Here is a 115,343-nt window from a genome sequence, read left to right on the forward strand (position 1 = left end):
GCGAGGAGAGCGAGTACTACGCCTACGGCGACCACGATGACGCTCGTGCTGATTCCTCGTCGTCCGTTGCCGCGATGTCGCCCCACGTCGTGTCCGCCTCGTTTCGTTCGTCGATCCGATCGTCGAGTCTAGTGAGGGGCGGAGTGTGATCCGGCTCCGCCGCGCGGTGCGGGGACGGGCAAGGCCCCGATCCGGTGCGGATCGGGGCCCTGTGGGTCGGTGGTGCGGGTCAGGCGTACTTGGCCTTGTACTCGCGGCGACGGCGGTGCAGGATCGGCTCGGTGTAGCCGCTGGGTTGCGTGGTGCCTTCGAGGATGAGTTCCTTGGCGGCCTGGAAGGCGATGCTGTCGTCGAAGTTCGGGGCGAGGGGCCGGTAGCCGGGATCGCCGTCGTTCTGCCGGTCGACGACGGGGGCCATGCGCTCGAGGGAGGCGACGACGTCGTCGGCGGTGACGACGTCGTGGCGGATCCAGTTGGCGAGGAGCTGGCTGGAGATGCGCAGAGTGGCGCGGTCCTCCATGAGGGCGATGTCGTGGATGTCGGGGACCTTCGAGCAGCCGACGCCGGCGTCGATCCAGCGCACGACGTAGCCGAGGATGGACTGGCAGTTGTTGTCGAGTTCTTCGCGCTTCTCGTCGTCGGTCCAGTTCGGGTTCTCGGCGAGGGGGATGGTGAGGATGTCGTCGACGGTCGCGCGGCTGGTGCCCTTCAGCTGGTCCTGGACGGCGAAGACGTCGACCTCGTGGTAGTGGGTGGCGTGCAGGGTGGCGCCGGTGGGTGAGGGCACCCAGGCGGTGTTGGCGCCGGCCTTGGGCTGGCCGATCTTCTGCTCGACCATGTCGCGCATGAGGTCGGTCATGGCCCACATGCCCTTGCCGATCTGGGCCTTGCCCTGCAGGCCGCAGGCCAGGCCGGTGTCGACGTTCCAGTCCTCGTAGGCGGTGATCCAGCGCTGCTGCTTCATGGCGGCCTTGCGGACGACCGGTCCGGCCTCCATGGAGGTGTGGATCTCGTCGCCGGTGCGGTCGAGGAAGCCGGTGTTGATGAACACCACGCGGTCGGCGGCGGCTTGGATGCAGGCGGCGAGGTTGACGGTGGTGCGTCGCTCCTCGTCCATGATGCCGACCTTGAGGGTGTTGGTGGGCAGGGAGAGGACGTCTTCGACGCGGCCGAACAGTTCGGTGGTGAAGGCGGATTCCTCGGGGCCGTGCTGCTTGGGCTTGACGATGTAGATCGAGCCGGTGCGGCTGTTGGTGAGGGGTCCGTGGGCGTCGTCGGTGTGCAGGCCGTGGATGGCGCACAGGCTGGTGATCAGCGCGTCGAGGATGCCTTCGGGGACCTCGTTGCCGTCGCGGTCGAGGACGGCGGGGTTGGTCATGAGGTGTCCGACGTTGCGGACGAACAGCAGGGAGCGGCCGTGCAGTTCGAGGTCGCTGCCGTCGAGGGCGGTGTAGACGCGGTTGGGGTTGAGCGTGCGGGTGAGGGTTTTGCCGCCCTTGGTGAAGGATTCGGACAGGTCGCCGCGGTTGAGGCCGAGCCAGTTGCGGTAGCCGATGACCTTGTCGTCGGCGTCGACGGCGGCGACCGAATCCTCGAAGTCCATGATGGTGGTGACGGCGGATTCGAGGACGACGTCCTTGACGCCGGCGGCGTCGGTGCTGCCGATGGGCGACTCGGGGTCGATCCGGATCTCGATGTGCAGGCCGTGGTTGCGCAGCAGCACCGAGGTGGGGGCGTTCTTGTCGCCGAGGTAGCCGACGAGCTTGTCGGGCTGGGCGAGGCCGGTGACGGTGCCGTCTGCGAGGGTGACCTGCAGTTCGGTTCCGTCGATGCGGTAGCCGGTGGAGGCGGCGTGCGTGCCCTGGGCGAGGGGGGCGGCCTTGTCGAGGAAGTCGCGGGCCCAGGCGATGACCTTGTCGCCGCGGACCTTGTTGTAGCCGGCGGTCTTCTCGGCGCCGCCCTCTTCGGGGATGACGTCGGTGCCGTAGAGCGCGTCGTAGAGCGATCCCCAGCGCGCGTTGGAGGCGTTGAGCGCGAAGCGGGCGTTGAGCACGGGCACGACGAGCTGCGGGCCGGCGGTTTCGGCGATCTCGGCGTCGACGTTCTCGGTGCCGATCGTGAACGGCTCGGGCTGCGGGACGAGGTAGCCGATTTCCTCGAGGAAGGACTTGTAGGCGGCCGGGTCGTGGGGCTGTCCGGCGCGGTCGCGGTGCCAGTCGTCGATCCGGGTCTGGAGTTCGTCGCGCTTGGCGAGCAGTGCCCGGTTCTTGGGGGCGAGGTCGTGGACGATCTTGTCGGCTCCCGCCCAGAAGGTGTCCGCGTCGACCCCGCTGCCGGGGATGGCCTCGTTGTTGACGAAGTCGTAGAGAACCTGCGCGATCTGGAGTCCGCCGACCTGCACGCGTTCTGTCATCACCCTCACTCTTTCCGGTTGCGGTGCGGCCGGAAACGTCCCGGCCGCACGGAATCGTCGATTATGTTACCCGCCAGTATTTTCGGGCGCAGTGGTTCTGTGCGCCTGTAGGGCGGTACATCGATTCACCAGCTCTTCTCTCAGAGCTGCGGCGCGACGGGTGAGCGCCGACTGCTCGCGGACGTACTGTGCGCGTCCGGCGGCAGTCTCGATCCTGATGGGCGAGTAGCCGTAGTCCTCGAGATCATACGGGCTCGCCCGCATGTCCAACTCACGGGCTGCGGCCGCGTGTCGCAGGCACCGCACGGTCAGCTCCGAATCCGTCAGCGGCAACAACTTGTAGCACCACTTGTACAGATCCATGCCGGCGTGCAGGCAGCCCGGCTGTTCGCTGCGCATCTGCTCCTCACGGGTGGGTGCGGTGGCGTTGCGCGCGACGGCGTCGAGGGTGAAGAACCGGAACGCGTCGTAATGAGTGCATCGCAGCTGCATTGATTCCACCACCGCGTCGGTGCCGGTATGACCGAGCCGCAACGGCACCGACGAATGCCGCACCCCGTCGGCACCCGCCCGGTACACCATCGCCCATTCGTGCAGGCCGAAGCAGCCCAGCTGCGGCGGGCGGGAAGCGGTCGCGGTGAGCAGTTCCGCCACGAAGTCGACGGTGTCGGCGCGCCGCTCGAGCACCTCTCGGCCCACCCGCACCCCCGGCTCCCCGTCGATCACGACCCGCTCGTAGCCGGGATGGTCGCGATAGGCACGCACCGCGCTCGCGCCGAGCAGTACGGTGCCGTAGCCGGGATGCCAGCGCCGCAGCTGGCTCGGCCGCAGGCTGTAGTAGGTGAACAGGAAGTCGTGCACCGGATGGGTGCGACCGGCGGCGCGGCGCGCGAGATGCCCGGCGAGCAGATCGTCCACGATGGTGTGGTGCTCGTCGCGCCGCGCGCTCCACTCGGCCTCGGTCAGGATCGGCAGGCGGTCGGTCGGGGTGAGGGAGCGGGTCATGGTTCTCGTTCGGTCGATCGGGGTGCGGTCGTGCGGGGCCGGTTGCCCAGCGGGTCCGCGACGCGGTGGGTGGCGTCGCGGACCGTCCCGACGAACTCTTCCACGAGGTCCTCGAGGGCGACGATGCCGCGCAGTGTGCCGGTGGTGTCGATCACCCCGGCCAGATGCGCGTTGCTGCGCCGCAGGGCACCGAGGGCGTCGTCGAGACCGTCGGCGATCCCGATGGTGGGCAGCGGACGGATCACCGCGGCGGGGATGACGGTCTCGGGGCCGGTGGACGGCTCCCGGACCAGATCGAGCACGTCCTTGATGTGGACATACCCGGTGATCGTCCCGTCGGGACGCCGGGTGGGATACCGCGAGAAGCCGGTCGTGGTGACGGCATGCTCGACGTCCCCGAGGGTCGGGCCCCCTCCCGGGTGGGGCACGGTGCGCACCCGGGCGAGAGGGATCATCACGTCGGTGACGGTACGGCCGCCGGTGGCCAGGGCACGGGTGAGGCGCTCGTGTTCCTCCTCGTCGAGCAACCCCTCGGACCGGGATTCGCCGATCATCTCGGTCAGCTCCACCGCGGACACCGAGGTGTCGAGTTCGTCCTTCGGGTCGATGCGTGCCGCGCGCAGGGTGGCGTTGGCACACAGGTTGTAGAAGGCGATGACCGGCCGGGCGGGGCGCATGAACAGCAGGTGGATCGGCACGAGGATCATCGCGGCGCGTTCGGGGCCGGCGATGGCGATGTTCTTCGGCACCATCTCGCCGAGCAGGATGTGCAGGACCACCACGATGGTCAACCCGAGGGTGAACGCGATCGGGTGCAGCAGCGCGTCGGGCACCCCGATCGCGTGCAGGGGCACCTCGATCAGGTGCGCGATGGCGGGTTCGGCGACGCGGCCGAGCAGGATCGAGCAGATCGTGATGCCGAGCTGGGAGCCGGCGAGCATGAGCGAGAGGTGTTCACCGGCCCGGATGACGGTGCGGGCGCGGGTCTTGCCCTGCGCGAGCAGGGTCTCGAGCCGGTCGCGGCGGACGGTGATGAGGGAGAACTCGGCGCCGACGAAGAAGGCGTTGCCGGCGAGCAGCAGCACGGCGAAGACGATTCCGAGCCAGTCGTTCATCGCTGCTCACCGCCCTCGCCGGTCGCGGGGGACGGGTCCTCACCGGCGGTGCCGGAGTCGTCCTCACCGGCGGTGCCGGAGTCGTCCTCACCGGCGGTGCCGGAGTCGTCCTCGGCGTCGGGGGCGGGGCCGGGCACGAGCAGCACTCGGTCGATGCGGTGCCCGTCCATCCCGAGGATGCGCGCGTACCAGGTGAGGTCGCGTTCGTCGCGGCGCAGCGGCAGCTGGATCTCGTCGTCGATCTCGGGGATGCGGCCGAGTTCGGTGAGGATCAACCCGGCGAGGGTTTCGTAGTCACCGTCGGGGGCGTGGTAGCCGGTGAGCTGCGCGAGCTCGTCGGTGCGCAGCAGCCCCGTACACGACCAGCCGTCCCCGTCGCGGTGCGCGTCGAGTTCGGTCTCGTCGTGCTCGTCGCGGACGTCGCCGACGATCTCCTCGACGAGGTCTTCCATGGTGATCAGTCCGGCGGTGCCGCCGTATTCGTCGACGACGAGGGCGACCTGCATGCCGTCGGAGCGCACCCGTTCCATCACGGTGTCGCCGTCGAGGGTGGACGGCACGGTGGGCACGCGTCGGGCGAGGGCGCCGACGGCGGTGGTGCCGCGCGCCGGGCCGGGCACGGTGAAGGCGTGTTTGACGTGGACCACCCCGAGCGGGGCGTCGAGGTCGCCGTCGACGATCGGGAAGCGGGAGTAACCGGTGCGGGCGGACAACTCGATGAGATCGAGCACCGTCGCGTTCCGGTCCAGGCTCTCGACGGTGCTACGCGGGGTCATGAGGTCTTCGGCGGTGCGGTCCCCGAACTGCAGCGACCGGTAGACCAGGCGGGCGGTGTGCTCGTCGAGGGCGCCGCTGCGCGCCGAGGCGCGCACCAGGGAGCCGAGTTCTTGTGGGGACCGCGCCGAGCGCAGTTCTTCGGCCGGTTCGATGCCGAGGCGCCGCACGAGGTGGTTGGCGGCACCGTTGAGACCGAGGATCGCCCAGCGGAACAGCAGCGAGAACGCCAGTTGGAGGCCCGCGGTGGCGCGGGCGGTGCCCATCGGGCGGGCGATGGCGATGTTCTTGGGGACGAGTTCGCCGAAGACCATGGAGAAGCTGGTGGCGATGAGCAGCGCGAGGATCAGCGAGACGGTCGCGGCGATGTCGGTGCTCAGGCCGAGCGCGTCGAACAGCGGGGTGAAGAACTGCGCGAGGATGGGTTCGGCGAGATAGCCGGTGATCAGGGTGGTGATGGTGATGCCGAGTTGGGCGCCGGACAGCTGGAAGGACAGGGTGCGGTGGGCGTGCTGCACCTGACGGGCGCGGCGGTCGCCGGTGTGCGCGTGCGCGTCGACGGTGCTGCGTTCGAGGGCGGTCAGGGAGAACTCGGCGGCGACGAACAGTGCGGTGCCGGCGGTGAGCGCCACGAAGCCGAGGAGGGCGGCGATGTCGAGCAGGACGGACATCAGGGGCGGTCCTGCCGGATGGGGTGGAGGCCGGGGCGGGGGCCCGGCCCGGTAGAGGATCCCTCCGACCCGGAGTCGCACTCCGTGCAGGGGGAGCCGGTGTCGGGCGGTGGGGTGGCTGTGGGTGCCGCAGGCACCGGTGTCCTCTCGTCGGGTCCGGTCGCGGACGGTGTCCGCCTGCCGGAAGTTGTTTCGACGGGTACCGATTCTACTGACGGCCGGTGCCGTGTGTCGTGGTGCCGACGACGGCGCGGCGCCTACGGTGGGGGCGAGCAGGTGTTCGGTGAGGACGAAGGAGTGGGGATGAGCGGCGGCGAGGGTCCGGAACACGGGGGCGGCGAGCGGGTGCCGAGCCGGTGGGAGGAGATGGTGGCGGAGAATCCGGCGCATTCGTCGTGGTATGTGGAGAGGTTCCGCACCATGGTCGCCCAGGGGCAGGACACGGTCGGGGAGGCTCGGCTGATCGATGCGATGGTGCCGCGCGGAGCGCGGATCCTCGACGCCGGGTGCGGGCCGGGCCGGCTCGGTGGGTATCTGCACCGGGCCGGGCACACGGTGGTCGGGGTCGATGTCGATCCGGTGCTGATCGCGGCGGCGGAGGAGGATCATCCGGGGCCGCGGTGGCTGGTCGGGGATCTGGCCGAGCTGGATCTGCCGGCCCGCGGGGTCGCCGCGGACTTCGATGTGATCGTGTGCGCGGGCAATGTGATGACCTTCGTGGCGCCGTCGACGCGGGTGGCGGTGTTGCGGGCGTTCGCGGCGCATCTGGGTCCGCGGGGCCGGGTGGTGATCGGTTTCGGGGCGGGCCGCGACTATCCCTTCGACGTGTTCTTCGCCGACGCGGCCGCCGCGGGTCTGGCGGCGCAGCTGCGGTTGGCGACCTGGGATCTGCGGCCGTTCAGCGACGACGCGGAGTTTCTGGTGGCGGTGCTGGGACGGGCGTAGCCGCGGTGTCGGCGGCCTGGGCGCGGGAGAGCGCGATGGTGGTCCCGAGCATCACGGCGACGGCCGCACCGACGAGGACCAGGGCGGGGCCGTCGGCGCGGAGGTGTTCGCCGAGCACGGTCATGCCGAGGACGATCGCGGCGAGGGGTTCGCCGACGGTCAGGGCGGGCAGCGAGGCGGTCAGCGCCCCGGCTTGGAAGGCGCGTTGCTGCAGGTAGATCGCGGCGGCGCCGGCCGCGGCGAGCGTCCAGGTCTGCCACGAGCCGAGTAGCTGGCCGATGCCGTGTTCGGCGAGGTCGGTGACGTGTTTGGTGAAGGCGCTGGTCACCCCGTAGAGGATGCCGGCGGCGATCCCGAAGGCCAGCGCCCGCAACCGTGGGGAGAGCACGGCGAGGACGACGGCGGCGGCGGTGACGGCGAGCACCAGCGTGAGGGGCAGCGCCCAGTGGGCGGCGGACGGGTCACCGCTGCCTTCGGTGGGGTTGCCGACGAGCAGGAACACCGCCAGCGCCGCGCACAGCGCGCCGGCGAGCAGCCAGGTGGTGCGGGTGACGCGGCGGCCGGTGGTCGCGGCGGCGAGCGGCAACGCGAACAGCAGCGACGCGACCAGTAGGGGCTGGACGAGCAGCACGGACCCGAACGCGAGCGCGACGACCTGCAGCAGGTAGCTGCCGCCGTCGCCGAGAATGCCCGCCCACCAGCGGGGGCTGCGCAGCAGGGATCCGACGAGGGAATCGGTGTCGGGCACGGCAGCGGCCGAGCTCTGTTGCGCGACACTGCCGACCGCGACGAGGGCGGCGGCGGCGAGCGCGCACAGGACGGCGACTGCCGTGCCCGTCATCGGGTCAGGCCTGTATTTCGGAGTGGTCTCCGCTCCACAGGGTGTGGAATTTGCCCGGCTTGTCGGTGCGTTCGTAGGTGTGGGCGCCGAAGAAGTCGCGCTGACCCTGGGTGAGGGCGGCGGGCAGCCGGTCGGCGCGCAGTCCGTCGTAGTAGGACAGCGACGATGCGAACGCCGGGATCGGGATGCCGAGCTCGGTGGCGGTGACCACGACGCGGCGCCAGCTGTCGATGCCGATCTCGATGGCGTCGCGGAAGTACGGCGCGAGGATCAGGCTGGGCAGCTCGGGGTCGGCGTCGTAGGCCTCCTTGATGCGGTTGAGGAACTGGGCGCGGATGATGCAGCCGCCGCGCCAGATGGTGGCCAGGGCGGCTCGGTCGACGTTCCAGCCGTATTCGGCGCTGCCGGCGGCGATCTGGTCGAAGCCCTGCGCGTAGGCGACGATCTTCGAGGCGTACAGGGCGGCGCGGATGTCCTCGGTGAACTGCGCGGCGTCGGTGGGGGCGGCGCCCAGGTTGCCGGCGGCGAGCCCGCGGGCGGCGGCGCGCTGGTCGCGGGAGCCGGACAGGGCGCGGGCGAAGACCGCTTCGGCGATGCCGGTGACGGGGACGCCGAGGTCGAGGGCGGCCTTGACGGTCCAGCGGCCGGTGCCTTTCTGCTCGGCGGCGTCGACGATGACGTCGACGAGGGGCCGGCCGGTGGCGGCGTCGGTCTGGCGGAGCACCTCGGCGGTGATCTCGATGAGATACGACTCGAGGGTGCCGGTGTTCCAGTCGGCGAAGACGTCGGCGATCTGCCCGGCGTCGTAGCCGAGGGCGTCGCGCAGCAGGTGGTAGGCCTCGCCGATGAGCTGCATGTCGGCGTATTCGATGCCGTTGTGCACCATCTTCACGAAGTGGCCGGCGCCGTCGGGGCCGATGTGGGTGCAGCAGGGGGTGCCGTCGACCTGAGCGGCGATGGTTTCGAGCAGCGGGCCGAGCGCCTCGTACGATTCGGCGGGGCCGCCGGGCATGATGGACGGGCCGTTGAGGGCGCCTTCCTCGCCACCGGAGATGCCGGCGCCGACGAAGTGCAGGCCGCGGGCGCGCAGGGCGGCTTCGCGGCGGATGGTGTCGGTGTAGAGGGCGTTGCCGCCGTCGATGATGATGTCGCCGGGTTCCATCGCGTCGGCGAGCTCGTCGATGACCGCGTCGGTGGCGTCGCCGGCCTTGACCATGATCAGGACGCGGCGCGGCTTCTCGAGGGCGGCGACGAACTCGCCGATGGTTTCGGTGCGGACGAAGGTGCCGTCGTCGCCGTGCTCGGCGAGCAACGCGTCGGTCTTGGCGATGCTGCGGTTGTGGAGGGCGACGGTGTAGCCGTGGCGGGCGAAGTTGCGGGCGATGTTCGAGCCCATCACGGCCAGTCCGGTCACGCCGATCTGGGCCTGCGGTGTTTCGGTGCGTTCGACGGTCATGGTCTACAGCTTCCCCCGAAACGGGATCCGATCGAAATCGGGCGGGCCGGACGGACCGGTGTGTCGCGGGTCAGAGGCCGAGCAGCAGCGACAGTTCGGTGAGCCAGGGCACCGCCACGGCGATGGTGGGGACGACGAGGATCGCGGCGGCGGCGGTGTAGGCGGCGACGGAAATCCCGAGGTGGGGGCCCGGGCCGGTGAGTCGTTCGACGCGCAGCACGGTGCTGGGCCCACCGACGGCGAGGGCCCCGGTGGGGGTGTGGGCGCCGGCGCAGGCCACGAGGGCGCGGGCAAGGGGGGCGGGACCGGTCTTGCGGACGGCGGAGTCGTCGGCGAGCAGCTCGACGAGCAGTTTCACCGAGCCGAGCGCCGACCCGGAGCGCACGACGCGGGGGAACGCTTCGTAGACGGCGGTGAAGGCCTCGAGGATGAGGTCGTGGCGGGCCCGCAGGTGGGAGTGTTCGTGGCGCAGGATCGCGCGGAGTTCGTCGTCGCCGAGGTTGTCGAGGGTGCCTTCGCTGAGCACCACCCGGTGGCGCAGCCCGGGCAGGCAGTAGGCGATGGGGTCGGCGGTGTCGAGGATGCGCACGTGCGGGTGGCGGCGGACGGCGGCGCCGCTCTCGCGGCGGTCGAGCAGGTCGACGAGCATGCGGTGGCGGGAGCGGCGGCGGCGGGTGCGCACCGCGACGCGCAGCATGGAGAAGGTCAGGCGGGCACCGATGAACACGGTGAGGGCGAACACGACGATGTAGGTCAGCCACAGGGGCAGGCCGAGGGCGTCGATCTCCTCGAGGGGGCCGGTGGTGGGGCGGCCGTCGGCGCCGGGGGCGAGGAGGCGGGCGGCGATGGCCAGGCCGCAGCTGAACGCGGAGAGCACCGCCGCCAGCGCCACGGACTGCCACAGCACCAGCGCGGCCCGGGGGTTGCGGTGCGGCCAGGTGGCGCGGGCGAGCAGCCCCGGCACCGGTCCGGCGAGGAGGAGCGCTGTGGTTCCGAAGAACAGCGCCGTGGTCGCGTTCATGACATCGAGTGTGTCAGCCGGCCCGCTCGGTGTCGTGGCCGGTGTTGTCGTCGCCGTGTCGCGCTTCGAGTTTCGCCAGCGCCGCGCGCAGGGCGGCGGCTTCGTCGGCGCCGACGCGGCCGACGAAGTGGACGAGGGCGGCGGCGCGGCCGGCGGTCTCGTCGGCCTGGTCGAGGGCGTCGACCATGAGGCTGGCGACGAGTTCGTCGCGGCCGTGCACCGGCAGGTAGCGGTGGGCGCGGTCGTCGCGTTGCTGGATGACGAGGTTCTTCTTGGCGAGGCGCTGCAGGACCGTCATGACGGTGGTGTATGCGAGGTTGCGTCGGGCCGAGAGGGCTTCGTGGACCTGCCGGACGGTCTGTGGTTCGGGGGTGGACCACAGGTGGTCCATCACTGCGCGTTCGAGTTCGCCGAGTGCTGCCATGGGTCGATTCTACGGATTTCTCCGACGAATGTGCGTACTACCCCTGGTCGTAGGGTTTGACCTGCGGTGGGACCATCGTCAGGCCCGGCGGGGACCTCCGGCGGCGCCGTAGACGTGGCGGGTGCCGATGGGCACGATCAGCGGCCGGTCGGACACCGGATCGTCGATGACGGAGGCGTCGAGATCGAACACCTCCCGCAGCAGTTCCACGGAGATCACCTCGGCGGGCACCCCGGAGGCGACGACGCGGCCGTCCTTCATCACCACCAGGTGGTCGCTGTAACGGACGGCCAGGTTCAGATCGTGCAGCACCATCACCACGGTGCGGCCGAGTTCGCTGTGCAGCCGGTCGACGAGGTCGAGGACCTCCACCGAGTGCGCCAGGTCCAGATAGGTGGTGGGTTCGTCGAGCAGCAGGATGTCGGTGCCCTGGGCGAGCGCCATGGAGATCCAGGCGCGTTGCCGCTGCCCGCCGGACAGTTCGTCGATGGGCCGGTCGGCGAGGTCGGCGATGCCGGTGCGTTCGAGGGCGATCGCGACCTCGTCCTCGTCGTCGGAAGACCACTGCCGGAACCAGGACTGGTGCGGATGCCGGCCGCGGGAGACCAGGTCGGCGACGGTGAGGCCTTCGGGGGCGACGGGGGCCTGCGGCAGCATGCCGAGCACCCGGGCGACCTCGCGGGTGCGCAGGGTGGTGATGTCGTGCCCGTCGAGCAGCACGGTGCCGGTGCGGGTTTTGAGCAGCCGGCTCAGGGCGCGCAGCAGGGTGGATTTGCCGCAGCCGTTGGGGCCGATGACGGTGGTGACGACCCCGGTGGGGATGGACAGGTCCAGGTCGTCGACGATGAGCCGGTCGCCGTAGCCGAGGCTGATGTGCTCGGCGACCAGCCGCGGCGCCGCGTGCTCGACGGGGCCGGGGGCCGGGGCGGGGGACAGGTGGGTGTCGGTCATCGGGAGACCTTTCGGTTGGAACGCACCAGCAGGTACAGCAGGAAGGGTCCGCCGAGCGCGGAGGTGACCAGACCGACCGGCAGCGGCACCGGCAGGATGGTGCGGGCGATCAGGTCGGCGGCGACGACGAACAGCGCGCCGGTCAGGGCGGAGGCGACGATCGGGGTGCCGGCCGAGCCGACGAGCCGCAATGCGATCTGCGGGGCCGCCAATGCGACGAAGCCGATGGGGCCGGCGGCGGCGGTGGCGACGGCGGCGAGCGCGCACGCGGCGATGAGCAGCAGCGCCTGCTGGGTCTGCAGTTTCACGCCGAGCGAGCGGGCGGTGTCGTCGCCGAGGCGCAGCGCCCCGACGGTGAAGGAGGCGGTCGCGGCCCAGCCGCCGACGAGCAGCAGGGCGATCGCGGCGGGCACGACCTGGCTCCACGACACCCCGTTGAGCGAACCGGTCAGCCACACCTGGGCGCGGCTGACGTCGTTGATGTCGGCGGAGACGAGCATCCACTGGGTCAGGGCGATGAGCATGGCGTTGATGCCGATGCCGATGAGCACGAGCCGGAAGCCGTCGGCGCCGCGCCGCCAGGCGAGCACGTAGATCACGGCGGCGGTGAGCAGCGCACCGAGCAGCGCCGACAGCGGCAGCCCGAGGGTGGCGAGCAGGCCGACGATGGACCCGCCGCTGGTGACGACGATCAGGGCCACGGCGGCGGCGGAGGCGCCGGCGGTGATGCCGAGGATGTCGGGGCTGGCCAGGGCGTTACGGGAGACCGATTGGGTGATGGCGCCGGAGACGGCGAGGGCGGCGCCGACGACGACGGCGGCGATGCCGCGCGGCAGCCGCAGGTCGAAGACGATGAACCGGTCGAGGCGTTCGCCGCCGCCGAGGAGCACCTCGACGACCTGCAGCGGGCTCAGCGGGTAGTCGCCGCGGCCGAGGGAGATCGACAGCAGCACCGCGGTGGCGACGACGATCAGCGCGCACACGATGACCATGCGGGCGCGCCAGACGACGGAGACGGAGCCGAGCCGGAAGGCGGGCCGGCCCGGGACGCGGGTGGAGACCTGCACGGGCGAGCGGCGCCGGCCCGCCGTGGGGGTCGGGTCCTTGTCGAGGGCGGGGGTGGGTGCGTCGTTCACAGGGCCACCAGCTTCCGGCGACGGACGAGGGCGATGAAGAAGGGGGCGCCGATGAGGGCGAGCACGATCCCGACCTGCAGTTCGCCGGGGCGCACCACGATGCGGCCGACGACATCGGCGAGGACGAGCAGCGCCCCGCCGAGCAGCCCGGCGTAGGGCACGAGCCAGCGGTAGTCGGGGCCGGTGACCGCGCGGGCGATGTGCGGGACGATCAACCCGACGAACGCGATCGGTCCGCACGCGGCGGTGGCGGCGCCGGTGAGCACGGTGATCGCGGCGATGCCGATCACCCGGGTGGTGACGACATCGGTGCCGAGCGAGCGGGCGACGTCCTCGCCGAGGCTGAGCAGGTTCAGCGCGGGGGTGGAGGCGAGCGCGACGAGCAACCCGACGACGATGAACGGGGCCACCTGCCAGAAGACGTCCATGCCGCGGCCGGCGACGGAGCCGACCACCCAGAAGCGGTAGCCGTCGAGGCTGGTCTGGTCGAGCAGCACGATGGTCTGGATCATCGCCTGCAGGAAGAACGCGACGGCCGCACCGGCGAGTGCCAGGCTCAGCGGACTGGAGCGGCCGTTGCCGATGGAGGCGAACCCGAACACCACGATGCTGGCGAGCGCGGAGCCGGCGAAGGCGAACCACAGATACTGCGCCGGGGTGCTCAGCCCGAACAGGTAGATCGACAGCACCACGAGGAAGGCGGCGCCGGCGTTGATGCCGAGCAGACCGGCGTCGGCGAGCGGGTTGCGGGTGTGGCCCTGGATGAGGGCACCGGCGACGCCGAGGGCGGTGCCGACCAGCAGCGCGAGCAGGGTGCGGGGGATGCGCAGCGAGTGCACGATCACGTCGGTTTCGGAGCCGTCGTTGACGACCAGGGCGTGGAAGACCTCGGCGAAGCTCATCGGGCGGGCACCGACGGCGATGCTCGCCAGGGCGCCGAGCGCGAGCAGCACGGTCAGGGCGGCCAGGCCGAGCAGGCGGCGTCGGCGCAGGGCGGCGACGCTGCCGTCGGTGGGGCGGGGGGTGAAGTCGTCGTGGCGGGCGTGGCGTTCGGTGACGATCTCGGTGCCGCGGCGCAGCAGGGCGCGGCGGGTGCCGACCGGGCCGCCGGTGGCCGGGTCGCGCAGCACGAGGCCGGTCCACTGCAGGCCCAGGCTCTGCCCGGTGCGGCCGGCGCGGTGGCCGTGGTTCCACCACAGCAGCGCGGCGGCGGCGACCAGCGCGGCGCCGCCGAAGACGATGCGGTCGGTCTGCCCGCCGCCCTTGGCGTCGGCGAGGGTGTCGACGACCAGGGCGCCGACGAGCAGGGGGAGGGCGAGGAGCGTGAGGTCGCACGAGACTGCGGCGATCCGGCGGCCCGCGCGGGGCGGGGCGGCCGGGTCGGTGTCCGGTGGGGCGTGAGGGGTGACGGTCACGGGCGCGGGGTGCTCCTCGGGAAGGCGGCGGGGCGGTTCGGGTCGTCGCGGATCGTGGGGGACGCGAAGGCCTTCGGAGTTAGGTTACGGAATCCTATGTCCCGGCGGGAGTGGGAGGGGGTTGCGCACACCACCCCCGGATGCAATGGTTAGGCTTACCTAATCAAGATTCACCGTCGATCAGGAGGTGTCGGATGACGACGCTGCTGCTGCCGCCCACGGCGGCACCCGTCCGCCCGTTCGAGGACACGCGCGCCCGGCTGCGCGCACTGGCCGCGGGAGCCCCCCGCGTCTACGCGGTGGCCTGTATCGACGAAGAACCCCGCCGCCGCTGGTGGTTCCTCGGCGGCGGTGAACGGCAGCAGCGCATCGAGGCGCTCTACGACCGCGCCCTGCTCGACACCGAGGACCCGCGCATCGCCGTCGAACAGGTCGCCGGTGCCCTCATCCACGCTGTCGTCGGTCGCGTCCTCGCCCCCTACGCCCTCGAGGGCCGCGTCTGGGATCCAGGGTTGGACAATCTGTGGTTGCACCAGGACAGCGACGGCTGCATCGACTGGGCCGGCCTCGCCGACGACACCCTGCGGGTGCTGCCCGGCGACCGCGCCGTCGGGCAGCGCGACGTGGTGGTGCTGCCGTGTGAGCAGGCGATGGCGGTGTGGACCGCGCACCGCGCCACGACCGCCCTGAGCGCCGTGCATCTCGCGTTGCGCGCCCTCGCCCCGCTCGACCGGTCCCGGTTCTGGGCGATCGTCGGCCGCACCGTCGTCACCGGTGCCACCCAGCTGCCCGTCCTCGGCGGCGCGTCGCGGCGCACCGCCGCGCGCCGCGGCCAGGCGCTGCTCGACGCCTTCGTCGCCGCCGGCCATCCCGTCCGAGGCCTTGCCGGATTAGGGCAGCCTTCCCTATAATCGGAGTCGTTCCGACTGCCGGACCGCAGTGGAGTCCTGAGGGCTGCAGTGACTCCCGGTCCCTTCCCGCGGCGGGCCTCACGATCATGTGAGGCCCGCCGTCGTGTATCCGGCGTCCCCCACCCCGGCGCCATGTCGGCTCGCGAACCGCCGCCCACCCCGCCGCACCCCACCTACGATGCGAAGACCGGGCGCTGCGAGAAGTGAGGCCGCCGAGTCATGGACGACGAAGGCAACGACAACGACAGCATCGAGCACACAGCGGTCATCGACCGCCCCCGCGCCGGCGCACTGTGGGATCTGACCCGAAGACACCGACGACCGCTGCTGGCCGCCATGCTCCTGTCCGTGCTGTCGGCAGCGGTGAGCCTGGCGCAACCGGTGGTGGTCGGCCGGCTGATCTCCGCCGTCGGCGACGGCGCCGCGGTCGCGACCTCGGTGTGGCTCCTGCTCGCACTGCTGGTCGCCTCCGCCCTGGTCGGCGGCATCCAGTACTTCCTGCTCCAACGCACCGCCGAAGGCGTCGTGTACTCGGCGCGCACCGCTTTGATCGGCCGGGTGCTGCGCCTGCCGATGCTCGAATACCGCTCCCGCTCCGTCGGCGATCTGGTCTCCCGCGTCGGCTCGGACACCACCGCCCTGCGCGCCGCGCTCACCGGCGGTCTCGTCGAACTCGTCGGCGCCGTCGTCCTCGCCGTCGGCGCGGTGACGGCGATGCTGCTGCTCGACCCGTGGCTGACCGCCGGGACCGTCCTCGTCGTGGTGGCCGTCGTGGTGATGACGGTGCAGTTCGCGCGGCGACTCGAGAAACTGACCTTCGCGGCCCAGACGCAGCTCGGTGCGCTCACCGGCGACCTCGAACAGGCCCTCACCGGGATCGGGGTGGTGCGCGCCGCGAACGCCACCGACCGCATCGACACCGGCCTGCACCGCCGCGCCCGCGGGGTGTACGACGTCGGCCTCCGCACCGCCAGGGTCGGCGCGGTGATCGAACCGGTCGGGCAGGTCGTCACCCACGCCGTGCTGCTGCTCATCCTCGGCGCCGGCGGTTACCGGGTGGCCGCCGGGCATCTCAGCATCGCCGAACTCATCACGTTCGTGCTGTTCCTGCTGCTGCTCATGACCCCCGTCAACGTGGTCTTCGGCGCCATCCGCTCGCTGGCCGCGGCCTGGGGTGCCCTCGCCCGCATCACCGACATCGACCGCATCCCCGCCGAGGACGCCCACGACACCACCACCTGCGACCGTCTCCCGGCGGTCTCCGACTCGCAGCCGATGCTGCGCGTGCACCGGGTGCGTTTCGCCTATCCCCGGCACCACACACGACCGGCCCTCGAGGAGGTCAGCTTCACGGTGCCGCGCGGCTCCCGGACCGCGATCGTCGGCCCGTCCGGCGCCGGTAAATCCACCCTCCTCGCGTTGATCGAACGGTTCTACGATCCGGACGACGGGCGCATCGAACTCGGTGGCATCGACATCGCCGCCCTGCCGCGGCGGGTGCTGCGCGCCGGCATCGGCTACGTCGAGCAGCACGGGCACGCGGTGGCGGGCAGCATCCGCGACAATCTGCGGCTCGCCGCCCCGGAGGTGACCGACCGGCAGTGCCGCGAGGCCCTCGCCGCGGTCGGCCTCGACGGTCGCATCGGCCGCGAACCCGACGGGCTCGACACCCCGATCGGCGACAACGGCATCCGCCTGTCCGGCGGGGAGCGGCAACGCCTGGCCATCGCCCGGGTGCTGCTGGCCGAACCGCCGCTGCTGTTGCTCGACGAGCCGACCTCGAGCCTGGACAGTCGCAACGAGGAGTTGTTCCAACGCGCCCTCGAGACCGTCGGCGGCCGGCACACCGTGGTGATCGTCGCGCACCGGCTGGCCACCGTGCTCGACGCCGACCAGATCGTCGTCCTCGACGACGGACGCGTCCACGCCGTCGGCACCCACACCGAACTGCTCGAGCGCAGCGAGCTGTATCGGGAACTGGCGCGGCGTCAACTCATCGGGGCGCCGTAGCGCAGAACCTGCGGGTTCCCGAGCCGCTCGGACTGCCGACGAATCGCACTGCCGAAGGTCAGGGGATGGCCCGACCCACGCAGCAGTGTGATGATCGACCGGTGACCACGCTGTGGATGATCGAGGACCTCGAGCCGTGGCCCGACCAACCCGCCCCCGGGCAGGTGTGCGAACCGACCACCTCCTGGACCACACCCGGTGCGACGGACTGCATCCGCGAACTCGTGCGCGTCATTCCCGCCCGCGTCGAGCAGAGCACCGTCGACGATCGTGTCGAACTGCTCGCCCATCTCGGTCACGGATTCACCACCGTCCTCCCACCGCAGCTCGACACCCTCGGAGAGGTCGTGCTGACGGGACATCTCGTGTGGGACCGCTACCTGTGGATGACCCACCGCACCCGACCCGAAGGTCGAGTGCTGGTCGCCGAACGCCACCCGGTGATCCAACGGACGACGAGGATCCCGACCGAGGACGCGGGTTGGTACGGCGTCGAGTACGAGGGCGCGCGGACCGTGCATCGATTCGGGCCGATCCCCGGCGGCTACTCGATCGTCGCCTACGCACTGCTGGTGACGCTGCAGTGACCACCCCCCGCGTGCCGTGGTCGGACGCGACCTTCCGAAAACCGCCATGTCCTACCATCGTTCGACGGCCCCCTGTCCCGGCGGCCGGTCGACCGCACGCACGAACAAGGGAAAACCCGTATGAGCGACCAGTCCACCTCCACCCCGGCGCAGCACGATGTGCAGTCGATCAACGCCACCAACGAGACCGGTTTCAACACCGCCCTCGGTCTCGAGTTCGTCGAGCTCGGCCCCGACCTCGCGCGGGCCCGCTGGACCATCACCCCGGCGCAGCACCAGCCCTACGGCATCGTGCACGGCGGGGTGTACTGCGCGGTGATCGAAACCGTCGCCAGCGTCGCCGGCGCCACCTGGCTGGGGGACAAGGGCAATGTCGTCGGGGTCAACAACAACACCGATTTTCTCCGCGCGACCCGTGAAGGTGTGCTCACCGCCACCGGCACCCCCGTGCACCGCGGCCGCACCCAGCAGGTGTGGCGGGTGGAGATCGTCGACGAGCAGGACCGCCTCGTCGCACAGGGACAGGTGCGCCTCGCCAACATCACGCACGCGGACCGCATCGCGCACTGACAGCCCCAGGCCCGCCACCCCGCAGACCGACGGCTCCGGCCGGAACGAGATTCCCGGCCGGAGCGACCAGCGTCAGCCCGCGGCCTGCGCCCCACCCCGGCCCGGCGCGGCCGACGTCTCCGCGGAACGTTCCTCGGCCGCTTCGGAGGCGTCGTTCGGGCCCTCCGACCGCATATGTTCGATCGCCATCCGGGCGAACACCTGCTGTTCGGTCGCCGCCATCTCGTTGCGGCCGGCGGAGAAGAACGCCTGCGCCCACGACAGCAACGTCGACACCTTCGACGAGAACCCCACCAGGTACAGCAGGTGGATGAACAACCATGCCACCCAGCCCAGGAACCCGCTGATCTCGAGCTTGCCGACCTTCGCGACCGCACTGAACCGCGAGATCGTCGCCATGCTGCCCTTGTCGAAATACTTGAACGGTTCCCGATGCGTCGGGTCGACGCCGTCCAGCGAGGCGATGATCTGCCGGGCCGCGTACTTGCCGCCCTGCATCGCCACCTGCGCCAGACCGGGCAGCTTGTTCAGCGACATCATGTCGCCGATGACGAACACGTTCGGATGCCCCGGCAGCGTCAGATCCGGCAGCACCTCCACCCGGCCGGCGCGGTCGATCTGCGCACCGGACTGTTCGGCGAGCTGCTTGCCGAGCGGGCTGGCCGACACCCCGGCCGACCACACCTTGCACTGGGATTCGATGCGCCGCTGCGAACCGTCCTTCTCCTTGACCGTCAAACCGTCGGCGTCGACGTCGGTGACCATCGCTCCGAGCTGGATCTCCACCCCGAGCCGCTCGAGGGTGTTGCGGGCCTTGCGGCTGAGCTTGCCGCCGTAGACCGGCAACACATCGGAGGCACCGTCGAGCAGCACCACCCGAGCCTCCGTCGGATCGATGTTGCGGAAGGTGCCCTTGAGGGTGCGGCGCGAGAGCTCCGCGATCTGCCCCGCCAACTCCACCCCGGTCGGGCCGGCACCGACCACCACGAAGGTCAGCAGCCGGGCACGTTCCTCGTGATCATGCGACAGTTCGGCCTGCTCGAACGCCCCGAGGATGCGGCCCCGCAACTCCAGGGCGTCGTCGATGGTCTTCATGCCCGGCGCGAACTCGGCGAACTGATCGTTGCCGAAATAGGACTGACCGGCCCCGGCCGCGACGATGAGACTGTCGAATCCGGTGGTGGTGTAGCGCTCGAGGAAGCGGGAGGTCACCGTCCGGTTCTCCAGGTCGATCTTCTCGACGTCCCCGAGCAGCACCTGCGCGTTCTTCTGTTTGCGCAGCACCATGCGGGTCGCGGGGGCGATGTCGCCGACCGACAGGATGCCCGTCGCCACCTGGTACAGCAACGGCTGGAACAGGTGATGGGTGGTGCGCGCCACGACCGTGACGTCCACATCGGCACGAGCCAGGGCCTGGGTTCCGAACAGCCCACCGAAACCGGATCCGATCACGACCACACGATGACGGCGGGGTTCGGTCTGCTCGATGCTCATGGATGCTCCTTCACGTCGCCGGATGGATCGATCCCCAGTCTTGCAGTTGCCGCGCCCGCCCACAGCGCAACCGGTGAGCCCACCGGCCCCCTGCGGGCTCAGTCCTGCTCGGCCCCGCGCGGCTCGCGCCCGGGGCCGAGCAGCCCGTAGACGGGGTTGTGCCGCGCGGCGTGCCGCACCGCATCGTTGGTCGCCGAGGTGTACACCTGCACCGTCTGCAACGAGCGATGCCCGAGCAGTTGCTGCAACTCCACCATCGTCGCGCCGCTGTCGGCCAGGCTGGTGGCGAAGGTGTGCCGCAGCGCGTGGGCGAGCGCGCCGCGTTTGCGCTCCGACTCGATGCCCGCGCGGCGGTAGATGCGCCGCACCCGGTACTGCAGGGTGCCGCGGGTGATGCGCCTGCCGTCCGCGCCGACGAACAACGGATCGGCCGGATCGTGCCGTTCCCACACCGGCAGCTCGTCGCGGTCGCGGTTGCGGCGCCGCGCGGCGGGGAACCGGGCGTAGCGTTCCTCGAGATAGGCGGAGACGATCGCCGTCCAACTGTCCTCGAGGGGAATCTCCCGCTCGATCGCGCCCTTGCCGAGCACCCGCAGCACCGGTGCTTCCCGGCCGCCGAGGATGCTGCCCACATCGAGCCGGATCAGCTCGTCGGAGCGGATGCCGGTGAGCAGCAGGGTGGCGATGAGCGCCAGATCGCGTTGCGGCCAGTCCCGCACCGCTTCGGCCGGGCGTTGCGCCTCCATCGTGATGGTGTCGACGAGCTGATTGATCGCGGTGGGGGAGAACGCTTTCGGGGTGTGTTGCGGTTTCTTCGGCTGCGCGATCGACGCCATCGGGTTGCCCTCCGAGACTCCTTCGGAGACGAGGAAGTTGCAGAAGTTGTTCCACACCGACCAGGCGCGGCGCACCGACGCCGGTTGCCGCTCGGCGGCGAACACCGCGAACGCCGAGCGCATCCCCCGCACCGTCACATCACCGAGCGTCAGAGTCTCCTCCGGTGCCCCGCGCACTGCGGCGAGGTGCGTGCGCACCGCGTACAGATCGAGCCGATAGGCCTTGACGGTGTGCGGGGACCGCTTCGCCGTCTGCAAGGTCTCCAGATACGACCCGATCCAGTCCGACAATCCCGGCTCGGTCGCGCTGCCCGCCACGATGCTCCTCCCGTGAACCACCCGTACAGATGTGCGAGTCCAGTGTGACAGCAGGGACCGACGGGACCGCGGAGACCGGGACGTGCTCCGGGTTCGGGTGGACCTTACCGGGGTACGCGTAGGGAACCGACCCTTCACGGAGAGGAGCACGTCATGCCCGCCGGTGACGTCGAGACGTTCCATCAGGACGGATCCTGGCACAACCGGATCGAGGGTTCGAGCGACCTGCTCGGCACCTACGCCACCCGCGAGGAGGCGGTCGCGGCCGGCCGCGACGAGGCACGCCGACGCAAGGTCGAACATCTCGTCCACAACCTGGACGGGACCATCGGCGAACGCAACACCTACGGCCACGATCCACGCGACATCCCGGGCTGACCGGGTTTTTCCGGCTCAGGCGCGACGGCGTTTGGCACGCGCGGCGAACTCGTCGAGCACCCGCACCACGTCCTTCGCCTGCCAGATGCGGTTGCGGCGACCCTCGGTGATCTGCGTGAGAATCCCCGCGTCCACCAACCGGTCGATCGCGATCTGCGCGTTGGCGCCGGTCACCGACAGCGCCGCCGCGGCCGTGCGGTTGTCGATCACCGGTTGCCGCAGCAGCACGTCCACCAGCCGGTGGACCGCCGAGTCCCGTCGCGCCGTCACCTCGGAACGCCAGCGCTCCCGCACCGCCTCGAGGTCGGCGACGAGCGTGCGGCCGTTGGCGACCGCCGCGAACGAGGCGTCCACGATGGACCGCACGATCGGCCCGATGTCCCCGGCGCGGTAGGCGCCGAGCGCCGCGAAATACTCCGCCGTGTTGTGCAGCAGACCCGCGGAGACCGGCACGGCGACACTGCGGGTGAGCTGCCCGCCCCGCAGCATCGCCTGGATCAACGCCCGTCCGACGCGGCCGTTGCCGTCCGGGAAGGGGTGGATGGTCTCGAACTGTGCGTGTGCGACCGCGATCTGCGCCACCACCGGCAGATCGTCCCGGTTGGCGAAGACCACCAGATCGTCGATCAGCTCCGGCACCCGCTCGTGGTGCGGCGGCACGAAGTGGGCGGTGTGCGGGCCCAGGCTGCCGCCGCCGATCCACACCTGCTGCTGCCGCCACCGGCCGGCGATGGCCGGGTCGTCGTGGTCGAGCAGCGCGTGGTGCATCCGCAGGATCGCGGCGGCATCGATGGCGTCGGAAAGTTCCAGCGCCGCGCGCATGGCGCGTACGTTGCCGACGATGAGGCGGGCGTTGCGGGAGGCGTGTTCGCCGAGTTCGGCCAGCGCGATCTGCCGGGCGCCGCTGGAGAGGTTCTCGATCTCCGAGCTCGATGCGCTCTCGGTGCGCAGCAGGATGGAGGCGAAGGGGGCGGTGATGTGGCCGACCTCGACGTCGAAGCGGGTCAGTTCCGTCGCCGCCTCCTCGGTGAGCGCCTGCAGGTCACCGCCGAGCGGGAGGGGTCGCTGCGCGATGAAGGGGGGTACGGCGGCCCGGTAGGGGCCGGTGGTGAGGCGCCGTTCGCGGCGTGACCCGTAGGCGTCGCTGCCGGTCCAGGGGTGCTGCTCGTAGTCGAGCGCGGGCCACTGCGGAGGGTCGTCAAGCGATGCCATCTCCGCAACATACCATTGGATAGTGCACTATCCAATGGTATGGATGGGTGGGATGCTCGGTTCCCCACGCCGCCACCGGGTATCCGAAGCACCGAAGCAGGGAACAACACACCCATCCCGGACCGGAGGACAGCGCGGTGTGGACGGCAGCGTGGTACGGGCTGGGCACCGCAGTGCCCCTGTTCCTCGGCGCCGTGATCGGCCTGCGCTACGACCTGCCCCGACCGGTGCTCGCCGGATTGATGGCCTTCGGCGCCGGCGCCATGGTCGCGGCGGTCTCCACCGAACTGTTCGCCCCGGCCTTCGCCGATCAGGGCCTGTGGTCCGCCGGCGGCGCGCTGATGCTCGGCACGCTCGTCTACGTCGTCGCCGACCACCTGATCGAGAACAGGCTCGGTCCCGCGGCCCTGGGATGGGCCCTGATGCTCGGCGCGCTGCTCGACGGCATCCCGGAGAACGCCGCCCTCGGCACCACCCTCGCCGAGGCGCACTCTGCCGGCCTCGTGCTGCTGGTGGCCGTGGCGGTCGGCAACATCCCCGAGGCCGTCGCCGGAGCCGCCTCGATGCGCGCGGACTTCCCGCACCGCACCGCCCTGGCCATCTGGGGTGTCACCGCCGTGCTGCTCGTCGCGGTGGTCGTCGCGGCCGCGGCCTTCGCCGACTCCCTGCCCCCGGCGGGGATCTCCCTGATCCAGGCCTTCGCCGGCGGCGCCACCATCGCCGTCATGGCCGACTCGCTGATGCCCGAGGCCTATCGGGAAGGCGGCTGGTGGGTCGGCATCTGCACCGCGGCGGGATTCCTGATCGCCTTCGCGCTCGGCGCATGAACCGGCCCGCCCGGCACGCTCGCGACGCGGCGGTCTCCGCTACAGCGCCACGTCGAACAGCTGACCCACCGCATAGGTCACGGCCATCGCCAGCGCCCCGCCGAGCACCACCCGCAGCACCGCCCGGCCACGCCGCGCCCGACCGAGCCACGCACTGATCGATCCGGTCGCGGCCAGCGCACACAGCACCGCCACGAACGTCACCGGGATCCGCACGGCTTCCGGTACCGACACGATCATCAGCAGCGGCACCAACGCCCCGAGAGTGAACGACACCGCCGACGACAACGCCGCCACCCACGGATTCGCCAGTTCGGTCGGATCGATCCCCAATTCCACCTCGGCGTGGGCCGCGAGCGGATCCCGGGCGGTCAGCTCCTCGGCCGCGGCACGCGCCGTGACCGCCGACAACCCCTTGCTCTCGAGCAGTTCCGAGAGTTCGTCGAGCTCGGCCTCCGGCATCGCGGCGAGCTCGCGACGCTCGGTGTGCAGCGCCGCACGCTCCGTGTCGCGTTGCGTGCTCACCGACACGTACTCGCCCAGCGCCATCGACACCGCGCCCGCGGCCAGCCCCGCGACACCGGCGGTGAGGATCGTCGACTCGTCCGTCGTGGCGGCCGCGACACCGACGACCAACCCGGCGGTCGAGACGATGCCGTCGTTCGCGCCGAGCACACCCGCCCGCAACCAGTTGAGCTTGCCCGCCAACCCACCGGTGTGCGGTTCGACGCGCTCGTGCTGCCCGCGGGAATCGTTCGCCGACGGCGGATTCGGTAGCGACATGTCGAGAAGTTAGCACCGGGCCCCGAGATGCGACAGGACGGACATCCTTACCTCACCCGGTCCGAGGTTTCAGTCGTCGCGCCGACGTATCCGCGTTCGGCCCCCCGGAGGGATTCCCCGCGCCGAATACCGGCGGGCCTCCGTGGCGGCGACCGCCCAGCCCGGATCGCCGGGCAATGGGCCCATCGGATCCCGATCCCCGCACGGGACGCTCGTGTCGGCGGGAAGCACCGCGCGTTGCAAGGCCCGCTCGATGCCCAAGGGCCGGTAGCCGGACGGGACCAGGCTGCCGATCCACCGGGAGTCCCGGGCGGTCATGTCGTGACGCAGACTCTCCATCAGGGCCGCCACGGTTTCGGAGGGCACCTCCGTCAACCACGACCCGATCCGGCCGATCACCGCTTCCGGCAGCCCGGAGAGGGTGACCTGCGCGCGCGGCATCCCGGTGATCCGGCCGTAGAGCCGCAGCAGTTCGGGATACCGGAGGACTTCACCGCATCCCACATCGAACGACCGGGTGGGCAGCTCCGACACCGCCGCACCGGCCACCGCCGCGGTCAGGTCGACGATTGCGACCGGTTCGACCCTCGAGTTCATCCAGTCGGGCACCACGGTCACGGGTAGCCGCCCACCGAGCTGACCCAGCACCTCGAAGCTCGTCGACCCCGATCCGAGCACCATCCCGGCCCGCAGGGTGAGCACCGGCCGACTCGACCGGGACAGTTCCTGCTCGACCTCCCACCGGGAGAGCAGATGTTCGGACAGCTCGTGCGGAGCGCAGTCGGGGACGAAACCGGACACGTAGACCAGGCGGGACGCCGAGGATTCATCGACCGCGTGCCGCACCTCGTGGGCGGCCGCGAGGTCGACCTCCCGGAAATCCGCCGACCGCATCCCGTGTACGAGATAGATCACGACGTCCACGCCGTCGAGCGCCGCGGGGAGAGTGTCGCCGTCGGTGACGTCCACCTCGGTGGTCTCGACGCTGTCGTGCCACCAGAAACGCTGCAAGGAGAGGGGATCGCGGGCACCGGCCCGCACGGTGCCCCCGGTGGCGAGCACAGCGGGAACGACCCGGCTGCCGACGTAGCCGGACGCCCCGATCACGAGAACTCTCATCTGCCGCCCCGTCTTCCATCGACTCCCCGGTGGATGCACCGGCCGGGCCTGCCGCAAAACATCGGAGACGGATCCGACCGCCCCAGATGGTGTTACCGTTGGTTACAAACACTTGTGGCCGGGAGAGAAGGGGCCTGCACCTTCCCGCCCCGGAGCGCGGGCGACCATTCACCGGCCCCCGAGACGCGAGGACAGCCATGACCACCCACACCGTCACGAACGGATCCGTCCGGCTCCACGTCGTCGACGAAGGCAACCCGCACGGACCGACCCTCGTCCTCGTCCACGGCTGGCCCGACACCCACGCCCTGTGGGACCGCATCACACCCCTGCTCGCCGACGACTTCCGCATCCTCCGCTACGACAACCGCGGCGCCGGCAACTCCACCGTCCCCGACGCAGTGGCGCACTACCGACTCGAGCACCTCGCCGCCGACCTGCACGCCGTGATCGACACCCTCGCCCCGAACGAACCGGTCCACCTGCTCGGCCACGACTGGGGCGCCGTGCTGTGCTGGGAAGCGGTGTGCGAACCCGCCGCCGGCGACCGCATCGCCTCCTACACCTCCGTGTCCGGCCCCAACCTCGACCATCTCGGTCTGTGGCTACGCCGGCGGCTCCGGCAGCGGCGCCCGCTCGGACCGGCCGAACAGGCCCTCGCCTCCGCCTACACCCTCGCCTTCCAGATCCCGGGCCTGCCGAATCCCGTACTGCGCCGCTGGCTCTCCCACCACTGGCCGGCCTTCGTCGGGTTCTTCGACCGCACCGACCCCGCGGCAATCGAACCCGTCGCCCCGACCCTCGCCGACGACATGGTGCACGGCCTGTCCCTGTACCGGGCGAACATCCGCGCGCGACTCACCCGGCCCCGCGAGCGGCGCACCGACCTCCCGGTACAGCTGATCCAGAACCTGCGCGATCGCGCGGTGCGGCCGGTGAGCTACGAGGACACCACCCGCTGGGTCACCGATCTGCGCATCCGGCCGCTCGACGCCGGACACTGGTCGCCGCGCTCCCACCCGCACGAACTCGCCGACGCCACCGCCCGGTTCGTGCAGCAGATCGAAGCGGCGCGCGCCTGACACCCGGCGGCATCAACCGGACGAGGATTCCGCGCGCGGCGCCGGCTCCACCGGAGGATCGTCGTGCACCGGCAGCCGGCGCGGACCCGGGCCCTGCGCCCCGAGCACGTCGCCGGGATTCGCCAGCGGGCACGACGCCAGGCTCAGGCAGCCGCAGCCGATGCAGTCGGTGAAACTGTCGCGCAGCGCGGTGAGGTCCTCGATGCGGCGGGTCAGCCGGTCGTGCCACGCCCGGGACAGGCGCGCCCAGTCCTCGGTGGTGGGCACACGACTGTCCGGCAACGAATCGAATGCCTCCTTGATCTCGTCGAGGGACACCCCGACGCCCTGGGCGACCTTGATGAACGCGACCTTGCGCAGCGTGTCGCGACGATAACGGCGCTGATTGCCCGAGGTGCGGCGACTGGTGATGAGCCCCCGCGACTCGTAGTAGTGCAGCGCCGACACCGCCACCCCGGAACGGTCGGCCAGCTGGCCGGGCGTCAGCCAGATCGCAGGGTTCATCGGTGCCCCTCCTCACCCCGCCGAGTTCGTGATCGAGTTGTGTGCTGCACAGTACCGGCCCGGCCACCACGGACGCCGGGTAGCCGGGCTCAGAACGACGGCGGCCCGAACTCGGCGGCGACCTCCGGCGCGTCCATCCTCAGCATGTCGTAGGCGGTGTGCGCCAGCGACCGCACCGATTTCGGATAGGGCCGCTCGAAACGCTCGCAGACCCGCGCGGTGGCCAACGCAGCCTCGAACCGCCACTTACGGGAACCGCTCACGAATGTGCGGGCCTGGTACAGATAACTCGATGCGGGGATCGTCACGCGACCACCGTAGAACCTCGGACGGATACCGGGGGAGCACCACGCGGAGATCGTGCAATGTCACTGTCACCGTGACGAATCGTAGGACGCGGCGAGGCGCCCGAGGGAGGGGAGAGGTGTTCGATCCCGAGTCGCCGACGACGGTGGTGCGCGTGCCGCCGCATGCCGACGAGGAGGTGGGGGCACGGTCCGCGTTCGGGGCGGACCGGGGCGAGGAAGGCCGCGCGAAGCGTGTTCTCGTCGAGGCGAATGTCACCTGGAATCGAAATGCAGTGGTGCAGTACATGATTCATGGATAACGGTGATTATCCATCAAACGTGGACGAGGTGAGAGTGGGCGACGGGCGGTATCCGCACCTCGGGGGACGGGGCTCATCCGGGGTGTCGTTGCGCATCGCTCGGCAGGATGTGCCGCGTATACGTCGCACACGCCGTCGACCGCATGGCGTCGTCGCATCGGACATCGGCGAGTTGCGTGTCGCCGCAGCGCGTCGTCGGTGACTGTGCGGCGATCGGTTCATCGACTCGATCCGACTCGGGCGCCTCGGGTCGGGGCGCGCCGGAATCCGCCCCGGATGGGGTCGAGCTGAGCCGGGGCGACGGCGCGGAGCTTCGGGAGGATGGCGCATCGTTGCGGACCCGACGATGCCGAACCGCTCGAACGCCCTGCCGCAGCGGTCCGGAGGAGGACCGATTCCGCACTAGTTAACATAATGTAGATTATCGGCAATATCGATCTGCGCGATGAACGGGGGTTCGGCGCGGATGATCCGGATGCTGCGGCGCCGCGTCGGCTCGGTGTTCGCGGCCTCGTCGCACGCACCGCATCGCACTGTGCGCCATGTCGACGCGCCGTTCGCTGTGTCGCGCGCGCCGCGTTGCGCGATCCCGGCCGCACCGACTCGCATCCGACCCGAGGATGCTGCGTCCACGGTTCCCGGTCTGTGCGTTCCGGGCTCCGACCCGAACCGTCCCGGATCGGCCGGCTCGCGTCCGTTCGCCGTCTCCGATCACCCGTGGCCGCCCCGGCGGGTCTGCGGCCCTCGTCCCCTGTCGATCCCGTCCGACCACCGTGAAAACGTCACAGTGACGTTTTGAGTGGTTACCGCGGGTCCTGATGAGCACGCGGAACTTCACCGATATCGTCGGCGTGGCGGCAATGGCGCGATCCGAAAAGGTCGACCGCGAGGCAACCGCCGCTCGTGCTTGCATCCGGGTCGCCGTCCGCATGCTGCGGGTGCGGACGCCGGTCGCCGGGGGCGGTCCTCCGCTCGTCGCCGGGGTCGTCCTGACGTGCATGCGGCTCGCGTCCCTTCGGGTCGAGGGTGCGACCTCCCCTTCTCCGCCCGGGTACACGAAGCCCAAATCGTCACAGTGACATATTGGTCTTTGTGTCCCCCGGGAGGTGGACGACCGTGTTCACGACGGTCGCCGTAGCCTCCGGAGTTGGGCGGACAGATAATCCCGGGCGCGACGATGACCGCCGACCCGGACGAGTTCGTCGGCGAGCTCCTCGAGCAGTCGCGCCAGCAACTCCTCGTCGGGCGCCCAGCCGGCGCGCTGCCGGCACCGGTCGAGCCATTCGACCGGGGCGACGTGCCCGCGGTCGGCGTTGCACCGGCGGCAGGCGGCGACCTCGTTGGCGGTGATGCTCGGCCCGCCTTTCAGGCGCGGCACCAGATGATCGGTGGTCGGGGTGATCAACCGCCCGAACTCGCGTCCGCACCACAGGCACCGCCCGTCCTGACGGTCGAGGGCGAGCGAGAGCCGGGTGACGCGGTTCATCCTCCGATCGTGGCCCATCGGCGCCGTCGGGTCGCCGATGGGCCCGATCAGGTTCACGGAGGGCTCAGGGGCGGGCCTCGAGGACGAGGTTGAACGGGGTTTCGGTGGCGCGCCGGAAGGTGCCGAATCCGGCTTCGGCGGCGACCTCCGCGAGCCGGCGCTCCCCGGCCTGGGCGCCGAGTCCGAGCGCGACGGGCTGGTCGAGCGACGACGGGGTGCACAGCACCGTCGAGGCGGCGTAGTACATCCGGCCGACCGGGTTGAGGTTCTCCGGCAGGCTGTCGCGGGCGAACGGTTCGACGAGCATCACCGCGCCGTCGTCGGCGAGCGCGCCGCGCGCGTACCGCAGGGCGCCGACGGGATCGCCCATGTCGTGCAGGCAGTCGAAATAGCAGATCAGGTCGTAATCGGATCCGGGGAAATCCACTGCCGAGGCGACCTCGAAGGTGACGTTGTCGACGCCCTGTTCGGCGGCCAGTTCCGTCGCCCGCGCGATGGACGCGTCGTGATAGTCGAAGCCGCGGATGGTGGACTGCGGGAACGCCTGTGCGAGCAGGGTCGTGGAGACACCGTGGCCGCAACCGATATCCGCGACGGTGGCGCCGTTGCGCAGTGTGTCGACGACCCCGTCGAGGGCGGGCAGCCACACGTCGACGAGGTTGGCGCGGTAGCCGGGCCGGAAGAACTGCTCGGTGCCGATGAACAGGTCGGGATCGTGCTCGTGCCAGCCGAAACCCTCGCCGTTGCGGATGCGTTCGGCGATGCGGCGGCGGTCCTTGTACACCGAGCCGATCAGGTGGAAGCCGCCGGCCATGTAGACGGGGCTGTCCTCGCGGGCGAGGGCCATGGCGTGTTCCGGTGCCAGGGTGAACGTCCCGGCATCGGGGTCGTAGGAGAGATAGCCGCTGGCGGTCTCGGCGGACAGCCATTCGCGCAGATAGCGTTCGCGGATGCCGGTGCGGGCGGCGAGTTGTTCGCTGGTGACCGGGCCCGCTTCGTCGAGCGCGCGCCACAATCCGAGTTCGGCGCCGATCAGCACCAGTGCGCCGTTCATGGCTGCACCCATGTCGACGACGAGTTGTCCGAGGGCCTGTTCGAGTCGGGCTTGGTCGGGTTCGTGTATCTCCGTGGTCATCACGCACCTCCTGGCGATGGGAGTACTCGCTCACCGTAGGTCGCGTGGCGGGTCCCTCGGCGACGGCTCGGGTTCGATCGGGTGTCGATCCGGGTGACGGTGCGGACCGGGAGGTCACGAACCGATGATGAGCGGGGCGCCCGGGATGCGCATCGTGTTGCAGATCGCTACGCTCGTAGCAGACTGCAACATCAGGAGGCCGTCATGACGTCGTCCACCGACAAGGTCACCCGCTTCGACGCCGAACTCGTCGACAGTGCCATCGCCGAGGGCGGCCGCCAGAATCGCACCGGGCGCCAGCAACTCGAATACTGGGCCCGCATCGGCCGCGCGATGACCGCCCACGAGACGGCCTCCCTGCATCGGGTGCACGAGGCCTTGGCCGGGACACGGGAGCTGGACGATCTCACCGCCGCGGAGGGACGCCTGTTCGACGCGGAGATCGACGCGCGCCTGGCGGACGGTCTGGCCGGCACCGAGTACGCCGGGGTGCTCGCCGCGCGCGGGGTCACCACGGTGGTGCTGGACGACGAGGGCCGGTTGGTCGAGCAGCGTCCCGACGGTAGTCGCCGGGTGCTCGACGACGCATGAGGCGTCTGGATCTGATCGTCGGTCCGAACGGTTCCGGCAAGTCGACGTTCGTCGAGTTGTCCCTCGCTCCCCTGCTGCCGCGCAGTGTGTTCGTCAACGCGGATGTGATCGCGCGGCAGCGCTGGCCGGAGCGGGCCGAGGAGATGTCGTACGAGGCGGCGCAACTCGCCGCGGCCGCGCGGGATCGGCTGGTGCGACGAGGCCGCTCGTTCATCGCGGAGACGGTGTTCTCGCATCCGTCGAAGCTGGAATTGATCGATCGGGCGCACGAGGCGGGATATGTGGTGGTGCTGCACGTGATGCTGGTGCCCGAGACGATGTCGGTGCTGCGTGTGCAGTACCGGGTGGCCTCCGGGGGGCATGCGGTGCCGGAGGACAAGATCCGGGCGCGCTATCGGCGGCTGTGGCCGCTGGTGGTCGAGGCGATCCGGCGTGCCGATCAGGCGACGGTGTACGACACCGCCTCGGGGACCCCGGCGCCGGTGGCGCGGTTCGCCGCCGGGGTCCCTGTCGGTGCGGTCCGGTGGCCCGGGTGGGCGCCGGTGGCGCTGACCGGGCTGGGGTGAGACGGATCCGGGGTGGGGATCAGTTCTCCGTGCTGCCGGTGGTGAACGGCAGCACCAGCCGCGAGTGGTGTGCGGCGTCCCGGTAGATCTTGTGGGTGACCGGGCGGCCGACGGGCAGGTGGAAGGCGTCCGGGGGCAGCAGTGCGTTGTGTTCGTCGGCGAGCGGTTCGTTGTTCGACAGTTCCACGACGAGCTTGTGGCCCGGCATGAAGGTGTTGGCGAACGGATACAGCCGCAGCACGTATTCCTCGATGGCGCCGGGTTCGACCGGCACGGCGCGGGTGTGCGGGTGGTGGGGATCGCCCTCGGTGGTGCGCTCGTCGAGCTCGCGATGGGAGGCCTTGAGGTAGCCGGTGGTGATGAGCTGCCGTTTCCCGGTGGGGGCGTAGTCCCACATGCGGAGGATGAAGTTGGTGTCGGGCTGGTCGATCTCGGCGAAGATGTGTGCGGCGCCGGTGCCGATCATCTCGGTGGGTTCGGCGAAGACCGGTGTTTCCCACTTCAGGATCTCGACCTTGTCGGTGACCGTGAGCGGCGCCTGGTAGAAGCCGTCCGGTGCGGCGTAGCGGGTGTCCATCGGTTCGGGGTCGGTGGAGAGTTTGCCGCGCGGGCGCAGGTACAGTGCCCGGTGCTCGATGTTCTTGGGGGGCCACTGGTCGGCGGTGATGCGGTGTCGCGAGCCTTCGACGAAGACGGTGACGGCGGGTTCGTCCATGATGCCGTTGTCGATGCCCTTGAGCCAGTGGTCGTACCAGCGGAACATCGTGTCGTGCTCTTCGATGAAGGGCCGCGACTGCATGGGCGGGTAGGGGCCGATGTCGAGTTTCTTCGGTCCCTGCAGGGCGTGGAACAGTTCGATGGTGCCGTCCATCGTCCAGCCGCGGCCCTGGTCGATCTGCAGGTAGACGGGGATGTCGATGTTGCGGGCGAGGTTGATGGGGTTGCGTTCCTCGTACCAGTCGCCGTCGAGTTCGTTGGTGACGATGTCGAACCAGGCTTCGTGGTGCTTCGGATAGTTGAGCACGTGCACGAGGTTCGGCCAGGCCGCGACGTCCGGGTCGGCGAGCCGCTCGGCGACGCGCGCCCGAATCTCTTCGGGGGTGTATGTCTCGAGCATGCGGGATTTGACGCGGTCGGTGAACGCCCAGCCGGAGTCGCCGCCGCGTCCTTCGCGGGCGGCGCGGGGCATGAACCACATGATGCCGCCGTGGTAGGTGGTCTCGTAGAAGTCGTAGTGGCCGCCGGAGACGAAGATGGCCTTGAGGTGCGGGGGGCGTTCGGCGGCGGCGAGGACCTGCATGGAGCCGAAGTAGGAGATGCCGATCATGCCGACGTTGCCGTCGCACCAGGGTTGGGCGGCGACCCATTCGATGAAGTCGTAGGCGTCCTGGCCGAGGGAGACCCCGCCGGCGTTGTAGTTGCCGATGTGTTCGCCGTCGGAGTCGCCGGAGCCGCGGATGTCGCCGATGACGTGGACGTAGTCCTCGGCGACGACGCGGGCGATGTCGCCGGCCTCGATGCAGCCGTCCCACATGGGGCTGGGGCGGCGCTGCGGCGGGGTGGTCAGGGCGAGGGCTTGGAGCTCCTTGCCGTAGGGGCTCAGGGCGACCAGTGCGGGGCGGGGCCTGTCGTCGACACCGTGGTAGGCGTCGGCGGCCAGCTCGATGCCGTCACGCATGGGGACCCGCAGGTGTTTGCGGATGTGGATGGTCTGTCCGCCTGCCTCGAACGTGTCGAACTCGGCCATGAGCCTACGACTCCTTCTCTATCGGTACTTGTGCGAAAACTGGGTGCGGTAGCCGTGCAGCGTCGTGAAGAACGGGGACGGTTCGAGGGTGGGATCGCCGGTGTAGCCGAGTTCGTCGGCGACCGGGGTGAACGGCGCGTACGCCGAGTCGGTGTCGAGCAGTCCGTGGCACAGGCAGCGGTGGACGGCGTCGCGCACTCCCCCTTCGATGTCGACGCTGTCGCGCAGCGCTTCGGCGGCCTGGTCGCGGTCGAGTTCGACGCCGTAGGGGGTGCCGTCGGCGCGGCGGTAGGGGTGCCCGAGGTAGAGCTTCTCGGGGCGGATCGTCTCGCGCAGGTAGGCGAGACTGTCGCGGTAGGCGTCGGGGTCGGTGTAGCCGGGGAAGCCGTTGGCGGCGCCGTGCACCTGTACGGCATCGCCGACGAACACGCTGTTCTGGCCTTCGACGACGTAGGCGACCGAACCCGGGGTGTGGCCGGGGATGGAGTGCACGGAGATCTCGGTGCCCCCACCGAGGGAGAGCGTCTCGCCGCCGCGCACGAGCAGGGTCGGTTCCATCTCCCCGGAGATGACCGCGTCGGCGGCGGCGGTGACCTTCGCGGCCCCGTCGGGATCGTTCAGGTACTGTCCGCGGCCGGCGAGGTAGTCGTCGACGTGCGCCTGGCGTGAGCGCAGCAGCGGGGCGTCGGCTTCGTGGATGACGACCTGCGCCCGGCGGCCGGTGGCCTCCCACAGGGCGTGGGCGCCGCCGATGTGGTCGATGTGCCCGTGGGTGAGCAGGATCCAGCGGACGTCCTCGAGGCGGCGGCCCAGCTCGGCGAGGGCGGGGGCCATGCCCTCGGCCGGGGACGAGGCGATGCCGGTGTCGACGATCGCGGGTTGCTCGGCGTCGATGAAGAAGGTGTAGAGCCCGAACCGTCCCCACGGGGAGACGATCGGGTGGATGTTCACCTCACCCATGCCGGGTGCCCTGCAGGAAGGCCGCGGTCTCGTCGAAGACCTGCGCGTATTCGGGGATCCATGAGAAGTTCTGCACGAAACCGTGGTTGGCGCCGGCGTAGCGGCGCCGTGTCACCGGCACCCCGGCCTCCTCGAGTCGGCGGGCGTACAGTTCGCCTTCGTCGCGCATCGGGTCGAACTCGGCGGTGACGATCAGCGCCGCGGGTAGCCCGGTGAGGTCCTCGCGCTTGATCGGTGAGACGCGCGGGTCGGCGGGGTCGGCGCCGCTGTCGAGATAGAAGGCGTTGAACGGCTTCAGGACGGCGGTTTCGAGGCCGTAGCCGACGGCGTTCTCCCGCATCGACGGGTAGCGGCCGGAGTCGAAGTCCAGGTCGAGGGACGGGTAGTACAGCACCTGGTGGGTGATGCGATCGAACCCGTCGTCGTGGGCGAGGGCGGTGACCGCGGCGACGAAGTTACCACCGGAGCTGTCTCCCGCGACTGCGAGAGTCGTTCCGTCCCAGCGCAGTTCGTCGCCGTTGTCGGCGGCCCAGCGCACCGCGGCGTAGCAGTCGTCGAGGCCCGCGGGAAACGGCGCCTCGGGTGCGCGGCGGTAGCCGACGGACACCACGGTGCAGCCGGTGGCCTTCGCGAGGTGCCGGGCGACGTGGTCGTGGGTGTCGAGGCTGCCGAGGAAGAATGCTCCGCCGTGGAAGTAGACGAGCAGACCGGAGGTGTCGGCGTCGGTCGGGGTGTAGACCCGCACCGGCACCTCCCCTGCCGGCGTCGCGGCGATCGTGTCGCGGACGTCGTGCAGCGGCAGTCGCTCCGCGAGCGGCGGCACCTGGGCCTGCTCCCCGGCGCGCATCGCGGCCGGATCGAGCGGTCCGGGCGGCGGGGCGGGCAGATCGGCGAGGATCCGGGCGATCTCGGGGTGCACGGGCATGGCCGGTCGTCTCCTTGATGGGTGAGCGGGGTGGGCGGTGAACTACTGGGCGGGCTGCTGGGAGGCGGGCTTCTGACCCGGGAAGACGTCCTGGACCTCGTCCTCGGTCCAGCCCTGCCGGGAGATGCGCTGCAGTTCGTCGGTGACCGGCTTGCGCTGCGCCTGGTAGGCGGCGAGCGCCTCGGCGACGGTGTCGGCGTCGCGCAGGCAGTCGGCGAGCACCCCGGCATCGAGGATCGCCGAGTTCGCACCCTGGCCCTGGTGGTGCAGCATCGAATGGGCGGCGTCGCCGACGAGCACCACCGAGTCGGTGTGCCAGCGGTCGATCGGGTCGATGTCGTAGACGCCGCGGATGTTGACGATGTCCATGTCGAGGCCGGCGGTGATGTCGACGATGCGCTGGTCGAAGCCGGCGACGGTGGCGAGCATGTCGTCCTTGCTCACCTGCGGCGCCCAGTCCGGATCCGGGCACAGGGCGGTGATGTCGAAGGACACCTGATCGCGGTGGCGCAGCGGCAGCAGGTACACCTTGGTGCCCTTGCCGATGTACATGCGCAGGTTGTCGTCGGTGACCATGCCGTGCGCGTCGGCGACGTCGATGACGGCGCGGTAGGCGCGTTCGCCGGAGAACACCGGCTCGGCGTCGGAGAACAGCTGCTTGCGGACGACGGACTTGATGCCGTCGGCGCCGATGACCAGGTCGGCGTCGACGGTGGTGCCGTTGGTGAAGGTCAGGGCGGCCTTGTCGCCGCGGTCGGTGACGGTCTCGAGCTTGTAGCCGCACTTGACCATGCCCTCGGGCAGGACGCCGATGAGGGTGTCGATGAAGTCGCCGCGGTGGACGAGATAGGTGTGCTTCTGGTCGCCGTGCGCCGGCCAGGTGTCCTTCATGATCGGATCGCCGGTGGCGGTGAGGATCTCGAAGTAGTCGCTCGGCGAGCTCACCGCCGCGATGTCGTCGGAGATGCCCCACTCGCGGAAACATTCCATGCTCGACGGGCGCAGCCCGATGCCGGCGCCGACCTCACGGATCTCGGTGGCCTGTTCGTAGACGGTGACGTTCGCGCCGAGCACGCTCAGGGCCTTGGCGGCGGCGGCACCGGCGTAGCCCGCGCCGACGATGGCGATGGTGAGGTTCTTCAGGTCCGAGATCTGCATGTGATGTCTCTTTCGGTGGGCGCGGCGGTGCGCCGGGAGGTTCGGGTCAGGGCTGCGCGATGGTGAGGAAGTCGGCGGGGTTCTCGACGAACAGCGTGGTGATGGTGGCCTCGTCGAGTCCGGCCTCGCGCAGGTCCGGGATGAGGTCCTCGAACAGGTAGTTCACGGTGTGTCCCTTGACGCCCGGCCAGCCGAGTGGGCTGCAGTTGGCGTCGACGCCGGCCAGGGCCTGATCGAGGTGGCCGGCATGCAGGAAGCGCAGGAAGTGGGCGAGGCGTTCTTTGCGGGGGCGCGCCCAGAACGGCGGATCCTCGAGTTCGGTTTCGTAGCCGAAGGTGTCGAAGCCGACCCGGCCGCCCTGCTGCGCGATCCAGGTGTCGCGGGTCTTGTCGGCGTTGACGCCGTCGTCGGCGTGCCCGAACAGCACGCGGTGCAGCGGCAGGCCTTCCTCGGTGAAGATGGCGATGGCGTTCTCGGCGTCGATCGCGAGGTGGGTGAGGATCGGCACGCCGGTCTCGAGGGCGGCGCGGGCCGCGGCGCGGTAGATGCGCTTGTCGAGTTCGGTCATCTTCCCGCCGCGGGACACCCCGACCTTGATGACCCCGGCGCGGCTGCCGGTGTCGCCGATGCCGACGGTGATCTCGTGCACGAACTGGCGCATCAGGTAGTCGACGGAGGCGCGTTCGAAGAACGGCAGGGCGGTGTCGCCGCCGACGAAGCCGGTGCAGGCGACGATGTGGACGCCGGTCTTGGCCGAGAGCGACTTGTAGTAGTCGATGTCGCGGCCGTTGCAGATGCCGGTGACGTCGACGAAGGTGCCGCCGCCGTACTCGTGGAACGTGCGGAGCTTCGGGACGGTCTCCTCGTAGCGGACCTCGGGGCTCTTCCACCAGCGGGTGTCCAGCTCGGAGCCGGGCATGCCGTATCCGATGTGCTCGTGGATGGCGACGATGCCCAGTTCCTCGGGCGCGATCGCACCCAGGACGGTGTTCACTTTCGACACAACAATTCCCCTTCGGGACGAAGACTTCTCGATGACGGCTGGTCGGCGGCTCAGCGCGCGGCCAGCAGATCCTGCGGGTTGGTGGTGAGGATCTGCTGCACGGTGTCGTCGGCGAGGCCGGCGGCGCGCAGCTGCGGCGCGAAGGCGGTGAGCACATCGCCGAACGGCAGGTCGCGGGCCGGGTGGCCCTTGGCGACGCCGGTGGCGCTCGCGGACAGCAGGATCCGGTGGCCGAAGCCGGCGGCGACCAGCTCGGTGACCAGGGTGACGCGCTCGGCGTCGGAGACGTGGGTCTCGTCCTCGGTGCCGACATGGTCGAGGGCGAGGTAGGCGCCGCGGCGGGCGATCTCGGCGGGGGCGCCGGCGGCGACGGCGTCGCGGCGGTCCAGTCCCCCGACGACGATCCGGTCGGCGGGCAGCTGCTCGTCGAGGGCGACGTCGAGGTCGGCGAGCGGGTCCTTGCCGTAGCGCAGGGACACCGCGACACCGGTGTCGCGGCCGGCGCGGGCCGCGCCGCGGAACAAGCTCTCCTCGGTGGCGGTCATGCCGTCGGGGTTCGCGGCGGTGGTGATCAGGCCGGCGGGGCCGCGACGTTCGACGCGCGGCACGACCATGCCGTCGGTGACCTCCCGGGCGAACAGGTCGGCGAACTTGTCCGCGGGCCACGGGGTGGGCGGATTGGTCTGCGGGGTGAGGAAGTAGCCGCCGAGCAGGTTCTCCGGGCCCAGGCCGGTGGAGGCGACGATGTGCACTCCCGACGCGCGGGAGAGGTTTTCGTACATCGGTACGTCGCGACCGTGGAACATGCCGGTGGCGTCGACGAGGGTGCCGCCGCCGGCAGCGCGGAAGTCGCGGAGCTTGCCGAGCAGCGTCGCGAAGATCTCGGCGCGGTCGAAGTCGATGTCGTAGGCGTGCTGGGCGCCGGGCAGCACCGAGAGCAGGGCCTCGTGGACGGCGACGACGCCGAGGTCGGCGGCAGCGACCGGACCGAGGACGGTGTGGACGGTGGCGGTCGCGGTCTCGGGGCCGGTCATCGCACTTCCTTTCGTCAGCGTCGCAGAGATACGACGTGGTACGAGTCACAATAAAGATTCGGATTACATGATGTCAAGTGAATGATCGCGACGAAGTGTGACTGTACCCGTCGGTAACCCAGGGGTCGAGGCTAGGATTCCTGTTCATGTCGCTCCGCGCTGCCCAGAAGCAGATGACCTACGAGCTGTTCCTCGCCAAGGCGCTCGAGTTGTTCGGCACCAAGGGATACGCCGCGACCACCGTCGACGACATCGCGACCGCGGCGGGCTCCACCCGAACCACCTTCTACCTGCACTTTTCGTCGAAAGCCGAGGTGATGAGCGCACTGCTGACCAAGGTCGACAGGATCCTCACCGCCGCCGACGACCCGACGCTGACCACGGTGGTCGCGTCCGGCTCGCGTGCCCTGCTCCGGCAGTGGCTCGATCGCAAATTGTCCCAATGGGACGAGATCAAGCCCTACATGACGGCGTCCTATCAGGCGGCACACGAACCGGACGTCGCGGCGACCACCGAACAATGGTTCGAAAGCGCCGTCACCGACATGACCGCCGGTCTCGACCAGGCGGGCCGCCTCGACCCGCAACGCCGACGCATCCGCTGCGTGCTCGCCTTCGGGCAGCTCGAGCACATGTCGCGGCGCTACTTCTCGCTCGGCTGGCGCACCCCACGGCAGATCTGCCTCGAGGAACTCACCGACTCCTGGTGCCACCTGCTCGACGTCCACGAGGACTGAGCGCCGGGCACGGACCCGCTCAGCGGCCGGCGACCGCCTCGGCGGTCACCTCGACGAGGATCGCGCGCAGCCAGGAGATGAATGCGGTGTCGGCCAGACGCGGATTCCACACCATGTCGATCCCCAACGGCGGCATCGGCAACGGGAACTCCTCGATGCGCAGCGGCAGCTGGCGGCGCATCTCCGCCGCGACCCGCCAGGTGTGGATCGCGACCCCACCGGCGCGCGCCACCAGCTGCGGCACCATCAGGAAATCCGACACCGACCGGCCGATCCGATAGGTCACCCCGGCCGCATCGAGCGCTGCATACGGGGTGATGCGGTGCCGCGCGTCGTAGGCGGTGTGCGGCACCGACTCGAGCAATTCGAGCGCCGCGGCATCGGGCGCGGTAGCGGGGTGCGCGACGACGACCCACCGGTTCTCGTATAGCCGTTCACGCGGATAGGGCGCGGCGAACGCCTCCGACACGAGCACCACATCCACCCCGTCGTCGGTGAAATCCGCCGGCTGCGGTTCGACGAAGGTGCGGATGCGCACCGTCGCGTGCGGGGCCCGCTCGGCGATCGTGCGCAGCAGCTCCGCGCCGGCCACGAAGGCGGTGCTGGTGGTCATCGCCAGGGTGATGGTGCGCTTGTCCCGGGCCGGGTCGAAGCCGGGGAAGTTCACCACCCGCGCGGTCTGCCGCAGCACCGCCCGCAGCGGCGCGATCAGCTCGACGGCCCGTGGGGTGAGCACCAGCCCGCTCCCCTGCCGCACCACCAGCTCGTCGCCGAGCAGCCGCCGCATCCGGCCCAGCGCATGACTCATCGCCGGTTGCGTCATCCCGACCCGCGCGGCGGCGCGGGTGACCGAGCGTTCCTCGAGCACCGCCAGCAGCGGCACCAGCAGGTTGAGATTCACCGCGGCCAGCCGCGCGAGGTCGGGATCTGCGGGGTGCTGCGGAGGGCGATTCACCCTCGCGAACTTACCGAGCTGTCCTCGCGGTGGTCGGCACTTCTCCGGTGGCCGCGGCGCGGCGCAGCTTCGGGATGGGGATGCGGTGGTTGATCGCCACCGCCACGCCGGCCCCGTCCGGATGCCGCCAGTGCAGCAACACGGGGCCGTGCGGGTCGCCGGCGGGGTCGTCGCCCAGCAGGACGGTGGGTTCCCCGGCGACCGGCAGGTGCCCGATCGCCTTGAGGTGCAGTCCGAACTGTTCGGTCCAGAAGTACGGATCGGCATCGAACTCGGGTGCGGCGTCGCCGAGCAGCAGTGCCGCGGCGGCCGCGCGGGCCTGCTCGATCGCGCTGTTCCACAACGGGATCCGTCGCACCACCCCGCGGATCGGCGCATGCGCGACGTCCCCGGCGGCGACGATGCCCGGTGCGATCCGGCCGCGCGAGTCGGCGATCAGCCGCCCGTCGGTGAGCAGCCCGGAACCGCGCAGCCACTCGACGTTCGGCATGTCGCCGATCGCGGCGACGACCAGCTCGGCGGAGACGCGGCCGCCGTCGTCGAGGCTCACCGTGCCGGCGTCGAGGCCGGTGGCGGTGCCGTAGACGAGCTTCACCCCGGCGGCGGTCGCGGCGGCGGTGAACAGCTCGGACAGATACGGCCCGAACTGCGGACGCATCGGCGCGGTGTCGGCGACGACGGTGACCTCACAGCCCGCCTGCGCGGCCGCGGAGGCGACCTCCATGCCGAGCGGTCCGGCGCCGACCACCGCCACCGACGGACGGCCGGTGAGCCGCTCGCGCAGGGCGAGGGCGTCGTCGAGGGTGCGCAACACCAGCGCCCCGGCCCCGAGCGGCCGGGGTCGGGCGCCGGTGGCGATGACGAGCCCGTCGAACGGCAGGTCGGTGCCGTCGTCGAGACGCACCAGATGCGCGTCCACGTCCAGGCCGATCGCGGCGACCCCGAGGCGTTCGGTGGCGCCGTGCGCGGGGGCGGCGAGTTCGTGGGAGCCGCCGTCGGTGAGCAGCGCCTTCGACAGCGCCGGCCGCGAGTAGGCGGGGATCGGTTCGTCGCCGACGACGGTCAGCTGCCCGCCGAAACCGGCGGCGCGGAGGCTGTCGCAGGCGCTCTGCCCGGCGATGCCGTTGCCGACCACGACGATCCGCTCCATCACGGTGTTCACGCGAGCTGCGGTGTTCATGCGAGCTTCAGGGCGGCGACGGGACACACCCGCACGGCGGCGCTCGCGGCGGCGGCCTGCGGGCCGCTCTCGGGCATCTCGGTGACGTCGAGGACCAGTTCGCCGTCGTCGTCGAGGTGCATCAGCTCGGGGGCGGCCTCCTCGCACAGTCCGTGACCTTCGCAGCGGGGGCGGTCGAGGGTGATCTTCATGCCGGAATGACCTCCGTGATATCGAGCCGGTCGATGGAACGAGTGGTGTTGCCGGGCACCCGGGTGGGCTCCGCGGCGACCAGTCGGCGCGCGTGCCGGGCGAGGGCGGCGATCACGGCGTGTGCCTCGAGGCGGGCGAGGCCCTGCCCGGCGCAGCCGTGCGGGCCGTACCCGAAGGACAGGTGGTCGACCGGGTTGCGCCCGACCCGGAAGGTGTCCGGATCGTCGTAGTGCCGCGGATCGCGGTTGCCGGCGCCGAGCAGCACCGCCGCCTGCGCCCCGCCGGGGATCACATGGCCGTCGATCTCGACGTCCCGGGTTACGGCACGCCCCCAGGCGTGCAGCGGCGCCCAGTAGCGCAGCACCTCCGCGAAGGCGGCCGGCACCAGCGTCGGATCGGTGCGGACGAGGTCGAACTGGTCGGGGAACGCCGCGAACAGCGCGATGAGGTTGCCGATGGAGGCGATGGTGGTGTCCACCCCGGCCCCGAGATACTGGTGGATGATGTGCCCGGCGCTACCGGCCGCGATGGCGCCGCGGGCCTCGGCGTCGAAGATGCCGCGCCCCACCGAGCCGGGAGCCAGGTCCTCGGCGGTGACCTGCGAGCACCACGCATACAGTTCCCCGGCGATGGGGAAGTTCTCGGCGGTGCGCTGGTTCATCGGGCCGAGCACCTCCATGGCGGCCTGTCCCCACCGGAGCATGTTCGCGCGCACCTCGCCGGTGAAGCCGATGAGGTCGGCGACGACCTCGAGCGGGAAGGCGCGGGCGAGGGCGTCGATGGCGTCGAAGGAGCCCGTGTCCACGAGTTCGGCGACGAGGACGTCGGCCTTGGCGTCGATGGTGGTCTTGAGCCCGCGCAGCGCCCGGGGCGAGAGGTTCTCGGTGAGGGTGGCGCGCAGCTCGGTGTGGATCGGCGGGTCCGAGGCCAGGGAGGTGCCGCGCAGTGCCTCGTTGGCGGCAGGGTTGAAGGCGATGCTGCGAGAGGAGAAGGTGGCGGTGTCGGCCAGGGCGCCGCGGATGACGTCGTAGCGGGTCAGGGCGTACACCTCGTGGGTCGGCAGGTACACCACGGGTCCGAGCTCGCGCAGCCGCGCGAAGGTCGGGTAGGGGTCGACGAGGACGTCGTCGGCGAACAGGTCGACGTCGGCGGTGGGAGGGCTGCTGGTCATGCCCCCAGTGAAGCGACCCCCCGGAAATTAATCCAACTCATAATGTGCATCATCGGCCATGCATCCGATGCATGTTTCTTCCGGGTCAGTGGCGGCGGTTCCCGTTGCGGGCGGCGACCTGCACCTCGCCCCGTGCCCAGCGGCGCAACGCGGCGTCGCTCTCGGTCAGCCGCGCCGCCAGGACCGCGACGATCGTCTCGACCGCGGGGCCCCCGACCATCTCGTGGTGGTCGCAGTCGAGCCGGTACTGGTGGATCTCCCCCGCGATCACGTTGTGCCAGGCCGCCACCGCCGGGATCGGGGCCTCCGAGCGGGCCGCGGTGAAGAACAACGCGTCCCCGTCGAAGGTGTCCGGTTCGTGCCGGCGCGCGGCGCGCGCGGTGTCGGTGGACCCCGCGTGCAGGCGTTCGAGGTGGGTGGCGGTCAGGCCGGTGTCGCCGCCGAACGCCTCGTCGAGGACCGCGGCGGCGTGCTCGAAGCTCGGCTCGCCGTCGGCGACGGGAAGCCCGAGATCTCGCAGCATGTCGCGGGTGCCCACGGCCGGGGACGCCCCGACGACGAGGTGACTGTCGAGCAGCGCGAGGGTGTCGACGATCTCGCCGGCGCGGCGCAGCTCGACGGCCACGGCGTGGGCGACCACCCCGCCGAGGGACCAGCCGAGCAGGTGGTAGGGCCCGTGCGGCTGCACCCGGCGGATCTCCCGCACGTAGTGGCGGGCCAGCGCGGTGATGGTGTCGTGGCGCGGGCCGCCGGACAGGGCGGGCAGTTGCAGCCCGTAGACGGGCCGCTCGTCGTCGAGCCGGTGCGCGAGGGTGGCGTACGGCCAGGCCAGCCCCGCCGCGGGATGGATGCAGAACAGCGCCGGCCCGGTGCCGGGGCGCAGCGGCACGAGCACCCGGAAGGCGTCGTCGATGCCGGCGTCGGCGCCGGTGTCGCCGCTGCTCAGGTGCGCGGCCAGCGCCGCGGGGCTGGGATGGGTGAAGATCGACGCGATCGGCACCCGCCGGCCGAGTCGCTCACCGAGGGCGGGCAGCAACCGGGTCGCCAGCAGCGAGGTGCCGCCGAGCTCGAAGAAATCGTCGTCGACACCGATCCGGTCGAGACCGAGATGTTCGGCGAACAGGTCGGTGACGAGCTGCTCGAGGTCGGTGCGCGGCGCCCGGTAGTCCCCGGCGGGGGCGGTGAACTCCGGGGTGGGCAGCGCGGCGCGGTCGAGTTTGCCGGCCGGGGTGAGCGGGATGTCGTCGAGGACGGTGATCACCGCCGGCACCATGTGCGGCGGAAGCTGCTGCGCGACGAAGGCTTTCACCTCCGGCACGGTGACATCGGCGGCGGGGGCGAGGCGGATGTAGGACACCGGCAGGTCCTGCCCGGACGGCGCGGTGTGGCCGAGGGTGTGGGCGAAGACCACCTGCGGGTGCGCGGTCAGCGCCGTGTCGATCTCGCCGAGTTCGACGCGGAACCCGCGAATCTTGATCTGGAAGTCGGTGCGGCCGACGTAGTCGAGGCGCTGATCGGCGGTCCACCGCACCAGATCACCGGTGCGGTACATCCGCTCCCCCGCGGCGGTGGGATCGGGCACGAACCGGGCGGCGGTCAGCGCGGGCCGGGCGTGGTAGCCGCGGGCCAGACCCGGGCCGGCGACATACAGTTCCCCGGCCACCCCGACCGGGACGGGTTGCAGCCGCCCGTCGAGCACCAGGGCGCGGAAACCGCGGCTGGGGGCGCCGATGGTGACCGGTTCACCGACCGTCAGGGGATCGCCGAGGGAGGTCATGATGGTCGCCTCGGTGGGACCATAGGCGTCGATCACGCGCCGCGAGTCGGCCCAGCGGGCCACCAGTTCGGCCGGCAGCGCTTCCCCGGCGACGAGCAGGGTGTGCAGCTCGGGGACGGTGTCCGGGTCGAGGGAGGCCAGCGCGGTGGGGGTGATGAACGCGTGGCTGACCCGCTGCGCGCGCAGCACCGCACCGAGATCGTCGCCGCCGTAGACGTGCGGGGGCACGACCACCAGGGTCGCGGCCGCGCTCAGCGCCATCATCTGCTCGAAGATCGACGCGTCGAAGCTCGGCGACGCCAGATGCGACACCCGGGCAGCTGCGGTGACCTGCAGCCGGTCGCGTTCCTCGCGGGCGAGGGAGGCCAGGCCGCGGTGGGTGACCGCCACGCCCTTGGGGCGGCCCGTGGAGCCGGAGGTGTAGATCAGGTAGGCGGGATGATCCGGGTGCAGCGGGGTCGGCCGGTCGGTGTCCCCGACCGGGGCGGCGGGCCCGGCGGTGAGGTCGAGGTCGTCGAGGACGAGCCAGTCCACCTCGTCGGGCAGGGCGGCGCGGTGCGCGGCGACGGTGATGCCGATGCGGGCGGCGCTGTCGCCGAGCATGAACGCGATGCGGTCGGCCGGATAGGTGGGGTCGACCGGCACGAACGCCGCGCCGCTGCGCACCGTCGCCCACACCGCGGTGACCGACTCCAGCGAGCGCGGGATCGCCAGGGCGATCACCTGCTCGGGTCCGGCGCCGCGGTCGAGCAACTCGCGTGCGAGCCGGGTCGCGCGGGCGTCGAGGTCACGGTAGGTCACCTGCCGGTCGCCGTCGACGACCGCGACGGTGTCCGGGGCGGCGGTGACGGCGGTGTCGAGCAGCCGCGGCCACAGCAGGGCCGGTTCGGGTTCGGGTCCGCGGGCGGGCACGAGCGCGGTGTGTTCGGCGGCGGTGAGCAGGTCGAGGTCACCGACCGGGCGGTGCGGGTCGGCGGCGATCGCCTGCAGCAGCCGGCCGAAGCGGTCGGCGAAGGAGCGCACGGTGCCGGCGTCGAACAGGTCGGTGGCGTAGACGAAGGCGGCGTCGAGCCCGCCCTCGGCGTTCTCCCCGACGAGCAGTTCGAGGTCGAAGTTGCACACCGCCGGATCGAGCGCGACGCCGTGCACACTCAGGTGCGGCAGCTCCACCGCGGGCAGCTCGGCGGTGTGGAATTCGATCGAGACCTGGAACAGCGGCGAGTGTGCGGTCGACCGGGTCGGGGCGAGGGCGTCGACGACCCGGTCGAAGGGCAGATCGGCGTGCGCGAAGGCATCGAGGTCGCCGTCGGTGACCGCGGTGAGCAGCTCGGTGAAGGACCGTTCGGCGGGCACCGCGGTGCGCAGCACCACGGTGTTGACGAACATGCCCACCAGATCGTCGAGGGCGCGATGGCCGCGACCGGCGACCGGGGAGCCGACGGCGATGTCGTCGCTGCCCGACAATCGGGCGAGCAGCACCGCGAAGGCGGCGTGCACGGTCATGAACACGGTGCTGTGGTGGGCGGCGGCGAGTCGCTGCAGCCGGGCGAGCAGCTCGGCGTCGACGGTGAAACGGGTGATGTCGCCGCGGAAGGACTGCTGCGGCGGCCGGGGCCGGTCGGTGGGCAGCGGCAGCAGCTCGGGCAGCCCGGCGAGACGGTCCCGCCAGTAGGCGGTCTGGTCGGCGGCGAGACTGCCGGGGATCTCGGGGTCGCCGAGCCGGTCGAGCTGCCACAGGGTGTAGTCGGCGTATTGCACCGGCAGCGGGCCGAAGGCCGGGGTCTCGCCGCGGCTGCGGGCGGCGTAGGCGATCATCAGGTCGCGGGCGAGCGGGCCGGTGGAGCCGCCGTCGGCGGCGATGTGGTGCACGACCAGCACGGCGAGATGGTCGTCGCGGCCGAAGGCGAACACCCGCGCCCGCACCGGGATGTCGACGGTGACGTCGAAACCGGCGCCGAGGAAATCGGCGATCGCGGTGTGCACGGTGTCCTCCCCGGCGGGCACCACGTCCAGCGGCAGCGGCGCGTCGGCGGCGGCGAGGATGCGCTGGTGCGGTCCGGCCGCCGACGCCGGGTAGACGGTGCGCAGGCTCTCGTGCCGGGCCAGCAGATCGTGCAGGGCGGCGCCGAGCGCGGCCGGGGACAGATGCCCGGACAACCGGATGGCCAGGGGGATGTTGTAGGCCGCGGAGGTCGGGTCGAACTGGTTGATGAACCACAGCCGTTGCTGCGCCGGGGACAGCGGGATGTGCTCGGGGCGCGGGCCGGCGACCGGGCCGAGCGTCGCCGCGGCGGCCGGTTCGGCGCTCTCGCCGGTGGCGGGCCGGTCGTCGAGGTGCGCGGCGAGCGCGGCGACGGTGGGCGCTTCGAACAACGCCCGCACCGGCACGGGCCGGCCGAGCCGGTCGCCGAGGCGGGCGACGGCGCGGGTGGCGAGCAGCGAGTTGCCGCCGAGCTCGAAGAAGTCGGCGTCGACGCCGAGCCGGTCGAGGCCGAGCACCGCGGCGAGTTCGGTGGCGACGAGGGTTTCGAGCGGGTCGGTGGGCGCGAGATGGTCGCGGGTGTCGGAGGTCAGGTCCGGGGCGGGCAGCGCGGTGCGGTCGAGTTTGCCGACCGGGGTCAGCGGGATCTCGTCGAGCACGCTGATCACCGTGGGCACCATGTGCGACGGAAGTCGCTCGGCGACATGAGTTTTCACGGACCCCGGGTCGATGTCGGCGCCGGGTGCGGGGTGCAGGTGGGCGACGAGGACCGTCTCCCCGCTCGGGGCGCGGTGCGCGACGGTGGCGGCGAACCCGACACTCGGGTGCGCGGTGAGCACGGCGTCGATCTCGCCGAGTTCGACGCGGAAACCGCGGATCTTGATCTGGAAGTCGCTGCGCCCGACGTAGTCGAGGCGCAGATCCTGCGCGTCGAGGTCGCCGACCCACCGCACCAGGTCACCGGTGCGGTACATGCGCTCGCCGGGCGCGCCGTAGGGATCGGCGACGAACCGGGCGGCGGTCAGTGCGGGCCGGGCGTGATAGCCGCGGGCGAGGCCCCAACCGGCCAGATACAGCTCACCGACGGCCCCGAACGGCACCGGCCGCAACGCCGCGTCGAGGACGACGGCGTGCACCCCGCGCAACGGACCGCCGAGGGTCAGCGGGTCGTCGACGTCCAGGGGGTCGCTGATCGCGGCCATGATGGTCGTCTCGGTGGGTCCGTAGGCGTCGACGAGGCGCCGGCCGGGCGCCCAGATCGCCTGCAGGTCGGCGGGCCAGGCCTCCCCGCCGACGGCCAGGTCGGTGAAGGCGGTCAGATCGGCCGGGTCCAGGGAGGCGAGTGCGGCGGGAGTGATGAACCCGTGGGTGACCCGCTGCGCGCGCAGCAGGGCACCGAGTTCGGCGCCGCCGACGACGTGCGGGGGCACGATGACCAGTTCGGCGCCGGTGCCGAAGGCCAGCAGGTATTCGAAGATCGACGCATCGAAGCTCGGCGAGGAGACGTGCATGACGCGTGAACCGGGGCCGGCGCGGAAGCGGCTGCGCTGGTCGCGGGCGAAGTTCTCCAGGCTGCGGTGGGTGGTGAGCACTCCCTTGGGGCGGCCGGTGGAGCCGGAGGTGTAGATCAGGTAGGCGGGATGATCCAGGCGCAGCGCGGCCGGGCGGTCGGTGTCGCCGAGCGCGGTGATGTCCTCCCCCACGGCCTCGCGGTCGAGGTCGTCGAGCAGCAGCCACGGCACCGTGTCGGGGAGTTGCGCGCGGTGCGCGGCGGTGGTGAGCCCGACGGTGGCGCCGCAGTCGTCGAGCATGAACGCGACCCGATCGGCGGGATAGCGCGGGTCGACGGGCACGAAGGCCGCCCCGGTCTTGGTGATCGCCCACATCGCGGTCACCGACTCGACGGAGCGGGCGATGCCGAGGGCGACGAAGGTTTCCGGGCCGGCGCCGCGGCGCAGCAGCGCCCGGGCCAGCCGGGTGGAGCGGTCGTCGAGTTCACGATAGGTGAGCACCCGCTGCCCGTCGCGCAGCGCCGGCGCGTCCGGGTGCGCGGCGGCGGTGGCGGCGAGCAGCTGCGGCAGGGTCGCGTCGCTGCCGCCGGCCGGGCCGTGCACCGGCAGCAGCACGGCCTGTTCGGTGGTGGTGAGCGCGGGCAGCGCCGTGATGGGGGTGGCCGGGTCGCCGGTGAGCGCGTCGAGGACGGCGGTGATGCGCGCGGCGATGGTGCCGACGGCGGCGCGGTCGAAGACCTCCGGCAGGTATTTCATGCGCAGGTGCACGGCGGTGTCGGTGTGCACGACCACCGACAGCGGGTAGTGCGCGGCGTCGCGGCCGATGATGTCGGCGACCCGCATGCCGGCGAGGTCGGTGTCGCGGTCGAGGCCGGCGCGTTCGACCGGATACGACTCGAAGACGGTGAGGGTGTCGAAGCGCACGGCGGCACCGAGGTGCCGGTCGAGGGTGCCCAGGTCGAGATGGTGGTGGTCGAGCAGGGCGACCTGTTCGGCCTGGACCCGGTCGACGAGGGCGCCGACGGTGTCGTCGGGCCGCACGGTGATGCGCACCGGGACGGTGTTGATGAACAACCCGACCATCGCCTCGATGCCGGGGACCTGCGGGGGCCGGCCGGAGACGGTCGCGCCGAACACCACGTCGGTGCGGCCGGTGAGCGCGCCGAGCACCACTCCCCAGGCGGTCTGCACGAGGGTGTTGACGGTGATGCCGCGGGCGGTGGCGGTGTCGTGCAGCCGCACCGACAGGGCGGTGTCCAACTCGAGGTCGAGGTCCTCGGAGATCCCGGCGGTGGTGCCGGGGCGGTGGTGCGGGGCGAGCAGGGTCGGTTCCTCGACCCCGGCCAGCGCGCGGCGGTAGGCGTCGAGGGAGGTGTTCGGGTCGCGGTCGGCGAGCCAGCTCAGGTAACTGCCGTAGTGCGGCGCCGGCGGCAGCGCCCGCAGGTCCCCGTCGGTGGCGTAGAGCACGAGCAGTTCCCGGATGAGCACCGGGGTGGACCAGCCGTCGAGCAGCAGATGATGGTTCGTCACTGCGAGCAGGTGCCGGCCCGGGCCGGTGTGCACGACGGTCGCGCGCAGCAGCGGGGCGGTCTCGGTGTCGAAGCGGGTGCGCCGATCGAGGGCGAGCAGTTGGGTGGCGGCGTCGTCGGGGTCGGGATCGTCGCTGGTGTCGGCGACGGTGAACGGTACCTCCACGTGGGTGGGGACGACCTGCACGTGCCCGTCCCCGGCGGCGGGGAACGCCGCGCGCAGCGCCGGATGCCGGTCGAGCAGCAGTTGCAGGGCGCGCCGCAGCCGGCTCGCGTCGACCTCGCCGCGCAGGTCGAGGACGAGTTGCACGATGTAGGCGTCGGGGCGGTCCCCGGCGAGCAGGGCGTGGAAGAGCAGTCCGGTCTGCAGCGGCGCGGTCGGCCACACCGTGTCCAGACGCCCGTAGCGCTGTTCGAGGCGTTCGATGACGTCCTGGTGCACATGCACCAGCGGCAGATCGGAGGGGGTCAGGCCGCCGGCGTGCGGGCTGCGGGTGTGCCGGGTCAGGGCGGTCGCGGCGGTGGCGAAATGGCCGGCGAGGGCGGTGACGTCGGCGGCGTCGAGCAGCCCGGCCGGATACGACCAGTGCACCTCGAGCACCGGCCCGGTGGGGGTGTCGGTAGTGACGGCGTTGATGTCGAGCACCGCGGCGGCGGGCATGTCCGGGCTCTGCGCTCCGCCGTGGGGGAAGCCGTCGATGGGCAGCCAGGCGGTGTCGGTGTCGGTGATCCCGGCGGTGGGGCGCCCGAGATAGTTGAAGCTGATCTGCGGCACCGGTGCGTCGGCGAGCCGGGCGGCGGTGTCGGCGTCGAGATAGCGCAGCAGCCCGAAGCCGGTGCCGTGGTCGGGGACGGCGGCGAGGTGTTCCTTGACGGTCTTGACGGCGCGACCGGCGGCCGGGCCGGCGGCGAGCGCGTCGTCGAGGTCGATGCCGGTCAGGTCCAGGCGCAGCGGGTGGATGGTGGTGAACCAGCCGACGGTGCCGGACAGGTCGGCGCCGGCGGCGGCGGTGCTGTCGCGGCCGTGCCCTTCGAGGTTGAGCAGCAGCGAGGTGGGGTCGTGGCCGCGGTCGCGGCGCCAGGCCGCCACGGCCAGGGCGAGCGCGGTGAGCAGCCCGTGGTCGACGGCGCCGTGGAAGGCGGTGGGCACGGCGGTGAGCAGCGCCTCGGTGACGGCGGTGGGCAGTGCGGTGGCGAGGGTGGTGACGGTGGCGTTGGTGTCGCGCGCCGGATCGAAGGCCCGGTGCCCCAGCGGCGGGTTCGGTCCGTCGAGCACCCCGCGCCAGAAGTCGAGTTCGGTGCGGCGGGTGGGCGCGGCGTCGCGGAGGGCGTGCGCCCAGCGGCGCACGCTGGTGCCGGTGGGTGGGGGCAGCAGCGCACCACGGCCGGCGGTGCCGGCGGTGCCGGTCGTGGCGGCCGCCCACGCGGCGGCCAGGTCGGGAACCAGGATGCGCCAGGACACCCCGTCGACGGCGAGATGGTGGATGACGACGAGCAACCGGCCGGCGCCGCTGGTGGTGTCGAACCACACCAGCTGCACCACCCGCCCGCGGTGCGGGTCGAGACGGTCGGCGGCGGCATCGAGTTCGGTGGCGGCCAGGGCGAAGAAGTCGTCGCTGTCGGCGGCGCTGGTGACCGGCACCCGGTGGATGACGGTGTCGGCGTCGACGCTGCCCGGGGCGGGGACGTGCAGCAGGTACCCGCCGGGGGCGTCCGGCGCGGGCTGCAGCTGCACCCGCAGCATGTCGTGCCGGTCGAGGACGGCGGTGACGATCGCGCGCAGCGTCGCCGCGTCCAGACCGGTGGGCAGACGCAGCAGCAGCGCCTGCGAGTAACGGCCGATGCTGCCGCCGCGGTCGAGCATCCACTGCGCGATCGGCGGCAGCGGCATGTCGCCGACCCCGGCGCCGGGCAGCTCCGCGAGGGTCTCGGCGGGGGCGGCGGTGCCGACGACGGCGGCGAGCGCGGCGGGGGTCTTGTGTTCGAACACCTCGCGGGGGGTCAGGTCCAGGCCGGCGGCCTTGGCGCGGGAGACCAGCTGGATGGACATGATCGAGTCGCCGCCGAGGGCGAAGAACGAATCGTCCACCCCCACCGTGGGCAGACCCAGGACCTGCGCGAACAGTTCGACCAGCGCGGTTTCGGGGCCGCGCGCGGGGGTGCGGGAGACGGTCGTGCGGGCGGCGAAGTCGGGGGCGGGCAGGGCACGCCGGTCGAGTTTGCCGGTCGCGGTGACCGGCAGCGTGTCGAGCACCACCAGGGTGGACGGCAGCATGTACGCGGCGAGCTCCCCGGCGGCCTGCTCGAGAACGAGGTCGACGTTCAGCTCGTGCCCGGTCTCGGGGACGACGTAGCCGATCAGACGCTCGATGCCGGCGGTGCCGGCGCGTTCGGCGCTGCCCAGGGTGTCGTCGGTGTGCACGACGACCACGGCGCGGGCGACGCCGGGGGCGCGCAGCAGCACCGCCTCGATCTCGCCGAGTTCGATGCGGAAGCCGCGCAGCTGCACCTGGAAATCGGCGCGGCCGAGATATTCGATCTCGCCGTCGCGGGTGCGGCGCGCCAGATCGCCGGTGCGGTAGAGCCGGTCGCCGGGGGTGCCGTGCGGGTCGGCGACGAACCGGGTGGCGGTCAGATCGGGGCGGTGCAGGTAGCCGCGGGACAGCTGGGCACCGGAGACGTACAGTTCGCCGATCACCCCGGTGGGTACCGGATGCAGCCGGTCGTCGAGGATGTGCAGGCGCAGCGACGGCAGCGGCGCCCCGATCAGGCTGGCGGCGGCGGTCGCGGCGAGGTCGCGGGTGATGGTGCGGGCGGTGACGTGCACGGTGGTCTCGGTGATGCCGTACATGTTCACCAGCGTCGGGGCGGTGTCGTCGTGGCGCCGGTACCAGCGGTCGAGTTGCGCGAAGTCCAGGGCTTCCCCACCGAAGATCACCCAGCGCAGCGCCGGCAGGTCGGCGGCGGCGACGCGGTCGGCGTCGATCAGCTGGTAGAAGGCGGTCGGGGTCTGGTTGAGCACGGTGACCCCTTCGCGGCGCACCAGCGCCAGGAAGTCCTGCGGGTTGCGGGCGGTGTGGTAGTCGACGACGACGAGCCGGCCGCCGTGGGCGAGCGCCCCCCACAGTTCCCACACCGAGAAGTCGAAGGCGTAGGAGTGGAACAGCGTCCACACGTCGGTGGCGTCGAAGTCGAACATCGGCGCGGTGTCGGTGAGCAGGGTGACGACGGTGCGGTGCGGCACCATCACACCCTTGGGGCGGCCGGTGGACCCGGAGGTGTAGATGACGTAGGCCGCCGCATCGGGATGCACGCGCGGCAATTCGTCTCCGCCGGTGGGCATTTCGGCGAGTAGGGTGCGCACGGCCGGGTCCTGCAGGTCCACGATCGGCGGGGTGTGCGGTGGGAGGTCGGCGGCGTGCTCGGCGGTGGTGAGCAGGCACACCGGGGCCGCGTCGTCGAACATGTACGCCAGCCGATCCGGCGGAAACGCGACGTCGATGGGCAGATAGGCGGCGCCGCTGTGCAGCACGGCGAGCAACGCGACGATCAGGTCGGTGCCGCGGGGCAGCGCGACCGCGACGAGCCGGTCGGGGCCGGCGCCGTGCTCGGCGAGCAGCCGGGCGAGCCGCTGCACCCGGTCGGTGAGTTCGTCGTAGCGCAACGCGCCGTCCGGAGCGGTGACCGCGGTGGCGGCCGGGTCCACACCGGCGCCGCGCGCGTACAGATCGAGCAGGGTGCCGGGAGCCGGTCGCAGCGGGGTCGGGGCGGCGGGACGTTCGTCGGCGGTGAGCAGGTCGACGTCGCCGATCGGGCGGTGCGGGTCGGCGGTGACCGCGTCGAGCAGCCGCACCAGCCGCTGCGCGAACGAGGCGACGGTGGCGGGATCGAACAGGTCGGTGGCGTAGGTGAACGCCGCGGGCATCCCGTCCGTCTCCCCGGCCGCGCTGGGGTCGGTGTTCTGCAGGGTCAGCTGCAGGTCGAACTTGGCGACGGGTAGTTCCGGGTCGAGGGCGTCGACCGCGAGCTCGGGCAGCACGAGCCGGGCCGGTTCGCTGTTGCCGTATTCGAGGACCACCTGGAACAGCGGGGACCGGTCGGTCTCGCGGGCCGGGGCGAGCACGTCGACGAGGGTCTCGAAGGGCAGTTCGGTGTGGCCGAAGGCCGCGAGGTCGATCTCGCGGGTGCGGTGCAGATGGTCGGTGAACGACAGGGCGCCGTCGACGGGGGTGCGCAGCACCACGGTGTTGACGAACATGCCGACCAGGTCGTCGAGGGCGCGGTGGCCGCGACCGGCGACCGGGGAGCCGATGACGATGTCGGCGGTGCCGGTCAGGCGGGCCAGCAGCGCCGCGAACGCCGCGTGCACAGCCATGAACACGGTGGTGTCGTGTTCGGCGGCCAGCGTCTCGAGTCGCCGCTGCACGGCGGCGGGCACGGTGAAGCGGTGCAGCGCGCCGTGGAAGCTGCGCTGGGTGGGGCGGGGCCGGTCGGTGGGCAGCGGCAGCAGCGCGGGGGCGTCGGCGAGGGTGTCGCGCCAGAATTGCAGCTGGGCGGCGGCGAGGGACTGCGGGTCGTCCGGGTCGCCGAGCAGCCGGCGTTGCCACAGCGCGTAGTCGGCGTACTGCACCGGCAGCGGCACCCACTCGGGGGCAGCCCCGGTGGTGCGGGCGGTGTAGGCGAGCATCAGGTCGCGGGCCAGCGGCGCCATCGAGGAGCCGTCGGTGGCGATGTGATGCACCACCACCGCCAGAACATGCGCGCTGTCGTCGAGGCGCCACAGCCGCAGCCGCACCGGCACCGCCGCGGCCACGTCGAAACCGGCGCCGACGAACTCGCCGAGTTCGGTGGGCAACGCGTCGGCGGTGACCGGCCGGGCCGTCAGGGCCGGCAGCACCCGGTCGGTGTCCACGATCACCTGCCGCGGGCCGTGGTCGTCGCCGGGATACCAGGTGCGCAGGCTCTCGTGCCGGTCGAGCACGTCGCGCACCGCCGCGGTGAGCGCGACGAGGTCGAGGCGGCCGGACAGGCGGATGGCCAGGGGGATGTTGTAGGCGGCGGAGGTGGTGTCGAACTGGTTGACGAACCACATGCGTTGCTGCGCCGGGGACAGCGGCAGCCGGTCGGGGCGCTCGGCGGCGACAAGCGGTACCCGGCCGTGCCCGCCGTGGTCGTCGAGGATGCGCGCGGCCAGCGCCCGCACCGTGGGGGCCTCGAACAGGGCGCGGACCCCGGCGTCGGTGCCGAGCGCGGCGTTGAGGCGGGCGACGACGCGGGTAGCGATCAGGGAGTTGCCGCCGAGCTCGAAGAAGTTGTCGTCGACGGAGACCTGGGGGTGGCCGAGGACCTCGGCGACGATCTCGGCGACGGTGGCTTCGAGGTCGGTGCTCGGGGCACGGTAGTCGCCGCCGAGGCGGGTCAGGTCGGGCACCGGCAGGGCGCGGCGGTCGAGTTTGCCGACCGGGGTCAGCGGCAGCTCGTCGAGCAGCACGACGGCGGCGGGCACCATGTGGCCGGGTAGCCGGGCCGCGGCCCAGGCGCGCAGCGCCCGCGGATCGATCTCCGCGGCGGCGCCGTCGGTGAGTTCGGGCAGCAGATAGGACACCAGCACGGTGTCGCCGCTGGGGGCGGTGTGCCCGATGGTGTGTGCGAAGGCGATCGCGTCGTGGGCGGTGAGGGCGGCGTCGATCTCACCGAGTTCGATGCGGAAGCCGCGGACCTTGACCTGGAAGTCGGAGCGGCCGAGATATTCGACGGTGCCGTCGTGCCGCCATCGCACCACATCACCGGTGCGGTACATGCGTTCGCCGGGGTTGCCGTAGGGGTCGGCGACGAAGCGGGCGGCGGTCAGGTCGGGGCGCCGGTGGTAGCCGCGGGCCACCCCCGGTCCGGCGATGTACAGCTCCCCCGCCACTCCGACCGGGACGGGCCGCAGCCGGTCGTCGAGGACGGCCTGGTGGAAACCGACGGCGGGGGCGCCGATGGTGACGGTGTGCCCGGGCCGCAGGGGCGGGCTGACGCTGGTTTCGATGGTGGCCTCGGACGGGCCGTAGCCGTTGAACATGCGGCGGCCCGGGGCCCAGCGCGCCACCAGCTCCGGTGGGCAGGCCTCACCGGCGACGACGAGCACCTCGAGGTCGTCGAGTCCGGTGGGGTCGAGGGAGGCCAGCGCGGTGGGGGTGATGAAGGCGTGGGTGACCTTCTCCTCGCGCAGCAGCCGGGCGAGTTCGTCGCCGCCGTAGACGTCGGGCGGCACGATCACCAGGGTGGCGCCGGCGCAGAACGCCTTGGTGAACTCGAAGATCGACGCGTCGAAGCTCGGCGACGCCAGGTGCGAGACGCGGGCGTGGTGGGTGATGGTGAAGTGGCTGCGCACCTCGGCGTTGAGGTTGGTCATGCCGCGGTGGGTGACGACCACACCCTTGGGGCGGCCGGTGGAGCCGGAGGTGTAGATCAGGTATGCCGGATGGTCGAAGTGCAGCGGGGCGGTGCGGTCGGCGTCGGTGATCGGGGCGGCGTCCGCTGCGGCGATGCGGTCGGCCACGGCCGGGTCGTCGAGCACCAGCCACGGCACCTCCCCGGGCAGCGCGGCGCGGTGTGCGGCGGTGGTGATGCCGAGGGCGGCGGCGCTGTCGGTGAGCATGTAACTCACCCGTTCCGGTGGGTAGGCGGGGTCGACGGGCACGAAGGCCGCGCCGGTCTTGGTCACCGCCCACACCACCGCCACCGATTCGAGCGAGCGGGTCAGCGCGAGGGCGACGACGGTTTCGGGTCCGGCGGCGGCGTCGGTGACCAGCAGCCGCGCCAGGCGGGTGGACCAGGCGTCGAGTTCGGCGTAGGTGATCTGCCGGTCGGCGAAGCGCAGGGCGACGGCGTCGGGCAGGATCGCGGCGACCGAGGTGAGCAGTTCCGGCCACAGCTGCGGGGAGACCGGCGGCAGGCCGCGCGCCGGGGTCAGGTCGGCCAGTTCCCGGTCGGTGACGATGTCGATGCTGCCGACGGGGACGTCGGGGGTGGCGGTGATCGCCTCGACGATCCGGACGAAGCGGTCGGCGAACGAGGCGACGGTGTCGGCGTCGAACAGGTCGGTGGCGTAGGTGAAGGAGGCGCGGATGCCGGCGGGGCCGTCGGCGTCGGTGCTTTCGGCGATGGACAATTGCAGGTCGAACAGGGCCAGCGTCGGATCGGGGTCGAGGGCGCGCACCGTCAGGTCGGGCAATACGAGTTCGGGGCGTTCGGTGTCCTGGAATTCGAGCAGCACCTGGAACAGCGGGGTGTAGGCGGTCGAGCGGGGCGGGTCGAGGATCTCGACGAGCCGCTCGAACGGCACATCGGTGTGCCCGAAGGCGGTCAGGTCGCCGGTGCGGATGCGGTCGAGCAGCGCGGTGAACGGTTCGTCGTCGTCCAGCCGGGTGCGCAGCACCACGGTGTTGACGAACATGCCGACCAGGTCGTCGAGGGCGCGGTGGCCGCGACCGGCGACGGGGGTGCCGACGACGATGTCGTCGCTGCCGGACAGCCGGGCGAGCAGCACCGTCAGCGCGGCGTGCACCAGCATGAACACCGACGCGTCGTGGGCGCGGGCGATGTCGAGCACTCGGCGGTGCGCGGCGGCGTCGAGGGTGAACGGGATGCGGGCTCCGCGCCGCGTCGGCTGCACCGGGCGGGGCCGGTCCAGCGGCAGTTCGAGCAGTTCGGGGGCGCCGTCGAGGGCGTCGCGCCAGAACCGGAGCTGTTCGGCGGCGAGCGAGGTCGGGTCGGTGTCGTCGCCGAGCACCCGGCGCTGCCAGAGGGTGTAGTCGACGTACTGCACCGGCAGCGGCGCCCACTGCGGGATCTGCCCGTCGTGGCGGGCGCTGTAGGCGGCGATGACGTCGCGGGCCAGCGGCGCCATGGAGAAACCGTCGGCGGCGATGTGGTGGGCGACGAGCACGAGCACATGCTCGTCCTCGGACAACGCGAGCACCCGGATGCGGATGGGGATCTCGGTGGCCACGTCGAAACCGGCGGCGAGGATCGGGGCGAGCCGGCTGTCGAGGTCGGTGTCGTCGACCTCGGTGCCGTCGTCGGCGGTGAGTACGACCAGGTCGGGGACGGCGGCCGCGGCGGGCACCACGACCTGCACGGGCCCGTCGTCGGTGAGCGGATAGCGGGTGCGCAGCGATTCGTGCCGGGTGACGACATCGCCGATGGCGTGGTGCAGCGCCGCCTGGTCGAGCCGGCCGGACAGCCGCAGGGCGACGGCGATGTTGTAGGCCGGGGAGGTGGTGTCGAACTGGTTGATGAACCACATGCGTTGCTGCGCCGGGGACAGCGGGATCGGGTCGGGTCGTGGCCCGGCCACGGGCGCGCCGCGGCCGGCGCCGGCGCGGTCCGGCTGGTCGAGTTGGGCGGCGAGATCGGCGACCACCGGATGATCGAAGATCTCCCGGATGCCGAGGTCGCTGCCGGTGTCCGCGGCCAGGCGCGCCGCGGCACGCATGGCGAGCAGGGAGGTGCCGCCGAGGTCGAGGAAGTGATCGTCGGCGCCGACCGGGCCGACGCCGAGCAGGTCGGCGAAGACGGTGGCGACGAGCTGTTCGGTGGGGGTGCGCGGCGCCCGGTAGCCGCCCGTGGCGGTGGCGGCCGGTGCGGCGGGCAGCGCGGCCCGGTCGAGTTTGCCGTTGGGGCCGACCGGCAGCGCGTCGAGGACGACGAGGGCGGCGGGCACCATGTAATCCGGTAGCCGGGAGGCGAGGGCGGCGGTGACCGCGACGGTGTCGATGCTGCGGCCCGGGGCGGGCACGAGATAGCCGGTGAGCCGGTCGTCGGCGCCGTGGTGGACGAGCACCACCGCCTGCCCGATCTCGGCGCGGGCGCGCAGCACCTGCTCGATCTCCCCGAGCTCGATGCGCAGACCGCGGATCTTGACCTGGAAGTCGGTGCGCCCCAAGTACATCAGGGCACCGTCGGCGCGGCGGGTGGCCAGATCCCCGGTGCGGTACATCCGTTCGCCCGGCACCCCGAAGGGGTCGGCGACGAACCGGTCGGCGGTCAGGGCGGGGCGGTCGAGATAGCCGCGGGCGAGCTGGATCCCCGCGAGATACAGTTCGCCGGCGGCGCCGGCGGGCACCGGATGCAGCCGCGCGTCGAGCACATAGGTGCGGGTGTTCCACACCGCCCGGCCGATCGGCACCGCCCCCTGGTCGGTGTCGGTGGTGGTCCAGGCGGTGACGTCCACCGCGGCCTCGGTGGGCCCGTACAGATTGTGCAGGGCGGTGTGCGGCAGCGCCTCCCGCAGCGTCGCGGCGGTCTCGGCGGGCAGCGCCTCCCCCGACGCGAACACGTGCCGCAGCGACCCGCCGCCGGTCGGGGCGCTACGCAGGGCGTCGACGAACACCGCGAGCATCGACGGCACGAAATGCGCCACGCTGACCCGCTGCTCGGTGAACAGCCGCAGCAGATAGCCGGGATCGCGGTGCCCGCCGGGGGCGGCGACGACCAGCCGCGCCCCGACCTGCAGCGGCCAGAAGAACTCCCATACCGACACGTCGAAGGTGGCGGGGGTCTTCTGCACCACCGTGTCGGCCGCCGACAGCGGATAGGTGTGCTGCATCCAGCGCAGCCGGTTGACGATCGCCGCGTGCGGCACCGCCACCCCCTTGGGGCGGCCGGTGGAGCCGGACGTGAAGATCACGTAGGCCAGATGCGCGCCGGTCGGTTCGGGCCGCTCCGCCGGGGTCAGGGCCGCCGGGGATTCGTCGTCGAGATCGAGCCGGTCGATCCGCAGCACCGCCGCGCCGGTGTCCGGCAGCGCGGCGGCGACGTCGCCGGTGGTGAGCACCGCGATCGGGGCGGCGGTGCCCAGGACGTACCGCAGCCGCTCGGCGGGATGCTCCGGGTCGAGCGGCAGATAGGCGGCGCCGCTCTTGACGATCGCGTACATGCCGACGAGCAGGTCGAGGGAGCGCGGGGCGGCCAGGGCGATCACCCGGTCGGGTCCGGCGCCGGCGCGCAGCAGCCGCCGGGCGAGCCGGTTGGTGACCGCGTCGAATTCGGCGTAGCCGAGGGTGCGGCCGTCGACGGTGACGGCCGGGGTGTGCGGGGTCGCGGCGACCTGCGCGGCGAACACCGCCCCGAGGGTGGTGAGCGGCCCGGTGTCGGCGGTGGTGGCGTTCCACACCTCGAGGACGGTGCGGCGTTCGTCGGCGGTGAGCAGATCCACGTCGCCGACGGGCACCGCCGGGTCGGCGGTGACCGTCTCGAGCAGTCGCACGAGCCGCGCGGCGATCGCGGCGGCGGTGGTGTGGTCGAACAGGTCGGTGGCGTAGGACAGGGCCCCGCGCAGCCCGGTGGTGCGGCCGGTCTCGTCGGCGACCGCACCGAGCTGCAGATGCAGGTCGAACTTGGTGGTGTGCGTGTCGATCTCGGCGATGTCGACGTCGAGGCCGGGCAGGGTCAGGTGGGCGCCGGTGGTGTCGGCGAAGGCGAGCATCACCTGGAACAGCGGCGAGTACGCCGCCGAGCGGGCCGGCACCACCGCGTCGACGAGCCGGTCGAACGGCAGGTCGGTGTGCGCGAAGGCCGCCAGGTCGGTGTCGCGCACGGCGGTGAGGAACTCGGCGAAGGACAGTTCGGCGGGCACCGCGGTGCGCAGCGCGACGGTGTTGACGAACATGCCGACCAGATCGTCGAGGTGGGGGTGGCTGCGCCCGGCGACGGGGCTGCCGACGACGATGTCGTCGCCGCCGGACAGGCGGGCGAGCAGCACGGCGAGGGCGGCGTGCACGACCATGAACTCGGTGGCGGTGTGGGCGTGGGCGAGCTGCCGGATCCGCCCGTACAGCCCGGGATCGATCTCGACGTCGACGTCGGCGCCGCGGAAGGACTGCTGCGGCGGGCGGGGCCGGTCGGTGGGCAGCGCCAGCAGGTCGGGGGCGCCGGCGAGGATCCCGCGCCAGTGGTCGAGTTGCCGGGCGGCGCGGGAGGCGGGGTCGTCGAGGTCGCCGAGCAGCTCGGCGGACCACAGGGTGTAGTCGGCGTACTGCAGCGGCAGCGGCGCCCAGTCGGGGGCGGTGCCGGCGGCGCGGGCGGCGTAGGCGGTGACCAGATCCCGGGCCAGCGGCGCCAGCGACGCCCCGTCGGCGGCGATGTGGTGCACCACCACGGCGAGCACGTGCTCGTCGGCGGCGACGCGGAACAGCCGCATCCGCAGCGGCGGGTCGACGGTGACGTCGAAGCCGGCCGCGACCACCGCGGCGACGTGGGCGTCGAGATCGGCGGTGGTGGTCGGGGTGAGGTCCACGGCGAGCGCGTCGACGGGCAGCACCTGCTGGATCGGTCCGGCGGGGGTGGCCGGGTAGACGGTGCGCAGCGCCTCGTGCCGGTCGAGCACATCGGTGGTCGCCGCGATCAGCGCCGCGTGGTCGAGGTCGCCGCGCAACCGCAGCGCGACCGGGATGTTGTAGGCGGCGGAGGCCGGGTCGAGCTGGTCGACGAACCACAGGCGTTGCTGGGCGGCGGAGACCGGGACGGGGTGCGGGCGCGGGTGCACCGGGGTCGGGGCGGGCCGGTCGAGGTCGTCACCGGCGGGCAGGTTCGCGGCCAGCGCCCGCACGGTGGGGGCCTCGAACAGCGCCCGCACCCCCAGATCGGTGCCGAAGGCGTCGTTGATGCGCGAGACCACCCGGGTGGCGACCAGCGAGTTGCCGCCGAGCTCGAAGAAACTGTCGTCGGCGCCGACTTCGGCGACGCCGAGCTGGTCGGCGAAGATCGCGGCGAGGGCGGTCTCGGTCGGTGACATCGCCGCGCCGCCGGCGCCGCCGAAGACCGGTTCGGGCAGCGCCTTGCGGTCGAGTTTGCCGACGGCGGTCAGCGGGATCTCGTCGAGCACGACGATCGCGGCGGGCACCATGTGGGCGGGCAGCCGCTCCGCCAGCGCCGCGGACAGCCGCTCCGGGTCGAGGGTGCAGCCGGCGTCGGGGAGCACGTAGGACACGAGCATCTGTTCACCGGAGGGCGCGGCGCGGCCGAGGGTGACGGCGAAGGCGACGTCCGGCCGGTCGCTCAGGGCGGCGTCGATCTCGCCGAGTTCGATGCGGAAACCGCGGATCTTGACCTGGAAGTCGGAGCGGCCCAGATATTCCACGGTCACCGCGTGGGCGGGATGACGCGGGTCGGGGCTGCGCCAGCGGGTGACGTCGCCGGTGCGGTACATGCGGGATCCGGGCGGACCGAAAGGATCGGCGACGAAGCGGGTGGCGGTCAGGCCGGGACGGTCGTGATAGCCGCGAGTCACCCCCGGTCCGGCGATGTACAGTTCCCCGGCCACTCCGGCGGGCACCGGGTGCAGCCGGCCGTCGAGGATCAGTTCGTCGATGCCGCACACCGGGTGGCCGATGGTGACGATCTGTCCCGGCACCAGCAGGTCGGTGATGTTGCAGACGATGGTGGTCTCGGTGGGCCCGTACGCGTTGTACATGCGCCGGCCGGGTGCCCAGCGCGCCACCAGCTCCGGGGGACACGTCTCCCCCGCGACGGTGACCGCCTCGCACTCGACGCCGGTCGGATCGACCGACGCCAGCGCGGCGGGGGTGGAGAACAGGTGGGTGACGTGTTCGCGGCGCAGCAGCGCGGCCAGTTCGTCGCCGCCGTAGATGTGGGCGGGCACCACCACGAGGGTCGCGCCGATGCCGAAGGCGGTCATGTACTCGAAGATCGAGGCGTCGAAGCTCGGTGAGGAGAAATGCGACACCCGCGCCGCCGGGGGCGGGGCCAGGCGAGTGTGCAGGGTCGCCGACAGGTTCGCCAGGCCGCGGTGCGGGACCACCACGCCCTTGGGGCGGCCGGTGGAGCCGGAGGTGTAGATCAGGTAGGCGGGGTGGTCGAACAGCAGCGTGACCGGTCGGTCGTCGTCGGTGACCGGGTCGGCGCTCGCCTGCCCGATCCGCGCGTCGAGGTCCGGGTCGTCGAGGACCAGCCAGGGCACCGTGTCGGGCAGGATGTCGCGGTGCGCGGCGGTGGTCAGACCCAGCATCGCACCGCAGTCGGTGAGCATGTACTCGATGCGTTCGGCCGGATAGTTCGGGTCGACGGGCACGAAGGCGGCCCCGGACTTGGCGACCGCCCAGATCACGGCCACCGATTCGAGGGAACGCGCGATACCGACGGCGACGAATGTCTCCGGGCCGGCACCGGCGGCGACGAGGACGCGGGCGAGCCGGTTGGACCAGGCGTCGAGTTCGCCGTAGGTCAGGCGCCGGCCTTCGCACACCACCGCGTCGGTGTCCGGCACGACCGCGGCGACCGCGCACAGGATCTCCGGCAGGGTCTGCGCGGAGCGGGCTGGGTCACCGTGGGCGGGGACCAGCCCGGCCACCTCGTCGCCGCCGATGAACGGCAGGTCCCCCGCGGGCAGGTGCGGCTCGGTGAGCACCGCGGTCAGGGCGCGGCCGAGCCGCCGCCCGGTGGTGGTGGCGGTGCCCGCGTCCACCTGGTCGGGCCGGTAGCCGGTGCGGACCCGCAGGGCGGTGTCGGTGGTGTCGATCGCCACGTGCAACGCCGCGTCCGCAGCCGTGGGCGACGCCGCGTCCGCGGCCGTGGGCATCGCCGCGTCCGCGGCCGTGGGCATCGCCGCGTCCGCGAGCACGGCGGGTGGGACGGGGTCGTCGAGGGACAGCACCACCGGGACCGACGGGGCGAGGGAGGCGAGCACGGCCGGGTCGACGTCCGCGTGGGCGATGAGGTCCGTGCCGAGGGTGCGGACGCGGCGCACCAGCTCGGCGAAGGGTTCGGCCGGGTCGATACGGACGCGCAGCGGCAGCACCACACCGTCGTGGGTGAGGCCGACGAGGACGTCGTCGTGGCCGGTCAGCCGGGCGGTGAGCACCGCGGTCGCGGCGTGCAGCACCGCGGCGACCGTGATGTCCGGGGCGCCGCCCTCGGCGGTGGCGAAACGCGCGGCGAGCGCCGCGGCGGTCACCGCCAAGCGGTCCTCGACGTCGGCGGGGGTGTCGGTGCCGGGCGCGGTGACCGGGCGGGGCAGCTCCAGCCGCTCGGGGGCATCGGCGAGCACCGTGCGCCAGAAGCCGGCGGTGGCCGCGGCGCGGCGACGCTGCGCCGCGAGCGTCACGCTGGCCGGATGGATCGCGGTGACCGCACGGTCGGGTGCGCTGCGCAGGAAGTCGCCGAGCAGGTCGACGAACCGATCGTGGTGGGTGCGCAGTTCGTCCTCGTCGTAGCGGTGCGGGTTGCCGCGGAAGTCGAGGTAGGTCCGGGCCGGGTCGCCGCTCTGATAGATGTTGACCAGCAGGTCCTCGACGGGACCGGAGGTCATGATGTGGAATTCGCCGCGGATGTCGCCGAGCACGATCTCCTGCCGGAACAGCATGACGTTGACCATCGGCCCGGCATAGCGGTACGGGTCGCCGGCCGCGCCGGTCTCGCGGCGGATGTCCTCGAGGCTGAACCGTTGGTGCCGCAGCGCCCCGGTGAGCTCGAGCTGCACCCGTCGCACCAGATCGGTGCGGGTGTCACCCGGCTCGAGGAAGATGTGCAGCGGGGCGGTGTTGACGAGCATGCCGCCGGAGCGGCGGGCCGTGGCGGTGGTGCGGGCGAAGACCGGCAGGTTGATCATCACGTCGTCGCGGCCGGTCATGCGGGCCAGATAGCACGCGAACGCCGCGACCACCGCGGCCGTGGACGACAGGCCGGGCTCGTCGTCCACGGCGGTCAGGGCGTCGACGAGTGCGTCGGGCAGGGTGCGGCTCGACAGCAGCGACACCGCGGCGGTGGGGGCGTCGCGCCGGGCCAGGGTGGAGCCGTCCTCGAGTCCGGCGACCCGATCGATCCAGTAGTCGCGGTCGGTGCGGTAGCGCTCGGAGGTGCGGTACTCGCGGTCCCAGTCGTAGAGGGCGCGCAGGTCGGCGGCGCGGGACGGTTCGGGTTCGCGGCCCTGCACCTCCGCGGTGTACAGCGCGGCGATCCGGTTGACCATCGTCATCGCCGCGAACCCGTCGAGGGCGACGTGGTGGATGCGGGCGTACCAGAGGAACCGCTCGTCGGCGACCCGCAGGATCGTCATGTTCACCAGCAGGTCGGTGGCCAGATCGACCGGGGTGGCGTAGTCGGCGGTCATCCAGGCGTGTGCCGCCGCCATCGGGTCGGGTTCGGCGCGGAAGTCGAGCAGCGGGATCTTGTTGCGCTCCTCGACCGTCGGGTCGACGTACTGGACGGGCTCGCCGTCGACGTCGACGACCCGCAGATAGGCGGACTGGAACTCGGCACCGGCGCGATACCCGCAGCGGCGCAGCAGATCCAGGTCCGGCACACCGTGCAGATCCACATACTGCGCGATGCACACGGGTACCTCGGGTGCGAGCTGCTGCGCGAACCAGATCGCCCGTTGCGCGGACGACAGTGGAAAAGCTCCGGCCGGTATCTGCGGACGACGGTGTCGCAGCGACATGTCCCCTCCGAAAGCGATGTTGTTGGCCGTGATCGGCGTGTGTCCCCCGACATCGCGTGCGAGGGGCGACCCCGGCGCCACCGGGCGTGCGGCGCCGCGATCGGACCCCCGTTCGATCGTGTGTTCCCGTGTGACCGGGAACACACAACAAGCTAGACCACCTGTCCGGGCGGTACGACCGGATTGCCGCGACGATCGCGCCACCATCCGCCGCAGCGCCTCCCGCGTGCGTCCCGCGCCGCCGCGGCGACCCCCCGGAAGCGGGAGTGACCTCGGAAATCGTTCCCTCCACACGGCTTTCGTCGCGTTTCGATAACGTTTTCCCGGTGGGCGGGAGGATTGTCCTGTTCGTGACGGCCGTGACGATCGGGAACGCGTGTGAACCCGGATCGCGCTCGTCCGAAACGCCCCGAAACCGGACAGCTCTCCTTATTCTCGAAGCCGGCCGTCATCTTCGTGGCCCCGCGCCGCGACCCGTACGTGACCGGATCGCGACCGGATCGTCTCGCCCCGCCCGCTCGCCCCGACTCGAAGGAGCCCGAGATGTTGCGTCGCCGATCCGCACCGTTCGTCACCGCCCTGCTCGCCGCCGCCCTGCTCGCGGTGCCGGCCCAGGCCGCCGCCGATCCCGCCCCACCGGGGGTGCCGCTCGACCGGTTGCGCGCGCAGGTCGCCGACTCCCCCGAGACCCTCGCCGCGCTCGAACGGCTCGTCGCCGACTCCGGCTCGGCGAATCCGTTCGCGCCGCCGCCGAAGAACATCCCGCAGCCGTTCACCGCGCCCGCCCCGACCGTCGGTCCCGGCTGCGGCGGCGGCTTCGTGCCGTTCGCGATGACCAACGCGTGGGTGCATCCCGGCCCGCACGGTCAGGTGCCGTTCGGGGCGATCGAGGTGTTCGTCGAACCGACCGCCGGGGCGCCGGTCGCCGGCTCGGACCTGAAGTTCGTATGGATGAACATGGAGAACTTCCGCGCCGGGGTCGCGACCCTCGCCGACAACGGGGGCGGACTGCAATCGACGGTCATCGACACCGGTCCCGGCGCCGTGATGGGCGCCCTGTTCGGCTCCCTGCAGTACACGAACGGGGCGTTCTGCCAGGTCGTCTACACCATGGGTGGGTTCTTCGCCTGAGCCCGCGCGGGCGTGGCGGGCGTAACAGCGCAGGCGTTCGGCGTCAGCGCAGGCGTTCGGCGTCGCGGGCCAGGTCGAGCAGCTCCGCGCACAGCGCGGTCAGTTCGCCGGCGGCAGCGCCCTCGGCGACCGCGGTGGCCACGTCCTCGGCGGCGCAGCGCACCCGGAACGCGCGGTCGGCGAGCGCCTCGACCTCGGCGGCGGTGAGCACCACCGCGTCCTCGGGCAGGCCGGCACGGCGGGTGCTGCTGCGCTGCTCGTAGGCGCGCTGTCGGCACGACTGGCGGCAATAGCGTCGCCGCCGCCCGGTGCCGATCTCCGGTACCGGGCGCCCGCACCACAGGCACGTGCTCGCTCGCGTGTCACGTCCGGTCACGAGCGTCACTGTACTGCCCGGCCGTACCCGCAGCGGGGCTGCGCCGACACCGGGCGCGCGGCAGTGCGGCGGGTCGGTAGACTGGCACCTCGGCTCCTCGGTGGGCCGCGGGAACGGAATCGGCTCCGCCGACGTTGAGCACAGTGGACGTCGAGCTCGGCGTCGATGCCGCACGGCATCGTCACCCGGGCGGAGCACACAAGGAAGGACACCACCATGGCAGATCGTGTACTGCGAGGCAGCCGACTCGGGGCGGTGAGCTACGAAACCGACCGCGACCACGATCTGGCGCCGCGGCGAATCGCGCGCTACCGCTGCGACAACGGCGAAGAATACGACGTGCCGTTCGCGGACGACGCGGAGATCCCCGGCACCTGGATCTGCAAGAACGGGCTCGAGGGCACCCTGGTCGAGGGCGCCGCGCCGGAGCCGAAGAAGGTCAAGCCGCCGCGCACCCATTGGGACATGCTGCTCGAGCGCCGCTCCGTCGAGGAACTCGAGGACCTGCTCAAGGAGCGCCTGGACCTGCTCAAGGCCAAGCGCCGCGGCGCCTGACAGCCGGCCGCTCACTCGCACGTGTGCCGCCCCGGACGATCGTCCGGGGCGGCACACGTCGTTCCGGGCCCGGAACCCCGCTCGGCACGTGCGGGTGGTGCCGCGAATTCAGTTGCGGCCCCGCCACGAATCGATCAATCGTCGATATCGGCCTTCCGGTGCGTGCAATCATGATCGCACGCCGATCGATCATGATCGGCACGCCCGATCCGCGACCCCGCGCCGGTCTTCCGGCGGGTCGCTCGCAAGGGGGTGAGTGTCCGTGACCGACCGTCACCACACCGCGGCGGAGGTGCCGCCGGCACAGGCCGCCGCCGACGAATTGGCCGATCTGCGAGCCGAACTCGACGACATCGACCGGGCCCTGCTCGACGGGGTCCGGGCCCGCCTCGAGGTGTGCGGACGCGTCGCCGAACTCAAGCAACGCCACGGCCTCGACGTGATGCAACCCGGTCGCATGGAGGTGGTGCACCGCCGCGCCCAGGACTACGCGCACCGGCACGGCCTGTCCGGCGACTTCGTGCGGTCGCTGTACACCCTGCTCATCGACGAGGCCTGCCGGGTCGAGGACCACATCGTCGCCGGCAGCGACGCCGCGGACCCCATCCACTCCGGTCGCCGCGGCGTCGACGGCACGAACTGAGGTCGCCGTGTCCGCGCCCCGCCCGATCCGCACATTGTTGATCGACAACTACGACTCGTTCACCTACAACCTCTACGACCTGCTCACCCGCGTCAACGGCATCCCGCCGCGGGTGATCACCAACGACCGCAGCTGGGACGAACTCGCCGCCGAACCGTTCGACAACATCGTGATCTCCCCCGGCCCGGGCCGACCCGACCGGGCGCGGGACTTCGGGATCAGCGCCCGCGCCCTCACCGACGCCGGGGTGCCGCTGCTCGGGGTGTGCCTCGGCCACCAGGGGCTGTGCCAGCTGTTCGGCAGCGCCGTGGTCACCGCCCCCGAACCGGTGCACGGCCGCACCAGCCCGATCCTGCACGACGGCACCGGCCTGTTCACCGGCCTGCCCTCGCCCTTCGAGGCGGTGCGCTACCACTCGCTGATCGCCGATCCGGTCCCCGACGATCTCGACGCCACCGCCCGCACCCCGGACGGGCTGCTCATGGCCGTCGCGCACCGGCACCGCCCGTTGTGGGGGGTGCAGTTCCATCCCGAATCGATCGGCACCGCCCACGGCGCGCAACTGCTCGCCAACTTCCGCGACGCCACCCCGGCGCGCAGCCCGATCACCGTCACCCCGGCCGCCGCCCCGGAACCGGCGGCCGAGCCGGCCCCGCGATATGTGCTCGCCAGCCGCCGGCTCCCGCTGCACCCCGACCCGTCCGCGGTGTACGAGGCGGTCTTCGCCCCCGGCCCGCACGGCTTCTGGCTCGACGGCAGCGCCGCCCTCGACCCGCAGTCACGGTTCACCGTCCTCGGCAACGGCGCCGGCCCCCGCGCCGACTATCTGACCTACCGGGTCGGTGAGGGCATCGTGCGCGAACACCGCGCCGACGGCACCGTCGAGGAACACCGCCGCACCGTCTTCGACCATGTGACCGCCCGCCTCGCGCAGCGCCGCGTCGCCCCGCGCAACGACCTGCCGTTCGGGTTCGCGCTCGGCTACGTCGGCTATCTCGGCTACGAACTCAAGGCCGACGCCGGTGGTCAGCTCGTGCACACCTCCCCCCACGCCGATGCCGCGCTGGTGTTCGCCGACCGGGCGGTGGTCGTCGACCACGACGGCCGCTGCTGCTATCTGCTGGCCCTGACCGAGGACGCCGACGATCCCGCGACCGGCGCCTGGTTCGACACGACCGCCGCGATCCTGGCGGCGCTGCCCGAACCCGCCGACGAACAGACCCCGGTGCCTCTGGTCGGCGCGGACGGCGGCCCGCAGTTGCGGCTGCGGCACTCCCCGCAGCGCTATCTCGATCTGATCGCCCAGTGCCAGAACGAAATCCGCAGCGGCGAGACCTACGAGGTGTGCCTGACGAACACCGTCACCGTCGACGGCGGCATCGACCCACTGAGCACCTACCGGGTGCTGCGACGGATGAGCCCCACCCCCTACAGCGCACTGCTCGACTTCCCCGAGGTGGCGGTGCTCAGCGCGTCCCCGGAACGTTTCCTGCGTATCGACGCCGACGGCACCGTCGAATCGAAACCGATCAAGGGCACCCGCCCGCGCGGCCGCACCCCCGGCGAGGACACGGCGCTACGGGAAGACCTGCAGGCCAGCGAGAAGGACCGCTCCGAGAACCTGATGATCGTCGACCTGGTGCGCAACGACCTGTCCCGGGTGTGTGTGCCCGGCTCGGTGCACGTGCCGGCGCTGTTCGCGGTGGAAACCTATGCGGCGGTGCACCAGCTGGTGTCCACGGTGCGCGGCACCCTGCGGCCGGAGGTCTCGGCGGTGGACTGTGTGCGCGCCGCCTTCCCCGGCGGGTCGATGACCGGTGCCCCGAAGCTGCGCACCATGGAAATCATCGACAAGCTCGAGGACGGCCCGCGCGGGGTGTACTCCGGAGCGATCGGCTATCTGTCCCCGACCGGCGCCGCCGACCTGTCGGTGGTCATCCGCACCCTCGTCGCCACCGCCCACGAGGTGACCTTCGGCATCGGTGGGGCGATCGTGGCGTTGTCCGATCCGGCCGACGAACTCGACGAGACCCTCGTCAAGTCCGTGGTGATGCGCCGCTGCCTCGCCGCCGCCCGCGACACCGCCACCGCCCGCGACACCGCCACCGCAACCGACGCCGGCTCCGCAACCGACGCTGCGGCCGGGACGGGGGCCGGGTGCGTCGACGGGCCGCCGGTGCTGCCCGGGCGGGCCGGACCGTGACCGTCCCCGGCCGGGTGGTCGTCGCCGGCGGATGCGGCGCCGTCGGCGTCCTGCTCGCCGATGCGCTGCGCGAGACCGGCCGTGAGGTGCTCGTCGTCGACCCGGCCGCCGACCCGGCCACCCCCGGAATGCTGCGCGCCGATCTGACCGCCCCCGACACCGCCCTCGCCGCCGCCCTCGGCGACGCCGACCTCGTGATCCTGGCCGTCCCCGACGTGATCGCCGGGGCCGCCCTGCCGGTGCTGGCGCGGTTGCTGCCCCCACACACCCTGCTGGTGGAGACCTTGTCGGTGAAGACCCCGATCGCCGCGGCGCTGCACACCTACCGGCCGGGCGCACCCGCGCTGGGCATCAACCCGATGTTCGCCCCCGACCTCGGTCTGCCCGGCCGGCCGGTGCTCGCGGTGCGCCACCACGATGCCCCGGCCGCGGACGAGTTCGTGACGGCACTGCGCGCCTGGGGTGCCGGCGTGGTGGAGACCACCGCGGACGAGCACGACCGCATCACCGCCGCCGTGCAGGTGCTCACCCACGCCGCGATCCTCGCCTTCGGGATCGCCCTCGACCGGCTCGACGTGCCGGGCGTCGCCGCGCGGGTCGCCGCGCCCCCGCACACCGTGCTGCGGGCGCTGCTCGCGCGCCTCACCGGCGGCACCGCCGAGGTCTACCACGACATCCAGCGCACCAACCCGTATGCCGCCACCGCCCGTCGCGCGCTCGCCGAGGCGGTCGCCGACCTCGACGCCGCCACCGACGCGCTGCCCGACTTCGCGGTGCTGCTCGACCGGGCCCGCACCGCGCTCGGCGACGGGCAGCCCGCCGCCGCCGAGCTGTGCGCGCAGCTGTTCGCGACGCTGCCGCGGGATCCGGGGGCGGTGGACTCCTCCCGCGAGGAAAGGAGCCGGACGTGACCGAGTCCGACATCCCGGGTGTGCAGCTGCGCGCGCCGGAACTCCCGCAGCACGATCCGTCCGATCCGGCCGAGAGCGCGGTGATCGCCGGACTGGTCCGGTCCTGGCCGCGCCGCGCCGCGGTGAAGAAACCCGAGGTGGATCTGGATGCGCTGTTCGAACCGCACCGCGCCGACTTCCCCGAGCAGATGCTGCCCTTCGCCGAGCATCCGCGCTATCTGGCGCTGGACGAGCCGCCGCGGGCGCGGCTGCGGGCATGGGCGTGGATCGCCTACAACAAGAGCGTCGTCGACATCGAGCAGCACGTCGTCAATCCGGGCTTCGGGTTGATCATCGACGACGTGTTCGGGTTCGGGCCGTCCGACCGGGTGGTGACCGGGGTGCTGCAGGCGATGGTCGACGAGCAGTACCACACCCTCATGCACCAGCAGGCCAACGCGCTGACCCGCCGCCGCCGCGGCTGGGCGTTGCCGGAGTCGGTGCTGCCGGGGTGCCCGACGGTGCGGGAGCACCGCGCCGCGGTCGCCCGGGCGGAGGATCCCCGGGCGGCGGCGCTGGTGCAGCTGGCGTTCACCACCGTCGCGGAGACCTCGATCAGCGCGTATCTGGCGTTGCTCACCACCGACCCGCAGGTGCAGCCGGTGAACCGCGCGACCGTGGCCGTGCACCGCCGCGACGAGCTGTGCCATGCCTCCCTCGCCGGCGGGTTGCTCACCGCTGTGCTCACCGAACTCGACGACGTCGATCGGGTGCGGTTGCTCGACGCGCTCGGCGCGGCGGTCGCCGCGTTCACCGGCGCCGACACCTCCACCTGGGCGGCGATCATCGCGCACGAGAACATTCCGGGTGGCGACGAACTCGTCGCCGACACCATCGCGGTGAGCGAGGGCCGGCCGGTGGTGCAGGACTGCACCGCCATCCGCCGGCTGTGCGGGGGCTTGGGGCTCGGGGAGGAACTCGACGCCCGCTGGCCCTGGCGCCGCTGAGCGGGCCGGCTCAGCGGCCGAGCAGTGCCCGCAACCGCGCGAGCCGGCTGCGCAAGCCCCACACGGTGACCCGCACCAGGGCCTCCTGCACGATGTTGCCGTTCATCTTCGACTCGCCGATCTCCCGTTCGGTGAACGTGATGGGCACCTCGGCGACGGTGAACCCGGCCTGCAGGGTGCGCCACGCCAGATCCACCTGGAAGCAGTAGCCGTGCGAGGCGATCGCGTCGAGGTCGAGCTTCTCGAGCACCTCCCGGCGATAGGCGCGGTAACCGCCGGTGATGTCCTGGATCGACACCCCGAGGGCGAGCCGCGAGTAGATGTTGCCGCCGCGCGAGAGCACCTCGCGGTGCCACGGCCAGTTCACCACCGTGCCGCCGGGCACATAGCGGGAGCCGAGCACCAGATCGGCACCGGCGTCGACCTTCTCGAGCAGCAGGTGCAGCTGTTCGGGGGCGTGGCTGCCGTCGGCGTCCATCTCCACGAGCACCGTGTAGTCGTGTGCCAGACCCCACCGGAAACCGGCGATGTAGGCGGCGCCGAGGCCGTTCTTCTCGGTGCGGTGCAGCACCGCGATGCGTTCGTCGGCGGCGGCGAGTTCGTCGGCGAGGGCGCCGGTGCCGTCGGGGCTGCCGTCGTCGACGACGAGGACGTGGGTGTGCGGCAGCGCGGCGTGCAGCCGGGTGATGATCCGACCGAGGTTCTCCCGCTCGTTGTAGGTCGGAATGATCACCAGGGTGCGGGCGCTGGGTGCGCTGTCGTTCCCGGCCGGCGTTGCCGCTGCCATCAGAGGTCCTCCTTGTCGAACCGGCCACCGGCCGGTGCTCCTGCTGCGCCGGTGCTGGTTCGAGCTGCCGCACCGGCCTTCTCCCGCCGCCCCCGCACCAGGGCGAGACCGGCGGCGGCCACGGCCGCGGCGCAGAGCAGAAGCTCCGGCGCCGCTCCGAGCCGACTAGCCAGCGTAACGTCTGCGCGCACGGGCACCTGCGCCACCAGGGCATCGGGCACGAACAGCGGTGTGCTCTGCTGCACCCGGCCGTCCGGGGCGACGATCGCGCTGACCCCGCTGGTCGCCGCGACCACCACGGCCCGGCCGTGCTCGACGGCCCGCAGCCGTGACATCGCCAGCTGCTGGTAGGTCATCTCGGTGTCGCCGAAGGTGGCGTTGTTCGTCGGCACCGCCAGCAGCTGCGCGCCGGCGTCGATCGAGTCGCGGAACGCCCGGTCGAAGGCCACCTCGTAGCAGGTCGCCACCCCGATGTCGATGCCGCCGGCGGTGACGGTGCCGTCCCCGTCGCCGGGCACGAAATAACCCGCCCGGTCGGCGTACTCGGAGAACAACCGGAAGAACGAGCGCCACGGCAGATACTCGCCGAACGGCTGGATGATCTTCTTGTCGTGCCGCTCCCCCGGCCCGGTCTGCGCGTCCCACACGATCACCGAATTGGTGGTGGTGCCGTCCCCGTTGATCAGCACCGCCCCGACGAGGATCGGCGCGGCGATCGCGGCGGCCGCGGCGGTGATGTCGCGGGCGGCGTCGGCGTTGCGCAGCGGATCGATGTCCGAGGCGTTCTCCGGCCAGATCACCACGTCCGGGGCCGGGGCCCGCCCGGCGGCGACATCGTCGGCGAGTTCGAGGGTGCGGGCGACGTGATTGTCGAGCACCGCCTTGCGTTGGGCGTTGAAGTCCAGGCCCAGGCGCGGCACGCTGCCCTGGATCGCCGCGACCGTCACCGTCGACGACTCCTCGGTGGGGGTGCGCACCAGCGGCCACGCCGCCGCCGCGAGCAACGGGCCGAGCAGGCTCACCGCGACCGGCACCGTCCAGGCCCGCGCGGCGCGGGGACGGTGGTAGGCGGTGAGGACGACGGCGGCGAGCCCGGCGCCGGTCGCGGCCACGGCGAACGACACCAGCGGGGCGCCGCCGACGACGGCGAGGGAGACGAACCAGCCGTCGGGTTGCCCGAACGCCAGGCGCCCCCACGGGAAGCCGCCGAACGGGACGCTCGACCGCAACCATTCGGTCAGGCTCCACGCCGCCGCGATCCACAACGGCGCGACCGGCAGGGACCGCAGGTGCACCACCAGCGCGCCGAACAGGCCGACGAAGACCGCCTCGGCGGCGGCGAGCGCCAACCACGGCAACGGACCGACGTACACCCCGATCCAGGGCAGCAGCGGCACCAGGAAACCGAGACCCGCGAGGTAGCCGTAGCCGAAACCGGCGCGTCGCCGCATCGGTACTGCAACCAATACACCGATCAGGAGGGCGAGCCCGACGGGGGCGAGGAACCACAGCGGGCGCGGCGGGAACGACGCGAACAGCAACAGTCCCGCGACGACGGCGGCCGACGCCCGCAGTGCGACGCCGCGCACCGTCCGCGCGGTGACCGCCGCGAAAGGCCGGCCGGTCACCGCGCGTACACGACCCGGCCGCGGTGCACACTGCGCACCAGCACCGGATCGGCGGTGCCCGGGGTGAGATCCGGCAACGGCGCCACCCGCGACCGCGGATCCGTCGACCAGCGCTGCACCGAGTCCTTCGGGGCGGCGACCACCAACTCCCCCACCTCCCAGATCGCATACGATGCCGGCGCGCCGGGATCGAGGGTGCCGGCCATGCCGTCGCGCACCCCTCCGGCCCGCCACGCCCCGCGGGTCGCGGCGGCGAACGCCGCCCGCGGGGAGATGCCGCTGCCGTCGGTGCGGTGGTGCACCGCCGCCCGCAGCATCGGCCACGGCCGCGGCGCCGTCACCGGCGCATCGGAGCCGAACGCCAGCGCCAGGCCGGTCGCGGCCAGCGACGCGAACGCGTTCAGCGCCGCCGCGCGGTCGGCGCCGAGCCGCTGCGCGTACATCCCGTCCGGTCCGCCCCACAGGGCGTCGAAGCTCGGCTGCATGCTCGCGATCACCCCGTACCGCGACAACACCTCCGCCTGCGCGACCGTCAGCGACTCGACGTGCTCGAGCCGATGCCCGCGCGCGGCGAGCGCCGGTCCGCCGACCTCCGCGGCGACCGCCTCGAACGCCGCCACCGCGGCGGTGGTCGCGGCGTCACCGATGACGTGGAAACCGGCCTGGATGCCCGCCGACGTGCACGCGCGCACATGGGCGGTCAGCTCGTCCTCGGTCAGATAGGTGGTGCCGCAGCAGTCCGGCAGGTCGTCGTAGGGTCGGGCCAGCGCCGCGGTGTGCGAGCCGATCGACCCGTCGACGAACAGATCCCCGCCGAGCGCGGCGGCGCCGGTGGCGGCGAGCAGCTCCGCGGCTTCCTCGCCGGTGCGCACCGCCTGCCCCCAGTAGCCGCGCACCTGCACCGGATGGTCGGTGCCGAGCAGTTCGGTGAAGTCGTCGAGCCCGGAGATGTCGGGGCCGGCGCATTCGTGCACCGCGACGTAGCCGTGCGCGGCGAAATCGTCGAGGGCCGCCAGCCGGGCGCGGGCCCGCTGCGCGGCGGTCAGGCCGCGGCGGGCGGCGCCGCGCACCGCGTGGTGCGCCGCGGCGGTCAGCGGCTGCTGCGGATCGAAACCGGCCAGCTCGTCCAGGGGCTCGGCGGCGACCCGCAACGCGCTCGACGCCGCGGCCGAATGGGCGTCGATGCGGCCGAGGTAGACGAGCCGGGCGGGGGCGGCGGCGTCGAGGTCGGCGGTGCTCGGCGGGGTGGGGTCGGGCCAGCGGGTCTCGTCCCAGCCGTGCCCCCAGATCACCGCGTCGTCGTGCGCGTCGGCGTGCGCGCGCACCCGGCGCAGCGCGTCCTCGCGGTCCACGGCGTCGGTCAGGTCCAGCCCGGTCAGCGCCAGGCCGTGGCTGGTGGTGTGCACGTGGGTGTCGACGAAACCGGGGGCGACGAACGCGCCGTGCAGGTCGACGATCTCGGCGTCCGGGTGCAGGGCGCGGCCGGGCCGGTCCTGCCCGACCCACACGATGGTGCCGTCGGTGACGGCCATCGCGGTGGCATCGGGGGCACCGGCGCTGTAGATGCGGCCGCCGACGAGAAGCTGGGTGTGCGGTGCAGGGCTCACGGGTGCCCAGTCTGCCCGTTACCGCTCCTCGCGGCGGCGCGGGGTCTCCACGATCTCCCCTTCGAGCACGGTGCCGCGGTCGTCGACCTGCTCGGGCGCGGCCGGGCCGCCGGTCAGGTGCGGGGCGGCGCCGACGACGCTGTGATCGACGACCTGCCCGTCGACCACCACCAGCCGCGGCGCGGTGAACCCGGTGGTGCGGGCCCGCCGCGCGACCAGCGTGCGCACCGCCGGGCGCAGCGCGGCGCGGGTCGGCAGCAACAGCACCACCCCGAGCGCGGTGCTGACGATGCCGGGGATCAGCACCAGGGCGGCGCCGGCGCCGAGGAGCGCGCCGTCGGTGAGCACCCGCTCCGGGGAACTCGCGCGCGGCGCCCGGCCTGCGCGCAGTTCGCCGAGGCTGCGCAGCGCGCGGCGGCCCAGCGCGGCGAGCACGAGATAACCGGCGGCGCTGACGCCGAGGAAGATCAGCACGGTGGCGAGGGCACCGAGGGTGGAGCCGAGCCAGGCGAGCACCGCGATCTCCGCCACGATGTAGAGCACGAACAACAACGGGTACACGGCGGGATTTCCTTCCGTCGGCGACTTCTGTCCGGTCAACGAACGAACCGCCGGTTTTTCTCCCGGACCCGGCGACCGGATGCGGCCCGTGATCGAATGGCCGCCATGACTGCGGGTGACTGGGCGTTGCTGCTGACCGCCGCGACGGCCGCCGGCTGGGTGGACGCGGTGGTCGGCGGCGGCGGGCTGATCCTGCTGCCCGCGCTGTTCCTCGTCGCCCCGCAGTTGACACCGCAGGCGGCGCTCGCGACGAACAAGCTCACCGCGATCTGCGGGACCGGCGCCGCGGTGGTGACCTTCGCGCGGCGCATCCCGCTGCGCTGGTCGCTGCTCGGTCCGGCTGCGCTCGTCGCGGCGCTGGCCGCGGCGGCCGGGGCGGCGGCGGTCTCGCTCATCGACCGGGAGGTGTTCATCCCGATCGTGATGGTGGTGCTCGTCGCGGTGGCGGTGTTCGTCACCACCCGTCCGAAACTCGGGGCCGGCGGCACCCGCCGCCCGTCCACGCTGCGGCTGGTCACGGTGGTGGTGACGGCCGCGGCGGTGATCGGCTTCTACGACGGGATCCTCGGGCCGGGCACCGGTACCTTCTTCATCATCGTGTTCGCGGCGATGCTCGGCAGCGAATTCGTCACCTCGGCGGCGATGGCGAAGGTGCTCAACTTCGGCTCGAATCTGGGGGCGCTGGTGTTGTTCGCCCTCGGCGGGCATGTGTGGTGGACGCTCGGGTTGGCGATGGCGGTGTGCAATGTGGCCGGCTCGGTGCTCGGCTCCCGGATGGCGCTCGCGCGTGGCGCCGGCTTCGTGCGGGTGGTGCTGCTGGTCGTGGTGGTGGCCATGGTGATCCGGCTCGGCATCGAACAGTTCGGCTGAGCCGGCCGCGGTGGGTCGGTGCGGCAACCCCGGCACGGTGCGCACCGGCGATAGGGTGGGCGGGTGAGCGCGGTGGACGACGACTTCTTGGCCCTTCCGTTGCATGCGGCCGCCGACGCGGCGCTGACGGTGGCGCGCGCGGCGGGTGCGATCCACGCCGATGTGCGGGTGCATCGGATGCGGACCTGGACGAGCACCCTGCGTGACGGCGCCCTGCAGGCCGCGGTGGACGGCACCGACTGCGGGGTGGCGGTGCGGGTGCTGCTCGACGGCACCTGGGGGTTCGCCTCGCATCCGGTGCCCGGACCGGACGGCGCCGCCGATGCCGCGGCCCGCGCGGTGGCCGTGGCCCGCACCCTGCGCGCGTTGAATCGGGATCCGGTGCAGTGGGCCGACGAACCGGTCCACCGGGACGCGGTGTGGGTCTCGCCGTACGAGATCGATCCGTTCACCGTGCCCGCCGCCGAACGCATCGCGGTGCTCGAGGACTATTCGCGGCGGTTGCAGGATGCCACCGGGGTCGACCACGTCAGCGCCACTGTGATGCTGGTCAAGGAACAGAGCTTCTATGCCGATCTCGCCGGGTCGACGATCACCCAGCAGCGGGTGCGGATCCACCCGGACCTCGAGGCGACCCGCGTCGACCGGGAGGCCGGCACCTTCGAGTCGCTGCGCACCCTGGCCCCACCGACCGGCCGCGGCTGGGAGTACCTCGGCTCCGACCGGTGGTGGGACTGGAGCAGTGAGCTCGCCGAGCTGCCCGAGCAGCTCGCCGAGAAGGCGCAGGCCCCATCGGTGACCGCGGGCCGCACCGATCTGGTGATCGACCCGACGAATCTGTGGCTGACCATCCACGAATCGGTCGGGCACGCCACCGAATACGACCGGGCGATCGGCTACGAGGCCGCCTATGCCGGCACCTCCTTCGCCACCCCCGACCTGCTCGGCAGCCTGCGCTACGGCAGCGACGCCATGCACGTCACCGCCGACCGCACCGAACCGCACGGGCTGGCCACCGTCGGATACGACGACGACGGGGTCGCCGCCCAGTCCTGGGATCTGGTGCGGGCCGGGGTGTTCGTCGGCTACCAGCTCGACCGGGCGTTCGCCCCCAAGCTCGGGGTGGCACGGTCGAACGGCTGCGCCTACGCCGACTCGGCGCATCACGTGCCGATCCAGCGGATGGCGAACGTGTCGCTGCAACCCGATCCGACGGTCGATCGCAGCACCGCCGATCTGATCGCCGCGGTCGACGACGGGCTGTACATCGTCGGCGATCGCAGCTGGTCGATCGACATGCAGCGGCACAACTTCCAGTTCACCGGGCAACGTTTCTACCGGATCCGCGGCGGCCGGCTCGCCGGGCAGGTCCGCGATGTCGCCTATCAGGCGTCGACCACCGAGTTCTGGGGTGCGCTCGAGGCGGTCGGCGGCGCGTCGACCTGGCGGCTCGGCGGGGCGATGAACTGCGGCAAGGCGCAACCCGGGCAGATCGCCGCGGTCTCGCACGGCTGCCCGTCCGTGCTGGTCCGCGGCGTGAACGTGCTCAACACGGTGCAGGAAGGTGGCCGATGATCCCCGGAGACCGACTCGTCGAGACGGCCCTGGCCGCCTCCCCCGCCGACGAGACCATCGTGATCGTCACCGACGGCGCCGAGGCGTCGCTGCGGTGGGCCGGCAACTCGATGACCACCAACGGGTCGGCGCGCGCCCGCAGCGCCACCATCGTCGCGATCCGCCGCACCCCCGGCGGGGCGCACTGCGGGGTGGTCACCGCCCCGATCGTCGACGCCGACGACCTCGCCTCGGTGGTCACCGCGGCGTGGGCGGCCGCCGAGCAGGCCCCGGCCGCGCCCGATGCGATGCCGCTGATCGACGGCGACGGCCCCGACCCGCACTGGGGTGATCCGGCGGTCGGCACCGATGTCGAGGTCTTCGCCCCGCTCCTCGACGGGCTCGCCGCCGGGTTCGACGACACCGATGCCCTCTACGGGTTCGCGCACCACCAGACGACGACCCTGTGGCTGGGTACCTCCACCGGGGTGCGGCGCCGCTGGGTGCAGCGCGACGGCTCGCTCGAGATCAACGGCAAACGCGGCGGCCCGACCGGGGCGAGCGCCTGGGTCGGGGCGGGCACCGGCGACTTCACCGACGTCGCCATGGACCCGTTGCGCAGCGAATTGGCGCGGCGGCTGGACTGGGCCGGCACCCGCGTCGACCTGCCCGCCGGCCGGTACGAGACGGTGCTGCCGCCGTCGGTGGTCGCCGATCTGCTGATCCCGCTGCTGTGGTCGCTCGACGGGCGTGGCGCCGAGGAGGGTCGCTCGGTGTGGGCGGGGACCGGCGGCACCCGCCTCGGCGAGCGGCTCGCGGCGCTGCCGGTGACGTTGACCTCCGATCCGGCCGCGCCCGGTCTCGGCTGTCCGCCGTTCGTGGTGGCCACCGCCTCCACCGACAGCGTCTCGGTGTTCGATACCGGCATGAGCGCCGGGCGGGTCGACTGGATCCGCGACGGCGCCCTGCACGCCTTGGCGTATCCGCGGGCCGCGGCCACCGAATTCGGGGCCGTCCCCACCGCGCCGGGGGAGAATCTGCTGCTCACCGGCGGCGGCACCGCCGATGTGGACGCCATGATCGCCCGCACCGAACGCGGTCTGCTGCTGACCACCGTCTGGTACCTGCGGGAAGTGGATCCGGCGGTGCTGTTGCTGACCGGTCTGACCCGCGACGGGGTGTATCTGATCGAGGACGGGCAGGTGCGGGCGGCGGTGAACAACTTCCGGTTCAACGAGTCCCCGGTGGATCTGCTCGGCCGCGCCACCGAGGTCGGTGCCACCGAACGCACCCTGCCGCGGGAATGGAAGGACTGGTTCACCCGCACCGCGATGCCGCCGATGCGCATCCCCGACTTCCACATGTCCTCGGTCAGCGCCGCCCACTGACGTCCGGTCCGGTCGGTGGACAGCCGCCGACCGGACCGGCGGTGGCTCAGAGCCGGTCGGCGAGTTCCTTGCCGATCTCCTCCGGGGTGACCGTCGGCTCGAAGCGGCGCACCACCGCACCCTGCGGGTCGACGAGGAACTTGGTGAAGTTCCACTTCACCTCGTCCGTGCCGATCGCCTCCGGGCGGGTCGTGCTCACGTGCTCGAACAGGAAACCGTGCTGCGGCCCGAAATCGCCGGGGGCCTCGCTGCGCAGGTGGCGGTAGAGCGGATGCGCGTCGTCGCCGTTGACGTCGAGCTTCGCGAAGACCGGGAAGGTGACGTCGAAGTTGACGCGGCAGAACTCCTGGATCTCGCTGTCGCTGCCCGGCTCCTGACCACCGAACTGGTTGCACGGGAACGCGAGGATCTGCAGGCCACGCTCACCGAATTCGCGGTGCAACGCCTCGAGCGCCTCGTACTGCGGGGTCAGACCGCATTTGCTGGCCACGTTGACGATCAGCAGATACCGGCCGGCGAAACGGCCGAGATCCTCGCTGCCGCCGTCGGCGGTGGCCACGGTGTACTCGTGCACGGACATGCGCTCTCCTGAAGGTGGGATCGAACAGGCTCGGCCCCGCGGGTGAGGCCGAGATCACCACGGACCCTACGGGATCGGGCGAACCGGAACGATCCGGACGCGCCCGGGCCGGGTTTTCAGTCCAGGTCGCGGACCCACCGGGCGGGGCTGCCCACATACACCGCGTTCGGCGTGCAGTCCGCGGTCACCAGCGAGTTCGTGCCGATCATCACGCCGGCGCCGATGGTCACGCCCGGCATGATCACCACACCCGACCCGATCCACGCGCCGTCCCCGATGGTCACCGGCTCCCCCGTCAACGTGGAGGCCCGCTGGTCGGCGGTGCCCATCCGGTGGCTGCTGGTGAGCACCCGCACGTGGTCGCCGATGAACACCCGCTCCCCGACGGTGATGTCGGCGACGGTGTCGAAATAGCAGCCGTGGTTGAGGAAACAGCCCGTGCCGAGGGTGAGCCGTCCCAGGCCCTGCACCACCACGCGGGTGTGGATCAGGCTCGGCGGCGTCGCGTCGACACCCGCGCGGCGCAACCACTTCCAGCGCCGCCGGCCGGACAGCAGCGGGTTGCTCGCGAGGGCCACCGCCACCGCCTGGGAGCGGTAGGTATGAGAGCGGGCCACAGCGCCTACCGACCGGCGGTCTCGTCGGCGGAGTCGAGCACACACGCCAGGCCCACGGTGCCGGTGCGGCCGCGGCGCAGCACACTGGCACCGACGATCAGCCGGCCGAGCAGCCCGTACTTGCGGGCGATCACCGACCGCGCGTGCGCCGAACCGTCGGCGTCGAGCACCTCCCCGCTGCCGGGCACCGCCGCCGACTTCGGGTTGCCGCGCGCGTCGCAGATCGCCAGGGACACCCGCGGATCGCGGCGCAGCCGCCGCACCTTGTAGGCATCGGCGACCGTCCACACCAGCAGCCGGTTCCCGTCGGGCGCCGCCCACACCGGGGTGCCCACCGCGCTGCCGTCCTTGCGGTAGGTGGTCAGCAGCACGTACTCGGCGGCGGCGAGGTCCGCGAATGTCGGGGTCGTCGAATCGGGCATGGATCCCACCCTACAAACCGCACGGTCCACCGGCACCGATCGTCCCGCTTCCGACGCGTTCTACCCTGGCGGGCATGGCCGATACCGCTGTCGACGTGCACCTGCCCGCCGGGCACCTGACCTCTGCGCAGGTGCAGTTGCTCGCCGAACTCGCCCACACCCACGGCGGCGGCGAACTGCACCTGACCGCCCACGCCCAGTTGCAGGTGCGCGGCGATCACGCCGCCATCGCCGCAGCTCTCACCGCCGCCGGCCTGACCGTCGATGTGCCCACCCGCGCACGGCTTCTCGTCTCCCCCCTCAGCGGCCGCATCGGCGGGCACCACGACCTGCGCGAGCTCACCGCCGCGGTGGTGGCGCGTGTCGTCGAGCGGCCGGTGCCGGCCGGCACGGTGTTCGGGCTCGACGACGGCACCGGCGACATCGTCGCCCTCGCCCCCACCGTCGCGATCCTCGCCCGCCCCGACGGCCGGTTCGCGGTGATCCGCGACGGCGCCGACACCGGGGTCCGCGTCGACCCGGTCGACGCCGCCGACGCGCTGCTCGGCCCACCGGCCGACCCCACCGGTGACCCGGAACCGGTACCGGAGGAGCCGCGGCCGCCGATCGGCTGGCTCGACCAGCCCGACGGGGCGGTCACCCTCGCGGGGGGTCTGCCCGGCGGGATCCTGCCGGCGCGCCTCGCCGAGTTCCTCGCCGCCGTCGACCGTCCGGTGATCGTCACCCCGTGGCGGTCGGTGCTGCTGTGTGATCTGGACGAGTGGACCGCCGAGCAGGTCGTGCGGGTGCTCGCCCCCATGGGATTGGTGTTCGACGCCGACTCCCCGCACCTGCGCTGACCAGCCCCGCACAGCAGACTTCGCGAACCGGACCGGTGCCGCAGAACCCCCGCGCGGCCGCCGCATCCCCGCCTACCGTGGATCCATGACCGGTGCGACGGGGGAAACCGACACCTACGACGTGATCGTGCTCGGCGCCGGCCCGGCCGGGGAGAACGCCGCCCAGTACGCCATCGCCGGCAGCGACCGCACCGCGCTGCTCGTCGAACACGAACTCGTCGGCGGCGAATGCTCCTACTGGGCGTGCATGCCGAGCAAGGCGCTGCTGCGCCCCACCCAGGTGCTCGCCACCGCCCGCAACATGCCCGGTGTCTCCGACAAGATCAGTGCCCACGGCGTCGAGGTGCCCGCCGTGCTGGCCCGCCGCGACGGCTTCACCCACAATCGCGACGACAGCTCCCAGGTGGACTGGGCCGAGGGTGCAGGCATCGACGTCGTGCGCGGCCGCGGCTGCCTGACCGGCGAACGCACCGTCACCGTCACCGGCAGCGACGGGCAGCGACGCCTGCAGGCCCGGCACGCCGTCGTCCTGGCCACCGGCACCGTCCCGTCGATCCCGGACCTGCCCGGGCTGCGCGACGCCCGGCCGTGGACCTCCCGCGACGCGACGAACCTGCTCGAGGTCCCCCACCGGGTGCTGGTCGTCGGCGGCGGTGTCGTCGCCTGCGAAACCGCCACCTGGCTGCGGCAACTCGGCGTCGAGGAACTCACCCTCGCGGTGCGCGGCGACCGGCTGCTGCCGCGCGTGGAGCCGTTCGCCGCCGAACGGGTCTCCGCGCGCATGGCCCACAAGGGCCTGGATGTGCGCTACCGCACCGAGATCCGGTCGGTGCAGCGCCCCGATGTGCAGGACACCGGCGTCGGCCGCATCCACGGCGGTCCCGCCACCGTCGCACTGTCCGACGGCAGCACCCTCGAGGTCGACGAGATCGTCGTCGCCGCCGGCCGACACCCCACGCTCGACGGGCTCGGTCTCGACAGTGTGGGCCTGTCCGACGGGAAGGTGACGGTCGCCGACGATCTCACCGTCGACGGGGTGGACGGGCGGTGGCTCTATGCGGTCGGGGACATCGCCGGTCGCGCCGCCCTGACCCACATGGGCAAATACCAGGCGCGGGTGTGCGGGGACGTCATCGCCGCCCGCGCCGAGAACCGCCCCACCGACGGGCCACGATTCCGTGCGAGCGCCGACCACGGGCAGGTCCCGCAGGTGATCTTCACCGTCCCGGAGATCGCCGCGGTCGGCCGCACCGTCGACCAGGCCCGCGCCGACGGACTCGACGTCGAGGTCCTCGAGGCCGACATCGACGTCGCCGGTGCCTCGCTCGCCCGCGACGACTACGCCGGGCACGCCGCGCTCGTCGTCGACCGGGCCGGCGACACCCTCGTCGGCGCGACCTTCGTCGGCCACGAGGTCGCCGAACTCGTCCACGCCGCCACCATCGCCCTCGTGGGGAAGGTGCCGCTGGACACCCTGTGGCATGCCGTGCCGTCCTATCCCACCATCAGCGAGATCTGGTTGCGGCTGCTCGAATCCCGCCGCGGCTGAGCACCTTCCGGGTGTGCAGTTCGCGTCGCGACACCCGGGGCGGTGCCGGAAACTGCACGCCGGCGGTCAGCGCGGCAGCCGCCGCCAGAGCGCGCGCGGCACCAGCCGCATCCCGAAGAACACCGGCCGCAGCACCGCCGGCACCCACACCTGTCCGCGCCCGCGGTGCAGCGCCCGCACCGTCGCGTCGGCGACCTGCGGCGGGGTGCTCGACAGCGGCGCCGGGCTCATCCCCTCCGTCATCCGCCCGATCACGAAACCGGGGCGCACCAGCAGCAGCGAGATTCCGCTGCCGTGCAGGGCATCCGCCAGGCCGGACGCAAAACCGTCGAGGCCGGCCTTTGCGGAGCCGTAGACATAGTTGGCGCGGCGCACCCGCCACCCGGCGACGGAGGAGAACACCACCAGCCGGCCCGAGCCTTGTGCGCGCAGCCGCTGCGCCAGGTCGGTGAGCAACGCGACCTGCGCCAGGTAGTCGGTGTGCACGATCGACACCGCATGGGCCACATCGGTTTCCGCGCGGGCCTGGTCGCCGAGGATCCCGAAGGCCAGGACCGCCACGTCGATCGGCCCGAAGGCGGCGATGCGGTCGAGCACCGCCGGGTGGGTGTCGAGGGAGTCGGCGTCGAACTCCACCGCGTGCACCGCGGTCGCGCCCGCCGCCCGCACCACGGTGCACTCGTCGACCAGGTCGTCGGCGCGACGCGCGGCCAGGATCACGGTGCGGCCCGGGGCGAGCCGGGTGGCGACCTCGACGCCGATCTCGCTGCGACCCCCGAAGATGACGACGGTTCCCTGCGCGGTGTGGTTCATGCGGCCAGTGTCCCGGGTCGCTTGCCGGGAGGCAGTGTCGGGTCTCAGCCCGGCAGCACCGTCAGCCCGTGCGGGCGCAGGTTCATCGACTCGCAGCCGTCCTCGGTGACGACGACGATGTCCTCGATCCGCGCACCCCAGTCGCCGCGGAAGTAGATGCCCGGTTCGATGCTGAACGCCATGCCGGGCTGCAGGATGTCGTCGTTGCCGGAGACGATGTACGGCTCCTCGTGCACCGACAGCCCGATGCCGTGCCCGGTGCGATGCACGAACGCCTCCCCGTAGCCGGCGGCGGCGAGCAGGTTGCGGGCGGCGGCGTCGACGTCCTCGGCGCGCACCCCGGGACGCACCGCGTCCACCGCCGTCTGCTGCGCCTTCTCGAGCACCGCGATCTTCGTCGCGATCTCCGGGTTCGGTTCGCCGATGCTGTAGGTGCGGGTCGAATCCGAGTAGTAGCCCGGTTCGACGGGACCGCCGATGTCGATGACGACGATGTCGCCGGATTCGATGACCCGGTCGGACACCTCGTGGTGCGGGTCGGCGCCGTGCGGGCCGGAACCGACGATGACGAACGCCGCCGCGGTGTGCCCCTCGTCGAGGATCGCCGCGGTGATGTCCGCGGCCACCTCGGCTTCGGTGCGCCCGGCCCGCAGCCATTCACCCATGCGGGCGTGTACCCGGTCGATGGCGGCACCGGCGCGACGCAACGCCTCGACCTCGTCGGCGTCCTTGACCATCCGCAGCTGCCGGATCACCGACGTCGCGAGCGCCGGGGCGGCACCGAACCGGGCGGTCAGCGGCACCAGATGCAGCGCCGGCATCGCCTCGGCCACCGCGAACGCCCCCGCAGTCGGCGCGAGTTCGCGCACGAGGGCGTAGGGGTCCTGACCGTCCACCCAGTCGCGCACCGGCAGATCCAGTTCACCGATGGCGGAGTCGTCGAGCGACGCCAGTTCCAGCCGGGGGACCACCACGGTGGCGCCGGAGCCGTCGGTGGGGAGCACCAGACAGGTCAGGCGTTCGAACGACTCGGCGCGCGACCCGGTCAGATACCGCAGGTCCGGTCCGGGGGTGATGAGCAGCGCGTCGAAACCGGCGGCGGCACCGAGTTCGGCGGCGCGGGCCAGGCGGGCCGCGTAACGGTCGGCGGGGAATCGGGTGGCGGCAGGGGTCATGCATCCGAGCCTAGTGGCCGCGGCCGGATGGCAGGATGTGGTCCGTGACCGCACCGGAGAACCCCACGCCCGCACCGGACCCCACGTTGATGCTGCTCGACGGCGCGAGCCTGTGGTTCCGCGCCTTCCATGCCATCCCGGAGAAGGTCACCGCCCCCGACGGCAGCCCGGTCAACGCGGTGCGCGGGTTCGTGGACATGGTGGCCGCGCTGATCCGCGCCCACCACCCCACCCGGCTGGTGGTGTGCCTGGACCTGGACTGGCGCCCCGCCTTCCGCGTCGCGGCGATCCCCGGCTACAAGGCGCACCGGGTCGCCGCCGGTTCCGACGGCACCGTCGAGGAGGTCCCGCCCGCGCTGCTGCCGCAGGTGCCGGTGATCCTCGAGGTGCTCGCCGCCGCCGGCATCGCCACCGGCGGCGCGGCCGGTTTCGAGGCCGACGACGTGCTCGGCACCCTCGCCGCCCAGGAGAGAACCGACCGGGTGATCGTGGTCAGCGGCGACCGCGACCTGCTGCAGGTGGTCACCGACAGCCCGGTGCCGGTGCGGGTGCTCTACGCCGGTCGCGGCCTGGCCAAGGCGGAGCTGTTCGATCCGGCGCTGGTCGCCGACCGCTACGGGGTGCCGGCCGCGCGGGCGGGCGCGGCCTACGCCGAACTCGCGGCGCTGCGCGGGGATCCCTCGGACGGGTTGCCCGGCGTCAAGGGGGTCGGCGAGAAGACCGCCGCGGCGCTGCTGCAGCAGTACGGCTCCCTCGACGCGGTGCGCGCCGCAGCGCTCGACGAGTCGTCGTCGCTGGCGAAGGGCATGCGGGTGAAACTCGCCGCCGCGGCGGACTATCTGGATGCGGCGATGCCGGTGGTACGGGTCGCCACCGACGCGGACGTGGTCCTGTCCCGCCCCGACGTGCTGCCGACCGCACCGGCCGACCCCGGGCAGCTCACGGCGCTGGCGCAGCGGTGGGGTCTGGAACGGCCGGTGTCCGCGCTGGTCGCGGCCCTGGCCGACCGCTGACCCGGCTCGGTCAGTTGGGGCGGCCCACCTCGTAGGTGCCGTTGTCGTCGGTGACGGTGACGGTCACCTCCCGGAACTGGCCGTCCACGGTGACCGCGCAGGTGAAGCTGTGCCCGACCTCGACCTTCTGGTCGCCGGGGCACTGCACATCACCGACCTGACCGGCCCCGTACGACTCGGTGAGCACCTTCGCGATGCCGGCCTGGGTGGATTCGGTGTCGAGGACCTTGCCGCCGAACATGGTGGCGGCGAGGATCCCGACGACGGCGAGCAGCACGACGAGGCCGACGCCGCCGAGGATCCACGGCAGCTTCGACTTCCCGTTCTGCGGGGGTGTGCCGCCGGGCTGCTGCCAGGCGTTCGCCGGCGCACCCCAGGGCTGCGCACCGGCGGGCTGCGGCCCACCCCAACCGGGTGCGGGCCGGCCCGGTCGGCCGGGCGCTCCCCACGGTTGTGCTCCCGGCTGCTGACCCCAGCCCGGCACCTGTTGCCCCGGCGGCTGCTGACCCCAGCCGGGGGCGGGTTGCTGCGGGGCCGGACCCCATCCCTGCTGCGGCGCCCCGGACGGCGCACCCCACGGGTTCTGCTGCCCGGGATTCGGTTGCCCCCCGCCGGCGGGCGGCGCCCACCCGGGCTGCGGCGCAGTCCCGCCCGCACCGCCCGAGCCGGCGTCGGGTTGCCACGGCGACTGCCCGGAGGGCGACCGGCCCCATCCGGTGCCGCTGCCCTGCCCCCACTGTTGCTGTTCGCCTGCGGGGGGCGCCCACGGCGATCCGGGCTGCTCACCCGTCGGGTTCGGCGCCCACGGATCCGGCGATTCCGGTGGCCTCTGCCCCGGCGAGTCCTGCGGTTCGTTCGGCCCGGTCATCGTCGTCTCCACTCACCCTTCCCGTTGTGTGCCCATACGGTAGCGTCCACCCGCCGCAGGAGCATCCACGCCCACCGGGCGATCTACTCGGCGGTGGGATCGACGGCGACGACACCGCGGCGCACCGCACCGACGGCCTTGCCGGCGGTGCGCGCGAGCTCCGGATCGTCCGCGCACGTGCGGATCTGGTCGAGCAGGTCGATCAGTTGCCGGCACCACCGCACGAAATCCCCGGGTGAGAGTTCCTTGCCGGCCGCCTCCGCGGCGACGAGCGCCTCGGTCAGCGACGCGGTGGACGCCCAGGTGTAGGCGGCGGTGACGAACCCCAGATCCGGTTCGCGGGTCGGGGGCAGCCGGTGCCGGATCTCGTCGGCCCGCAACCCGTCGCACAGCCGGGTGGTCTCGGCCAGCGCGTGCCGGATCGGTCCGGTGGGGCCGACCACGGTGACCGGTTCGTCGGTGCGCGACTCGTAGATCACCGCCGAGGCGACCGCCGCCAACTCGGCCGCGGACAGTCCCGCCCAGGCGCGGCGGCGCACGCATTCGGCGACCAGCAGGTCCGATTCGGTGTAGATCCGGGCGAGGCGTTCCCCCGCCTCGGTGGTCGCCGGATCGTCCCCCTCGGTGAGATAGCCGCGTTCGGTGAGCAACGCGACGATCTTCTCGAAGGTGCGCGCCAGCGAATCCGTGGCGGCGGCGGCCTTGCGGCGCTGCTGCTGGGTTTCGCGCAGCAACCGGTGGTAGCGCTCCCCGACACGCGCGAGCGAGTCCAGATCGGGATGCTTGCGGGCGGGATGATGCTTGAGCTCGCGGCGCAGCGCATCGATCTCGCGGGTGTCGCCCTTGGCCTTGCTGCGCTTGGGCCGGCGCGGCGGCACCAGACCCTTCGACCGCAGCGCCGACGCGATGTCGCGGCGGCCGCGGCCGGTGCGGTGATCGACGTGCCGCGGCAACCGCAGCGAGCCCAGCACCGTCGCCGGGGTCGGGAAATCTCCGGCCGAGAGGCGACCGGACCAGCCGTCGGTGGTGACGACCTGCGGCCGCGGATCGCCGGCGTCGGTGTCCGGCAGGACCACCACCGCGAGTCCGGTGTGTTTGCCGGCGGGCACGGCGATGATGTCGCCGCGGCGCAGGGTCACCAGCGACGCCACCGCCGCGGTCCGCCGATCCTGCTTTCCGCGTCGCTCGTGGGCGCGTTCGGCGTCGGTCAGTTCGGCGCGCGCCCGCAGATAGTCGAGGATTTCGCTGCCCTCACCGCCGAGCTGCTCGCGCAGCTGCGCCAGGGTGGTCTCGTTGCGGTCGATGCCGCGTTTGAGCCCGACCACCGATTTGTCGGCTTGGAACTGGGCGAAGGACATCTCGAGCAGCGCCCGCGACCGGTCCACCCCGACGGCGTCGATGAGGTTGACCGCCATGTTGTAGGACGGGCGGAACGAGCTGCGCAGCGGGAAGGTGCGGGTGGAGGCGAGCCCGGCGACGGAGGCCGGTTCGATGCCGGGCTGCCACAGCACCACCGCGTGGCCTTCGACGTCGATGCCGCGCCGCCCGGCCCGGCCGGTCAGCTGCGTGTACTCGCCGGGGGTCAGTTCGGCGTGGGTGTCGCCGTTGAACTTGACGAGCTTCTCGAGCACCACGGTGCGCGCCGGCATGTTGATGCCCAGGGCGAGGGTTTCGGTGGCGAACACCGCCCGCACCAGCCCGCGCACGAACAATTCCTCGACGGTGTGCCGGAAGGCCGGCAGCATCCCGGCGTGGTGGGCGGCGATGCCGCGTTCGAGGGCGGTGCGCCACGACGCGTAGCCGAGCACCTCGAGATCACCGCGCGGCAGATCACGGGTGTGCTCGTCGACGATCCGGCGGATCTCGGCGGCTTCGGTCTCGTCGGTCAGGTGGAGTCCGGAGCGCAGGCACTGCTGCACCGCGGCGTCACAGCCGGCGCGGCTGAACACGAACGTGATGGCCGGCAGCAGGCCGTCGCGGTCGAGGCGGACGATGACCTCCGGTCGTGGCGGCGGCCGGAAACGGGGGCCGCGTTCGCCCCACCGGTCCATCCCGGACAGGCTCTGCCGTTGCCGCACCGCCGACGCCAGTTCCGGGTTGACGACGATGTCGCGGCGCCGCCGGGTGGGGGCGGTCTCGGTGTCGGCGCGGCGATCGAACAGATCGTAGATGCGGGAGCCGAGCATCATGTGCTGGTGCAGCGGGATGGGCCGCACCTCGTCGACGACGACGGTGGTGTCGCCGCGCACCGTGGTCATCCAGTCGCCGAACTCCTCGGCGTTGGACACCGTCGCCGACAGCGACGCCAGCCGCACGTCCTCCGGCAGGTGCAGGATCACCTCTTCCCACACCGCGCCGCGGAACCGGTCGGCGAGGAAGTGCACCTCGTCCATCACCACGTGGGTGAGCCCGATCAGGGCGGTGGACGACGCGTAGATCATGTTGCGCAGCACCTCGGTGGTCATCACCACCACCGGCGCATCGGAATTGATGGACTGGTCGCCGGTGAGCAGACCGACCGAGTCCCGGCCGTGCCGGGCACACAGGTCGGCGTACTTCTGGTTGCTCAGCGCCTTGATCGGGGTGGTGTAGAAGCACTTGGAGCCGGCCCGCAGCGCCAGATACACCGCGAACTCACCGACGACGGTCTTGCCGGCGCCGGTGGGGGCGCACACCAGCACCGAATGGCCGCCCTCGAGGGCGCGGCACGCCTCGATCTGGAACGGGTCGAGGGGGAACCCGAGCCCCCCGGCGAAGTCGGCGAGTTGCGGGGTGACGGCGAGCAGCGCGGTGCCCGGATCGTCGTCACCGCCCGTGCCGGGCACGAGGTCGCCGGTCACAGGGTGTCGGAGTAGTCGGTGCGGGCCGGGTCGGTCCGGACGGTGTCGGTGGGGGCCGCCGGCTCCACCGGGCTCGGCGCGGCGATCGTCGAGCCCTCGTCGTCGTCGAGATCGGCCCAGCCCTCCGCGCGGGCCTTGCGGGCGCGCCGCCGGTCGGTCACCCGGGCGATCTGGATGGCGAACTCCACGAGCAACGTCAACGCCAACGCCAACGCCAGCATCGAGAACGGATCCTGGCCGGGGGTGGCGATGGCGGCGAAGACGAACACCGCCATGATCAGCCCGCGCCGCCACGCCTTGAGCTTGGCGTAGGGCAGCACCCCCACCCCGTTGAGCGCGACGATCACCAGCGGGATCTCGAAGGACACCCCGAAGATCACCAGCAGGTTGATGAGGAACCCGAAGTACTCCGCGCCCGACAGTGCGGTGACCTGCACGTCGTTGCCGACGCTGAGCAGGAACGACAACGCGTGGGAGATCACCAGATAGGCCAGCACCGCGCCGGCGACGAACAGCGTCGCCCCGCAGGTGACGAAGCCGACGGCGTAGCGGCGTTCCTTGCGGTACAGGCCGGGGGTGACGAACGCCCACAGCTGGTACAGCCACACCGGGCACGCCATCACGATGCCGGCGGTGGCGGCGACCTTCAGGCGCAGCATGAACTGTTCGAACGGGCCGGTGGCGAGCAGCCGGCACGAGCCGTCGCTGCTCAGATCGGCGCGGGCCGAGGCCGGCAGGTCGCAGTAGGGACCACGCAGGATCTCCCCGAGACTGTCGAGGCCGAACAGGCTGCGGCTGTACCAGACGAACCCGAGGATGGTGGTGAGCACGACCGCAGCGAGAGCGATCAGCAGACGCGTGCGCAATTCGTAGAGGTGCTCGACCAGCGACATGGTGCCGTCGGGGTTGGTCTTGCGCCGGCTTCGGCGCGGATCGAACGGGATGCGCACGGTGCGGTTCTCAGCTCCTGTCGAGACCACCGGCGCCACAGCGTGCCGGGGTCAGCGGAACGCCGGGACACCCGTGGTGGGCGCCCCGGCAGGATGAACGTCGGTCAGGCAGACCGCGGTTCGGTGTGCGTGTTCGGCGCGGCAGGATCGGTCGTCGGCTGCGCGGCCGGCAACGGATTCGGCGCCGGCTGCTGCGGCGTGGACGTCCGGGCGTCGTCGTTCTGCATCTCCTTGACCTCGCTCTTGAAGATCCGGAGCGAACGACCGAGGCCGCGCGCGGCGTCGGGCAGCTTCTTCGAACCGAAGAGAATCACGACCACCAGCGCCACGATGGCCCAGTGCCAGGGGCTCATTGCACCCATTTACAACAACCTCCACTGATCGGCTCCGACCGATGCTACCGGACCTCGAGCACACCCCGAGGGCCCGCGCTGGTGTATCCACCCACAATTTGCGGAGGATTCACAGAGATGTTTCACAACAGCCGCGCTCAGGAGGCCGGGCCCGTGCCGCGGGCCGCGTTCTCCCGGCCGAGATCGGCGTAGGCCGCCAGCGCCGACTCGGCCCGCGCCCGCACCGCCGCCCGCAACTGCGGCGGGTCGAGCACCCGCACCCCGGCGCCGAGCCCGACGAGCAACCGCGCCATCCACGCCGGGGAGGCGTACCGCATCGACGCCTCGCAGCTGCCGTCGGAGCGCACCTGCACATCGGTGAGCGGGTAGTAGTCGAGCAGCCAGGTGTAGAACGGGGCGATGCGCAACCGCGCGGCGGGCAGCGACGGGTCGCCCTCGAACAGTTCGAGGTGCTCGTCGTCGGTCAGCGCCCGGTGCGGGGGCCGGGCCGGCTCGTCGAGCACGGTGGCGGCGTCGATGCGGTCGAAGCGGAACAGCCGCACCCCTTCGGCGCTGCGGCACCAGGCCTGCAGATAGGCGTGCTCGTCGATGATCACGATGCGGATCGGGTCGACGTCCCGCTCGGAGACGGTGTCGCGGGAGGCCGAATAGTAGGTCAGATGCACGGCACGGCCGTCGCGCACCGCGGCCCGCACCTGCCCGGCCGCATCGGAGTCCCCGGCGGTCCCCGGATCCGGATCGGCGACGGTCTCGGTGGGGGTGGCGGCGGTGCCGGCCGCCGCCTCGATCTTCGCGATCGCGGACTGCGCCGCGGACGGGTCGACCACCCCGGGCATCTCCTGCAGCGACCGCAACGCCACGAGCAGCGCGGTGGCCTCGGTGGAGGTCAACCGCAGCGGCCGGTCGATGCCGGCGGTGAAGGTCACCACGATGCTGTCCTCGGAGAAGGACAGGTCGATCAGGTCGCCGGGGCCGTAGCCGGGCAGCCCGCACACCCACAACTGGTTCAGATCGTCCATCACCTGCTTCGGGGTGACCCCGAGATCGCGGGCCGCCTCCGCCGCACTGATCCCCGGGTGCGCCAGGAAATAGGGCACCAGATTCAGCAGTCGTCCCAGCCGCGCCGACAGTCGTGTGCTCATCGACCCTCCTCCCCCGCATCCGTCGCCGCCTGCTCGAGGATGCGCTGCACCTCGGCCCGCAACTCCGGCGGGTCGAGCACCAACGCATCGGCGCCCTGTCCGGCGACGATCCGCGCGATCCACTCCCACGAGCGCACCGGCACCTCGAGTTCCACCCCGTCCCGGTCGCCGACCACCCGCGCCGCGCCGGGCCGGCCGAGCCGGCGCAGCTCCCAGGCCCGCCCGTCCGCCACCCACAACCGTGCCGAGCCGGTCACCTCCGCCGGGGACGTCGCGGCCAGCACCCGGGCCCGCAGATCCACCCCCTCCGGGATCTGCACCGCGCCCTCCGGGCCGATCGCGGTGACCTCGTCGCCGATGCGGGACAGGCGGAAGGTGCGCACCGCGTCGCGGTCCCGGTCGTGGCCGACCAGATACCAGCGGCCGTGCACGGTGACCACACCCCACGGTTCGACGGTGCGCGTCGTCCACGGCTCGGTGGGGGAACTGCGGTGGGTGAACCGCACCGCCCGCCGGGCGTCGATCGCGGCGAGCAGCGCCGTCAGCGCCGGCTCGGAGCCGCGGGCGCGCGGCGGCAGCGGCGCCACCACCTCCCCGCCGTCGGTGTCGACGCGGATCCCGGCGGCCCGCAGCTTGAGCACCGCGCCCTGCGCGGCGGCGGTCAGCTCCGGCGATTCCCACAACGCGGCGGCGACGGCGACGGCGGCGGTCTCCTCCCGCGTCAGGTCGATCTCCGGCAGTTCGTAGGCGTCGCGGTTGATGCGGTAGCCCTCCACCGTCGACGACCGCGACGGCCGGCCGGTCTCGAGCGGCACCCCGAGATCGCGCAGTTCGTTCTTGTCCCGCTCGAACATGCGGCTGAACGCCTCGTCGCTCGCGCATTCGGAATAGCCGGCCACCGAGGCACGGATCTTCTCCGCGGTCACGAACTGTCGGGTGGACAGCAGCGCGATGACCAGATTCACCAGCCGTTCGACTTTCGAGATCGCCACGGGCCAACCCTAGTGCCCGCGCGCCGCCGGCACCGCATCACCGTCCATCGGATCGGACCGAATGGTCCGATCCGATGGACGCCGGTGCTCACATGGAGGCGATGAGCCGTTCGACGCGTTCGTCCACCGACCGGAAGGGGTCCTTGCACAAGACGGTGCGCTGCGCCTGGTCGTTGAGTTTCAGGTGCACCCAGTCGACGGTGAAATCGCGGCCGGCGGCCTGCGCGGCGGCGATGAAATCACCGCGTAGCTTCGCGCGGGTGGTCTGCGGCGGGGTGTTCACCGCCGCGTCGACGGACTCGTCGTCGGTCGCCCGCGCCGCCAGCCCCTTGCGTTGCAGCAGGTCGAACACGCCGCGGCCACGTTTGATGTCGTGATAGGCCAAGTCGAGCTGGGCGATCTTCGGATCCGACAGTTCCATGCTGTAGCGGTCCTGGTAGCGCTGGAACAGCTTGCGCTTGATCACCCAGTCGATCTCGGTGTCGACCTTCGCGAAGTCCTGCGATTCGACGGCGTCGAGGACACGGCCCCACAGGTCCACCACCTGCGCGACGTGCGGGTCGGGTTCGCGCTGGTGCAGATACTCCACCGCCCGCGCATGATATTCGCGCTGGATGTCCAGGGCGCTGGCCTGCCGGCCGCCGGCCAGGCGCACCGGGCGCCGGCCGGTCAGGTCGTGGGAGACCTCACGGATGGCACGGATCGGGTTGTCGAGGGCGAAGTCCCGGAACGGCACCCCGGCCTCGATCATCTCGAGCACCAGCGCCGCCGACCCCACCTTGAGCATCGTGGTGGTCTCGGACATGTTCGAATCACCGACGATCACGTGCAGGCGCCGGTACTTCTCGGCGTCGGCGTGCGGTTCGTCGCGGGTGTTGATGATCGGCCGCGACCGGGTGGTCGCCGACGAGACGCCCTCCCAGATGTGCTCGGCGCGTTGCGACAGGCAGAAGGTGGCGGCCTTCGGGGTCTGCAGCACCTTCCCGGCGCCGCAGATCAACTGCCGGGTCACCAGGAACGGCAGCAGCACATCGGAGATGCGGGAGAACTCACCGACCCGGGCGACGAGATAGTTCTCGTGGCAGCCGTAGGAATTGCCCGCCGAATCGGTGTTGTTCTTGAACAGGAAGATGTCGCCGCCGATGCCCTCTTCGGCGAGACGCTGCTCGGCGTCGATGAGCAGTTCCTCGAGGACCCGCTCGCCGGCATGATCGTGTTCGACGAGCTGGAGCAGGTCGTCGCACTCGGCGGTGGCGTACTCGGGGTGCGAGCCGACATCGAGATACAGTCGCGCCCCGTTCCGCAGGAAGACGTTCGAACTGCGCCCCCAGGACACCACCCGGCGGAACAGATAGCGGGCCACCTCGTCGGGGCTCAACCGACGATGCCCGTGGAAGGTACACGTGACGCCGAACTCCGTCTCGATACCCATGATTCGTCGCTGCACACCTCGACAGTACCGCGCAAACCCGACCCCCATGGGTGGCAACGACATCTACGGTCGAGGTGTGATCCTGCGCGAGCACTACCGCACCGCCGACCGGGCCCTGTTCGACCGCACCGGGGCGCTGCGCCCGTCCCCCGCCGACCCGTTGTTGCGCGATCTCGGGCGCGCCGCCAACCACAGTGTGCTGTGGATGGCGTGCGCGGCGGTGTGCGCCGCCGCCGGGGGCCACGCGCGGCGCGGCGCGGTGCGCGGGCTGCTGTCCGTGGCCGGGGCCAGCGCCCTGACCAACGGACTGCTCAAACCACTGTTGCCGCGGCGGCGCCCGCCGGCGCGCACCGACCCGAAGTTCCTGCGCCGCAGCGTGCCGATCCCCCGCTCGTCGTCGTTCCCGTCCGGGCACTCCGCCTCGGCGGCGGCGTTCGTCACCGGGGTGGCACTCGAATCCCCTGCAGCCGGAGCGGTCCTGGCGCCGCTGGCCGCAGCGGTGGCCTATTCCCGGGTGCACACCGGGGTGCACTGGCCCGGCGACGTCGTGGTCGGCGCCGCGGTCGGTGCGAGCGTGGCGTGGTCCACCCGCCGCTGGTGGGCGGTGCGCAGCCGCGAACCGGCCGCCGTGCAGGTCGCGGCGGCCGCCCCCGCGCTGCCCGGCGGGGAGGGGATGCTGCTGATCGTCAACCGTGATGCCGGCACCGCCGAGGAGATCGCCGCGGTCGTCACCGCCGCCCTGCCCGGGGCGCACCGCGTCGACCTCGACGCCGACCGCGACCCGGCAGACGAGCTGGCGCGGCTGCTGGCCGAGCACCGGCCGACGGCGTTGGGGGTGTGCGGGGGCGACGGCACCGTCGCGGCGGTACTCGACACCGCCGTCGACGCCCGGCTGCCGGTGGCGGTCTTCCCCGGCGGCACCCTCAACCACTTCGCGCACGATCTCGGGGTGGTCGACCTCGAGGAGACGGTACGGGCGGTCACCGTCGGGCAGGCCGTCGCGGTGGGTCTCGGGCAGGTGACGGTGACCGGACCGGCCGGTCGCACGGTGCGGCGGTTCGTCAACACCGCCAGCCTCGGCGGCTATCCGGATGCGGTGCGGTTGCGGCAGCACTGGGAGCCGCGGATCGGCAAGTGGCCGGCGGCGGGTCTGGCGATGCTGGCGGTGCTGCGCACGGCGAGCCCGATGCCGGTGCGGATCGACGGCGCCGGGCGGGCGGTGTGGTTGCTGTTCGTCGGCAACGGTCGCTACACCCCGGGAGATCAGGTGCCGATGTCCCGGTCGCATCTGGATCCGGGCACCCTGGATGTGCGGTATCTGCCGGCCGAGCGCCGGTTCTCGCGGCTACGGCTGCTCGTCGCCGCCGCGACCGGCACCCTGGGCGCCTCCCCGATGTATCGGCATCGGCACAGCCCGGCCCTGGCGGTGCAGGTGATCGGGGATCCGGTGGCGTTGGCCACCGACGGGGAGGTCCCCACCGACGGCACCGGATTCGACTTCGAGGTGGTGCCGTCGGCGTTGACCGTCTATCGGCTCGCGGTGGATCAGCCCGCGTCGGGGCCGGGTGCGGGATCGGAACCGGATGCGGTACCGGATTCGGTACCGGATGCGGTACCGGATGCGGGGGCCGGGTCGGCGCCGGGTGTCTCCGACGGCGCCGGCTGAGCGGAGCCGGCGGGCAGCAGCGCGTCGAGCGCCGCCCCCGAGATGCGGCGGAACGCGCGGCGCGGCCGCTGCTTCTCGAGCACCGCGACCTCGAGTTCGCCGCGGCCGAGCACCCGCGGCGCCGCATCGGCGGTGACCGGCTGCTGCAAGGCCGTGACCGCCACGGCGACGGCCTCGTCGAGCGGCAGACCGGTCTTGTAGGACGAGCGCAGCGCGGTGACGATCGGCTCGGTGTTGCCGCCCATCACCACGAACTGCGGCTCGTCGACAATCGAGCCGTCGTAGGTGATGCGGTACAGCTGCGGGCCGTCCTCGGTATCGGCGCGACCGACCTCGGCGACGCAGATCTCCACCTCGTAGGGCTTCGGCTGCTCGGTGAAGATCGTGCCCAGGGTCTGGGCGTAGGCGTTCGCCAGCGCGCGCCCGGTCACGTCCCGCCGATCGTAGGAATAGCCACGCATGTCGGCGTGCATGATCCCGGCGCGGCGCAGGTTCTCGAACTCGTTGTACTTGCCGACGGCGGCGAAACCGACCCGGTCGTACAGTTCGCTGATCTTGTGCAGCGCCTTCGACGGGTTCTCCGCCACCAGCAGCACCCCGTCGGCGTAGATCAATGCGATCACCGACCGGCCCCGGGCGATGCCCTTGCGGGCCAGCTCCGAGCGATCGCGCATGATCTGCTCGGCGGACGCATAGTACGGAAGTGTCACCGGGCATCTCCTGCGGTGCGGTCGGCCACGATGCTGCGGGCCAGCTCGGACAGGGTTTCCTCCGCGACCGCCACGGCCCCGGCCGCGGTGATCACCACCGCCGTCGGGTAGATCCCGCGGGTGGTGTCGGGGCCACCGGTGGCGGTGTCGTCGTCGGCCGCGTCGTACAGCGCCTCGACGGCGGAACGCAGCGCGCTCTGCTCGTCGGCGTCGGCGCGGTAGAGCTTCTTCAGCGACGACCGGGCGAACAACGAACCCGAACCGACCGCGTGGTAGCCGGCGCGTTCCTCGTAGCGGCCACCGACCACGTCGTAGGACACGATCCGCCCGGCGCGGTGCGCGTCGGCGGCGTCGAGGTCGAACCCGACCAGCAGCGGTACCACGGCCAGCCCCTGCATGGCGGCACCGAGATTGCCGCGCACCATCGACGACAGTCGATTGGCCTTGCCGTCGAAGGTCAACGGCACACCTTCGATCTTCTCGTAGTGCTCGAGTTCGACGGCGAACAGCCGCACGAGTTCGATCGCCAGGCCCGCGGTGCCGGCGATGCCGGCCGCCGAATAGTTGTCGGTGATGAACACCTTGTCGACATCGCGGGAGGCGATCAGGTTGCCCATCGTCGCGCGCCGGTCCCCGGCGAGCAGCACACCCCCGTCGAAGGTCAGCGCCACGATGGTGGTGCCGTGCGGGGCGAGGTCCACGTGGTCACCTCGTTCGAACCGGAAGCGGTTCTCCGGCAGCATCTCCGGGGCATGCATGCGCAGATGGTCGGAGAACGACGACAAGGGCGACGCGAGGTGCAGCCTCGGCTGCACCTCGCGGTAGGGAAGAGAGGACCGTTCGGCTGTCACTGGCCACCTTTCTGCACATATGCCCGCACGAAGTCCTCCGCGTTCTCCTCGAGCACGTCGTCGATCTCGTCGAGAAGATCGTCGGTTTCCGAGGCGAGCTTCTCGCGACGCTCCTGCCCGGCACCGCCGTCACCGACGACCTCGTCGTCGTCTCCGCCGCCACCGCGTGTGGTCTGCTCCTGTGCCATCGCCGCCGACCTCCTCCTGTACTCGGCGCGGAACCGTCACCGGTCGACGATCGGTGTGGTCACCGCTGCTTCGAACTCCTACCCTACCCAGCGAATCGGTCCACCGGTGGCGACACGCGTACTCGCGGCACACGATCGGGCCACCACCACACCCCGGCGCGACGGTCAGTGGGTGAGCTGATCGACCAGTTCGGCCGCCGACTGCGCCGTCTCGAGCAGCTCCCCGACATGCGCGCGGCTGCCCCGCAACGGCTCGAGCGTCGGGATCCGCACCAGCGACTCACGACCCAGATCGAAAATCACCGAGTCCCAGCTCGCCGCGGCGATGTCGGCCCCGAAGCGGCGCAGGCATTCGCCGCGGAAGTAGGCGCGGGTGTCCGACGGTGGGGTGTGCACCGCGTCGAGCACCTGCTGCTCGGACACCAGCCGCTGCATCGACCCGCGGGCCACCAGGCGGTTGTACAGGCCCTTGTCCAGACGCACATCCGAATACTGCAGGTCCACCATGTGCAGGCGCGGCGCCGACCAGGACAGCCCCTCCCGGTTGCGGAAACCCTCGAGCAGCCGCAGTTTCGCCGGCCAGTCCAGCAGGTCCGCGCATTCCATCGGGTCGCGTTCGAGCAGGTCGAGCACCATCGCCCACTTGTCGAGGATGTCGAGGATCCGCTTGTCCTCGGTGCCGTCGTGGAATTTCGCGACCCGCTCATGGTAGATCCGCTGCAACGCCAGGCCGGTCAGCTCCCGGCCGTCGGCGAGCGCGACGGTCTTGCGCAGCGACGGATCGTGGCTGATGTGGTGCACCGCGGTGACCGGGCGGGCCAGCTGCAGATCCGACAGGTCGATGCCCGCCTCGATCAGGTCGAGCACCAGCGCGGTGGTGCCGACCTTGAGATAGGTGGACATCTCCGCCAGGTTCGCGTCGCCGATGATCACGTGCAGGCGCCGGTACTTGTCGGCATCGGCGTGCGGCTCGTCGCGGGTGTTGATGATGCCGCGCTTGAGGGTGGTCTCGAGACCGACCTCGACCTCGATGTAGTCGGCGCGCTGCGACAGCTGGAAACCCGGCTCGTCGCCGGACTGGCCGATCCCGACCCGCCCCGATCCGGTGATGACCTGGCGGGAGACGAAGAACGGGGTCAGGCCCGCCACCACCGCGGAGAACGGGGTGTCGCGGTCCATCAGATAGTTCTCGTGGGTGCCGTAGGAGGCGCCCTTGCCGTCGACGTTGTTCTTGTACAGCTGCAACCGCGGCGCGCCGGGCACGCTCGACGCGTGCCGCGCCGCGGCCTCCATCACCCGCTCACCGGCCTTATCCCAGATCACCGCGTCCAGCGGGTCGGCGACCTCCGGGGCGGAGTACTCGGGGTGGGCGTGGTCGACATACAGCCGCGCCCCGTTGGTGAGGATCATGTTCGCGGCGCCGACCTCGTCGGCGTCGATGACCGGGGCCGGGCCGTTGAACCGGCCCAGATCGAACCCGCGCGCGTCGCGCAGCGGGGATTCGACCTCGTAGTCCCAGCGGGTGCGCCGGGCGCGCGGCACCCCTTCAGCGGCCGCATAGGCCAGCACCGCCTGCGTGGAGGTCAGGATCGGGTTCGCCGATGGCTCGTTGGGTGAGGAGATCCCGTACTCGACCTCGATACCGATGATCCGCTGCATGCCGTCGAGCCTAGGCGATCTCACCGATCGCGGCGGTGAACCACCCCGCCGCCGCGATCAGGGGGCCGGCTGCGGGGTGCAGTCCAGATAGTCGTGCGCCCCGATCGCCTGCAACGCCACCCGCACCGGCAGCGGCGCCCAGCTCGCCTGCGCATCGCTGCCGAGCCGCGGCGCGGTCACCGGCACCGCCTTACCCCGGGTGTGCACCACGGCTCCGCCCGCGGCGCACACGTTGCGCACCCAGTCGGTGTCGGCGCCGTAGGTCAACGCGATCCGCAGGTCGTCCCCCGCCTCGAACAGCAGCACCGGGGTGCGGAAGATCCGGCCCGACCGGCGCCCGCGATGCTCGACCACCGCGGTGCCGGGCAACAGCTGGGCGAACGGCGTGGTGATGCGGTTGGTGACCGCCTTGTTGACTCTGGCCATCGTGCGCGGCAGCGGCATGAACGGTCCCCCCGGAGAACGCGGCGGCCGGACCTTCCGGATCGGGGAAGGCCGGCCGCCGCGGGTGCGATTCCTACAGATACTGGCCGGTGTTCGATTCGGTGTCGATCGCGCGGCTCGCGCTGGCGTTCTTGCCGGTGACCAGGGTGCGGATGTACACGATCCGCTCGCCCTTCTTCCCCGAGATCCGGGCCCAGTCGTCCGGATTCGTGGTGTTGGGCAGGTCCTCGTTCTCGGCGAACTCGTCGACGATCGAATCGAGCAGGTGCTGCACCCGCAGGCCGGGTGCCCCGGTCTCGAGCACCGACTTGATCGCGTACTTCTTCGCCCGGTCGACGATGTTCTGGATCATCGCGCCCGAGTTGAAGTCCTTGAAATACAGGACCTCCTTGTCGCCGTTGGCGTAGGTCACCTCGAGGAAGCGGTTGTCCTCGGACTCGGCGTACATCCGCTCGACGACCCGCTCGATCATCGCCCGCACGCACGCGACCCGGTCGCCGCCGAACTCGGCGAGATCGTCGGCATGCACCGGCAGGCTCTCGGTCAGGTACTTCGAGAAGATGTCCTGGGCGGCCTCCGCGTCCGGACGTTCGATCTTGATCTTCACGTCGAGGCGGCCCGGTCGCAGGATCGCCGGGTCGATCATGTCCTCGCGGTTCGAGGCGCCGATGACGATGACGTTCTCGAGCCCTTCGACACCGTCGATCTCGGCGAGCAGCTGCGGCACCACGGTGGTCTCCACATCGGAGGACACCCCCGACCCGCGGGTGCGGAAGATCGAGTCCATCTCGTCGAAGAAGACGATCACCGGGGTGCCCTCGGACGCCTTCTCCCGGGCCCGCTGGAAGATCAACCGGATGTGCCGCTCGGTCTCACCGACGAACTTGTTCAGCAGCTCCGGGCCCTTGATGTTCAGGAAGAACGACTTCGCTTCCTTCGAATCGTCGCCGCGGGCCTCGGCGATCTTCTTCGCCAGCGAGTTCGCGACGGCCTTCGCGATCAGGGTCTTACCGCAACCGGGCGGACCGTACAGCAGCACCCCCTTCGGCGGGCGCAGCGAGTACTCCCGGAACAGGTCCTTGTGCAGGAACGGCAGCTCCACCGCGTCGCGGATCTGCTCGATCTGCCGGCCCAGACCGCCGATGTCGCCGTAGTCGACGTCCGGGACCTCCTCGAGCACGAGATCCTCGACCTCGGCCTTCGGGATCCGTTCGAAGGCGTAGCCGGCCTTGCTGTCGACGAGCAGTGAATCACCGGGGCGCAACGTGAACGCATTCTCGTCGTCGACGAGAACGTCGGGCTCGACGTCGGCGGCCGCCGCGGCCAGCGGCGCCGCCAGCCACACGATGCGTTCCTCGTCGGCGTGCCCGACCACCAGCGCGCGGGTGCCGTCGTCGAGAACCTCCCGCAGCGTGGTGATCTCACCGACGCGTTCGAATCCACCGACTTCCACGACGGTCAACGCCTCGTTCAGCCGCACGGTCTGCCCGGGCCGGAAGGTGTCGAGTTCGAGATTCGGCGAGACCGCGACCCGCATCTTGCGGCCCGAGGTGAACACGTCGACGGTCTGGTCGTCGAACGTCTCGAGCAACACCCCGTAGCCGCTCGGCGGCTGGGCCAGCCGGTCGACCTCCTCGCGCAGCGTGATCAACTGCTGACGCGCATCCTTGAGGGTCTCGAGCAGTTTGCCGTTGCGGACCGTGAGGGACTCGAGCCGGGCTTCGAGGTCGCGTACCTGATCGGACGGTTCGCCGAGTCGACGACGCAAGGTCGCCACCTCCGTGCGCAACTCTTCGATCTCTCGTGCCGCCGCAACCGCGTCCGGCTTCTCTGACGAGCTCATAGCGACTCCCTCCACTGTCGGTCATTCCACGCTACCGGGACATCGCCCGGCGTGGGGGAGGACACGAAACAGTCGTGTTCCGAACATGTGTCGCGTGTGGGACGCGCCATGGCGCCACACCCCCGACCCACTGTTAGGCTTCCCTAATATCGTGAGTCGACCGTTCCCCCGAAAGGTACTTTTCCGTGACCCCACGTTCTGTTCGCGTGACCTACGCCGCCGCAACGCTGGCCGCCCTCACCGCCCTGACCGGCTGCAGCTCCGACACCGGGGACGACGACGCCACCGCCACGACGAGCGCGGAAATCACCACCACGACCACGACCGGCGCCACCGCGACCGCCGCCGTCACCGTCGAACAACTGCAGGACCAGGTCGACGTGTTCTTCGACCCGGCCGCCGCCACCGAGGACCGCGCCGCGGTCGTGGAGAACGGCACCGACCGGAGCGCCGTGCTCGACCAGTTCACCGGCGTGCTCGCCGGTTACCCGCTCACCGGCGTCGTCGGGGAGATCACCACCGTCGACGCCGACACCGTCACCGCGACCACCGAGGTCACCGGACCGCACGGCGGCGCCCCGCTGCCGCTGACCTTCGAACAGATCGACGGCAGCTGGGTCATCGCCGACGAGAGCGCCTGCTCGATCCTGAGCATGGGCCGGCTCAGCTGCGACTAGGCCCCGGCCGCCGGATGCCGGCTCAGCCCTTGCTGGGCCGGCGCTGCGGCTTCGGGGTCTCCACCCCGTCCTGCAACCGCCGGGCACTGACCAGGAACGCCGTGTGCCCCTGCATCCGATGCTCCGGCCGCACCGCCAGCCCCACCACATGCCAGCCGCGCACCATCGACTCCCACGACCGCGGCTCGGTCCAGCAGGTCTGCTCCCGCAGCGCCTCGACCACCCGCGACAACTGCGTCGTCGTCGCCACGTAGACGATCAACACCCCGCCCGGCACCAACGCCTTCTTCACTGTCTCCAGCACATCCCAGGGCGCCAGCATGTCCAACACCACCCGATCGACCCGGCCGTACTTCTCGACGTCGTAATCCGCCAGATCCCCGAGCACCGTCGTCCAGTTCGCCGGGCGCTCCCCGAAGAAGGTGTCGACATTGCGCTCGGCGTATTCGAGATGGTCCTCGCGCACCTCGTAGGAGATCACCCGGCCGCTCTCCCCGACCGCCCGCAGCAGCGAACAGGTCAGCGCGCCCGATCCGGCGCCGGCCTCGAGCACCGTCGCGCCGGGGAAGACGTCGCCCTCCTGCACGATCTGCGCGGCGTCCTTCGGGTAGATCACCTGCGCACCGCGCGGCATCGACATCACGTAGTCGACCAGCAATGGCCGCAACGCCAGATAGGGGGTGCCGTTGGTGGAGGTGACCACCACACCCTCGTCGGTGCCGATCAGATCGTCGTGCAGAATCCCGCCGCGGTGGGTGTGGAACTCCTTGCCCGGCTCGAGCACCACGGTGTACTTGCGGCCCTTGGCGTCGGTCAACTGCACCCGGTCCCCCACCTGGAAGGGTCCGCTGCGCCCGAGTCCGCCTACTGCCATCGCCGTGTCCACCTTCGTTCCAGCCCCGCACCCGCACACGGGCACGCGGGTCCGGCACCGTGTCGGACCCGCGTCCTAGCCTGCCAGGTGTGACCACAGCTGCGCCCACACCCCCCACCGACCCGGTGCGGCCGGTCGCCCTCTCCCCCTCCCGCGCCGCCGACTTCACCCGCTGCCCGCTGCTCTACCGCCTCCGGGCCGTCGACCGGCTCAGCGCACCGCCCACCCGCGCCCAGGCGCGCGGCACCGTCGTCCACGCCGCCCTCGAAGAACTGTTCGCGCTCGACGCCCCCGACCGCACCCCCACCGCCGCGCAGACCCTGCTGCCCGCCGCCCTGGCCCGGGTCCTCGCCGCCACCCCCGATCTCGGGGTCGACGCCGCCGATGCGGCCTTCCTAGCCGAGGCCACCGCGCTGCTGACCACCTACTTCACCGTCGAAGACCCCACCGCCGTCACCGCCACCGGCTGCGAACTCCGCGTCGAGACGGTCCTCGACGGCGACGTCCCGCTGCGCGGCATCATCGACCGCCTCGACATCGACGCCACCGGCGCCGTGCAAGTCGTCGACTACAAGACCGGCCGCGCCCCCTCCCCCCGCGGAGAGAAGACGGCGCTGTTCCAGCTGAAGTTCTACGCCCTGATCCTGTGGCGCCAACGCGATCTCGTCCCGGCCTCGCTGCGGCTGCTGTATCTCGGCGACGGCCAGGTGCTGCACTACCGGCCCGACCCCGACGAACTGCGCCGCTTCGAACGGATCGTGCGCGCGATGTGGACGACGATCCGGCAGTTGCGCAACAACGGCGACTTCCGACCCAACCCCGGCCCCGGCTGCCGGTGGTGCGATCATCGGGCATTGTGCCCGGCGTTCGGCGGTACCCCACCGCCGTATCCTCTCGACGGCCTTGCGGCCCAATCGACGTCGGGTGCGCCCCGCCGTATCGAGCAGCAGGAGAATCCCGAGTGAGCGACGCCGCGTACTACGTGCCGGTCCCCCGACCCGCCACCCCCACCAGCCCGGCCGACGACGTCGAGATCGCGGTGTTCCGCCCCACCGACCGCACCGTGAGCACCTGGGGCCCGCACCTGCAACACGGCGCCCCGCCCTCTGCGCTGCTCGCCCGCGCCGTCGAACGGCACCGGCCCCGCCCCGACACCCGCCTGACCCGACTGACCGTCGAACTGCTCGGCCCCGTCCCGCTCACCGACCTCGAAGTGCGCACCCACATCGAACGCCCCGGCCGCCGCATCGAACTCGTCGTCGCCGAACTGTGGGCCACCGCCCCCGACGGCACCCACCGCGCGGTGGCGCGCGGCACCGGCTGGCGCCTCGAAACCGTGGAGCTGCCGGAGGTGGCCCGCACCTCCGAGACCCCGCTGCCCGACCCCGGCGGTATCGCACCCACCGACCCGCACGCCTCCTGGCAGGGCGGCTATATCGACACCCTCGACTGGCGCATCATCGTCCCCTTCGGAACCCCGGGCCTGTCGTCGGCGTGGGTGCGCAGCGAGATCGCCCTCGTCGAAGGCGAAACCCCCAGCGGCCTCGACCGGTTGATGAGCGTCGCCGATGTCGCCAACGGCGTCGGATCCAAACTCGAGCCCCGCGAGTTCACCTTCCTCAACACCGAACTGACCGTGCACCTGTTCCGCGCCCCGGAATTCCGCGAACAGGACTGGGTGGGGATCGCCGCCGAGATGTCCGTCGGACCCGACGGGGTCGGCATGACCGCCGGGCTGCTCTACGACGAGACCGGCGCGCTCGGCCGCATCACCCAGAACGTGCAGGTGCGGCCCCGCTGATCGCGGAGCCGCACCGACACGACGACGGGCAGGTGCGCGTCTATTCGGGGGCGCGCATCGCCCGGCACGAGCGGATGTTCGACGCGAGGATCGCGCGGGCACCGATCTCGGCGAGCCGATCCATCACCGCGTTGTGGCCCTTACGCGGCACCATCGCCCGCACCGCCACCGAATTGTCGTTCGCCAGCGGCGAGATCGTCGGCGACTCGAGTCCCGGGGTGACCTGCACGGCCTGCTCGAGCAGGTGCTTGGGGCAGTCGTAGTCGATCATCACGTACTGCTGCGCGAAGACCACACCCTCGAGTCGGGCGATCAGCTGGTTGCGGGCCCGATCCGAACGATCCGACCCGTCCCGCTCGATCAGCACACCCTCCGAATCGCACAGCGACTCCCCGAAGGCCACGAGATCGTGCTGCCGCAACGTCCGGCCCGACCCGACCACATCGGCGATCGCGTCCGCGACCCCGAGCTGAATGGAGATCTCCACCGCCCCGTCGAGCCGGATCACCTCGGCCTCGATGCCGCGGGCCTCGAGATCACGGCGCACCAGATTCGCGTACGACGTGGCGATGCGCAGACCCCGCAGATCCTCGACCGCCCAATCACGGCCCTTCGGCGCGGCATACCGGAAACGCGACGACCCGAACCCCAGCGACAGGCGCTCGGCGACCGGCGCCCCCGAATCCATCGCCAGGTCGCGGCCGGTGATCCCCAGATCCAGTTCACCCGAGCCGACGTAGATCGCGATGTCCTTCGGACGCAGGAAGAAGAACTCGACATCGTTGACCGGGTCGATGACCGTCAGATCGCGCGAGTCGGTGCGGCGACGGTAACCGGCCTCCTGCAGGATCTCGGCGGCGGACTCGGACAGCGAACCTTTGTTGGGGACTGCGACGCGCAGCATGACGGATTGGGTCCTTTCGAACGACGAGCAGAAGCGAGGAAGAGATCTACAGGGCACGGACGGCGGCACCGCACAGCGGGCCACCGGCCGTCACAGATGCTTGTAGACGTCCTCGAGCTTCAGGCCCCGCCCCACCATCAGCACCTGCACCCAGTACAGCAGCTGCGAAATCTCCTCGGACAGTTCCTCGTCGGACTGGTACTCGGCGGCGATCCACACCTCACCGGCCTCTTCGAGTACCTTCTTGCCCTGGAAATGCACCCCGGCGTCCAGGGCGGCGACGGTGCCGGAGCCCTCGGGGCGGGTCGCGGCGCGTTCGGACAGCTCGGCGAACAGGGAATCGAAGGTCTTCACGGGGGTCGATTGTTTCATGCCCCCACGCCGCCCCCGAATCCAGGACACCGACACCCCTCAGAACTCGAGCTCCCGCCCGCTGACGAACCGCCGCGCAGCCCCGCTGATCGGATCGGTGAACTCGAGCGACCGCGCCAACAACCGCAGCGGCGCGGTGAAATCGTCCGCGCGGCGCCGCCGGAACCGCGGATAGAAGTTGTCCCCCACGATCGGCACCCCCAGCCACGCCAGATGCAGCCGCAACTGGTGCGTGCGGCCGGTGCGCGGGAACAACCGGTACCGGGCCAGCTCACCGCGCCGCTCGACCAATTCGATGCGGGTCTCCGAATTCGGCTCCTCGACGAACTGCTCGGCCGTCAACTCACCGTGCCGCTTGACGATCCGGGTGCGCACCACCTGCGGGAACTGCAGATCGGGCCGGTATCCGGCGACCGCCTCGTACACCTTGCGCACCCGCTGCCGCTCGAACAACTCCTGATAGGGCCGCCGCCACCCCGGATCCGTCGTGCACAACAGCACGCCCGCGGTCATCCGGTCGAGCCGGTGCACCGGCACCAGCTCCGGCAACTCCAGCTCGCGCCGCAACCGCACCACCACCGATTCGCGGATGTGCGCGCCACGCGGGATCGTCGCCAGAAAATGCGGCTTGTCGACCACGACCAGCCCGTCCTCGCGGTGCAGCACGCGCACCGGAAACGGCACCGGCACCTCCGGCGCCGGAGCGCGATAGAAGTACACGAACCGCGTCGGCTGATACGGGGTGCGCGCATCGATGCGGCGCCCGTGCTCGTCGACCAACTCCCCCGCCGCCATGTGCGCCGCCCAGTCCTCGTCGGGGTGGTCGGCCTCGAGGAACTCGACGATCGTGCCGGCATCGTGGTCGGCGGGCATCCGGATGCGGTCCGGGCCGAGCCCGTCGCGCACCGGCAGCGGCGCAGCACGCACCGGTCTACGCCTCCACCGGGTCCGGCACGCAGCCCTCGCACACCAGGGTCAACTCCCGACCGCGAAGGTCCGGATGGTTGCGGTACCGCGAGGTGGGGCTGCCGCACAGCGTGCAGCGCCCGATCACCGTCGCCTCGTCGCTGAACTCGACGTTCATCCGCCCGTCGAAGACATACAGCGAACCCTCCCACAGGCCCTCGTCGCCGAAGGTCTCGCCGTAGCGCACGATGCCGCCGTCGAGCTGGTAGACCTCCTCGAACCCGCGATTGCGCATCAACGCCGACAGCACCTCGCAGCGCACCCCACCGGTGCAGTAGGTGACCACCGGGCGGTTCTTGAGATGGTCGTAGCGGCCGCTGTCGAGCTCGGCGACGAAATCGCGGGTCGTGGCCACCTCCGGCACCACCGCATTGCGGAACCGGCCGATCTGCGCCTCGAACCGGTTACGGCCGTCGAAGAACACCACTTCGTCGCCGCGCTCGGCGACGAGCGCGTGCACCGCGTGCGGCGACAGCGGGGTGCCGCCGTCGACGATGCCGTGCTCGTCGACCTTCACCTCGTCGGGCACCCCGAAGGTCACGATCTCCGGGCGTACCTTCACCGACAGGCGCGGAAAATCGTCGCCGGTGCCGTCGGACCACTTGATGTCGGTGTCCTTGAACGCCGCATAGCCGCGCAACCCACGCACGTACTTCTTCACGTCGGCGATGTCACCGCCGACGGTGCCGTTGATGCCGTGCTCGGAGATCAGGATCCGCCCGGTCAATCCCAGCGACGACGCCAGAGTGTGCTGCCACAACCGGATCGCCTCCGGATCGGGTAGCGGGGTGAACTTGTAGAACAGCACGATCTTCGGGACCGCCATCTCAGCGCACTCCCGCACCGTGCAGCTCGTGCAGATCCTCCACGCTCAGCCCCTCCAGGGTGGACCGGAACACCCGGCGCTCCGAGCCGGGCACATCCACCAGCGACGGCACCACCAGCACCGTGCACCCGGCCGCATCCGCCGCCGCCGCCCCGGTCGGGGAATCCTCCACCGCCAGGCACTGCGCCGGATCGACGCCGAGCAGCTCCGCCGCCCGCCGGTAGGGCGCCGGGTCGGGTTTGCCGGCCGGCACCTCGTCGCCGCACACCGAATGGTCGAAATGCTCGCGGCCCAGGGTATCGAGGGCCACCTCGCACAACGCCCGCTCGGTGTTGGTCACCAGCACGGACCCCAGGCCCGCCTCGCGCACCGTGCGCAACGCGGACCGCGCCCCGGGCCGCCACGGCAGCCCGTCGGCGAACAACCGGCCCATGTAGTCGGTCAGCCACGCCGCGGCGGCGGCCGCCTCATCCGGAGTCGGCTCGAGGCCCAGACCGGTGAAGGTGCGCAGCACCGCCAGGTCCATCGGCCCACCGATCGTGGAGATGCGGGTCTCCTCGCTCATCGGCCCCCCGAGATGCAGCGACAACTCGCGCATCCCGATGTCCCACAAGCGTTCCGATTCGAGCAGGGTGCCGTCCATGTCCCACAGCACCGCCCGCAGCACACCGGTCTGCACCGCGAGCGGCGCCTCCACCCGATCAGACATTGAAGTACTTCGCCTCCGGGTGGTGCAGCACGAACGCATCCGTGGACTGCTCGGGATGCAACTGCAGCTCCTCCGACAACTCCACCCCGATCCGTTCGGGTTCGAGCAGCTCGACCAGCTTGATCCGATCCTCGAGATTCGGGCAGGCCCCGTAACCGAACGCGAACCGGGCGCCGCGGTAGGCGAGCTTGAAGTACTCCGCGACCTCCTCCGGATCCTCGTCCGCAGCCGTGCCGCCCCCGGCGAACGCCAGCTCCTGCCGCACCCGCCGATGCCAGTACTCGGCCAGCGCCTCGGTCAACTGCACACCGATGCCGTGCACCTCGAGATAGTCCCGGTACGAATTCGACGCGAACAACTCGTTCGCGAAGTCCGCGATCGGCTGCCCCATCGTCACCAGCTGGAACGGCCACACATCCACCTGACCCGACGCGAGCGCATCCTCCCGCGACCGCACGAAGTCCGCGATGCACAGGAACCGCGACCGCTGCTGCCGCGGGAAGGTGAACCGGTAGCGCTCCGGGGCATCCGGGCGCGCTTCGGTCAGCACCACCACATCGTCGCCCTCGGACACCGCCGGGAAGTAGCCGTAGACCACCGCGGCGTGCTGCAGGATGCCCTCGGTCGCCAACCGGTCGAGCCAGTACCGCAACCGCGGCCGGCCCTCGGTCTCCACGAGCTCCTCGTAGCTCGGACCCTCGCCGCCACGCTGACCGCGCAGCCCCCACTGCCCGAGGAACAACGCCCGCTCGTCGATCAGCGCCGCATAGTCGGCCAACGGGATGCCCTTGATCACCCGGGTGCCCCAGAACGGCGGCGTGGGCACCGGCAGATCCTTCGCGACATCGCTGCGCTCGGGGATCTCCGCCGGTGTCTCGGCGGCCTTGCGCTTCTCCGCGATCCGCTTGCTGCGCTCGTGCCGTTCCTTGCGCTCGGCGGCCTTGCGGGCCGCTTCGATCGCCTCCGGACTGTCCGGCGCCGGCGCCTCGCCGCGCTTCTCGGCCATCACCCGGTCCATGAGCGACAGGCCCTCGAACGCGTCGCGCGCGTACGACACCTTGCCCGCGTACACCTCCGCCAGATCGTTCTCGACATAACTGCGGGTCAACGCCGCACCGCCGAGCAACACCGGGAACTGCTCCGCGACCCCACGGGCGTTGAGCTCCTCGAGGTTCTCCTTCATCACCACCGTGGACTTCACCAGCAGCCCCGACATGCCGATCACATCGGCGCGCTTGTCGACTGCCGCGTCGAGGATCGTCGCGATCGGCTGCTTGATGCCGAGGTTGACCACCTCGTAGCCGTTGTTCGACAAGATGATGTCGACGAGATTCTTGCCGATGTCGTGCACATCGCCCTTGACGGTCGCCAGCACGATCCGGCCCTTGCCCTCGTCGCCCGTCGACTCCATGTGCGGCTCGAGGAACGCCACCGCGGTCTTCATCACCTCGGCGGACTGCAACACGAACGGCAACTGCATCTGCCCGGACCCGAACAGATCACCGACCGTCTTCATACCCGACAACAACGTGTCGTTGATGATCGCCAGCGGCGGGGTGGTCTTCATCGCCTCCGCCAGATCGTCCTCGAGACCGTTGCGCTCACCGTCGACGATGCGCCGCTCGAGCCGCTCGAACAGCGGCAGCGCCGCCAGTTCCTGCGCCCGCGACTCGCGTGCCGACGCCGCCGACACCCCCTCGAACAGCTCCATCAGCTTCTGCAGCGGGTCGTAACCCTCGCGCCGCCGGTCGTACACCAGATCCAGCGCGACCTGCCGCTGCTCCTCCGGGATCCGCGCCATCGGCAGGATCTTCGACGCGTGCACGATCGCGGTGTCCAGCCCCGCCTCGGTGCACTCGTGCAGGAACACCGAGTTCAGCACCTGCCGCGCCGCCGGATTCAGACCGAACGACACATTCGAGATACCGAGGGTGAAGTGCACCTCCGGATGCGCCTCGTGGAGGCGGCGGATCGCCTCGATCGTCTCGATCGCGTCGCGCCGCACCTCCTCCTGCCCCGTCGAGATCGGGAAGGTCAACGCGTCGACGATGATGTCCTGCGGCGACAGGCCCCACGTGCCGGTCAGGTCCGCGATCAACCGCTCGGCGATGCGCACCTTGTGCTCGGCGGTCCGGGCCTGGCCCTCCTCGTCGATCGTCAACGCGACCACCGCCGCACCGTGCTCGACGACGTGCTCCATGATCCGCTGGAACCGCGAACCGGGACCGTCACCGTCCTCGTAGTTCACCGAGTTCACCGCGCAGCGACCACCGAGATGCTCGAGACCGGCCCGGATCACCTCCGGCTCTGTCGAGTCGATCATGATCGGCAGCGTCGACGACGTCGCGAACCGCGACGCCAGCTCCGCCATGTCCGCCGCCCCGTCGCGCCCGACGTAGTCGACGTTCAGATCCAACATGTGCGCGCCGTCGCGGATCTGATCCTTCGCGATGTCCAGGCACTTCTGCCAATCCGCGGCGAGCATCGCCTCACGGAACGCCTTCGACCCGTTCGTGTTGGTGCGCTCACCGATCATCAGGATCGACGCGTCCTGCTCGAACGGCACCGAGGTGTACAGCGACGCAACACCCGGCTCCGGCTGCGGGGTGCGCGGCGCCGGCTGCAGCCCGCGCACCGCCTCGGCGACCTGCCGGATGTGCTCGGGAGTGGTGCCGCAGCAGCCGCCGACGAAGGTCAGACCGTACTCGCGGACGAACCCGGCCAGGGCCTCGGCGAGCTCCTCCGGCTGCAACGGGTACTCGGCGCCGTTCGCACCCAGCACCGGCAGACCGGCATTCGGCATCACCGACACCGGGATCGTCGCGTGCTGCGACAGGTATCGCAGGTGCTCGGTCATCTCCGCCGGACCGGTCGCGCAGTTCAAGCCGATCAAGTCGATACCGAGGGGTTCGAGGGCGGTCAGCGCGGCACCGATCTCGGAGCCGAGCAGCATCGTGCCCGTCGTCTCCACCGTCACGTGCGCGACGATCGGGATCCGCCGGCCCGCCTGCTCCATCGCCCGCTTGCTGCCGATGATCGCAGCCTTCGCCTGCAGCAGGTCCTGGCAGGTCTCCACCAGGATCGCATCGGCACCCCCGTCGAGCATGCCCAGCGCCGCCTCACCGTAGGCGTCACGCAGCGCCGCGAACGGCGCATGACCGAGAGTCGGCAGCTTCGTGCCCGGACCCATCGACCCGATCACCATGCGAGGGATCCCGTCCGCGCCGGGACCCATCTCGTCGGCGACCTCGCGGGCGAGACGGGTACCACGTTCGGACAGGTCACGGATCCGGTCGGCGATGTCGTAGTCGGCGAGGTTGGGCAGGTTGCAGCCGAAGGTGTTCGTCGAGACGACGTCGGCGCCGGCCTCGAAGTACGCCCGGTGGATCCCCCGGATCACATCGGGACGAGATTCGTTGAGGATCTCGTTGCACCCCTCCAAACCGCGGAAGTCGTCGAGCGACAGATCCGCGGCCTGCAACATGGTGCCCATCGCCCCGTCTCCGATGACAACGCGCCGGGTCAGCGCATCGAGCAGGACAGAATGAAGTGGGGTGGACATGCCCTTCAGACTAGTGGGCGCCCGGAACGGGCCGGGTCGTAGGCTGGACGAGTGAGTGCACCCGAGTATTCCGAGACCCCGGACCAGGACGTCCCCGTCCTGCGCGATCCGGTGCTCGTCGCCGCCTTCGAGGGGTGGAACGACGCCGGCGACGCTGCCAGCGGCGCCGTCGAGCACCTCGAGCTGATCTGGGACGCCGAGCCCTTCGCCGAGCTGGACTCCGAGGAGTACTACGACTACCAGGTCAACCGGCCGCAGGTACGCCTCGTCGACGGCGTCACCCGCGAGATCGACTGGCCCACCACCCGCCTGTCGCTGTGTTCCCCGCCCGGCAGCGACCGCGACGTCGTCCTGCTGCACGGCATCGAACCGAGCATGCGCTGGCGCAGCTTCTGCGACGCCATCATCGAACTCGTCGACGAATTCGAGGTCCACACAGTCGTGCTGCTCGGCGCGCTGCTCGCCGACACCCCGCACACCCGCCCGGTCCCGGTGACCGGCACCGCCTACAGCTCCGAGGCCGCCGAACGGTTCAAGCTGCAGACCTCCCGGTACGAAGGACCCACCGGCATCACCGGGGTACTGCAGGACGCCTTCGTGCGCGCGGGCATCCCCGCGGTGTCGTTCTGGGCGGCGATCCCCCACTACGTGTCCAACCCGCCCAACCCCAAGGCCACTGTCGCGCTGCTGCGCCGGGTCGAGGACGTCCTCGACCTCGAGGTGCCCCTCGGCGAACTCCCACTCCTCGCCGAGGAATGGGAACAGACCGTCACCGACATGATCGACGACGACGAGGAGATCGCCGAGTACGTGCGCACCCTCGAGGAGCGCGGCGACGCCGAGGCCGAGGAGGACATCTCCGAGGTCATCGCCAAGATCGACGGCGACGCCCTCGCCGCCGAGTTCGAACGCTATCTGCGGCGACGGGGTCCCGGCGGCTTCAACAGGTGAGGGATCTACGCGAACCGCTGCAGCGCACGGCGCTGTATGCGGGGGGCTTCCTCGGCCCGTTCGGCGGCAGCGTCGTCGTATCGATGCTGCCCGAGATCGGCGCCGACACCGGTGTGTCCACCGGAACCGCCGCGACGACGGTCACCGCCTATCTGGGCGTGTTCGCCGCCGCCATGCTGTTCTCCGGCACCCTCGGCGCACGCTGGGGACGCATTCGCACCGTCCGCACCGCCTACCTCGTCTACGCGGCGGTATCGGTGGCCGCGGCCCTGGCACCGACCTTCTCGGTCCTGATCGGCACTCGGATGCTGCAGGGCGCCGCCAACGCGTTCACCACGCCGCTGCTGCTCGCGGCGCTGGCCGTCATCACCCCGAAGGACAGGCTCGGGCGCGCACTCGGGTTGTTCGGCGCGATGCAGGCCGCCGGCCAGACCGTCGCTCCCCTGATCGGTGGTCTCGCCGCCGAGGTGAGCTGGCGGTGGGCGTTCGTCGTGCTCGCCGGCGCCGCGCTGCTCCTGGCGCTCGCCGGCCTGCCCGACTCGGTGCGCGACGACCCGTCCGGTACCGGCCGGGTCCGCCTGCGTGACGCCCTGACCCCGCGCGTCCTGCGCATCGGCCTCGTCGCACTCCTCGGCTGGGGTGCCCTCGGCGGGCTCGGATTCCTCCTCGCCTTCCGGGTCGAGGACGACTTCGGGTTGTCCCCGTCCGAACGCGGCGTAGTGCTCACCCTGTTCGGGCTCGCCGGCATCCTCAGTTCCCGGCCGGTGGGGATGCTCATCGACCGCGTCGGTGCTCGCGCGATCGTGCTCGCCGGCGCGGTGAGCGGCGCAGCACTGGTCGTGGTCGTCGGTACCGTCCCGTGGCTCGTCGTGCTCGGCGTCGCGTGGTTCCTGGCAGGTATCGCCTCGCAGTTCATCCTCGTCGGCGTCAACGCCGCGGTGCTCGGCGGGCCGGGCGGCAACCGTGGCGGGGCAGTGTCGGTGGTACAGGCCTTCCGTTTCGGCGGTGCGGCTTTCTCTCCTCTCCTGCTGACGCCGGTATACGGTGCCGATCCGGTGCTTGCGTTC

93 protein-coding genes and 1 pseudogene (2 of these 94 only partly in view) are annotated in these 115,343 nt (G+C 71.6%); 31 read left to right on the plus strand and 63 right to left on the minus strand.

Going from position 1 to position 115,343, the window contains the following annotated elements; all coding sequences use genetic code 11:
* The 5 genes from GON09_RS04360 to GON09_RS04380 all read right to left on the minus strand — a co-directional run.
* Window positions 1-86, minus strand: partial view of a substrate-binding domain-containing protein gene (locus tag GON09_RS04360; protein WP_213930749.1) — the 5' end (the start) only. The gene continues 1,645 nt to the left of window position 1, outside the view; 86 of the gene's 1,731 nt are visible here — the first part of the coding sequence; its start codon is at window positions 84-86; its stop codon lies beyond the left edge, outside the window.
* 143 nt (window positions 87-229) lie between these two features.
* On the minus strand, window positions 230-2,413 hold the full coding sequence (locus tag GON09_RS04365) for a malate synthase G (protein ID WP_213930750.1): 2,184 nt from the start codon (window positions 2,411-2,413) through the stop codon (window positions 230-232).
* A 66-nt stretch (window positions 2,414-2,479) separates the two neighbouring features.
* Complete coding sequence (locus tag GON09_RS04370; RefSeq protein ID WP_213930751.1) at window positions 2,480-3,418, minus strand: 3-methyladenine DNA glycosylase; 939 nt, start codon at window positions 3,416-3,418, stop codon at window positions 2,480-2,482.
* Complete coding sequence (locus tag GON09_RS04375) at window positions 3,415-4,533, minus strand: hemolysin family protein (protein WP_213930752.1); 1,119 nt, start codon at window positions 4,531-4,533, stop codon at window positions 3,415-3,417. Before GON09_RS04375 ends, GON09_RS04370 begins: the two co-directional genes overlap by 4 nt.
* Window positions 4,530-5,978, minus strand: coding sequence for a hemolysin family protein (locus GON09_RS04380; RefSeq protein ID WP_213930753.1), 1,449 nt, complete (start codon window positions 5,976-5,978; stop codon window positions 4,530-4,532). Before GON09_RS04380 ends, GON09_RS04375 begins: the two co-directional genes overlap by 4 nt.
* Before the next feature lie 303 nt (window positions 5,979-6,281).
* Between GON09_RS04380 and GON09_RS04385 the strand changes: the two genes are divergently transcribed.
* On the plus strand, window positions 6,282-6,923 hold the full coding sequence (locus GON09_RS04385; RefSeq protein WP_213930754.1) for a class I SAM-dependent methyltransferase: 642 nt from the start codon (window positions 6,282-6,284) through the stop codon (window positions 6,921-6,923).
* Here GON09_RS04385 and GON09_RS04390 read toward each other — a convergent pair.
* The 7 genes from GON09_RS04390 to GON09_RS04420 form a co-directional block, all read right to left on the minus strand.
* Complete coding sequence (locus GON09_RS04390; protein WP_213930755.1) at window positions 6,877-7,764, minus strand: DMT family transporter; 888 nt, start codon at window positions 7,762-7,764, stop codon at window positions 6,877-6,879. The genes GON09_RS04385 and GON09_RS04390 overlap by 47 nt on opposite strands.
* A gap of 4 nt (window positions 7,765-7,768) precedes the next feature.
* Complete coding sequence (gene gndA, locus GON09_RS04395) at window positions 7,769-9,220, minus strand: NADP-dependent phosphogluconate dehydrogenase (RefSeq protein WP_213930756.1); 1,452 nt, start codon at window positions 9,218-9,220, stop codon at window positions 7,769-7,771.
* A 70-nt stretch (window positions 9,221-9,290) separates the two neighbouring features.
* Window positions 9,291-10,241: a M56 family metallopeptidase gene (locus GON09_RS04400; RefSeq protein WP_213930757.1), complete on the minus strand. Its 951-nt coding sequence runs from the start codon at window positions 10,239-10,241 to the stop codon at window positions 9,291-9,293.
* A gap of 13 nt (window positions 10,242-10,254) precedes the next feature.
* Window positions 10,255-10,665 (minus strand): BlaI/MecI/CopY family transcriptional regulator, encoded by a 411-nt coding sequence (locus GON09_RS04405; protein ID WP_213930758.1) that lies wholly within the window; start codon window positions 10,663-10,665, stop codon window positions 10,255-10,257.
* A gap of 78 nt (window positions 10,666-10,743) precedes the next feature.
* On the minus strand, window positions 10,744-11,616 hold the full coding sequence (locus tag GON09_RS04410; protein WP_213930759.1) for an ABC transporter ATP-binding protein: 873 nt from the start codon (window positions 11,614-11,616) through the stop codon (window positions 10,744-10,746).
* Window positions 11,613-12,752, minus strand: coding sequence for a FecCD family ABC transporter permease (locus GON09_RS04415; protein ID WP_307854305.1), 1,140 nt, complete (start codon window positions 12,750-12,752; stop codon window positions 11,613-11,615). The genes GON09_RS04410 and GON09_RS04415 overlap by 4 nt, the downstream gene beginning before the upstream one ends.
* Window positions 12,749-14,167, minus strand: coding sequence for a FecCD family ABC transporter permease (locus GON09_RS04420; protein WP_213930760.1), 1,419 nt, complete (start codon window positions 14,165-14,167; stop codon window positions 12,749-12,751). Before GON09_RS04420 ends, GON09_RS04415 begins: the two co-directional genes overlap by 4 nt.
* A 194-nt stretch (window positions 14,168-14,361) precedes the next feature.
* Here GON09_RS04420 and GON09_RS04425 point away from each other — a divergent pair, with 194 nt between their 5' ends.
* The 4 genes from GON09_RS04425 (at window position 14,362) to GON09_RS04440 (ending at window position 18,245) form a co-directional block, all read left to right on the plus strand.
* Entirely contained in the window at window positions 14,362-15,078 is a 717-nt protein-coding gene (locus GON09_RS04425; RefSeq protein WP_213930761.1) for a hypothetical protein, read from the plus strand.
* A gap of 219 nt (window positions 15,079-15,297) precedes the next feature.
* Window positions 15,298-17,088, plus strand: a complete 1,791-nt coding sequence (locus GON09_RS04430) for an ABC transporter ATP-binding protein (protein WP_213930762.1) — start codon at window positions 15,298-15,300, stop codon at window positions 17,086-17,088.
* A 101-nt stretch (window positions 17,089-17,189) separates the two neighbouring features.
* Complete coding sequence (locus tag GON09_RS04435) at window positions 17,190-17,675, plus strand: hypothetical protein (protein WP_213930763.1); 486 nt, start codon at window positions 17,190-17,192, stop codon at window positions 17,673-17,675.
* 120 nt (window positions 17,676-17,795) lie between these two features.
* Window positions 17,796-18,245 (plus strand): PaaI family thioesterase, encoded by a 450-nt coding sequence (locus GON09_RS04440; protein ID WP_213930764.1) that lies wholly within the window; start codon window positions 17,796-17,798, stop codon window positions 18,243-18,245.
* A 72-nt stretch (window positions 18,246-18,317) separates the two neighbouring features.
* Here the strand turns inward: GON09_RS04440 and GON09_RS04445 are convergent, their stop codons facing one another.
* Window positions 18,318-19,739: an NAD(P)/FAD-dependent oxidoreductase gene (locus GON09_RS04445; RefSeq protein WP_213930765.1), complete on the minus strand. Its 1,422-nt coding sequence runs from the start codon at window positions 19,737-19,739 to the stop codon at window positions 18,318-18,320.
* Between the two features lie 98 nt (window positions 19,740-19,837).
* On the minus strand, window positions 19,838-20,893 hold the full coding sequence (locus tag GON09_RS04450) for a tyrosine-type recombinase/integrase (protein WP_213930766.1): 1,056 nt from the start codon (window positions 20,891-20,893) through the stop codon (window positions 19,838-19,840).
* A 153-nt stretch (window positions 20,894-21,046) separates the two neighbouring features.
* Between GON09_RS04450 and GON09_RS04455 the strand changes: the two genes are divergently transcribed.
* Window positions 21,047-21,271 carry a DUF2188 domain-containing protein gene (locus GON09_RS04455; protein ID WP_120282916.1) on the plus strand — a complete coding sequence of 75 codons (225 nt, stop codon included), beginning with the start codon at window positions 21,047-21,049 and terminating at the stop codon, window positions 21,269-21,271.
* Window positions 21,272-21,286: 15 nt separating this feature from the next.
* On the opposite strand, the gene GON09_RS04460 is transcribed toward GON09_RS04455, so the two are convergent.
* Window positions 21,287-22,483 carry a Fic family protein gene (locus GON09_RS04460; protein WP_213930767.1) on the minus strand — a complete coding sequence of 399 codons (1,197 nt, stop codon included), beginning with the start codon at window positions 22,481-22,483 and terminating at the stop codon, window positions 21,287-21,289.
* Window positions 22,484-22,620: 137 nt separating this feature from the next.
* On the opposite strand from GON09_RS04460, the gene GON09_RS04465 reads away from it, so the two are divergent.
* Window positions 22,621-23,310, plus strand: a complete 690-nt coding sequence (locus tag GON09_RS04465) for a ZIP family metal transporter (protein WP_213930768.1) — start codon at window positions 22,621-22,623, stop codon at window positions 23,308-23,310.
* A gap of 39 nt (window positions 23,311-23,349) precedes the next feature.
* On the opposite strand, the gene GON09_RS04470 is transcribed toward GON09_RS04465, so the two are convergent.
* Both GON09_RS04470 and GON09_RS04475 read right to left on the minus strand, forming a co-directional pair.
* Entirely contained in the window at window positions 23,350-24,093 is a 744-nt protein-coding gene (locus tag GON09_RS04470; RefSeq protein ID WP_213930769.1) for a VIT1/CCC1 transporter family protein, read from the minus strand.
* Window positions 24,094-24,162: 69 nt separating this feature from the next.
* Window positions 24,163-25,212 (minus strand): NAD(P)H-binding protein, encoded by a 1,050-nt coding sequence (locus tag GON09_RS04475; RefSeq protein ID WP_213930770.1) that lies wholly within the window; start codon window positions 25,210-25,212, stop codon window positions 24,163-24,165.
* A gap of 197 nt (window positions 25,213-25,409) precedes the next feature.
* Between GON09_RS04475 and GON09_RS04480 the strand changes: the two genes are divergently transcribed.
* On the plus strand, window positions 25,410-26,294 hold the full coding sequence (locus GON09_RS04480) for an alpha/beta fold hydrolase (protein ID WP_213930771.1): 885 nt from the start codon (window positions 25,410-25,412) through the stop codon (window positions 26,292-26,294).
* Window positions 26,295-26,306: 12 nt separating this feature from the next.
* Here the strand turns inward: GON09_RS04480 and soxR are convergent, their stop codons facing one another.
* Window positions 26,307-26,798 carry a redox-sensitive transcriptional activator SoxR gene (gene soxR, locus GON09_RS04485; protein WP_213930772.1) on the minus strand — a complete coding sequence of 164 codons (492 nt, stop codon included), beginning with the start codon at window positions 26,796-26,798 and terminating at the stop codon, window positions 26,307-26,309.
* 89 nt (window positions 26,799-26,887) lie between these two features.
* The gene (locus GON09_RS04490) at window positions 26,888-27,106 is read right to left on the minus strand and encodes a hypothetical protein (protein ID WP_213930773.1); all 219 of its coding nucleotides are present in this window, start codon (window positions 27,104-27,106) and stop codon (window positions 26,888-26,890) included.
* Between the two features lie 116 nt (window positions 27,107-27,222).
* On the opposite strand from GON09_RS04490, the gene GON09_RS04495 reads away from it, so the two are divergent.
* Window positions 27,223-27,405, plus strand: a complete 183-nt coding sequence (locus GON09_RS04495; protein WP_213930774.1) for a hypothetical protein — start codon at window positions 27,223-27,225, stop codon at window positions 27,403-27,405.
* A 402-nt stretch (window positions 27,406-27,807) separates the two neighbouring features.
* Here GON09_RS04495 and GON09_RS04500 read toward each other — a convergent pair whose 3' ends face one another.
* Entirely contained in the window at window positions 27,808-28,014 is a 207-nt protein-coding gene (locus GON09_RS04500; RefSeq protein ID WP_213930775.1) for a hypothetical protein, read from the minus strand.
* 209 nt (window positions 28,015-28,223) lie between these two features.
* Here GON09_RS04500 and GON09_RS04505 point away from each other — a divergent pair, with 209 nt between their 5' ends.
* Entirely contained in the window at window positions 28,224-28,484 is a 261-nt protein-coding gene (locus tag GON09_RS04505; protein WP_213930776.1) for a hypothetical protein, read from the plus strand.
* A 41-nt stretch (window positions 28,485-28,525) separates the two neighbouring features.
* Here GON09_RS04505 and GON09_RS04510 read toward each other — a convergent pair whose 3' ends face one another.
* The gene (locus GON09_RS04510) at window positions 28,526-28,891 is read right to left on the minus strand and encodes an HNH endonuclease (RefSeq protein WP_213930777.1); all 366 of its coding nucleotides are present in this window, start codon (window positions 28,889-28,891) and stop codon (window positions 28,526-28,528) included.
* 64 nt (window positions 28,892-28,955) lie between these two features.
* Complete coding sequence (locus GON09_RS04515; RefSeq protein WP_213930778.1) at window positions 28,956-30,026, minus strand: class I SAM-dependent methyltransferase; 1,071 nt, start codon at window positions 30,024-30,026, stop codon at window positions 28,956-28,958.
* A 204-nt stretch (window positions 30,027-30,230) separates the two neighbouring features.
* Between GON09_RS04515 and GON09_RS04520 the strand changes: the two genes are divergently transcribed.
* Both GON09_RS04520 and GON09_RS04525 read left to right on the plus strand, forming a co-directional pair.
* Window positions 30,231-30,617 (plus strand): ParD-like family protein, encoded by a 387-nt coding sequence (locus tag GON09_RS04520; protein ID WP_213930779.1) that lies wholly within the window; start codon window positions 30,231-30,233, stop codon window positions 30,615-30,617.
* On the plus strand, window positions 30,614-31,183 hold the full coding sequence (locus GON09_RS04525; RefSeq protein WP_213930780.1) for a zeta toxin family protein: 570 nt from the start codon (window positions 30,614-30,616) through the stop codon (window positions 31,181-31,183). The genes GON09_RS04520 and GON09_RS04525 overlap by 4 nt, the downstream gene beginning before the upstream one ends.
* A gap of 19 nt (window positions 31,184-31,202) precedes the next feature.
* Here the strand turns inward: GON09_RS04525 and GON09_RS04530 are convergent, their stop codons facing one another.
* The 6 genes from GON09_RS04530 to GON09_RS04555 are packed head-to-tail and all read right to left on the minus strand — an operon-like array spanning window position 31,203 to window position 38,010.
* The gene (locus GON09_RS04530; protein WP_213930781.1) at window positions 31,203-32,930 is read right to left on the minus strand and encodes a CocE/NonD family hydrolase; all 1,728 of its coding nucleotides are present in this window, start codon (window positions 32,928-32,930) and stop codon (window positions 31,203-31,205) included.
* An 18-nt stretch (window positions 32,931-32,948) separates the two neighbouring features.
* A complete protein-coding gene (locus GON09_RS04535; protein WP_213930782.1) occupies window positions 32,949-33,890 on the minus strand; it encodes an MBL fold metallo-hydrolase in 942 nt (313 codons plus the stop codon).
* Window positions 33,883-34,815, minus strand: coding sequence for an alpha/beta hydrolase (locus tag GON09_RS04540; RefSeq protein WP_213930783.1), 933 nt, complete (start codon window positions 34,813-34,815; stop codon window positions 33,883-33,885). The genes GON09_RS04535 and GON09_RS04540 overlap by 8 nt, the downstream gene beginning before the upstream one ends.
* A gap of 42 nt (window positions 34,816-34,857) precedes the next feature.
* The gene (locus GON09_RS04545) at window positions 34,858-35,973 is read right to left on the minus strand and encodes an FAD-dependent oxidoreductase (protein ID WP_213930784.1); all 1,116 of its coding nucleotides are present in this window, start codon (window positions 35,971-35,973) and stop codon (window positions 34,858-34,860) included.
* A gap of 46 nt (window positions 35,974-36,019) precedes the next feature.
* Window positions 36,020-36,976, minus strand: coding sequence for a phosphotriesterase family protein (locus tag GON09_RS04550; protein ID WP_213930785.1), 957 nt, complete (start codon window positions 36,974-36,976; stop codon window positions 36,020-36,022).
* A 50-nt stretch (window positions 36,977-37,026) separates the two neighbouring features.
* Window positions 37,027-38,010 carry a phosphotriesterase gene (locus GON09_RS04555; RefSeq protein WP_213930786.1) on the minus strand — a complete coding sequence of 328 codons (984 nt, stop codon included), beginning with the start codon at window positions 38,008-38,010 and terminating at the stop codon, window positions 37,027-37,029.
* Window positions 38,011-38,156: 146 nt separating this feature from the next.
* Here GON09_RS04555 and GON09_RS04560 point away from each other — a divergent pair, with 146 nt between their 5' ends.
* Entirely contained in the window at window positions 38,157-38,747 is a 591-nt protein-coding gene (locus tag GON09_RS04560) for a TetR/AcrR family transcriptional regulator (protein ID WP_213930787.1), read from the plus strand.
* 19 nt (window positions 38,748-38,766) lie between these two features.
* On the opposite strand, the gene GON09_RS04565 is transcribed toward GON09_RS04560, so the two are convergent.
* From GON09_RS04565 to GON09_RS04585, 5 genes are all read right to left on the minus strand, one after another.
* A complete protein-coding gene (locus tag GON09_RS04565; RefSeq protein WP_213930788.1) occupies window positions 38,767-39,702 on the minus strand; it encodes a LysR family transcriptional regulator in 936 nt (311 codons plus the stop codon).
* Between the two features lie 10 nt (window positions 39,703-39,712).
* Complete coding sequence (locus tag GON09_RS04570; protein ID WP_213930789.1) at window positions 39,713-40,882, minus strand: NAD(P)/FAD-dependent oxidoreductase; 1,170 nt, start codon at window positions 40,880-40,882, stop codon at window positions 39,713-39,715.
* A complete protein-coding gene (locus GON09_RS04575) occupies window positions 40,879-41,073 on the minus strand; it encodes a ferredoxin (protein ID WP_213930790.1) in 195 nt (64 codons plus the stop codon). The genes GON09_RS04570 and GON09_RS04575 overlap by 4 nt, the downstream gene beginning before the upstream one ends.
* The gene (locus GON09_RS04580) at window positions 41,070-42,245 is read right to left on the minus strand and encodes a cytochrome P450 (RefSeq protein WP_213930791.1); all 1,176 of its coding nucleotides are present in this window, start codon (window positions 42,243-42,245) and stop codon (window positions 41,070-41,072) included. The genes GON09_RS04575 and GON09_RS04580 overlap by 4 nt, the downstream gene beginning before the upstream one ends.
* An 85-nt stretch (window positions 42,246-42,330) precedes the next feature.
* A complete protein-coding gene (locus GON09_RS04585; RefSeq protein ID WP_213930792.1) occupies window positions 42,331-64,488 on the minus strand; it encodes a non-ribosomal peptide synthase/polyketide synthase in 22,158 nt (7,385 codons plus the stop codon).
* A 543-nt stretch (window positions 64,489-65,031) separates the two neighbouring features.
* Between GON09_RS04585 and GON09_RS04590 the strand changes: the two genes are divergently transcribed.
* A complete protein-coding gene (locus tag GON09_RS04590) occupies window positions 65,032-65,619 on the plus strand; it encodes a hypothetical protein (RefSeq protein WP_213930793.1) in 588 nt (195 codons plus the stop codon).
* Between the two features lie 43 nt (window positions 65,620-65,662).
* Here the strand turns inward: GON09_RS04590 and GON09_RS04595 are convergent, their stop codons facing one another.
* Window positions 65,663-66,004, minus strand: coding sequence for a hypothetical protein (locus tag GON09_RS04595; RefSeq protein WP_213930794.1), 342 nt, complete (start codon window positions 66,002-66,004; stop codon window positions 65,663-65,665).
* Between the two features lie 207 nt (window positions 66,005-66,211).
* Between GON09_RS04595 and GON09_RS04600 the strand changes: the two genes are divergently transcribed.
* From GON09_RS04600 to GON09_RS04620, 5 genes are all read left to right on the plus strand, one after another.
* A complete protein-coding gene (locus GON09_RS04600; protein ID WP_006554802.1) occupies window positions 66,212-66,550 on the plus strand; it encodes an RNA polymerase-binding protein RbpA in 339 nt (112 codons plus the stop codon).
* Between the two features lie 262 nt (window positions 66,551-66,812).
* Window positions 66,813-67,193 (plus strand): chorismate mutase, encoded by a 381-nt coding sequence (locus tag GON09_RS04605; protein WP_374195279.1) that lies wholly within the window; start codon window positions 66,813-66,815, stop codon window positions 67,191-67,193.
* Between the two features lie 7 nt (window positions 67,194-67,200).
* Window positions 67,201-69,396: an aminodeoxychorismate synthase component I gene (gene pabB / locus GON09_RS04610; RefSeq protein WP_307854306.1), complete on the plus strand. Its 2,196-nt coding sequence runs from the start codon at window positions 67,201-67,203 to the stop codon at window positions 69,394-69,396.
* Window positions 69,393-70,307, plus strand: coding sequence for an NAD-binding protein (locus GON09_RS04615; RefSeq protein ID WP_213930796.1), 915 nt, complete (start codon window positions 69,393-69,395; stop codon window positions 70,305-70,307). Before pabB ends, GON09_RS04615 begins: the two co-directional genes overlap by 4 nt.
* On the plus strand, window positions 70,304-71,293 hold the full coding sequence (locus GON09_RS04620) for an AurF N-oxygenase family protein (protein WP_213930797.1): 990 nt from the start codon (window positions 70,304-70,306) through the stop codon (window positions 71,291-71,293). The genes GON09_RS04615 and GON09_RS04620 overlap by 4 nt, the downstream gene beginning before the upstream one ends.
* 10 nt (window positions 71,294-71,303) lie before the next feature.
* Here GON09_RS04620 and GON09_RS04625 read toward each other — a convergent pair whose 3' ends face one another.
* From GON09_RS04625 to GON09_RS04640, 4 genes are read right to left on the minus strand one after another with little or no spacing between them, the layout of a single operon-like run.
* Window positions 71,304-72,080 (minus strand): polyprenol monophosphomannose synthase, encoded by a 777-nt coding sequence (locus GON09_RS04625; RefSeq protein ID WP_213930798.1) that lies wholly within the window; start codon window positions 72,078-72,080, stop codon window positions 71,304-71,306.
* Window positions 72,080-73,708 (minus strand): apolipoprotein N-acyltransferase, encoded by a 1,629-nt coding sequence (gene lnt, locus GON09_RS04630; protein ID WP_307854307.1) that lies wholly within the window; start codon window positions 73,706-73,708, stop codon window positions 72,080-72,082. The genes GON09_RS04625 and lnt overlap by 1 nt, the downstream gene beginning before the upstream one ends.
* Window positions 73,705-75,315 (minus strand): amidohydrolase, encoded by a 1,611-nt coding sequence (locus GON09_RS04635; RefSeq protein ID WP_307854308.1) that lies wholly within the window; start codon window positions 75,313-75,315, stop codon window positions 73,705-73,707. Before GON09_RS04635 ends, lnt begins: the two co-directional genes overlap by 4 nt.
* A gap of 18 nt (window positions 75,316-75,333) precedes the next feature.
* Window positions 75,334-75,876: an FxsA family protein gene (locus GON09_RS04640; protein WP_213930799.1), complete on the minus strand. Its 543-nt coding sequence runs from the start codon at window positions 75,874-75,876 to the stop codon at window positions 75,334-75,336.
* 105 nt (window positions 75,877-75,981) lie between these two features.
* Here GON09_RS04640 and GON09_RS04645 point away from each other — a divergent pair, with 105 nt between their 5' ends.
* The 3 genes from GON09_RS04645 (at window position 75,982) to GON09_RS04655 (ending at window position 79,688) form a co-directional block, all read left to right on the plus strand.
* The gene (locus tag GON09_RS04645) at window positions 75,982-76,746 is read left to right on the plus strand and encodes a TSUP family transporter (protein WP_213930800.1); all 765 of its coding nucleotides are present in this window, start codon (window positions 75,982-75,984) and stop codon (window positions 76,744-76,746) included.
* Window positions 76,747-76,809: 63 nt separating this feature from the next.
* Window positions 76,810-78,321 carry a TldD/PmbA family protein gene (locus GON09_RS04650; protein WP_213930801.1) on the plus strand — a complete coding sequence of 504 codons (1,512 nt, stop codon included), beginning with the start codon at window positions 76,810-76,812 and terminating at the stop codon, window positions 78,319-78,321.
* Window positions 78,318-79,688, plus strand: coding sequence for a metallopeptidase TldD-related protein (locus tag GON09_RS04655; protein ID WP_213930802.1), 1,371 nt, complete (start codon window positions 78,318-78,320; stop codon window positions 79,686-79,688). Before GON09_RS04650 ends, GON09_RS04655 begins: the two co-directional genes overlap by 4 nt.
* A 46-nt stretch (window positions 79,689-79,734) precedes the next feature.
* Here the strand turns inward: GON09_RS04655 and GON09_RS04660 are convergent, their stop codons facing one another.
* From GON09_RS04660 to GON09_RS04670, 3 genes are all read right to left on the minus strand, one after another.
* Window positions 79,735-80,268: a glutathione peroxidase gene (locus GON09_RS04660; RefSeq protein ID WP_213930803.1), complete on the minus strand. Its 534-nt coding sequence runs from the start codon at window positions 80,266-80,268 to the stop codon at window positions 79,735-79,737.
* A 116-nt stretch (window positions 80,269-80,384) separates the two neighbouring features.
* Complete coding sequence (locus GON09_RS04665) at window positions 80,385-80,885, minus strand: acyltransferase (protein WP_213930804.1); 501 nt, start codon at window positions 80,883-80,885, stop codon at window positions 80,385-80,387.
* Between the two features lie 5 nt (window positions 80,886-80,890).
* Entirely contained in the window at window positions 80,891-81,307 is a 417-nt protein-coding gene (locus GON09_RS04670; protein ID WP_213930805.1) for a PPOX class F420-dependent oxidoreductase, read from the minus strand.
* A gap of 74 nt (window positions 81,308-81,381) precedes the next feature.
* On the opposite strand from GON09_RS04670, the gene GON09_RS04675 reads away from it, so the two are divergent.
* Window positions 81,382-82,146 carry a precorrin-3B synthase gene (locus GON09_RS04675; protein ID WP_213930806.1) on the plus strand — a complete coding sequence of 255 codons (765 nt, stop codon included), beginning with the start codon at window positions 81,382-81,384 and terminating at the stop codon, window positions 82,144-82,146.
* A gap of 85 nt (window positions 82,147-82,231) precedes the next feature.
* Complete coding sequence (locus GON09_RS04680) at window positions 82,232-83,695, plus strand: dihydrolipoyl dehydrogenase family protein (protein WP_213930807.1); 1,464 nt, start codon at window positions 82,232-82,234, stop codon at window positions 83,693-83,695.
* Between the two features lie 66 nt (window positions 83,696-83,761).
* Here GON09_RS04680 and GON09_RS04685 read toward each other — a convergent pair whose 3' ends face one another.
* Entirely contained in the window at window positions 83,762-84,508 is a 747-nt protein-coding gene (locus GON09_RS04685) for an SDR family NAD(P)-dependent oxidoreductase (protein ID WP_213930808.1), read from the minus strand.
* A 44-nt stretch (window positions 84,509-84,552) separates the two neighbouring features.
* On the minus strand, window positions 84,553-85,683 hold the full coding sequence (locus tag GON09_RS04690; RefSeq protein WP_213930809.1) for a M24 family metallopeptidase: 1,131 nt from the start codon (window positions 85,681-85,683) through the stop codon (window positions 84,553-84,555).
* A 35-nt stretch (window positions 85,684-85,718) separates the two neighbouring features.
* Between GON09_RS04690 and GON09_RS04695 the strand changes: the two genes are divergently transcribed.
* Window positions 85,719-86,696 (plus strand): 5'-3' exonuclease, encoded by a 978-nt coding sequence (locus GON09_RS04695; protein WP_213930810.1) that lies wholly within the window; start codon window positions 85,719-85,721, stop codon window positions 86,694-86,696.
* Between the two features lie 10 nt (window positions 86,697-86,706).
* Here GON09_RS04695 and GON09_RS28255 read toward each other — a convergent pair whose 3' ends face one another.
* The 7 genes from GON09_RS28255 to pafA form a co-directional block, all read right to left on the minus strand.
* The gene (locus GON09_RS28255) at window positions 86,707-87,564 is read right to left on the minus strand and encodes a DUF4333 domain-containing protein (protein ID WP_244865378.1); all 858 of its coding nucleotides are present in this window, start codon (window positions 87,562-87,564) and stop codon (window positions 86,707-86,709) included.
* A gap of 83 nt (window positions 87,565-87,647) precedes the next feature.
* Window positions 87,648-90,389 carry a DEAD/DEAH box helicase gene (locus tag GON09_RS04705; protein ID WP_374195384.1) on the minus strand — a complete coding sequence of 914 codons (2,742 nt, stop codon included), beginning with the start codon at window positions 90,387-90,389 and terminating at the stop codon, window positions 87,648-87,650.
* Window positions 90,390-90,400: 11 nt separating this feature from the next.
* Window positions 90,401-91,354, minus strand: a complete 954-nt coding sequence (tatC, locus tag GON09_RS04710; RefSeq protein ID WP_213930811.1) for a twin-arginine translocase subunit TatC — start codon at window positions 91,352-91,354, stop codon at window positions 90,401-90,403.
* A 104-nt stretch (window positions 91,355-91,458) separates the two neighbouring features.
* Window positions 91,459-91,716 (minus strand): Sec-independent protein translocase subunit TatA, encoded by a 258-nt coding sequence (gene tatA, locus GON09_RS04715; protein ID WP_213930812.1) that lies wholly within the window; start codon window positions 91,714-91,716, stop codon window positions 91,459-91,461.
* A gap of 128 nt (window positions 91,717-91,844) precedes the next feature.
* Window positions 91,845-92,849 carry a helix-turn-helix transcriptional regulator gene (locus GON09_RS04720; protein WP_213930813.1) on the minus strand — a complete coding sequence of 335 codons (1,005 nt, stop codon included), beginning with the start codon at window positions 92,847-92,849 and terminating at the stop codon, window positions 91,845-91,847.
* The gene (locus tag GON09_RS04725) at window positions 92,846-93,841 is read right to left on the minus strand and encodes a helix-turn-helix transcriptional regulator (RefSeq protein ID WP_213930814.1); all 996 of its coding nucleotides are present in this window, start codon (window positions 93,839-93,841) and stop codon (window positions 92,846-92,848) included. The genes GON09_RS04720 and GON09_RS04725 overlap by 4 nt, the downstream gene beginning before the upstream one ends.
* Window positions 93,842-93,929: 88 nt before the next feature.
* Entirely contained in the window at window positions 93,930-95,288 is a 1,359-nt protein-coding gene (gene pafA, locus GON09_RS04730) for a Pup--protein ligase (RefSeq protein ID WP_095092094.1), read from the minus strand.
* Between the two features lie 31 nt (window positions 95,289-95,319).
* Here pafA and GON09_RS04735 point away from each other — a divergent pair.
* Window positions 95,320-96,810, plus strand: a pseudogene (locus GON09_RS04735) (bifunctional phosphatase PAP2/diacylglycerol kinase family protein); the annotation flags it as partial.
* Between the two features lie 8 nt (window positions 96,811-96,818).
* On the opposite strand, the gene prcA reads toward GON09_RS04735, so the two are convergent.
* From prcA to arc, 6 genes are all read right to left on the minus strand, one after another.
* The gene (gene prcA, locus GON09_RS28260; protein ID WP_307854309.1) at window positions 96,819-97,649 is read right to left on the minus strand and encodes a proteasome subunit alpha; all 831 of its coding nucleotides are present in this window, start codon (window positions 97,647-97,649) and stop codon (window positions 96,819-96,821) included.
* Entirely contained in the window at window positions 97,646-98,407 is a 762-nt protein-coding gene (prcB, locus tag GON09_RS04740) for a proteasome subunit beta (RefSeq protein WP_244865858.1), read from the minus strand. Before prcB ends, prcA begins: the two co-directional genes overlap by 4 nt.
* 89 nt (window positions 98,408-98,496) lie before the next feature.
* Window positions 98,497-98,688 carry a ubiquitin-like protein Pup gene (locus tag GON09_RS04745; RefSeq protein ID WP_059384481.1) on the minus strand — a complete coding sequence of 64 codons (192 nt, stop codon included), beginning with the start codon at window positions 98,686-98,688 and terminating at the stop codon, window positions 98,497-98,499.
* A gap of 165 nt (window positions 98,689-98,853) precedes the next feature.
* Window positions 98,854-100,347, minus strand: a complete 1,494-nt coding sequence (gene dop / locus GON09_RS04750) for a depupylase/deamidase Dop (RefSeq protein WP_213930817.1) — start codon at window positions 100,345-100,347, stop codon at window positions 98,854-98,856.
* Between the two features lie 57 nt (window positions 100,348-100,404).
* A complete protein-coding gene (locus tag GON09_RS04755; protein ID WP_213930818.1) occupies window positions 100,405-100,791 on the minus strand; it encodes a nitroreductase family deazaflavin-dependent oxidoreductase in 387 nt (128 codons plus the stop codon).
* A 73-nt stretch (window positions 100,792-100,864) separates the two neighbouring features.
* Window positions 100,865-102,634 (minus strand): proteasome ATPase, encoded by a 1,770-nt coding sequence (gene arc, locus GON09_RS04760; RefSeq protein WP_213930819.1) that lies wholly within the window; start codon window positions 102,632-102,634, stop codon window positions 100,865-100,867.
* A 185-nt stretch (window positions 102,635-102,819) separates the two neighbouring features.
* Between arc and GON09_RS04765 the strand changes: the two genes are divergently transcribed.
* The gene (locus tag GON09_RS04765) at window positions 102,820-103,311 is read left to right on the plus strand and encodes a nuclear transport factor 2 family protein (RefSeq protein WP_213930820.1); all 492 of its coding nucleotides are present in this window, start codon (window positions 102,820-102,822) and stop codon (window positions 103,309-103,311) included.
* A gap of 22 nt (window positions 103,312-103,333) precedes the next feature.
* On the opposite strand, the gene GON09_RS04770 is transcribed toward GON09_RS04765, so the two are convergent.
* A complete protein-coding gene (locus GON09_RS04770) occupies window positions 103,334-104,185 on the minus strand; it encodes a tRNA (adenine-N1)-methyltransferase (protein WP_213930821.1) in 852 nt (283 codons plus the stop codon).
* Between the two features lie 89 nt (window positions 104,186-104,274).
* Between GON09_RS04770 and GON09_RS04775 the strand changes: the two genes are divergently transcribed.
* Entirely contained in the window at window positions 104,275-105,150 is an 876-nt protein-coding gene (locus tag GON09_RS04775) for a RecB family exonuclease (RefSeq protein ID WP_213930822.1), read from the plus strand.
* Window positions 105,147-105,986, plus strand: coding sequence for a thioesterase family protein (locus tag GON09_RS04780; protein ID WP_213930823.1), 840 nt, complete (start codon window positions 105,147-105,149; stop codon window positions 105,984-105,986). The genes GON09_RS04775 and GON09_RS04780 overlap by 4 nt, the downstream gene beginning before the upstream one ends.
* Window positions 105,987-106,026: 40 nt before the next feature.
* Here GON09_RS04780 and hisG read toward each other — a convergent pair whose 3' ends face one another.
* The 6 genes from hisG to metH form a co-directional block, all read right to left on the minus strand.
* Window positions 106,027-106,890 (minus strand): ATP phosphoribosyltransferase, encoded by an 864-nt coding sequence (hisG, locus tag GON09_RS04785; RefSeq protein WP_213930824.1) that lies wholly within the window; start codon window positions 106,888-106,890, stop codon window positions 106,027-106,029.
* Window positions 106,891-106,980: 90 nt separating this feature from the next.
* A complete protein-coding gene (locus GON09_RS04790) occupies window positions 106,981-107,262 on the minus strand; it encodes a phosphoribosyl-ATP diphosphatase (RefSeq protein WP_170318512.1) in 282 nt (93 codons plus the stop codon).
* A gap of 39 nt (window positions 107,263-107,301) precedes the next feature.
* Window positions 107,302-108,189 carry a pseudouridine synthase gene (locus GON09_RS04795; RefSeq protein ID WP_213930825.1) on the minus strand — a complete coding sequence of 296 codons (888 nt, stop codon included), beginning with the start codon at window positions 108,187-108,189 and terminating at the stop codon, window positions 107,302-107,304.
* A 4-nt stretch (window positions 108,190-108,193) separates the two neighbouring features.
* On the minus strand, window positions 108,194-109,054 hold the full coding sequence (trhO, locus tag GON09_RS04800; RefSeq protein WP_213930826.1) for an oxygen-dependent tRNA uridine(34) hydroxylase TrhO: 861 nt from the start codon (window positions 109,052-109,054) through the stop codon (window positions 108,194-108,196).
* Between the two features lies 1 nt (window position 109,055).
* On the minus strand, window positions 109,056-109,763 hold the full coding sequence (locus tag GON09_RS04805; protein ID WP_213930827.1) for an HAD family hydrolase: 708 nt from the start codon (window positions 109,761-109,763) through the stop codon (window positions 109,056-109,058).
* On the minus strand, window positions 109,756-113,325 hold the full coding sequence (gene metH / locus GON09_RS04810) for a methionine synthase (protein WP_213930828.1): 3,570 nt from the start codon (window positions 113,323-113,325) through the stop codon (window positions 109,756-109,758). The genes GON09_RS04805 and metH overlap by 8 nt, the downstream gene beginning before the upstream one ends.
* A gap of 51 nt (window positions 113,326-113,376) precedes the next feature.
* Here metH and GON09_RS04815 point away from each other — a divergent pair, with 51 nt between their 5' ends.
* A complete protein-coding gene (locus GON09_RS04815; protein WP_213930829.1) occupies window positions 113,377-114,276 on the plus strand; it encodes a PAC2 family protein in 900 nt (299 codons plus the stop codon).
* Window positions 114,273-115,343 carry the 5' portion of an MFS transporter gene (locus GON09_RS04820; protein WP_213930830.1) on the plus strand. Its footprint extends 75 nt past the window's final position, so 1,071 of the gene's 1,146 nt are visible here — the first part of the coding sequence; its start codon is at window positions 114,273-114,275; its stop codon lies beyond the right edge, outside the window. The genes GON09_RS04815 and GON09_RS04820 overlap by 4 nt, the downstream gene beginning before the upstream one ends.

The organism is Rhodococcus sp. B50 (genome assembly GCF_013602415.1).
Classification (GTDB): domain Bacteria; phylum Actinomycetota; class Actinomycetes; order Mycobacteriales; family Mycobacteriaceae; genus Rhodococcus.

Coding starts and splice junctions, on each gene's coding strand:
- GON09_RS04365 (WP_213930750.1), bottom strand. CDS start 2,413: ATGACAGAACGCGTGCAGGTCGGCGGACTCCAGATCGCGCAGGTTCTC.
- GON09_RS04370 (WP_213930751.1), bottom strand. CDS start 3,418: ATGACCCGCTCCCTCACCCCGACCGACCGCCTGCCGATCCTGACCGAG.
- GON09_RS04375 (WP_213930752.1), bottom strand. CDS start 4,533: ATGAACGACTGGCTCGGAATCGTCTTCGCCGTGCTGCTGCTCGCCGGC.
- GON09_RS04380 (WP_213930753.1), bottom strand. CDS start 5,978: ATGTCCGTCCTGCTCGACATCGCCGCCCTCCTCGGCTTCGTGGCGCTC.
- GON09_RS04385 (WP_213930754.1), top strand. CDS start 6,282: ATGAGCGGCGGCGAGGGTCCGGAACACGGGGGCGGCGAGCGGGTGCCG.
- GON09_RS04390 (WP_213930755.1), bottom strand. CDS start 7,764: ATGACGGGCACGGCAGTCGCCGTCCTGTGCGCGCTCGCCGCCGCCGCC.
- gndA (WP_213930756.1), bottom strand. CDS start 9,220: ATGACCGTCGAACGCACCGAAACACCGCAGGCCCAGATCGGCGTGACC.
- GON09_RS04400 (WP_213930757.1), bottom strand. CDS start 10,241: ATGAACGCGACCACGGCGCTGTTCTTCGGAACCACAGCGCTCCTCCTC.
- GON09_RS04405 (WP_213930758.1), bottom strand. CDS start 10,665: ATGGCAGCACTCGGCGAACTCGAACGCGCAGTGATGGACCACCTGTGG.
- GON09_RS04410 (WP_213930759.1), bottom strand. CDS start 11,616: ATGACCGACACCCACCTGTCCCCCGCCCCGGCCCCCGGCCCCGTCGAG.
- GON09_RS04425 (WP_213930761.1), top strand. CDS start 14,362: ATGACGACGCTGCTGCTGCCGCCCACGGCGGCACCCGTCCGCCCGTTC.
- GON09_RS04430 (WP_213930762.1), top strand. CDS start 15,298: ATGGACGACGAAGGCAACGACAACGACAGCATCGAGCACACAGCGGTC.
- GON09_RS04440 (WP_213930764.1), top strand. CDS start 17,796: ATGAGCGACCAGTCCACCTCCACCCCGGCGCAGCACGATGTGCAGTCG.
- GON09_RS04445 (WP_213930765.1), bottom strand. CDS start 19,739: ATGAGCATCGAGCAGACCGAACCCCGCCGTCATCGTGTGGTCGTGATC.
- GON09_RS04455 (WP_120282916.1), top strand. CDS start 21,047: ATGCCCGCCGGTGACGTCGAGACGTTCCATCAGGACGGATCCTGGCAC.
- GON09_RS04460 (WP_213930767.1), bottom strand. CDS start 22,483: ATGGCATCGCTTGACGACCCTCCGCAGTGGCCCGCGCTCGACTACGAG.
- GON09_RS04470 (WP_213930769.1), bottom strand. CDS start 24,093: ATGTCGCTACCGAATCCGCCGTCGGCGAACGATTCCCGCGGGCAGCAC.
- GON09_RS04475 (WP_213930770.1), bottom strand. CDS start 25,212: ATGAGAGTTCTCGTGATCGGGGCGTCCGGCTACGTCGGCAGCCGGGTC.
- GON09_RS04480 (WP_213930771.1), top strand. CDS start 25,410: ATGACCACCCACACCGTCACGAACGGATCCGTCCGGCTCCACGTCGTC.
- soxR (WP_213930772.1), bottom strand. CDS start 26,798: ATGAACCCTGCGATCTGGCTGACGCCCGGCCAGCTGGCCGACCGTTCC.
- GON09_RS04500 (WP_213930775.1), bottom strand. CDS start 28,014: ATGCGAGTCGGTGCGGCCGGGATCGCGCAACGCGGCGCGCGCGACACA.
- GON09_RS04505 (WP_213930776.1), top strand. CDS start 28,224: ATGAGCACGCGGAACTTCACCGATATCGTCGGCGTGGCGGCAATGGCG.
- GON09_RS04510 (WP_213930777.1), bottom strand. CDS start 28,891: ATGAACCGCGTCACCCGGCTCTCGCTCGCCCTCGACCGTCAGGACGGG.
- GON09_RS04515 (WP_213930778.1), bottom strand. CDS start 30,026: ATGACCACGGAGATACACGAACCCGACCAAGCCCGACTCGAACAGGCC.
- GON09_RS04520 (WP_213930779.1), top strand. CDS start 30,231: ATGACGTCGTCCACCGACAAGGTCACCCGCTTCGACGCCGAACTCGTC.
- GON09_RS04525 (WP_213930780.1), top strand. CDS start 30,614: ATGAGGCGTCTGGATCTGATCGTCGGTCCGAACGGTTCCGGCAAGTCG.
- GON09_RS04530 (WP_213930781.1), bottom strand. CDS start 32,930: ATGGCCGAGTTCGACACGTTCGAGGCAGGCGGACAGACCATCCACATC.
- GON09_RS04535 (WP_213930782.1), bottom strand. CDS start 33,890: ATGGGTGAGGTGAACATCCACCCGATCGTCTCCCCGTGGGGACGGTTC.
- GON09_RS04540 (WP_213930783.1), bottom strand. CDS start 34,815: ATGCCCGTGCACCCCGAGATCGCCCGGATCCTCGCCGATCTGCCCGCC.
- GON09_RS04545 (WP_213930784.1), bottom strand. CDS start 35,973: ATGCAGATCTCGGACCTGAAGAACCTCACCATCGCCATCGTCGGCGCG.
- GON09_RS04555 (WP_213930786.1), bottom strand. CDS start 38,010: ATGACCGGCCCCGAGACCGCGACCGCCACCGTCCACACCGTCCTCGGT.
- GON09_RS04560 (WP_213930787.1), top strand. CDS start 38,157: ATGTCGCTCCGCGCTGCCCAGAAGCAGATGACCTACGAGCTGTTCCTC.
- GON09_RS04570 (WP_213930789.1), bottom strand. CDS start 40,882: ATGAACACCGCAGCTCGCGTGAACACCGTGATGGAGCGGATCGTCGTG.
- GON09_RS04575 (WP_213930790.1), bottom strand. CDS start 41,073: ATGAAGATCACCCTCGACCGCCCCCGCTGCGAAGGTCACGGACTGTGC.
- GON09_RS04580 (WP_213930791.1), bottom strand. CDS start 42,245: ATGACCAGCAGCCCTCCCACCGCCGACGTCGACCTGTTCGCCGACGAC.
- GON09_RS04585 (WP_213930792.1), bottom strand. CDS start 64,488: ATGTCGCTGCGACACCGTCGTCCGCAGATACCGGCCGGAGCTTTTCCA.
- GON09_RS04590 (WP_213930793.1), top strand. CDS start 65,032: ATGTTGCGTCGCCGATCCGCACCGTTCGTCACCGCCCTGCTCGCCGCC.
- GON09_RS04600 (WP_006554802.1), top strand. CDS start 66,212: ATGGCAGATCGTGTACTGCGAGGCAGCCGACTCGGGGCGGTGAGCTAC.
- GON09_RS04625 (WP_213930798.1), bottom strand. CDS start 72,080: ATGGCAGCGGCAACGCCGGCCGGGAACGACAGCGCACCCAGCGCCCGC.
- GON09_RS04645 (WP_213930800.1), top strand. CDS start 75,982: ATGACTGCGGGTGACTGGGCGTTGCTGCTGACCGCCGCGACGGCCGCC.
- GON09_RS04655 (WP_213930802.1), top strand. CDS start 78,318: ATGATCCCCGGAGACCGACTCGTCGAGACGGCCCTGGCCGCCTCCCCC.
- GON09_RS04660 (WP_213930803.1), bottom strand. CDS start 80,268: ATGTCCGTGCACGAGTACACCGTGGCCACCGCCGACGGCGGCAGCGAG.
- GON09_RS04670 (WP_213930805.1), bottom strand. CDS start 81,307: ATGCCCGATTCGACGACCCCGACATTCGCGGACCTCGCCGCCGCCGAG.
- GON09_RS04675 (WP_213930806.1), top strand. CDS start 81,382: ATGGCCGATACCGCTGTCGACGTGCACCTGCCCGCCGGGCACCTGACC.
- GON09_RS04680 (WP_213930807.1), top strand. CDS start 82,232: ATGACCGGTGCGACGGGGGAAACCGACACCTACGACGTGATCGTGCTC.
- GON09_RS04685 (WP_213930808.1), bottom strand. CDS start 84,508: ATGAACCACACCGCGCAGGGAACCGTCGTCATCTTCGGGGGTCGCAGC.
- GON09_RS04690 (WP_213930809.1), bottom strand. CDS start 85,683: ATGACCCCTGCCGCCACCCGATTCCCCGCCGACCGTTACGCGGCCCGC.
- GON09_RS04695 (WP_213930810.1), top strand. CDS start 85,719: ATGTGGTCCGTGACCGCACCGGAGAACCCCACGCCCGCACCGGACCCC.
- GON09_RS28255 (WP_244865378.1), bottom strand. CDS start 87,564: ATGACCGGGCCGAACGAACCGCAGGACTCGCCGGGGCAGAGGCCACCG.
- tatA (WP_213930812.1), bottom strand. CDS start 91,716: ATGGGTGCAATGAGCCCCTGGCACTGGGCCATCGTGGCGCTGGTGGTC.
- GON09_RS04720 (WP_213930813.1), bottom strand. CDS start 92,849: ATGAGCACACGACTGTCGGCGCGGCTGGGACGACTGCTGAATCTGGTG.
- prcB (WP_244865858.1), bottom strand. CDS start 98,407: ATGCATGCCCCGGAGATGCTGCCGGAGAACCGCTTCCGGTTCGAACGA.
- GON09_RS04745 (WP_059384481.1), bottom strand. CDS start 98,688: ATGGCACAGGAGCAGACCACACGCGGTGGCGGCGGAGACGACGACGAG.
- dop (WP_213930817.1), bottom strand. CDS start 100,347: ATGCAGCGGATCATCGGTATCGAGGTCGAGTACGGGATCTCCTCACCC.
- GON09_RS04755 (WP_213930818.1), bottom strand. CDS start 100,791: ATGCCGCTGCCGCGCACGATGGCCAGAGTCAACAAGGCGGTCACCAAC.
- arc (WP_213930819.1), bottom strand. CDS start 102,634: ATGAGCTCGTCAGAGAAGCCGGACGCGGTTGCGGCGGCACGAGAGATC.
- GON09_RS04770 (WP_213930821.1), bottom strand. CDS start 104,185: ATGGCAGTAGGCGGACTCGGGCGCAGCGGACCCTTCCAGGTGGGGGAC.
- hisG (WP_213930824.1), bottom strand. CDS start 106,890: ATGCTGCGCGTCGCAGTCCCCAACAAAGGTTCGCTGTCCGAGTCCGCC.
- GON09_RS04790 (WP_170318512.1), bottom strand. CDS start 107,262: ATGAAACAATCGACCCCCGTGAAGACCTTCGATTCCCTGTTCGCCGAG.
- trhO (WP_213930826.1), bottom strand. CDS start 109,054: ATGGCGGTCCCGAAGATCGTGCTGTTCTACAAGTTCACCCCGCTACCC.
- GON09_RS04805 (WP_213930827.1), bottom strand. CDS start 109,763: ATGTCTGATCGGGTGGAGGCGCCGCTCGCGGTGCAGACCGGTGTGCTG.
- metH (WP_213930828.1), bottom strand. CDS start 113,325: ATGTCCACCCCACTTCATTCTGTCCTGCTCGATGCGCTGACCCGGCGC.